This is a genomic window from Rhodococcus sp. 05-340-2, from assembly GCF_002258915.1.
Classification (GTDB): domain Bacteria; phylum Actinomycetota; class Actinomycetes; order Mycobacteriales; family Mycobacteriaceae; genus Rhodococcoides.
In genome coordinates this window covers 519,044-634,386 of sequence record NZ_NOYU01000027.1, presented here as the reverse complement: position 1 = coordinate 634,386, position 115,343 = coordinate 519,044, and the positions used below count along the sequence as shown (strand labels likewise).

Genomic DNA, 115,343 nt, shown 5'->3' with positions numbered 1-115,343 from the left:
CCGGGCATGGGCATCGTGCACCAGGTCAACATCGAATACCTGGCACCGACGATCATGACCCGCAAGGGACAGGCCTACCCCGACACCTGCGTCGGCACCGACTCGCACACCACGATGGTCAACGGCCTGGGCGTGCTCGGCTGGGGCGTCGGCGGCATCGAGGCCGAGGCGGCCATGCTCGGCCAGCCCGTCTCGATGCTCATCCCCCGCGTCGTCGGCTTCAAGCTCTCCGGTGAGATCCAGCCCGGCGTCACCGCGACCGACGTGGTGCTGACCGCAACCGAGATGCTGCGCAAGCACGGCGTCGTCGGCAAGTTCGTCGAGTTCTACGGCGAGGGTGTGGCAGAGGTTCCGCTCGCGAACCGCGCCACCCTGGGCAACATGAGCCCCGAGTTCGGTTCCACCGCAGCGATCTTCCCGATCGACGAGGAAACCATCAACTACCTGCGCCTCACCGGCCGCAGCGACGAGCAGCTCGCGCTCGTCGAGGCGTACGCCAAGGAACAGGGCATGTGGCACGACCCGAAGAACGAGGCCGTGTACTCCGAGTACATCGAGCTCGATCTCAACACGGTCGTTCCGTCCATCGCAGGACCGAAGCGTCCGCAGGACCGAATCCTGTTGTCCGAGTCCAAGGTTGCGTTCCGCAAGGACATCCACAACTACGTCGAGGAGAACCACCCGAAGCACGAGGGTGACAGCAAGCTCGACGAGGCACTCGACGAATCGTTCCCGGCAAGCGACTCCGCTTCGCTGAGCTTCGCCGAAGAGGATTCCGTCGACGTTCGTTCTGCCGCATACGGTTCCGAGGGTCGTCCGAGCAAGCCGGTCCGGGTCACCACCGACGAGGCAGGCGAGTTCGTCCTCGATCACGGTGCCGTCGTGGTTGCGGGCATCACCTCCTGCACCAACACCTCGAACCCGTCGGTCATGCTCGGCGCAGCACTGCTCGCCCGCAACGCCGTGGAGAAGGGCCTGTCCACCAAGCCCTGGGTCAAGACCAACATGGCACCCGGCTCGCAGGTCGTCACCGACTACTACGAGAAGGCGGGCCTGTGGCCGTACCTCGAGAAGCTCGGCTACTACCTCGGTGGTTACGGCTGCACCACGTGCATCGGTAACACCGGCCCGTTGCTCGAGCCGATCTCGAAGGCGATCAACGACAACGACCTCTCGGTCACCGCAGTGCTGTCGGGCAACCGCAACTTCGAGGGTCGCATCTCCCCCGACGTCAAGATGAACTACCTGGCCTCACCGCCGCTGGTCATCGCCTACGGCCTCGCGGGCACGATGGACTTCGACTTCGAGACCGACCCCCTCGGCGAGGACCACGAGGGCAACCCCGTGTTCCTCAAGGACATCTGGCCGTCCTCGCAGGAGATCGAAGACACCATCAAGTCGTCGATCAGCCGGGACATGTTCAGCAAGTCCTACGAGACCATCTTCGCAGGCGACAGCCGCTGGCAGAACCTGTCGACCCCCGAGGGCGACACGTTCGAGTGGGATCCCAAGTCCACCTACGTGCGCAAGCCTCCGTACTTCGACGGCATGACGATGGACCCGGCTCCCGTCGAGGACATCACCGGTGCACGCGTGTTGGCTCTGCTCGGCGACTCGGTCACCACCGACCACATCAGCCCGGCAGGACCCATCAAGGCAGGTACGCCTGCTGCGCAGTACCTGGACTCGCACGGTGTCGAGCGCAAGGACTACAACTCGCTCGGTTCGCGTCGTGGAAACCACGAGGTCATGATTCGCGGAACGTTCGCGAACATTCGCCTCAAGAACCAGCTCCTCGACGACGTCTCGGGCGGCTACACCCGTGACTTCACGCAGGACGGCGGACCTCAGTCCTTCATCTACGACGCGTCGCAGAACTACCAGAAGGCCGGCATACCGCTGGTCGTGCTGGGTGGCAAGGAGTACGGCAGTGGCTCCTCGCGCGACTGGGCGGCCAAGGGCACCTCGCTCCTGGGCGTCAAGGCCGTCATCACCGAGTCGTTCGAGCGCATCCACCGCTCCAACCTCATCGGCATGGGTGTCGTTCCCCTGCAGTTCCCGGCCGGTGAGAGCGCATCGTCGCTCAAGCTCGACGGCACCGAGACCTTCGACATCGTCGGCGTCGCGAAGCTGAACGAGGGCACCACCCCGAAGACGATGACCGTCATCGCCACCAAGGAAGACGGCACCAAGGTCGAATTCGAGGCCGTGGTTCGCATCGACACCCCGGGTGAAGCGGACTACTACCGCAACGGCGGCATCCTGCAGTACGTGCTGCGCAACATGATCAGAGGCTGAGTGCGCGTCGTCTGACGTATGCCTCGAACGGCGATGGGCCCGGAACCGACAACGTGTTTCCGGGCCCATCGCCGTATCGGTCGAGGCCCTCATCGAAAGTAGGAAACCCACACGTGCCCAAGGTCAGCGAAGACCACCTGGCCGCCCGTCGAAGCGAAATTCTCGACGGCGCGCGTAAGTGCTTCGGCGAGTTCGGCTACGAGGGCGCGACGGTACGGCGTCTCGAAGAGGCCACCGGCCTGTCGCGCGGAGCCATATTCCACCACTTCAAGGACAAGGACGGTCTCTTCCTCGCCCTGGCGCAGGAGGATGCTCGACGCATGGCCGAGGTCGCGGCCACCCAGGGTCTGGTGCAGGTGATGCGAGACATGCTGGCGCAACCCGAACAATTCGAGTGGCTCGGAACGCGGCTCGAGATCACCCGACGACTGCGCACGGACGCGGACTTCCGGTCCAGCTGGGCCGAACGGTCCGCAGAGCTGACCGACGCGACACTCGGGCGACTCGAGCGCCAGAAGACCGCAGGAAGATTGCGCGACGACGTCCCCAACGACGTCCTCGCCGACTACCTGGATCTCGTGTTGGACGGCCTGGTGGCGCGCATCGCGTCGGGCCACGGGAGGTCCAACCTCGCGGCGATCCTGGATCTGGTCGAGGAATCGGTCCGCAGGCAGGACTGAGCGGGACGTCCCGGACGAGCCGGCCTGCGGGTCAGGCCAGCTGGATCAGTTCCAGGTATTCCTGGGACCAGTGGTCCTCGGTACCGTCGGGGAGCAGAATCACTCGTTCGGGTGAGAGCGCTTCGGCGGCACCGGGATCGTGGGTCACCAGGACGACGGCACCCTTGTAGCTGCGGAGCGCGTCGAGGACCTGTTCACGGGAGATCGGGTCGAGGTTGTTGGTCGGTTCGTCGAGCAGCAGCACGTTCGCCGCGGAGGACACCAACCCGGCGAGTGCCAGACGGGTCTTCTCACCGCCGGACAATGTCCCTGCAGGCTGGTCGAGCTGGGGGCCGGTGAACATGAAGGCTCCGAGCAGAGACCGCAGTTCCTGCTCGCCGGTATCGGGTGCCGCGTGCCGGATGTTCTCCCAGACCGACGCGTGATCGTCGAGAGTGTCGTGTTCCTGTGCGAAGTATCCGACGCGCATGCCGTGGCCGGGTTCGATCTCGCCGGTGTCTGCCTTCTCGGTTCCGGCGAGAATCCGCAGCAGCGTCGTCTTGCCCGCACCGTTGAGCCCGAGCACCACGACACGGCTGCCCCGGTCGATGGCGAGGTCGACGCCTGCGAAGATTTCCAGCGATCCGTACATCTTGGTCAGGTTCTTCGCCATCAGCGGCGTCTTGCCGCACGGTGCGGGCTCGGGGAACCGGATGTGCGCCACCTTGTCCGACACACGTTCGGCGTCGAGGTTGGCGAGCAGCTTGTCCGCGCGCTTCGCCATGTTCTGTGCCGCAACGGCTTTCGTTGCCTTGGCCCCCATCTTGGCGGCCTGCACCCGCAGTGCCCCGGCCTTCTTCTCCGCGTTGGCGCGCTCACGGCGGCGACGCTGCTCGTCGGTGGCGCGGGCGTCGAGGTACTTCTTCCAGTTCATGTTGTAGATGTCGGCTTCGCCGCGCACTGCGTCGAGGAACCACACCCTGTTCACCACGTCTCCGAGCAGTTCGACATCGTGACTGATCACGATGAGTCCGCCCTCGTGGCTCTGCAGGAATCCGCGCAACCAGGTGATGGAATCGGCATCGAGGTGGTTGGTGGGCTCGTCGAGCAGCAACGTGGTGTTCGAGCGGCCGCCACTGCCGTCGGACGCGGCGAACAGAATGCGAGCCAGTTCGACGCGTCGGCGCTGACCACCGGACAGGGTGCGCAGCGGTTGGCCGAGGATGCGGTCGGCCAAGCCGAGGCTGTTGCAGATGCGAGCCGCTTCGCTCTCGGCTTCGTAGCCGCCGAGGGACGCGAAACGCTCTTCGAGTTCGCCGTACTTGCGGACGGCCTTGTCGAGCAGCGCCTCGTCTGCCACCTCGGCCATCAATGCCTGCTGCTTCTCCATGCTGTGCAGGAGCGTGTCCAGGCCCCGAGCCGAGAGCACTCGGTCCTTGGCCAGCACGTCGAGGTCGCCTTCTTTGGGATCCTGCGGTAGGTAGCCGAGTTCTCCGGTACGCACGACCTCGCCCGCGTACGGCTCTCCCTCGCCTGCCAGGATGCGCAGAGTGGTGGTCTTGCCTGCACCGTTTCGACCCACCAGCCCGATGCGGTCGCCTGCCTGCACGCGGAGCGCGGGCCCCTCGGTGGACAGAAGGGTCCGCACACCGGCACGAACTTCCAAGTCGGTGGCGGTGATCACGCGTGAACTCCTAGCGATTGCCGAACAAGATCGTTGCCCGTCGACCGACGGGCGAACCATGCCGTCGAGCGGCACAGCAAACCCCCATTTTAGCTCAGCATTCACGTGCCCTCACCCAGGAACGACGGTGACACCGGTAACGTCTGATCGATGACCGACGCCCCCGAAACCGTCAGCCCCTCCAGCGCGCCGATCCCCGACCTCACCGGGCGCACCGCTCTCGTCACCGGCGGTAGCCGAGGCATCGGCAAGGCCATCGCCGCCGAACTGCTCGCTCGCGGCGCGAATGTCGCCATCACCGCCCGCAAGCGCGAACCTCTCGTTGCCGCGGCCGCAGAGCTCGGCGATTCCGTGCTCGCGATCGACGGTAACGCGGGCGATCCGGAGCACCGGCGCAACGCGGTGGCGAGCACGGTGGAGACCTTCGGTTCGCTGGACATCCTGGTCAACAACACCGGCATCAATCCCGTCTACGGCTCGCTGATGGATGCGGACCTGGCGGGCGTGAGCAAGATCTTCGACACGAACGTGGTGGGTACCCTCGGCTTCGTCCAGCAGGCGTTCCATGCCTGGATGGGCGAGCACGGCGGCGCGGTCGTCAACATCGCGAGCGTGGCAGGCATCCGCTCGACCGGCGTGATCGCCGCGTACGGCGCATCCAAGGCCGCCCTGATCCGCCTCACCGAAGAGCTCGCCTGGCAGCTCGGTCCGAGGATTCGCGTCAATGCCGTGGCACCGGGGGTGGTGAAGACCAAATTCGCCGAGGCGCTCGTCGCCAACGGAGAAGACGCGGCAGCGGCCGGCTATCCGATGAAGCGTCTCGGAAACCCGGAGGACGTCGCGGCCCTGGTGGCCTTCCTGGTGTCGGACGCCTCTTCCTGGATCACCGGCGAGACCGTGCGCGTGGACGGTGGTTTGCTCGCCACCGGCGGAATGTGAAAGATTTCTCGGCCGACGTCGCGGTGATCGGACTCGGCCCGGCGGGACGGTCGGTGGCCCACCGATGCGCCGAGGCAGGACTCGACGTGCTCGTCGTCGATCCGCATCCGTCGCGTACCTGGACACCGACGTATTCTGCCTGGGCCGACGAGTTGCCACCGTGGTTGCCCGAGACCGCCGTCGCCTCGACTGCGCAGAAGCCGGCGGTATGGACCGATCACCATCGGATCATCGACCGAACGTACTGCGTGCTGGACACACCTGCACTGCAAGCGACCTTGTCTCTCGACCGCGTGCGAGTGCTCGCCGGAACGGCCGTCGATGTCACCGGTTCTCGCGTGACGACGTCCGACGGCACCATCGTCGACGCTCGGCACGTCGTCGATGCTCGCGGAACGCTCGATTCACACGACCTGGCACAGCAGACCGCATACGGCATCGTCGTCGAACGGGAGCGCGCCGAACCGATCCTCGAAGGATCCGACGCCTGGTTCATGGATTGGCGCACCGACAACGGTGCCCGGCCCGGTGAGGTGCCGAGTTTTCTGTACGCCGTGGCGCTCGACGACGATCGAATCCTGCTCGAGGAGACCTGTCTGGTGGGCCGACCGGCACTCGAGCTCTCGGTGCTTCGAACACGGTTGCACCACCGCCTCACCCACCGCAACCTGGAACCGACCGGCCACGAGGATGTCGAGCGTGTCCGCTTCTCGGTCGAACCACCGCCTCGGTCGCGACTGCACACCGGCCGAGACGGTCCGGTGTTGTTCGGCTCTCGCTCGAATCTGATGCATCCCGCCACCGGGTACAGCGTCGCGGCCTCGCTGGCATCGGCGGATCACCTTGTCGAGCGGTTCCGAGGCGGCGGTCGATCGCGCCCGGTCCGCTCGGTGCACGTGTGGACGGTCCAGAAGCTTCGCAACCTCGGCCTGCGCACGGCACTGGCACTCGAACCCGAGATGGTCCCCCAGTTCTTCTCCAGCTTCTTCTCGCTCCCGGTCGAACTTCAGCGCTCGTACCTGTCCGGCCACGACGACGCCCTGGGGACGATGACCGCGATGCTGAAGATGTTTCCGACGCTCCCGGCGTCGGCCAGGCTCGCGATCGCGCGCACGATAGTGCGCACTCCGGGCCGCGGCTGAGTTTCTCGCCAACGGTCGACACGCGGGCGCCCGGTCGGCGATCATGTACAGATGCGCAGCATTTGGAAGGGCTCGATCGCCTTCGGACTGGTCAATGTTCCGGTGAAGGTCTACTCGGCCACCGAGCAGCACGACATTCGGTTCCATCAGGTGCACGCGAAAGATGGTGGTCGTATCAAGTACGACCGGATCTGTCAGGAGTGCGGCAAGTCGGTGCAGTTCGCCGACATCGACAAGGCGTACGACTCCCCCGACGGCGAACGCGTCATCCTCACCGACGACGACTTCGACAAGCTGCCTGCGGCGGAGAAGCACGAAATTCCGGTTCTCGAATTCGTACCCACCGAGCAGATCGATCCGATCCTCTACGACAAGAGCTACTTCCTCGAACCGGACTCCGCGTCACCGAAGGCGTATGTCCTGCTGCGCGAGACTCTCGAAGAAACCGAGCGCACCGCGCTGGTGCATTTCACTCTGCGTCAGAAGACCCGTCTGGCCGCTCTGCGCGTGCGCGACGACGTGCTGGTGATCCAGACGTTGCTGTGGCCGGACGAAGTCAGGGCCGCGGAATTTCCTTCGCTCGTGGACGCGCCGTCCGCGCGTCCACAGGAAGTGAAGATGGCGACGTCCCTCGTGGAAAGCATGTCCTCGGAATTCGATCCGACCGAGTACACGGACGATTATCAGATCGAACTGCGCAAGCTGATCGACGAGACGCTCGCCAACGGCGGTGAGAAGGTCATCCACACCGAGACGGAGAAAGACGACGACGGCGAGGACGCCGAGGTGGTCGATCTCGTGGCGGCGTTGCAGCGGAGCGTGGAGGCGGCAGGCAAGAACGCGAAGTCCGGGTCCGGCTCGTCTGCTCCGGCGAAGAAGGCTCCCGCCAAGAAAGCTGCTGCGAAGAAGGCCCCGGCCAAGAAGGCTGCTGCGAAGAAGTCGACCCCCGCCAAGACCACCGACTCCAAAACCGACGAAGCGAAGGGTGCGTGAGGGGGCCGACTCGTCAGTGGGTCAGACGGTGAAGCCGAGGGCCCTGAGCTGCTCGCGACCGTCGTCGGTGATCTTGTCCGGGCCCCACGGCGGCATCCACACCCAGTTGATCTTCAGGTCGGCGGCCAATCCGCTGCGTACGAGCGCACCGCGGGCCTGATCCTCGATGACGTCGGTCAACGGGCATGCCGCCGAGGTGAGCGTCATGTCGACCGTGACGATGTCGTCGGCGTCGATCTTGATGTCGTACACCAGCCCGAGGTCGACGACATTGATTCCGAGCTCGGGGTCGACGACGTCGCGCATCGCTTCTTCGAGGTCCTCGAGCACCTTGATCTCGTCGGCGGTCAGTTCCACCGGAGTGGTCACGGCTGGAGTCGTCTCTGTTGCTTCGGTCATGATTGCTGTCCTCCGGAAAGTGCCGACTGGGCGGTCCCGCCCGTCGTAGCTGTCGAATCTGCGTCCACTACTTGAACAACCGCGTCCTTGAAAGCCATCCAACCCAGCAATGCGCACTTCACGCGAGCCGGATACTTGGCCACACCGGCGAACGCAATGCCGTCGCCGATGACGTCCTCGTCACCCTCGACGGTACCTCTGCTGCCGACCATGTCGCTGAACGCGTCGACCGTCTTCAGCGCGTCGGCCACGCTCAGGCCGACGACCTGATCGGTGAGTACGGACGTCGCTGCCTGACTGATCGAGCAGCCCTGGCCGTCGTACGACACGTCTGCGACGGCACCGTCCTCGATCTGCACGCGCAGGGTGACCTCGTCGCCGCAAGTGGGGTTGACGTGGTGCACCTCCGCGCCGAAGGGCTCGCGCAGTCCGCGGCCGTGCGGGTGCTTGTAGTGATCGAGGATCACTTCCTGGTACATCTGTTCCATCCGCATCTACAGCTGCCCTCCCCCGCCGTGGTCGGTGGTTCCGAAGAACGATTGCGCGCGGCGAATCGCCTGTGCGAGAACCTGTACTTCCTCGACCGTGTTGTACAACGCGAACGAGGCACGCGCTGTCGCAGCCACACCGAAGCGTCGATGCAGCGGCCACGCGCAGTGATGCCCGACGCGAATGGCGACGCCCTCGTCGTCCAGGATCTGTCCGAGGTCGTGGGCATGAATGCCGTCGACCACGAACGACACTGCCGAACCGCGGTCGACGTTCTCCGTCGGGCCGATCACGCGAACACCGTCGATCTTCGCGAACTCGGCGAGAGTTGCTGCGACCAAGGCCTTTTCGTGCGCGGCGATGACATCGATGCCGATGTTCTCCAGGTACCGCACAGCGGCACCGAGTCCGACGACCTGCGAGGTCATCGGAACCCCGGCCTCGAATCGTTGCGGAGGCGCGGCGAACGTCGTCTTCTCCATGGTGACGGTCTCGATCATCGAACCGCCGGTGATGAACGGAGGCATCGCCGCGAGGAGTGCGGCCTTGCCGTACAGCACGCCCACTCCCGAGGGACCGAGCATCTTGTGACCGGAGAACGCGGCGTAGTCGACATCGAGCGCGCGGAAATCGACCTTCATGTGCGGCACCGACTGGCATGCGTCGAGGACGACGAGCGCACCGACCGCCCTTGCCCGACGCACCAATTCCTCGACCGGAGCCACAGCACCGGTCACGTTGGACTGATGCGTGAACGCGAGAACCTTGACGGCAGAAGACAATTCGAGTGAATCGAGATCGATGCGTCCGTCGTCGGTCACGCCGTACCAGCGCAGGGTGGCACCGGTTCGAGCGGCAAGCTCCTGCCACGGAACGAGATTGGCGTGATGCTCGAGTTCGGTGACGACGATCTCGTCGCCGGGACCGAGATGGCGATCGAATCGCTGATCGGCAAGCACGTACGTCACGAGGTTGAGCGACTCGGTCGCGTTCTTGGTGAACACGATCTCGTCGACGTCCGCCCCGACGAACGACGCGATGGCGGCGCGGGCACTCTCGTAGGCATCGGTGGCCTCTTCGGCCAACTGATGCGCCCCGCGGTGTACGGCCGCGTTGCACGTGGTCAGAAACTCGCGCTCGGCGTCGAGTACCTGCACGGGCCGCTGCGAGGTGGCACCGGAGTCCAGGTACACCAACGGCTTACCGTCTCGCACGGTGCGCGAGAGGATGGGGAAATCGCGGCGAACCGTGGCGACATCGAACGATGCCGCCACCGCCGCAGCTGCGGGTGCAGCCATACTCATGCTCCGGTGGTCGCGGCCTGCGTGTAGCCGGCGTATCCGTTGGCCTCGAGCTCGTCGGCCAGCTCTGCACCGCCGGACTTCACGATTTCGCCGTTGACGAAGACGTGGACGAAGTCGGGCTTGATGTAGCGCAGGATGCGGGTGTAGTGCGTGATCAGCAGCACTCCACCGTCTTCGCGCTCCTTGTACTTGTTGACACCCTCGGACACCACTCGCAGAGCGTCGACGTCGAGCCCGGAGTCGGTCTCGTCGAGGATGGCGATCTTGGGCTTGAGCAATCCCAGCTGAAGAATCTCGTGACGCTTCTTCTCGCCGCCGGAGAAGCCTTCGTTGACGTTGCGCTCGAGGAAGTTGGCCTCGATCTCGAGTTCGCTCATGGCGGTCTTGGCTTCCTTGACCCAGTGCCGCAGCTTGGGGGCCTCGCCGCGCACAGCGGTGGCGGCGGTGCGCAGGAAGTTCGACATCGAGACGCCGGGCACCTCCACCGGGTACTGCATCGCCAGGAAGAGGCCGGCGCGGGCGCGCTCGTCGACGCTCATCTCGAGCACGTCTTCACCGTCGAGGGTGATGGTGCCGGAGGTGACGGTGTACTTCGGATGGCCTGCAATGGCGTACGACAAGGTGGACTTGCCGGAACCGTTGGGCCCCATGATCGCGTGCGTCTCGCCGGACTTCACGGTCAGATCGACACCCTTGAGGATGTTGATCGGCTCGGCGGACGAATCGGTGTTGGCGACGCTGACGTGCAGATCGCGGATTTCGAGTGTGGACATCACAGTTCCTTTGTGCAGTCGAGAAAGGTTCGGGTGGACCTACGCGCCGGCGACGGCGAGTTCGGTCTCGATGGCGGCGTCGAGACGCTCGCGTACGGCGGGGACCGGAATCTTGTCGATGATCTCGTGGAAGAAGCCTCGGACGACGAGTCGACGAGCAACCTCCTCCGAGATGCCACGAGCGCGCAGGTAGAACAGCTGCTCGTCGTCGAAACGGCCGGTGGCGCTGGCGTGGCCCGCTCCGACGATCTCGCCCGTCTCGATCTCGAGGTTCGGTACCGAATCGGCCCGCGCACCATCGGTGAGCACGAGGTTGCGGTTGAGCTCGTAGGTCTCGGTTCCCTCTGCCTCGGCTCGGATCAGAACATCGCCGATCCACACGGTGTGCGCGTCGACGGTTCCGGGTCCGGTTTCGCCCTGCAGCGCGCCCTTGTACATCACATTGGACTTGCAGTGCGGTGCCGAGTGGTCCACGAGCAGTCGCTGCTCTAGGTGCTGGCCGGCGTCGGCGAAGTACACACCGAGCAGGTTCGCGTCGCCGCCGGGCGCGCTGTAGCGCACGGTCGGGCTGATGCGCACCAGATCGCCGCCGAGACTGACGTTGTAGTGCCGCAGCACGGCGTCGCGCCCGAGCATCGCGTGGTGCGCTGCGACGTGCACGGCGTCGGACTGCCAGTCCTGGATCAGTACGACGTGCAGTTGCGAGCTGTCACCGAGAACGAACTCGACGTTCTCGGCGTACGTGCCGCTGCCCCGCTGATCGATCACGACGGTGGCGCGAGCGAACGTGCCGAGTCTGATCTGCACATGGCCGTAGGCGACGTGGTCGACACCGGGACCGTCGACGGTGATCTCGATCGGATCGGCCACCTCGACCTCGTTCGGCACGGAGACGATTGTGGCCTCGGTGAACGCCGAGAAGGCCTGAGCGGCAATACGATCGGCAGGAACACCGGCCTTGCCCAACCGCTCGTCGTCGCGGCCCACGGTCTCCACGACCACCGATTCCGGTGCACCGACGGTGACCTGAGCGGCCCCGTCGGCGACAGCGGAACCGTCGTGCAGGCCGCGCAGCCGACGCAGCGGCGTGAAACGCCACAGCTCGTCACGGCCGGACGGGATCTCGAACGCATTCACGTCGTACGACGTGAACTGAGCGCCCTTGTTCTCGACGAGCTTCGACTTGTCTTCCTTGGCCGACTCTGGATTCTCGGATGCCACGGCACCCATGACTCCGGTGAGGGGGTTGTTCACTTATCCGACCGACCCTTCCATCTGCAGCTCGATGAGCCGGTTGAGCTCGAGCGCGTATTCCATCGGCAGTTCGCGAGCGATCGGCTCGACGAAGCCACGGACGACCATTGCCATGGCCTCGTCCTCGGTCATGCCACGGCTCATCAGGTAGAACAACTGATCGTCGCTGACCTTCGAGACGGTGGCCTCGTGGCCCATCGACACGTCGTCCTCGCGGATGTCGACGTACGGGTACGTGTCGGAACGACTGATCGTGTCGACGAGCAACGCGTCGCACTTGACCGTCGAACGCGAGCCGTGCGCACCCTTGTTGATCTGGATCAGACCGCGGTACGACGTCCGGCCACCGCCGCGAGCGACGGACTTGCTGACGATGTTCGAGGACGTGTGCGGTGCCAGGTGCAACATCTTCGAGCCGGTGTCCTGGTGCTGGTCCGGGCCTGCGAACGCGACCGACAGAACCTCACCCTTGGCGTACTCACCGGTCATCCAGACAGCGGGGTACTTCATGGTGACCTTGGAGCCGATGTTGCCGTCGACCCACTCCATTGTTGCGCCTGCCTCGGCCTTGGCGCGCTTGGTGACGAGGTTGTAGACGTTGTTCGACCAGTTCTGGATGGTCGTGTAGCGGCAACGACCACCCTTCTTGACGATGATCTCGACCACGGCGGAGTGCAGCGAATCCGACTTGTAGATCGGCGCGGTGCAACCCTCGACGTAGTGCACGTATGCACCCTCGTCGACGATGATCAGCGTGCGCTCGAACTGGCCCATGTTCTCGGTGTTGATCCGGAAGTAGGCCTGCAGCGGGATGTCCACATGGACGCCCGGCGGGATGTAGATGAAGGATCCACCGGACCACACCGCGGTGTTCAATGCGGAGAACTTGTTGTCGCCCGCGGGGATGACGGTGCCGAAGTACTCGCGGAACAGCTCCGGCTGCTCCTTGAGGGCGGTGTCGGTGTCGAGGAACAACACTCCCTGAGCCTCGAGGTCCTCACGGATCGAGTGGTAGACCACCTCGGACTCGTACTGGGCAGCGACACCGGAGACGAGGCGCTGCTTCTCCGCCTCGGGGATGCCGAGCTTGTCGTACGTGTTCTTGATGTCTTCCGGCAGGTCTTCCCACGTGGCAGCCTGCTTCTCGCTGGACCGCACGAAGTACTTGATGTTGTCGAAGTCGATGCCGTCGAGGTTGGAACCCCAGTTCGGCATCGGCTTGCGCTCGAACGTCTTGAGCGCCTTGAGGCGCGCCTCGAGCATCCACTCGGGCTCGCTCTTCTTCTGCGAGATGTCCCGGACGACGGCCTCGGAAAGACCGCGCTTGGCACTTTCACCGGCTACGTCCGAGTCGGCCCAGCCGTATCCGTAGGTGCCGAGCGAGGCGATGGTCTCGTCCTGGGTCAGCGGCGCGGTGGGTGTCACCTGGTCTGGTGTGACGGTCATGCGGGCTCCTTCCGGAGGCGTGGGCGTTCTCCGACGCGGGGCTGCGCGTCGGGAGTCTTCTTGTCGGAACTATCGGTGTTCGAGTACCGCGTCGGTGACAGCGGTACGTGCGTCGTGCATGCGCAATTGCCGTTGGCGATGGTCGCCAAACGCTGCACGTGCGTGCCGAGGATCTCGGCGAACGCGGTCTGCTCGGCCTCGCACAGCTCCGGAAACTCGGAGGCGACGTGCGACACCGGGCAGTGGTGCTGGCAGATCTGCACACCGTTGCCCACCTGACGGGTGGTGGCGGAGAAACCGGCCGCGCTGAACGCGTCGGCGATTCGGTCGGCGGCGTCCTCCACGGCATGCGCATCGGATCCCGTCGCCGGCTCCACGTCGGCCACGATGGTGTTGACGCGTTGCCGCGCGAACGTCTCGATGGCCGCGTCTCCACCGATCTTGCGCAGCTGCCGCATGGCGGCACCGGCGAGATCGTCGTAGGTGTGGCCGAGACGATTGCGTCCGGCTGCAGTCAGCTGGAAATGCTTCGCCGGTCGACCCCGGCCCCGTTGCCGGGCACCCGCGGGAGTGGTGATGCGGGCCTCGCCCGCGTCGATGAGTGCGTCGAGGTGACGTCGAACACCTGCCGCGCTCAAACCCAGTCGAGTACCGATGTCGGAGGCGGTGATGGGGCCCTCTTCGAGGAGCAGAGTGACCACAGCGCTCCGCGTCTGCCCCTCGGGGGCCGACGTGGGTCGCACCGACGAAACGCCTGCGCCGGTGGCCGACGACTCGACACTTCCCGGACGCACGAGCGAGCTCTCGGTTGTTTTCACAACACCAGTGTGACGGAATTGCAGTACCCGGTCCAGCAAGGGTGCCCTTTGCAGGTCGCTCACCCAGCACGGTGGCCGATGCCCAGGTGGTCCGGTGGAGCACGGTGCAGGCCGCGTGCGAGTGCCCCGCTACGCTCCCACTGTGCCATCGACCGACAGTGAGCCCAGTTCCGAGAGCTCACCTTCCGCGAGGGGTTCCGAGTCTCTCCCGGCGCCCGGCACCCCGAAGTCCGGATCGGCTGCGCTCGTCCACAGGTTCGTCCTGACCCCCGCACGCCGAGTCATCGGCCTCGAGCCGACGCCCCCGGGCGGAGCAGTCGCCACCTTGCACGGAGACGAGCAGGAGGCGCCGGGTCTCAATCCCACGGAGACGAACCAGCTCAGGAACATCCGACGTTTCGGTGCCGCGGGCGCACTACTGATGGCGATCGGAGCGCTCGGCGCAGGCGCGCAGCCGGTACTGCAGAACCCGATCGCAGGCGTCCGACTCCTGAGCCTGCCGTCCCGGATGGCAACGACCGCACTGACAGTCACGATGACCGGAACCGTCATCGTGGTGCTCGCGTGGTTGCTGTTGGGAAGATTTGCGTTGGGACGCACACGATCGGGAACCACCCCACGCCGGCTCACTCGTTCGCAGATGGACCGCACACTGCTGCTGTGGATCCTGCCGTTGAGTGTGGCACCGCCGATGTTCTCGCGCGATGTCTACTCGTACCTCGCCCAGAGCGAGATCACCGCTCGCGGACTCGACCCGTACGAGGTCGGTCCGGTCGATGCACTCGGGGCCGACAACGTGCTGACCCGAACGGTTCCCAACATCTGGCGGGAGACCCCGGCACCCTACGGTCCGCTGTTCCTGTGGATGGGGCGTGGAATCACGTACTTGACCGGTGAGAACATCGTCGCAGGCATCTTCCTCCATCGCCTGCTCGCGCTGGTGGGCGTAGCGCTGATCGTCTGGTCGCTGCCACGTCTCGCCCGACGCTGTGGGGTCGCGTCGGTCACGGCACTGTGGCTCGGTGCCGCCAACCCGCTGCTGCTGTTCCACCTGGTCGCCGGTATCCACAACGAGGCCCTGATGATCGGGCTCATGCTGGCCGGTACCGAACTGGCCCTTCGCGCGATCGAGCGCGCGGGTCCCCTGCGCAGCACCGATATTGCATTCCTCGTCGGCGGTGCCGGCCTGATCGCGCTGTCGTCTGCGATCAAGATTCCCTCGCTCATCGCGCTCGGCTTCGTGGGGATGGCACTGTCGAGGCGGTGGGGCGGGACCCTCAGATCCGTGATGTACGCGGCACTGTTGCTCGGCTCGATCGCCGTCGTGGTCCAGGTCGCCGTGAGCTTGGGTAGCGGGCTGGGCTTCGGCTGGATCAACACTCTGGGGACCGCGGGAGTGGTGCGCAGCTGGATGTCGATTCCCACGATCCTCGGTCTCGGTACCGGATTCGTCGGTGTGCTGCTGGGTCTCGGCGACCACACCACCGCTGTGTTGGGTCTCACTCGCCCGATCGCTGCCGTCGTCGCGGGAATCATCGTCGTCCGCATGCTGATCGCCGTTCTGCGCGGCCGCCTGCATCCGGTCGGCGCACTCGGCGTCGCGCTCGGTGCCGTCGTCCTGTTGTTCCCTGTGGTGCAGCCCTGGTACCTGCTGTGGGCGGTGATTCCGCTGGCCGCGTGGGCCACGACTCCCTCGTTCCGGCGTCCTGCCATTGCCTTCTCGTCGTTGGTGAGCGTGATCCTCATGCCGAACGGCAGTGAATACCAGCCGTTCCAGATCGTGCAGGCCGCAGTCATGACCATCCTGACGATCGCGTTGCTCTACCTGTTCACGCGAAACCGGATGCCGTGGCCCACCCGCACCGGACCACCGGCACGCGACCGCAACACCGACGAATACGCTGAGTCCTCGTGATCTCCGGGACGTCCGACGCGGCGCAACCTGTCGTACAGCTGACCGACGTACGCAAGTCGTACGACGGTGTCAGTGCCGTCGACGGGTTGAGCCTGAACATCGGCCCCGGCGAGGTTCTCGCGCTGCTGGGCCCCAACGGTGCCGGAAAAACCACCACCGTCGAGATGTGCGAGGGATTCGTCGTACCCGACAGCGGCTCGGTCCGGGTCCTCGGCTTGGACCCCGTCGCACAATCGGCGCAGCTGCGGCCACGCATCGGCGTCATGCTCCAGGGCGGAGGCGCGTACCCCGGTTCCAAAGCCGGGGAGATGCTCCAACTCGTCGCCTCGTACTCGGCCGACCCACTCGATCCCGCATGGTTGCTCGACTGCCTCGGCCTGACCTCGGCCGTTCGCACCCCGTACCGGCGGCTCTCCGGCGGGCAGCAGCAGCGGCTGGCTCTGGCCTGCGCCATCGTCGGACGGCCCGAACTGGTGTTCCTCGACGAACCGACGGCCGGGCTCGACGCCCAGGCTCGGTTGCTGGTGTGGGAGTTGATCGACGCCCTGCGCCGTGACGGTGTCGGAGTACTGCTCACGACGCATCTCATGGACGAGGCCGAGCAGCTCGCCGACCGGCTGACGATCATCGACAACGGCCGCGTCGTCGCCTCGGGTACACCGTCGGAACTGACCAAGCAGGGTGCCGAGGGCCAGCTTCGCTTCACCGCACCCCCCGGACTCGAATTGTCCATGCTCGACGCGGCTCTTCCACCGGGTTACGTACCGTCGGAACCGACGCCCGGTTCGTATGTGGTCTCCGGCGTGATCGAGCCGCAGATTCTGGTGATCGTCACGTCCTGGTGTGCACAGCAGGACGTGTTGGCCACCGAGTTGCAGGTCGACCAGCGCCGCCTCGAGGACGTGTTCCTCGAGCTGACCGGCAGAGAGTTGAGGAAGTGACCGTGCGCAGAGAAGCCCGGCTCGCCGACAACCGATTCGAGACAGGTCTGTTCGCGCCTCGCCCACAGCCCGCGTCGGCTGCGCGCATGCTGCTCGCGCAGACCCGCCTCGAACTGAAGTTGTTGCTGCGCAACGGTGAACAGTTGCTGCTGACGATGTTCATCCCGATCACATTGCTGGTCGGATTGACCCTGCTGCCCTTCGGCGAACTCGGTACCGATCGAGTTGCCCGAGTGGTCCCGGCCGTGATGATGGTGGCCATCATGTCGACGGCGTTCACCGGCCAGGCGATCGCCGTCGGCTTCGATCGCCGCTACGGCGCTCTCAAGAGGCTCGGGGCGACACCACTTCCACGGTGGGGCATCATCGGCGGCAAATCCGCCGCCGTGGTGATCGTGGTGATTCTGCAGTCGGTGCTGCTCGGCTCGATCGGCGTCGCTCTGGGATGGCGCCCGAGCGCGACGGGTCTGTTGCTCGGTGCCGTCATCATCGCTCTGGGAACCGTCACCTTCGCCTCGATGGGACTGCTGCTCGGCGGCACCCTGCGCGCCGAGATCGTGCTGGCGCTGGCGAACATCGCCTGGTTCGTGATGCTGGGCATCGGCAGCGCGGTGTTCGTGGACGACCAGATCCCCCAGGGACTGCAGAACGTCGCACGCATCGTTCCGTCCGGCGCGCTGGGCGAGGCACTGAGCAGAGGTGTGTCCTCGTCCTTCGACATCTTCGGCGTGGTCGTACTGCTGGCGTGGGCAGCGGTGTGCAGCACTCTCGCCGTCCGCACGTTCAAGTTCACCTGAGCAACGCTCGCTACCCAACGACGCTGTGTAGTTGATCGGCGTTTACCATCGTGGGGTGCTGTACAGAGCGTTCTTGCGCGTCGTCGACCTCTTGCCCTTGCCCTCGCTTCGAGTGCAGCGGGTACTGGCATTCATCGCGATCCTGACGCAGGGTGGCATCGCGGTCACCGGTGCCGTCGTTCGCGTCACCGGGTCGGGTCTCGGTTGCCCCACGTGGCCGCAATGCTTCCCCGGTAGCTTCACTCCCGTCGGCGTGTCCGAGGTACCGATACTGCATCAGGCTGTCGAGTTCGGCAATCGCCTGCTCACGTTCGTGGTCGTCCTCGCTGCCGCCGCCGTCGTCATCGCCGTCACCAGGGCGCGGCGACGTCGCGAAGTGCTGTTCTTCGCCTGGCTGATGCCACTCGGTACCGTCGTGCAGGCCGTCATCGGCGGATTCACGGTGCTGACCGGACTGCTGTGGTGGACGGTCGCCGTTCACCTCGTCGTGTCGATGGCGATGGTCTGGCTGGCCACACTGCTGTACGCCAAGGTGGGCGAGAGCGATGCGCCGTCGGGGTCGACGCCCACGGTGCCCGGCGCACTGCGCGCGCTGACGGGATTGTCCGGGATCGCACTGACGGGCGTGCTGATCGCGGGCACCATGGTGACCGGGGCCGGCCCGCATGCAGGCGACAAGAGCATCGAAGAACCGGTGCCGCGCCTCGGTATCGAGATCGTGACGCTGGTCCACGCACACTCCCAGTTCTTGGTCGGCTACCTGGCCCTGCTCGTCGGATTGGCATTCGCCCTGTACGCGGTGCGTGCACCGAAGGCGGTCACGTTTCGACTCAACATCCTGATCGCCCTGGTACTCGCACAGTCCCTGATCGGACTCGTTCAGTACTTCACCGGCGTTCCGGCCGTACTCGTCGCCTTCCACGTGGCCGGTGCGGGCGCATGTACCGCCGCCACCGCGGCTGTCTGGGCGGCCTGCCGAACCCGCGGCCCGGCCGCAACCGAGGAGATCGAGACCACCGAGGACGTCGCAGTTCGCTCGTGACGATCGGCCCGGCTTCGAACAGGGTGGAGGGACAGCCGACCTCCCCCTCAGATGGCCGACTGCCCCTCCACTGACTTCGACGCACCGGGTGCCGAGATGGTTCCCGCCGAATCGAACAAGTTTTGCGACTGTTCTCCGCTCAGACGATCGCCTGGTTGCGCGCCTTCGGGAACTTCTTCTGGTTGGCCACCCACCCGGCCATCTTCTCGTGGTGTCCGGGTGCCGGATTGACCGAACTGACCAGCTCACGGTCCCATTCGGCCTCGGTCAACTGGTCCAGACCGTCGACGATCGCGCGGGCGATGGCGGTCGTCGCGACCACCTGGTCCCCCAGTACGCCGTCCGCGCCGACCATGGTGAGCCGAGTCCCGGCCCGACCGATCGGCTGAATGACCACATTGGCAGAGTTGCCGTGGTCGGCGAGAAAGCTCTTCACTGCCGCGAGCGTTCCCTTGGGAACCTCGTTCGACTCGTTCTTCTCGATGCCCGCACTGTCGATTTCGGTAGCCATGCCGACACGATACCGAGGTCGATCGCGATGCCCGCATCCACCCGTCGAGTCGTTACTGATCGGTAACTTCGGCCGCGTGAGTGAACGGACCCGATCCGAGCACGCGGGTGCGATGCACCCGTGTAGAACGGTGTTCATGCGTGCCATTCGAATAGACAACACCGGCGGACCCGAGGTCATGAACGTCGTCGACATTCCGATACCGACTCCAGGACCCGGGCAACTCCTCGTCCGGATCGACGCCATCGGCATCAACTACATCGACACGTACTTTCGGCGTGGACTGTATCCGCGCGCGCTGCCGTACGTTCCGGGCGACGAGGGATCAGGGGTGATCGAACAGGTCGGAGCGAACGTCACCGAATTTGCACCGGGACATCGCGTCGCCTGGGCTGCAGCACCGGGTAGCTACGCCGAACACGTCCTGGTCGACGCCTCCTCGGCCATCGCGGTTCCCGACGGCGTACCTGCCGATCAGGCTGCATCGGCGCTGCTCCAAGGCATGACGGCGCACTACCTGATCGAGTCCACCTATCCCGCTCAACGGGGCGACACCGTGCTGGTACATGCAGGCGCTGGTGGCGTCGGACTGTTGTTGACGCAGATGGCGGTGGCGAAGGGCGTGAACGTGATCACCACGGTCTCCACGGATGCCAAGGCCGAGCGGTCGACGCAGGCCGGTGCAGCCCACGTGGTGCGATACGAGGAAGACATCGCCGCGCGCGTGCGTGAGATCACCGACGGCGAGGGTGTGCATGCGGTGTACGACGGCGTCGGGGCCGACACGTTCGAGGCAAGTCTCGCGTCGCTTCGGATCAGAGGGACTCTGGCTCTGTTCGGTGCCGCGAGCGGTCCGGTCCCGCCCATGGATCCGCAGCGTCTGAACGGCGCAGGATCACTGTTCCTGACCCGACCCACGCTCGCCCATCACATCCGAGACCGCGCCGAACTGGAATGGCGCGCCGGAGACGTGTTCGGTGCGATGTCGAGCGGTGCTCTGACGGTCGAGATCGGCGCGCGATACGCGCTCGAGGACGCGGCCACCGCACATACCGATCTGGAGTCACGCAGGACGACAGGGTCGATCGTGCTCGTTCCCTGACCGACACGTCGGGTGGACGCTCGTTCAGGAGAGCAGCTGGGCGAGCGTCTGCCAGCCGACAACGGAGTCGACGGCCAGGCCGCAGAACACCAGGGCCAGGTATTCGTTGGAAAGAATGAACAACTTGAGCGGCTTGACCGGTGTTCCCGCTCGCACGCCTGCGTAGAGACGGTGGGCCACGACGAGGAACCACACTCCCGAGGCCACGGCGACGGCTGCGTAGATGATGCCCGAGCCCGGCGCCAACGCGAGCGTTGCGGCAACGGTGGCCCACGCGTAGAGCACGATGTGCTTGGTGACCTTCGTTTCCGAGGCGACAGCAGGCAGCATCGGCACGTTGGCCGCCTGGTAGTCCTCCTTGTATCGGAGCATGAGCGCCCAGGTGTGCGGCGGCGTCCACAGGAAGATCACCAGGAACATCACCAGTGCCTGCCACCCGATCGTGCCGGTCACGGCGGACCAACCGATCATCACCGGCATACATCCGGCCGCGCCACCCCACACCACGTTCTGGGATGTGCGCCTCTTGAGCACGAGTGTGTAGACGAAGATGTAGAAGCAGATCGTCACGACGGCGAGCACACCGCTGAGCAGATTGGTGGTGGCCCACAGCCAGAAGAACGAGAACACACCCAGGACGAGACCGAAGATCAGGGCGTGCGAGACGGGCATGGCACCGCGGGCGAGCGGACGCTTCTCGGTGCGCTTCATCACCTTGTCGATGTCTGCGTCGACCACCATGTTCAAGGTGTTGGCGCTTGCCGCGGCCAGCATTCCACCGAAGAGCGTGGTGAGGATCAGCCACGGATCGACGTTTCCTCGGTCGGCCAGAAGCATCGCCGGAATGGTCGTGACGAGAAGGAGTTCGATGACCCGGGGCTTCGTGAGCGCGACGTACGCAAGTAGGAGTGCGAGCGCTCTGCGCGGGGCGGACGTCTCCGGCTCGGCCTGCGTGGGCTCACCCTTGTCGTCTGCTCCGAATCCGGGGCCGCCGGCGAAACCGTGTCCGCCCGGCTGCTGCCCAATTCGCACTGCGTCTCCTCGCACGACTGTCGTTCTCTGGCGCTCGGCCACTTGCTCGCATGCCTCCGGCACGCGTTGACTCTCCACGGCGACACTTCGGCACCTGGGCGCACGAAGTCATCCTCATCCACCACCGCGGAAGCCGACGAACGTGCGCCTACTACGACCGATGGTAGACGGCTGGGTTTGCACCTCCAATTCGCAGGGCACCCAAAGTGAGGAATATGTCGCCTACGAGTAACCCGTGCGCAATCGCCCGGGGGAAGGCACGACAGTAGGGTCGGACAGAACTAGGCTGGTGAAGGACGTCCTTCGGCACCGACTGCGTGCGTGCTCCACCCAGGCGCATCGCAGTGGCCGCCGAGCGACGATTCCTCGGAGCCACAACTCGAACGAATGTCAGGAGATTTCTGCTCGTGTCGATCACAGACGATATTGACGTCCTCACCACGGCGCACCACCCGAGCGACTGGACGGACCTGGACACCCGAGCGGTCGACACCGTTCGTGTTCTGGCAGCGGACGCAGTGCAGAAGGTCGGCAACGGCCACCCCGGAACCGCGATGAGCCTGGCTCCCCTCGCCTACACCCTCTTTCAGCGCACCATGCGCCACGATCCCACCGACACGCACTGGATCGGCCGCGACCGGTTCGTGCTCTCGTGCGGGCACTCGAGCCTGACCCTCTACCTGCAGCTCTACTTGGGCGGCTTCGGACTCGAGCTCGCCGACATCGAGGCACTGCGCACCTACAAGTCGAAGACTCCCGGACACCCGGAGTTCCGTCACACCGACGGCGTCGAGATCACCACCGGACCGCTCGGCCAGGGACTCGCGTCCGCCGTGGGCATGGCCATGGCGGCCCGCCGCGAGCGTGGCCTGTTCGATCCCGAGCCCGCTCTCGGTGAAAGTCCGTTCGACCACTTCATCTACGTGATCGCCTCCGACGGAGACATCGAAGAAGGCGTCACGTCCGAGGCGTCGTCGCTGGCCGGTACTCAGCAGCTCGGCAACCTGATCCTGTTCTACGACGACAACAAGATCTCGATCGAGCACTCCACCGACATCGCCCTCTCCGAGAACACGGCCGCGCGCTACGAGGCCTACGGCTGGCACGTCCAGGTGGTCGAGGGCGGCGAGAACGTCACGGCGATCGAAGAGGCCGTCGAGGCTGCCAAGGCCGTCACCGACAAGCCGTCGATCATCGTGCTGCGCACCATCATCGGTTTCCCGGCCCCCACGATGATGAACACCGGTGCAGTCCACGGTGCCGCACTGGGCGACGAGGAGATCGCCAAGGTCAAGCAGGCACTCGATTTCGACCCCGCCAAGACGTTCGAGGTCACCGACGAGGTCATCGGCCACACCCGAAAGCTGCAGGAACGCGGCCGCAAGGCCCACGCCGACTGGAGCGTCGAATTCGACGCCTGGGCCGCGCGCGAGCCCGAGCGCAAGAAGCTGCTGGACCGCCTCACCCAGGGCACGTTGCCCGAGAACTGGACCGACGTTCTGCCCACCTGGGAGCCCGGCAGCAAGGCCGTCGCGACACGTGCGGCGTCGGGCGAGGTCCTCAACGCCGTCGGACCTGTCCTCCCGGAGCTGTGGGGCGGCTCGGCCGACCTGGCCGGCAGCAACAACACGACGATCAAGGGCGCGAAGTCCTTCGGCCCCACGTCCATCTCCACCGACGACTGGGACGCCGAGCCGTACGGCCGCACGCTGCACTTCGGCATCCGTGAGCACGCGATGGGTGCCATCCTCTCCGGCATCGTCATGCACGGCCCGACCCGCGCATACGGCGGAACGTTCATGCAGTTCAGCGACTACATGCGGCCGGCAGTTCGGCTCGCGTCGTTGATGGACATCGACCCCATCTACGTGTGGACACACGATTCCATCGGCCTCGGCGAGGACGGCCCGACGCACCAGCCGGTCGAGCACCTCGCCGCGCTGCGGGCCATCCCCAACCTCTCGGTGGTACGCCCCGGTGACGCCAACGAGACCGCATTCGCATGGCAGGCAGTGCTGGCCAAGTCCAGCAGCAGCGGACCCGTCGGCCTCGCGCTGACGCGTCAGGGCATCCCGATTCTCGAGGGCACCAGCTTCGAGGGCGTCTCCAAGGGCGGATACATCCTCGCCGAGTCGTCCAAGGCGACCCCGGACGTCGTGCTGATCGGCACCGGTTCGGAGCTGCAGTACGCCGTGGAAGCGCAGAAGCAGCTCGAGGCGCAGGGCATCGCCGCCCGCGTCGTCTCGATGCCGTGCGTCGAGTGGTTCGAGAGCCAGGACCAGAACTACCGCGACCAGGTGATCCCGCCCACCGTCAAGGCCCGGGTGTCGATCGAAGCCGGTATCGCTATGCCGTGGTGGAAGATCGTCGGCGGCTTCGGCGAGATCATCTCGCTCGAGCACTACGGCGAATCTGCCGATGCTGCAACACTTTTCCGCGAGTTCGGCTTCACGGCCGAGGCCGTCACCGCAGCCGCACAGCGCTCCATCACCAATGTGAAGGGATAATCCATGACCCAGAACAAGAATCTCGCAGAGCTCTCCGCCGCCGGAATCTCGGTATGGCTGGACGACCTGTCCCGTGACCGCATCCGCTCGGGCAACCTGAAGGACCTGATCGACACCAAGAGTGTCGTCGGAGTCACCACCAACCCGTCGATCTTCCAGGCAGCCCTGAGCTCGGGCGAGGCATACGACGAGCAGGTGACCAAGCTCGCCGGTGAAGGTGCCGACGTCGAGACCACGATCCGTACGGTCACCACGGACGACGTCCGTGAGGCCTGCGACATCCTGATGCCTCAGTACGAGGCCAGTGCAGGCGTGGACGGACGGGTCTCGATCGAGGTCGATCCCCGCATGGCCCACGACGCAGACAAGACCTACGAGCAGGCCGTCGAACTGTGGAAGATCGTCGACCGCCCGAACCTGCTCATCAAGATTCCGGCCACCGAGGCCGGAATTCCCGCTATCGCCAAGGTGATCGGCGAGGGCATCAGCGTCAACGTCACGCTGATCTTCTCCGTCGAGCGCTACGAACTGGTGATGAACGCGTACCTCGAGGGGCTCGAGAAGGCGCGCGCAGCCGGTCACGACCTCGACAAGATTCACTCGGTCGCGTCGTTCTTCGTCTCCCGCGTGGACAGCGAGATCGATTCCCGGCTCGATGCGATCGGCACCCCCGACGCCGAGGCGCTCAAGGGCAAGGCCGCTCTGGCCAATGCTCGGCTCGCATACGTGGCGTACCAGCAGATCTTCGAGGTCGCTCCTCGGTTCCGCGAGTTCGTCGGCAGTGGCGCGCGCGCTCAGCGGCCGCTGTGGGCGTCGACCGGCGTCAAGTCCGACGCCTACCCGGACACCATGTACGTCACCGAGCTCGTCTCGCCCAACACCGTGAACACGATGCCCGAGAAGACCATGGACGCGGTTGCCGATCACGGCGAGATCGTCGGCGACACCGTCTCGGGCAAGGGACCGGAATCGCAGGAGATCTTCGACCGCATCTCGGCGCTCGGTATCGACATCACCGATGTCTTCGTGACGTTGGAGAACGAAGGCGTCCAGAAGTTCGAGGCCGCCTGGAACGAGTTGCTCGAGGCCACCGGCGAGCAGCTTCGCCAAGCAGGTCAGAAGAGCTGACCGACTGTGCCCACCGCAGAAACCGAACCTCTCCATTCCGCGGACTGGCTCAACCCTCTCCGCGACGCGCGGGACAAGCGGCTCCCCCGCATCGCGGGCCCGTGCAGCATGGTCATCTTCGGAGTGACCGGAGATCTCGCGCGTAAGAAGCTCATGCCTGCGGTGTACGACCTGGCGAACCGGGGGCTTCTACCCCCCGGTTTCGCCCTGGTCGGATTTGCCCGGCGGGAATGGCAGAACCAGGACTTCGCCAAGATCGTGCACGACTCCGTGCGCGATCACGCGCGAACACCGTTCAGTGAGGAGGTGTGGAACACCCTCGCCGAGGGATTCCGGTTCGTCCAGGGCTCCTTCGACGACGACGAGGCGTTCGACGAGCTGTCACGAACACTGACCGAGCTCGACGAGACCCGCGGCACCGGGGGTAATCACGCCTTCTATCTGTCCATCCCGCCCAGCGCTTTCCCTGTCGTCCTCGAGCAGTTGTCGCGCTCGGGCCTGGCGCAGAGCAAGGACGGCAATTGGCGACGCGTGGTCATCGAGAAGCCGTTCGGACACGACCTGCAGAGCGCGAAAGAGCTCAACGCTGTCGTGAACCGAGTGTTCCCCGAGGACACCGTGTTTCGCATCGACCACTACCTCGGCAAGGAGACGGTGCAGAACATCCTGGCACTGCGCTTCGCCAACCAGCTGTTCGATCCGATCTGGAATGCGCACTACGTCGACCACGTTCAGATCACGATGGCCGAGGACATCGGATTGGGCGGTCGCGCCGGGTACTACGACGGAATCGGCGCCGCCCGTGACGTCATCCAGAACCACCTTCTGCAGCTTCTCGCCATCACTGCGATGGAGGAGCCGGTCAGCTTCAACCCCAAGGAGTTGCAGTCGGAGAAGATCAAGGTGCTCTCGGCAACCAAACTTGCCGAGCCACTCGATCGCACCTCGGCGCGCGGTCAGTACTCCGCGGGGTGGCAGGGCAGTCAGAAAGTGAAGGGGCTCAAGGAGGAAGAGGGATTCGACTCCGAGTCGAACACCGAAACCTATGCCGCCATCACTCTGGAGGTGGATACGCGGCGCTGGGGTGGGGTGCCGTTCTATCTCCGCACCGGCAAGGCACTCGGGCGTCGAGTCACCGAGATCGCGATGGTGTTCAAGCGCGCTCCGCACCTGCCGTTCGACGCGACGATGACCGAAGAACTCGGTCAGAATGCGTTGGTGATCCGAGTCCAGCCCGACGAGGGCGTGACGATGCGCTTCGGCTCCAAGGTGCCGGGATCGAGCATGCAGGTGCGCGACGTCAGCATGGACTTCAGCTACGGCCAGGCGTTCACCGAGTCCTCTCCCGAGGCATACGAGCGCCTCATCCTCGATGTGCTGCTCGGCGAGCCGTCGCTGTTCCCGGTCAATGCCGAAGTGGAACTGTCGTGGAAGATCCTGGATCCGATTCTGGAATTCTGGGCTTCCGGCGGCACCGCGGAACCGTACGAAGCCGGTACCTGGGGGCCTTCCTCGGGTGACGAGATGATGCACCGCACCGGACGCGAATGGAGAAGGCCGTGATTGTCGACATCCCCGCCACGACGACGGCCGAGGTCGGCAAGAAGTTGGTGGAGGTGCGTGAAGCGGGCGGTGCGGTGACCATCGGTCGGGTGCTGACGCTGATCGTCGCCAGCCGTGATCCGGCCAAAGCCGAACGAGCGATCGACGCAGCCAACGAAGCGAGCCGTGAGCATCCGTGCCGCGTCATCGTGCTCATCCACGGAGACCGATCCGCCGAGTCGAGCCTCGACGCACAGATCCGGGTGGGCGGCGACGCCGGAGCGTCGGAGGTCGTGGTGCTGCGCTTGAACGGCGAACTCGCCGATCACGAGCACAGTGTGGTCATCCCGTTCCTGCTGCCCGATACCCCGATCGTGGCGTGGTGGCCGGACGAGGCACCGACCGTTCCGGCGAAGGATCCGCTGGGGCGCTTGGCAATTCGGCGGATCACCGATGCCACCAACTCCCCCGACACCACCGCGACGATCAAGGGTCGGCTCAGCAGCTACACCGAGGGCGACACCGATCTTTCCTGGAGTCGCATCACCTACTGGCGCGGTCTGTTGGCCACCGCACTCGACCAGGCTCCGTTCGAGGCTGTCGTCTCGGCCACGGTGTCGGGACTGGCCGAGGAACCCGCACTCGACATCCTGGCCGGTTGGTTGGCCGCCAAACTGGACGTGCCGGTCCACCGCCGTGCGGGTGAGCTCAAGGTGGAGCTGATCAGAGAGAACAGCAGCATTTCGCTGACGCGACCGCAGACAGGCAAGACCGCGACCCTTCGGCGCACCGGTCAACCCGACGCCGAAGTCGCACTGGCGCGTCGCAACACGCGAGAGTGCCTCGCCGAGGAACTGCGCAGACTCGACACGGACGAGATCTACGAACTCGCGCTGCACGGACTGTCGAAAGTGAGCTATGAGTAAGACAACGGTACTTCAGTACCTGGACGCACAGGCCCTGGTCGACGCCGCACGATCTCGCTTCGTCGACGTGGTCACGGCCGCACAGGCCCAGCGAGGCTTCGCATCGGTGGTGTTGACCGGCGGTGGCACCGGAATCGCGCTGCTGGAGGCGCTGCGCGCGGACTCCGGCGCGATCGACTGGGGCAAGGTCGACATCTACTTCGGCGACGAGCGCTTCCTGCCCTCGGGCGATCAGGAACGCAACGAGGTACAGGCCTCGGAGGCGCTGCTCGATCACGTCGATGTCCATCCCGACCGAGTGTTCCGGATGGCCGCATCCGACGGACCGCACGGGAGCGACCCCGAGGTTGCCGCGGCAACGTATGCGCAGATCCTGCATTCCGGATCGGAGGGTGACCCGACGCCCCGGTTCGACGTCCATCTCCTCGGAATGGGCGGTGAGGGCCACATCAATTCACTCTTCCCCCACACCGATGCAGTGCGCGAACAGCACCGCTTCGTCGTGGCGGTCGAGGACTCCCCCAAGCCCCCGCCGGTGCGCATCACACTGACGCTGCCGGCTGTTCGCCGCGCACAGCACGTGTGGTTGCTCGTCTCGGGAGCGAACAAGGCCGACGCCGTCGCGGCCGCGGTGGGCGGGGCCGATTCCGACGAGGTCCCGTCGGCCGGCGCGCTGGGCACCGAATCCACGGTCTGGTTCCTCGATGCCGGTGCAGCGTCCAAGCTGGACACCGTGTGATCTCACCCGACTAGTCGGGTTCGGCAGCGTCGGGGTCACATCCCGGCCGCTCGCAGTCGTAGTCGCCGATGCACCGGGCTCGTCCTGTCCTCGAGCGACCGATCCGCCTACCGTTCGCGCGGTAGGCGGATCCGTCTCTCCAGGTGTCCGTCGTTCTGCAGCACTGCCTCATACCTCGTTGGACGCGACCCGCCGCCGACCGGTTCCTCGCCCCCGAAGAGGGGCTAGCCGCTGTTGCGCAGTGCCGTCGCGAGACCGTTCATCGTCAGCAGGATTCCTCGCTTGACCCGTTCGTCGTCGTCACCGTTGCGGTAACGCCGGAGCATCTCCACCTGCATCTGGTTGAGCGGCTCGAGGTACGGGAACCGGTTGTGCACGGAGCGTTCCAGCGACGGGTTGTCTTCGAGCAGGCGACTGTGGCCGGTGATCTTCAGGTACATCCGCACCGTCGTGGCATGTTCGGCTTCGATCATGCCGAAGATCCGCGCACGCAGGTCTGCGTCGGGAACCAACTCCGCGTACCGCGCCGCGATACCCAGATCCGACTTGGCCATGACCTGCGCGAGGTTGGACAGAACGGTCTGGAAGAACGGCCACTTTCGATACAGGTCGGTCAATACCTCGAGCTTGGCGTCGTCGTCGCCGACCCACTCCTCGAACGCCGAACCGGTGCCGTACCACCCGGGCAGCATGACGCGGCACTGACTCCACGACATCACCCATGGAATGGCACGCAGGTCGTACACCGAGTTCGTCGGCTTCCTCGATGCCGGACGGGAGCCGATGTTCAGCTCACCGACCTCGGCAACCGGAGTCGACGTGCGGAAGTACTCGACGAACCCGGGCTCCTCGTGCACCAGCCGACCGTATGCCGCGCGGGCCTTCGCAGCGAGGTCGTCCAGGATGTCGTACGCGGCTTCTGCGCCGTCCCCGAGACCTTCGACGTCCAGCAGAGTCGATTCGAGGGTTCCGGCAACCAGAGACTCGAGGTTGCGACGCGCCATGGACGGCTCGGCGTATTTGGCCGCGATGATCTCGCCTTGCTCGGTGAGCCGTAGCGATCCCTGCACCACTCCGGGCGGCTGCGCCAGGATCGCGTCGTAACTGGGACCGCCGCCGCGGCCGACCGTGCCGCCGCGACCGTGGAAGAGCCGCAGGCGAATACCCGTCTTGCGTGAGGCCTCGAGCAGATCGAGCTCCGCGCGGTACAGCGCCCAGTTCGCCGCGAGGTATCCACCGTCCTTGTTCGAATCCGAATACCCGAGCATGACTTCCTGATTCATGCCGCGCCCGGCCACCAGCGCACGGTAGATCGGAACGTCGAGCGTGGCGAGCAACGTCGCTGCGCCCTGCTGGAGATCCTCGATGGTCTCGAACAGCGGCACGACACCCACCGTCGACGTGGGCGCCGAACCGTCGGTGCCGGGGTCGAATATCCCTGCTTCCTTGAGCAGCAACGCCGCTTCGAGCATGTCACTGACCGACTGACACATGCTGATGATGTAGTTCTGGATGGTGTCGGGGCCCAGGTGGTCGATGGCCTCCTTGGCGGCCCTGACGATGCCCAGTTCCTTGGTGGCGAGCTCGCTGAGTTGCGCGTTGGGGCCGACCAGCGGCCGCCTGGTCGCAAGTTCGTGCGACAGAACCGAGACCCGTTCGTCCTCCCCGAGGGACATGTAGTCCGGATGTACACCGGCCCAGGCCAGCAGCTCGGCGACCACCTCTTCGTGAGTCTCGGAGTTCTGCCTCATATCCAACGCCTGCAGATGGAAGCCGAACGTCTCGACCGACTGTCGGAGCCGGAGCAGTCGATCGTCGGCGATCAGGGCATCGCCGTCCGCCCGCAGCGCGCGGTCGATGATGTCGAGGTCGTCGAGGATGCCCTGCGGACCGTCGTACTTCTGCGCCCCGAGATCGATCCCGGAGACCGGCACCGCGTCGAGCACGGTCTGGGCGGTAGCGGTGAGCCGGGCCCGGATACCGATGACCGCGACCCGATACGGCTCGTCCGATCGACGGTCGTCCGGCTCGGTCGATGCGCCGGCCAGAGCCTTCAGATCCTCGGTGACATCCACCAGACGCGCGGACATCGACAATTCCTTCTCCAGCGCGACCAATTCGTCCAGGTAGTGCTCGAACGCTACGTATCCCGCCTGATGGGTCGCGGTGTGGACCACCTCTGCGGTCACGTTCGGGTTGCCGTCCCGATCGCCGCCGATCCAGGAGCCGGGGCGAAGAATGGGCCGTGGCAATAGGTCGTCCTCGGGCCACCGTGCCCGCAGGGCTGCCCGCACGTCCGCGTTCAACGCCGGCATGACATCGAACAGGGAGGACTCGAAGTACCGGAGGCCGACCTCGATCTCGTCCTGAATCCGCAAGCGCGACAATCGAATCAGAGCCGTCTCCCACAGGGTCAGCACTTGCCTGCGGATCTGCACGTCGATGGCGGCCAGTTCCTTCGCCGCGCTGGCGGCCTTGCCCTCACGCGCCGCGGCGGCGACATCACGGCGCCGCATCAGCTCGGTGATCTTGGACTGCACATCGAACACGGTGCGTCGACGCGTCTCGGTGGGGTGCGCGGTGATCACCGGTGCGACCAGCGCATCCGTCAGCGCCGCGGCCACCTGCTCGCGCGACGGGGCCGCGGCATCGATCTTGAGCCAGGTGGCGTCGAGGCTGCTGTCCTGCGGCGGGTCCTCGCGGTCGAGGTGAATCGCGCGACGACGTTCGCGGTGCAGGTCCTCGGCAAGATTGGCCAGCAGCGAGAAGTGACTGAATGCTCGAATGAGTGGAACCGCTTGTGCCACTTCGACATCGGTGTAGCGCCCGACCGAGTCGTCGCGCTCGATCTCGGATCTGCGTACCGCGAAGGATTCGACTCGCGCCGCTTCGATCAACTCGAATACGTCGTCGCCCTCGTGCTCGCGAATGATCTCACCCAGGATGCCGCCGAGATAGCGGATGTCCTCACGAAGAGGCTCTGTCAACTCCCGACCCTGAGCTGTCGGTGGGACGAAGGCTGGGGAACCGACTGACTCGTAGGAGGATTCGCTCATCCACCCAGTATCGTCGCTCCGTCACCAACTCGCACTCGGAGCCGAATTCGATCAGGTGTACTTGATCTCCAGACCGATACCGAGAATGGCGATGAGCCAGATGATGCCGGTGAAGACCGTGAGGCGATCGAGGTTCTTTTCGACAACGGTGGAGCCGGACAGGCTGGACTGCACACCGCCACCGAACAGGCTGGACAATCCGCCGCCCTTGCCGCGATGCAGCAGGATCAGCAAGATCAGCGCCAGGCTGGTGATGACCAGCAGAATATCCAGAAACAGATCCATGTCCACCTCAAACTCGATTCGATGCCTTCAGCAGCCTACCTGGCCCCGAGAACGGCTTCGGACACCCCGCCGAAGCGAGGTGTCCGAGAACCGTTCGATACAGCGTTGCCGATGGCCGATCAGGGCAGCGGGCCGCCTGCGGCGATAGCCGACAGTGTGGCGAACTCGTCCGCCTTGAGCGAAGCGCCACCGACCAATGCGCCGTCGACGTCGGGCTGGCCGACGATCTCGCCGACGTTCTTCGCGTTGACCGAGCCGCCGTACAGCACGCGGACGCCTGCGGCGACCTCGTCCGAGGACAGCGACTTCAGCTCCTCGCGGATGGCGCCGCACACTTCCTGCGCGTCCGACGCCGACGCGACACGGCCCGTTCCGATCGCCCACACCGGCTCGTAGGCGATGACGATCTTGGAGATGTCCTCCGCCGACAATCCACTGAGCGAACCACGCAGCTGCGTGACGTTGTAGGCCACGTGCTCGCCGGCCTCGCGGATGTTCAGACCCTCTCCGATGCACACGATCGGGGTGAGGCCGTTCTTCAGGGCCGCCTTCGTCTTGGCGAGCACGACTGCGTCGTCCTCGCTGTGCAACGTGCGTCGTTCGGAGTGACCGACGACGACGAAGGTGCACCCCAGCTTGGCCAGCATCGATCCGCTGATCTCGCCGGTGAAGGCTCCCTTGTCCTCGGACGAGACGTCCTGTGCACCGTAGGTGAGCAGGAGTTTGTCGCCCTCGACCAGAGTCTGCACGCTGCGGATGTCGGTGAACGGCGGAATCACCGTCACGTCGACCTTGTCGAAGTACTTCTCGGGCAACGAGAACGCGATCTTCTGCACCAGCGAGATCGCCTCGAGGTGGTTGAGGTTCATCTTCCAGTTGCCCGCGATGAGCGGCTTACGTGCCATGCGTTACGCCTCCAGGACGGATAGGCCGGGGAGCTGCTTGCCTTCGAGGTACTCGAGGGAAGCACCGCCGCCGGTGGAGATGTGCGAGAAGCCGTCGTCGGGCAGTCCGAGGGTGCGCACCGCAGCCGCGGAGTCGCCGCCACCGACGACGCTGAACGCGCCCTTCTCGGTGGCGCCGATGATCGCTTCCGCGATGCCCTTGGTGCCGGCCGAGAACTTGTCGAACTCGAACACTCCTGCCGGTCCGTTCCAGAAGACGGTCTTGGCATTCGACAGGACGACGGAGAAACGACTGACCGAGTCGGGTCCGATGTCCAGGCCCATCCAGCCGTCCGGAATCTCGGACGCCTTCACGGTCTTCGCCTCGGCGTCCGCCGCGAACTTGTCTCCGACGACGATGTCGACGGGCAGGTGGATCACATCGCCGAAACGCTCGAGCAGGTCCTTGCAGACCCCGATCTGATCCTCCTGCAGCAGCGAGTTTCCGACCGAATAGCCCTGTGCAGCAAGGAAAGTGAATGCCATGCCGCCGCCGATGACAAGGGTGTCGACCTTGGGGGCCAACGCCTCGATGACGCCGAGCTTGTCCGAGACCTTGGAGCCGCCGAGCACCACCGCGTACGGACGTGCAGCGTCCTCGGTGAGCTTGGCCAGCACCTCGACCTCGGCCGCGACGAGGGTGCCCGCGTAATGCGGCAGCAACTGCGCCACGTCGTAGACCGACGCCTGCTTGCGGTGCACGACGCCGAATCCGTCGGAGACGAATGCTGCGTCGTCGCCGGCCAGAGCAACGAGCTCACGAGCCAGAGCAGCTCGCTCGGACTCGTCCTTGCTGGTCTCGCGCGGATCGAAGCGAATGTTCTCGAGCAGCAGCACGTCGCCGTCGGTCAGACCCTCGGCGCGAGCCTCGGCATCCTGACCCACCACGTCGCCCGCGAGCTGAACGTGGCGTCCGAGCAGCTCGCCGAGCTTCGCTGCGACCGGAGCCAGGCTGTACTTCGCGTCGGGCTTGCCGTCCGGACGACCGAGGTGTGCGGTGACGATGACCTTGGCACCCGCCTCGACCAGTGCCCGAAGAGTCGGGATCGACGCCTGGATACGGCCGGGATCGGTGATCGTGCCGTCCTCGAGCGGGACATTGAAGTCCGATCGCACGAGAACGCCACGGCCTTCGACACCGGCATCGAGCAGATCCTGCAGTGTCTTGACAGCCATCGGTGTCAGAGGGACTTGCCGACGAGACCGATGAGGTCGGCGAGGCGGTTGGAGTAGCCCCACTCGTTGTCGTACCAGGAGACGATCTTGACCTGGTCGTCGATGACCTTCGTCAGCGGCGCATCGAAGATCGACGAGTGCGGGTCGGTGACGATGTCCGAGGACACGATGGGATCGGTGTTGTACTTGAGGATGCCCTTCAGCGGGCCCTCGGCAGCGGCCTTCATCGCAGCGTTGATGTCCTCGGCGGAAGCCGACTTCTTCAGCAGTGCGGTCAGGTCGGTCACCGAGCCGGTGGGGATCGGAACCCGAAGCGCGTAGCCGTCGAGCTTGCCGAGCAGCTGCGGGAGAACCAGGCCGATGGCCTTGGCTGCACCGGTGCCGGTCGGCACGACGTTCAGCGCTGCGGCGCGGGCGCGACGCAGATCGCTGTGCGGGCCGTCCTGCAGGTTCTGATCCTGCGTGTACGCGTGAATCGTGGTCATCAGACCCGAGACGATGCCGAACTCGTCGTCGAGAACCTTGGCGATGGGGCCGAGGCAGTTGGTGGTGCACGACGCGTTGGAGATGATGTTCTGGCTGCCGTCGTACTTGTCGTCGTTGACGCCCATCACGATGGTGATGTCCTCGCCCTTGGCAGGCGCGGAGATGATGACCTTCTTGGCACCGGCGTCGATGTGGCCCTGTGCCTTCGCAGCGTCGGTGAAGATGCCGGTGGACTCGACGACGACGTCGACGCCCAGGTCACCCCACGGAAGTGCGGACGGGCCCTCGCGCAGCGACAGCGCCTTGATCTTCTGGCCACCGACGACGATGGTGTCCTCGCCCTCGAGCGAGACGTCGTGCGGCAAGCGGCCCAGGATCGAGTCGTACTTGAGCAGGTGTGCGAGCGATGCGTTGTCGGTCAGGTCGTTGACAGCAACGATTTCGATGTCGGTGGTACCGAGCGCCTTCTGCGCATCGACAGCCCTGAAGAAGTTACGCCCGATGCGGCCGAAGCCGTTGACGCCTACCCGGATCGTCACTGTTCGCTCCTAAAAGTTGTGAAAACAGATGTCTGATTGTTCCTGCGTGCGGGGTGCCACACGCGGTTCCCACCCTAGTGTGCGCGCAGGCAGAGCGCGCGCATCACACGATCGAGCCGATCACGCCTCGTCGAGCAGTTCGGCGGTGACCGCCGACTCGGTGTCCGGAATTCCGGTTTCCTTCGCCTTGCGGTCGGCCATCGACAGCAGACGTCGGATTCGGCCTGCCACAGCGTCCTTGGTCATCGGTGGGTCGGCCAACTGGCCCAGTTCCTCCAGAGACGCCTGCCGATGCTGGACTCGGAGCGAGCCCGCCGCGGCCAGATGATCCGGCACGTCGTCGCCGAGAATGTGCAGGGCCCGCTCGACACGCGCTGCGGCGGCCACGGCGGCCCTGGCCGAGCGGCGCAGGTTGGCGTCGTCGAAGTTGGCGAGCCGGTTCGCGGTGGCCCTGACCTCGCGTCGCATGCGTCGTTCTTCCCAGATCAACCGGGTGTCCTGTGCGCCCATCCGCGTGAGCAGTGCCCCGATCGCCTCGCCGTCGCGGACGACCACTCGATCCGTGCCGCGGACCTCGCGTGCCTTGGCGGCGACGCCGAGACGTCGAGCGGCTCCGACGAGCGCGAGCGCCGCTTCGGGGCCCGGGCAGCTGATCTCCAGGGCCGACGATCGGCCGGGTTCGGTGAGTGAACCGTGCGCCAGGAATGCCCCACGCCATGCCGCCTCGGAGTCTCCCACCGTGCCGCCGACGACCTGCGCGGGCAAGCCGCGAACCGGGCGGCCGCGCAGGTCCAACAGGCCGGTCTGTCGCGCCAGCGCCTCGCCGTCCTTGGCGACGCGCACCACGTAGCGAGAGGTCTTGCGGAGCCCGCCTGCTCCGAGCATGTGCACGTCGGAGGAGTAGCCGTACAGCTCGAAGATCTCCCGACGGAGCCGTCTCGCAATGGACCCGAGGTCCACCTCGGCCTCGACCACCACCCGGCCCGCCACGATGTGCAGTCCGCCTGCGAATCGCAGCAGTGCGGACACCTCGGCCTTGCGGCAACTGACCTGACTGACGGTGAGCCTGCTCAGCTCGTCCTTGACCTCCGCTGTCATGGCCACGAAGTGATCCCCTCTCTGCGTGCGGCAGTCGGTACGGTGCCGTCGGTGGACGACACGATGGAGCCGAGAGCCGCAGCAAGCTTGCCGTAATGATGTGCGTGGGTGCCGTTTTCGGCAACGTCGACGTAGACGACCTCGGCACCGAGCCGGGCTGCCGCCCGCGCCACGTGCTCGCGGTTGCTGCCTTCCGGGACCGAGGCGGAATCGACCAACACGTAGTCGATTCCCAAATCCGGTGCGTGTTGGGAGAGTACGTGGACATGGCGCTCGGCGGAGAATCCGGTGGTCTCGCCCAGTTCGGGTGCCAGGTTCAACACCAGTACTTTCGGCGCGCTCGTGCGAGCCAGCGCGGCGAGCTGATCCGGCACCAGCACGTGTGGGATGACGCTGGAGAACCACGATCCCGGTCCGAGCACCACGAGGTCGGCCTTCTCGATCGCAGCGAGCGCATCCGCGGAGGCGGGCGGTTCGGGTGGACGCAGTCGGACGCGGCGGACCTTGCCCGGAGTCGTCGCCACTGCCACCTGTCCGCGAATGACACGGCTCACGCGTGGGTCGTCCTCGAGACCGGAGACGTCGGCCTCGATGTCGAGTGCGATCGGCGACATCGGAAGCACTCGTCCTTCGATTCCGAGCATCCGCACCATCTCGTCCAGTGCGGCGATCGGGTCGCCCAGTACCTCGGTCAGGCCGGCGAGGATGAGGTTGCCCACAGAATGTCCGGCCAGAGCGCCCGTGCCACCGAAGCGGTGCTGCAGGACATCGGTCCAGAGTTGCGTTCTCTCGTCCGAGCGTGCCAGCGCGGCCAGTGCCATACGCAGGTCCCCGGGCGGAATGACGCCGAGCTCGGCGCGCAGACGCCCCGAGGATCCCCCGTCGTCGGCGACCGTGACGACGGCGGTGACGTCGTGACCGAGCAACCGGGCCGCCGACAGCGTGGCGTACAGGCCGTGGCCGCCTCCGAGCGCGACGATCTTCGGGCCGGATACCGGTACTTCGGTGTCGAACTCGCTCATTCGCGACCCAGATCCCGATGCAGCACGCGCACCGACACATCGCCCTGATCGGCGAGAATTGCGGCCAGTGCTTCGGTCATCGCGACACTTCGGTGCTTTCCTCCGGTGCAACCAACGGCCACCGTCATGTATCTCTTGCCTTCCCGCACGTATCCCTCGATCGTCAAATTCAGCAGGTGCGTGTATGTCTGCAGGTAGTCGCGTGCCCCGTCCTGCCCCAGCACGTAATCGCGGACGTCCGCGTCCTGGCCGGTGTGTTCGCGCAGCTCGGGGACCCAGTGTGGATTGGGCAGAAAGCGCACGTCGCACACCAGGTCGGCGTCCATCGGCAGGCCGTACTTGAATCCGAACGACTGCACGGTGACGCCGACGCCGGTGGTGTCGGCGTCGCCGAACACCGTCTCGATCTTGCGCCGCAACTGGTGCACCGACAGGGATGTGGTGTCCACGGTCAGATCCGCAGCTGCCTTGACCTGGGCGAGTCGCAGCCGTTCGGCGGTGATGCCCTCGGTCAACGTTCCGTCCTGGCCGTCGTTCTGCAGAGGATGGCTGCGCCGGTTGGACTCGAATCGACGGATCAGCACGGCGTCGGACGCGTCGAGGAAGAGCACTCTGTTGCGTACACCCTTGGAGTCGAGTTCTTTCACGACCCAGCCCAGATCGCCGGTGAACAGGCGGCTTCGAACGTCCATCACCAGTGCCAGGCGCTCGATTCTGGGCTGGGACTCGAGCCCGAGATCGACCATCTTGGAGATGAGCTCCGGCGGCAGGTTGTCGGCGACGTACCAGCCGAGATCCTCGAGAATTTTGGCCGCAGTGCGCAATCCGGCGCCGGACACCCCGGTGACCAACGCCACCTCGATCTCGTCGTGCCGCGACTCCCCCTCGGAGGACTGTTCGAGGTGCTCTTCGGACGGTGGATGTCTCTGTGTCTGGTGTTCGCTCACTACGAAGCCTGTCCCGCCGATTCCACACGCGGTGCGATCGCATGTTCCGCCGTGTTCTCGCCCGATGTCGTTGCAGTTGCGCTGCCATCATCGCCTACATCGGCGTCGTCCGTGTCGGAACCCAGCGCGGCCAGCACCGACTTGGCCGTGGTCTCTCCGATCCCGGGAACCTCGACGATCTCCGCGACCGTCGCACGCTTGAGGTTGGCAACCGAACCGAAGTGTGCCACCAGCGCCGTTCGACGTGACTCGCCGAGTCCGCGGACCGAATCGAGAGCCGACGCCGTCATCCGCCGTGATCGCTTGCTGCGATGGAACGTGATCGCGAACCGGTGCGCTTCGTCGCGAACCCGCTGCAGCAGGTAGAGCGACTCGCTCGTGCGCGGCAGGATGACCGGATCCTCCTCCCCCGGAACCCATACCTCCTCGAGCCGCTTCGCCAGGCCGACCACCGCAACATCGGTCACGCCGAGCTCGTCCAGTACCGCCGCGGCAGCGGCCACCTGAGGGGCACCACCGTCGACGACGAACAGGTTGGGTGGATACGCGAATTTTCGCGGTCGTCCGGTCTGCGGATCCAGCGCCGCTTCGGGGGCCAGATCGCCCCCGGTCCCCTCGGCCGAACCGTCCGCGGAGTGCCGCAGGAATCGGCGACGAGTCACCTCGGCGATACTCGCCACGTCGTCGGAGTGCCCGTCGCCTGCCGCTTCCTTGATCGCGTAGTGGCGGTAGTCGCTCTTGCGGGGCAATCCGTCCTCGAAGACGACGAGCGAGGCGACCACGTCGGTTCCCTGTACGTGGGAGATGTCGATGCACTCGATGCGCAGCGGTGCGGAATCGAGATCGAGCGCCTCCTGGATGCCTTGCAGCGCAGCCGATCTCGACGTGAAGTCGCCTGCGCGTTTGAGTTTGTGCTGCTGCAGGGCCTCCTTGGCGTTGCGTTCGACGGTCTCGGCCAACGCCTTCTTGTCGCCGCGTTGGGGAACACGCAGGGTCACGTTCGAGCCCCGGAGTTCACTGAGCCAGACCTGTACCTCGTCGGCGTTGTCCGGCAGGACCGGAACCAGCACTTCCCTCGGGACTGCATTGGAACCACCGTCGTCGCCGCCCGGTGCCTGTGCGGACAGGGCAGCCTGCTCGCCGTAGAACTGCGTCAGAAACTGTTCGACCAGAGCGGGGAGATCGGCCTCGTCCTGGCGTTCGATCACCTCGCCTGCCTTCTCCACCACCCAGCCGCGTTGCCCTCGTACACGGCCGCCTCGGACGTGGAAGACCTGAACGGCAGCTTCCAGGGCATCGGTCGCGAATGCGACGAGATCGGCGTCGGTGCCGTCGCCGAGCACCACCGCCTGCTTCTCCAATGCTCGACGCAGCGCACCGACGTCGTCTCGCAGACGCGCGGCGGTCTCGAAATCCAGGTCCTCGGATGCAGCCTGCATCTTCTTCTCGAGCTGACGAACCAGCTTGTCCGTCTTTCCGGCCAGGAAGTCGCAGAAATCCTCGACGGTGCGGCGATGCTCGTCGGCACTGACCCGGCCGACGCACGGTGCCGAGCACTTGTCGATGTACCCCAACAGGCAGGGCCTGCCGATCTGATTGTGGCGCTTGAACACTCCGGTCGAGCACGTGCGCGCGGGAAATACTCGCAGCAGGAGATCCAGCGTCTCGCGAATGGCCCACGCGTGCGCGTAGGGGCCGAAATACCGCACGCCCTTGCGTCTGGGTCCGCGGTAGACGAACAACCGCGGGTATTCCTCGTTCATCGTCACCGCGAGCATCGGATAGCTCTTGTCGTCGCGGTAGCGGACGTTGAACCGTGGATCGAATTCCTTGATCCAGTTGTACTCGAGCTGCAGGGCCTCGACTTCGGTGGTCACCACGGTCCACTCCACCGATGCCGCGGTGGTGACCATCTGACGAGTACGTGGATGCAGAGACGCTATGTCTGCGAAGTAGGAATTGAGCCGACTGCGGAGGCTTTTGGCCTTTCCCACGTAGACGACGCGACCGTGCGGATCTCGAAATTTGTACACCCCCGGCTCCACCGGGATGGTTCCGGTGGCCGGGCGGTAGGTAGCGGGGTCGGACACGGCATCCACGTTAGCCGTCGGGTCCGACGTTCTCCGCATCCGCAGCTCAGCTGTGGTGCGAAGGAACGACGTCAGTCCTGATCGACCTGAGCGGGCGCGTATTTGCGTTCGAGGGTGCGGAACTTTCGTACCGCCGACACCGCATGGTCACGATCGTTGGACTGGATGGCCATCACGTTGATGAACTCGTCGTCGGGAATGTCGACCCTGGCCCACATCGCGCCGTCGGGGAAGGACAGACCACGCACCAGATCCCATTCGATGAGACGCTCCGACAACAGGTTCCGTACCGCGACACCTGCAGGCCCGACGCGAATGCGCGGGCGCGTCAGCACGAGCGCCAGGCCTCCCAGAAGAAGTCCGATTCCCGCCATCGCCAGTTGGTCGGCGGTTCTGAAGTACACACCGGTCGGCGACACTCGCAGCAGGACGGCGACGGTGGAGTGCGCCACCACGAGCAGTACCGCCGTCGCGATGGCGTACCGAGCCGATTTGCGCGACTTCACTTCCATGTCCCACTCGGCGGACGGTGCGCTGCCGGTCACGTGAACTCCTGATTCGTCCATGGCTGGCGTAAGTGCTTGAGGGTGAGAGCTGTGTCGATCGCGGCCGCCGTGGCCTGAGCGCCCTTGTCCTCGAACGAACCGGGCAGTCCGGCGCGATCGAGCGCCTGCTGCTCGTCGTTGGTGGTGAGCACGCCGTTGGTGACCGGAGTGCCCTCGTCGAGCGAGACTCGCGTCAGACCGGCTGTCACGGCGTCGCACACGTACTCGAAATGCGGTGTGCCCCCGCGAATGACGACACCGAGAGCAACGACGGCGTCGTGGTTGCGGGCCAGTTCCTGCGCCACGACGGGCAGTTCGATGGCTCCGGCCACACGGATGACCGTGACGTCTGCGATCCCCGCCGACTCGGCCTTGCGGAGTGCACCGTCGAGCAGCGCCTGGGAGATCTTCTGGTGCCACTGGCCGGCGACGATCGCCAGCTTGAGATCACCCGCGCCTGCCAGCTGCAGGGTGGGTTCGCCTTCGCCGCTCATGAGGTGGTTCCGTTTTCCTGGGCGGGAGTGGAGCCTGCGGAATGACCGGTTTCGTACTCGTCGAGCCCGGTGAGGTCGTGGCCCATCCGGTCGCGTTTGGTGCGCAGGTAGGTGAGGTTCTCCGCGTTGGCGCGCAGCGGCATCGGCACCCGCTCGGTGACGTGCAGGCCGTAGCCGTCGAGGCCCACCCGCTTGGCGGGGTTGTTGGTCAGCAGCCGCATCGAGGACACTCCGAGGTCGACGAGGATCTGGGCACCGATCCCGTAGTCGCGGGAGTCGGCGGGGAGTCCGAGCTGCAGGTTGGCGTCGACGGTGTCGGAGCCTGCGTCCTGGAGTTGGTATGCCTGGAGTTTGTGCAGCAGACCGATGCCGCGCCCCTCGTGTCCGCGCATGTACAGCACAATGCCGCGCTCCTCGGCGGCGACCATTTCCAGGGCCGCGTCGAGCTGTGGTCCGCAGTCGCAGCGCAGTGATCCGAACACATCGCCGGTGAGGCATTCGGAGTGCACTCGAACGAGCACGTCGTTGCCGTCTCCGTCGGGGCCAGCGATGTCGCCGCGAACGAGCGCGACGTGTTCGACCTCGTCGTAGATGCTCTGATAGCCGACGGCTCGGAAAGTGCCGTGGCTGGTGGGGATTCGGGCGTCGGCGACGCGGACGACATGCTTCTCGTGCTTGCGGCGCCAGGCGATGAGGTCGGCGATGGAGATGAGGGCCAGGTCGTGTTCGTCGGCGAAGACGCGCAGCTCGTCGGTCTGGGCCATCGCGCCCTCGTCCTTCTGACTGACGATTTCGCAGATGACGCCCGCAGGCCGTAGGTCCGCCATGCGCGCGAGGTCGACGGCAGCCTCGGTGTGGCCGGGGCGACGCAGCACTCCGCCGTCCTTGGCGCGCAGGGGTACGACGTGGCCGGGACGGGTGAAGTCGTTGGCCCCGGTGTCTGGGTCGGCGAGAAGTCGCATCGTGGCCGCACGGTCGGAGGCCGAGATTCCGGTGCCGATGCCCTCGCGGGCGTCGACGGTGACGGTGTAGGCGGTGCCGTGCTTGTCCTGATTGGTGGCGAACATCGGCGGCAGGCCGAGGCGGTCGCAGTCCTCACCGGAGAGCGGAACGCAGAGGTAGCCGGAGGTGTAGCGGACCATGAAGGCGACCAGTTCCGGGGTGGCCTTCTCGGCGGCGAAGATGAGGTCGCCTTCGTTCTCGCGGTCCTCGTCGTCGACGACCACCACTGCTTTGCCCGCAGCGATGTCCGCAACTGCGCGCTCGATACTGTCGAACCTGGTCACCACGGTGTGCTCCATACGTCTCGGGCCTGGCTCAGCGCCCTGGAAATTCTCCGATGCACCATCGACTGCGTGCACGTCAACAGTACTTACTGTGCGTCGATCGTCTGCAGCCGCTCCACGTACTTGGCGATGACGTCGACTTCGAGGTTGACCGGCGATCCGACCTCGGCCGTGCCGAGAGTGGTCAGGTCGAGGGTGGTGGGGATCAGGGAGATCTCGAACCAGTGCGCTCCGTCGTCGACGCCGAGGCCGGAGACGGTGAGCGAGACGCCGTCGACGGTGATCGAGCCCTTCTCGACGACGTACCGCGCAACCGAGGTGGGCAGTGCGATGCGCACGACGGTCCAGTTCTCGGACGGGGACCGGCCGATGATCTTCCCGGTGCCGTCGACATGGCCCTGCACGAGGTGCCCGCCGAGACGGCTGCCGAGCGCGGCTGCACGCTCGAGGTTGACGCGGCTGCCCACGTCGAGAGCACCGAGGCTCGAGCGGTTCAGCGTCTCCTGCATGACGTCGGCGGTGAATCCGCCGTCGGGCAGCACCTCGACGACGGTCAGGCAGACCCCGTTCACCGCGATGGAGTCGCCGTGGCCTGCATCCGAGGTCACCACCGGGCCCCGAACGGTGAACCGCGCGGCGTCGGGCAGTTCGTCCTTGGCGACGATCTCGCCGAGCTCTTCGACAATTCCGGTGAACATCTACTTCGCTCCTTCGGGCACGACGCCGATCAGAATGTCGTTGCCGATCATGGTGGCTGTCTCCGTGCGGAACCGAATTGCGTCGGCAATTGTTCCGATGCCCGCATTCTCCACCGCTGCGGGTCCGCTGCCCAACACCGCCGGTGCGACGTACGCCACGACGCGGTCCACCAGGCCCGCGGCGAGGAATGCTCCGGCCAGCGTCGGACCGCCTTCGATCTGGATGTCGGTGTGCTCGTTCAGGGCGTCGATCACGGCCGCTGGGTCGTGTGTGTCGAGGAACACCGTGGGTGCGTCGGAACCACGGATTGCCGCGGTCGACGGTATCGGCCTCGATCCGACGACGACGCGCACGGGTTGATGGGGCGCAAGGGTCCCGTCGGGACGTCGTGCGGTCAGTCGTGGGTCGTCGGCCAGTACGGTGCCGGTCCCGACGACGATGGCGTCGAGCTTGGCGCGCTCGGCGTGGACGTGCGCCCGGGCCTGGGGTCCGGTGATCCACTGGCTCGTGCCGTCCGCGGCGGCGCTACGTCCGTCGAGGGTGGCAGCGTACTTCCAGGTCACGTGCGGTCGCCCGGTGCGTTGCTTGTGCAACCAGGCTCGCAGTGGCCCCTGCCGCACCTCGGTCTCGCCCATCCCCTGTTCGACGCGAACGCCGGCCGCACGTAGGGCCGTTCCGCCGCCCGACGCGAGCGGATTCGGATCGGCGACGGCATGCACCACCGCGACGATGCCCGCGTCGATCAGGGCCTGTGAGCACGGACCGGTGCGGCCCGTGTGATTGCAGGGTTCGAGAGTCACCACCGCGGTGCCGCCGCGAGCTCGGTCACCGGCCTCGGCCAGCGCGACGATCTCGGCGTGCGGACCGCCGGGCGGACGTGTCGAGCCGATGCCGACGACGACGCCACCGGCGTCGAGAATCACCGCGCCGACGGCAGGGTTGGGACTGCTGATCCCCCGGGCGGACTCGGATGCCTCGACGGCGAGGGCCATGGCGTCCGCGATGGACATTGCTGCGCCCTGGCCGTTCATTACGACAGGTGGTGTGAAGCGCGGGCAGCTCGGTCGCGCAGGTCGCGCACGGCGGCTGCGGGGTCGGCGGTGTTGTAGACGGCCGATCCGGCCACGAAACAGTCGATTCCGGCCTCTGCGGCCTGCTCGATCGTGTCGGAGTTGATGCCGCCGTCGATCTCCACCACAAGTCTGAGGTCACCGGAATCGACGAGTGCCCGAACGGCTTTCGCCTTGGACAGCACCTCGGGCATGAACGACTGTCCGCCGAAGCCCGGTTCGACGCTCATCACCAGTAACGTGTCGAAGTCGCGCAGGATCTCGAGGTACGGCTCGATCGGTGTTCCCGGTTTGACGGACAGGCCTGCTTTGGCTCCCGCTGCCCGGATGTCGCGTGCGACCGCGGACGGGTCGTCGGTCGCCTCGGCGTGGAAGGTGACGTTGTACGCGCCTGCCTCGGCGTACGGCGGGGCCCAGCGGGCCGGGTCCTCGATCATCAGGTGGCAGTCGAGGGGGATGTTGGTCGCCTTCAGCAGACTCTCCACGACCGGAAGCCCCAGCGTGAGGTTGGGTACGAAGTGCGCGTCCATGACGTCGACGTGCAGCCAGTCGGCTCCGGACACGGCATCGGCTTCGGCAGCCAGACGCGCGAAGTCTGCGGACAGGATCGAGGGGGCAATCATCGGGGAAACCACGATTGACGAGCCTAGCCGAGCCGGTATCGTTCGCCCATGACCACCATGGATTCCGTGACGGCGGTGATCGCCGAGCTTCCCGAGGTCACCGAGAGTGTCCGGTACGGCCACCCGGCGTGGTCGGTGGGCAAGAACGTGTTCGCGTGGGTCCGCCCGTTCAGCAAAGCCGATCTGAAGCGGTTCGGCAGCGAGATTCCGCCCAGCGGGCCGATCCTCGCCGTCCGCACCGCCGACCTCCACGAGAAGGAAGCTATCCTGGCCGCACACCCGCGGGCGTGCTTCACCATCTCGCATTTCGACGGGTTCGCAGCCGTTCTGGTGGATCTCGACAACACCGACGACGACGAACTACGGGAACTGCTGATCGACGGGTGGCTCGTCTACGCCCCGAAACCCGTGGCCGAGACGTTCCTGGCCGGCAGCTGATTCTGCCGCCTTCGAAGTCACATCGGTTTACGTAGCGCCGCCATGAACATCGCGTCCGTACCGTGCCGGTGCGGCCACAGTTGCACGGACGTACCGTCGCCGAGTTGCGGCACTCCTGGCACGAGCTCGCGGGTGTCGAGCTGCTCGACGCCGTAGCGGCGAACCGCGTCGGCGACGACGGCGGTGGTTTCGGACAAATGCGGAGAACACGTCGAATACAGCACCACTCCGCCCGGGCGTACCAGGTCGATCGCCGCTGCCAGCAGTTCTTTCTGCAGTGTCACCAATGCCGCCACATCGGAGGGTCGACGACGCCACCGGGCCTCGGGCCTGCGGCGCAGGGCACCGAGCCCGGTGCACGGCGCATCGACGAGCACTCGGTCGTAGCCGCGGTCGAGTCCGGACGTTCGACCGTCGACGGTGTGCACCGTCACCGGAAGGTCCTTGGTCGTCTTGGACACCAGATCGGCTCGGTGCGGTGTCGGTTCGACGGCGTCGACCGTGGCTCCGTCGATTTCGGCGATGGCCCCGAGCAGGGCAGCTTTACCGCCCGGTCCGGCGCACAGGTCCAGCCACCGGCCCCCGTCCTCGCCGACGAGTGGCGCGAGGGTGAGCGCCCGGCCGACGAGTTGACTGCCCTCGTCCTGCACTCCGGCGAGGCCGTCGCGGACGGCGTCGATCTTGCCGGGATCTCCGCCGTCGAGGTGCACGGCGTACGGCGAGTAGGGACCTTCTTCTCCCCCGGTGATCAGCGCCAGTTCTTCGGCGGAGATCTCGCCGGGCCGGGCCACCAGGTGTACCGAGGGACGCGCGTCGTCGGCCTCGAGGACGGCGGCGAGTTCACCGGCGTCCGCACCGAGTGCGTCGGCGAAGGCCTGCGCGATCCACTTGGGGTGGGCGTACTCGAACGCGAGGTGGCCGACGGGATCGACCGCCGCCTCCGGTGCGAGCTCGTCCACCCACTGCTCGGCCGTACGCTCGGACACGCGCCGCAGCACCGCGTTGACGAAACCTGCCTTGCCGGTACCGAATTCGGACCGAGCCAGGTCCACCGACGTGGCGACGGCCGCGTGGGGTGCCACCCGGGTGCGGAGCAGTTGGTAGGAGCCGAGCCGCAGAATGTCGAGCAGCGGCCCGTCGATCTCGGCGGCGGGCCGACCGGCGGCATGGGCGATCACCGCGTCGAGCACGCCACGCGCTCGGGACGCACCGTAGGCGAGTTCGGTGGCCAGCGCGGCGTCGCGCGAATCCAACTTGCGCTCGCGCAGCAGTCCGGGGAGCACCAGGTTGGCGTAAGCATCCCGTTCACGCACCGCCTTGAGGACGTCCCGGGCGGCACGTCGGGCCGGGTCGATCGCGTCGACGGCACGGGGTCCTGCACCCTGCGGGGGTCGGTTTCCCTTCGGACCGCGCGCACCGGGCGACTTCTTGGTGGTCTTTCGGGCTGGACTCGACTCGCGCTTTCGAGGCCTGTCGGGTTCTGTCATCGCGCTACCGCCGTATCGTCCAGCCGAGCGCCTCGCGCCCAGTCGAGTGCTTTCATGAGCTTCTTGCCCTGCGGTTGAACATCGCCGAGAACGACTGCGGTCGTGCCTGTTCCGATGTGCACGCCGGACTTGCGCACCGCTATCTCGCCCGGGGCCAACGTGTCCTCGGAGCGCGTCGTCGGGGCTATCTTGACGCGGAGTTCACCGATCGTCGTCCATGCGCCCGGTGCGGGGGTGACCGATCTGATGTGCCGGTCGACGAAAGCTGCAGATCGAGTCCAGTCGATGCGGGCGGCGTCGACGCTCACCTTGCTCGCGTAGGAGATTCCGTCCTCGGGCTGCGGGTGCGCGGATGCCGTCCCGTCCTCGATTGCGTCGAGGGTGGCAGCGAGTAGGTTTGCTCCACTCGATGCCAGTCGGGCGAGCAGGTCCCCTGTCGTATCGGTTGCGCGTACCCGCTCGGTGACGACGCCCAATACCGGCCCGGTGTCCATTCCTGCGTCGAGCAGGAAGGTGGAGGCACCGGTGATCTCGTCACCTGCGGCGATGGCCGCCTGCACCGGTGCGGCACCTCGCCAGGCGGGCAGCAGCGAGAAGTGCAGGTTGATCCAGCCGAAGCGAGGGATATCGAGTACCGGCTGCGGCAGCAGTGCACCGTATGCGACGACCGGACACACGTCGGGTGCGAGTTCGGTGAGCTGTGAGACGAAATCCGGATCCGAGGGCTTCGCGGGTGTGAACACCGGGATTCCGTGCTCGTCGGCCAGCTGCCCGACCGGTGACCGCATCGTCTTGCGACCCCTGCCTGCAGCGGCGTCGGGCCGGGTCACCACCGCGATCACCTCGTGGCGTTCGGACTCCAGCAGTCGCCGCAGCGACGGGACTGCAGGCTCCGGTGTACCGGCAAAGACGACGCGCACTCGAGCAACTCCCTGGGATGGACGAAAGGATCTCGGGTGTTCATCCTAGGGAGTCGCGAGCGCTGCGGACGATTCCGCACCTGTCGATCACGTCGCGTCGGGGGCGTCGACCGTGTCGTCGGGATCTCGATCGGCCGGACCGTCGTCGGCGAGGATCCGATACAGCGACCTGCGTGCCTCGGTGAGAATCTCGGCTGCCTGTTCCACCTGTTTCGGTGTGCCGACTCCGGCTACCTGACCGGCGGCGCCCATCAATTGACCGATGAGCGCCCGAAGATCCCTGGCGTCGACACCGACGGACTCGGCCACGTCGTCCCATGGGCTGCCCAGGTCGACTCGATGATTCTCCGTGTGTGTTCGCCCCTCGTCGGTCAACGCAGCCGTCTTTCGACCGGCCACCTTGTCGATGAGGACCAGACCCTCGTCTTCGAGTTGCGACAGGGCCGGATAGATGGAGCCCGGGCTCGGCTTCCAGGTGCCGTTGCTCTTCTCGGCGATCTGCTGGATCAGTTCGTATCCGTGCATCGGACGTTCCTCGAGCAAGAGGAGGATTGCAGCACGCACGTCCCCGCGTCGCCCTCGCCCTCCCCGACCCCGGCCTCGACCGAAATCAGCATTGGGTCCGAAACCGCCGGGCCCGAAGCCGGGGCGCATGCCCTCTCGTCCTCGTCCGAACGGGCCACCGGCATGCCGACTGCGTTCGCTGTGCCCTCTCTTTCCGCGGCCTCGCTCTCGCGGACCCTGATCGTCCGACGGGCCGCGATCGTCACTCTGCGCGACCCACATCTCGAACGGTGCTCCTCGCATGTGTCGACGTGCGCCTGCGCGACGTCCGAATTCGTGTGCGAAGCCTTCGAATGCGTAGTTCATGTCGTACTCCTTCGTATCGATTGACAAGTCGACGATATATCGGCAATAGATCTTTGGCAAGGCCCAGAGGCAACCTCCGAGTTTCCGCATCCGAGGAACGCGTCGTGGATCGCTCTCGCTCGTTAGAATGGCGCGGTCGGTACGAGCTCTCGTGGACCGCACCGGAATCCAGCGGCCGGCTCGACAGCGCCCGCTCACGAACGAGGGGGGCCGTGTGGCCGGATCGACGAGGCGACGCGTGACCGTCGTTCTCGGCTGCGTCCTCGCCATCGTCCTGCTCGCCGGCTCCAACGTTCTCGGCCAGCGAATCTCCGTGCTGATCGACGACGTCGCACAGCTCGCGGGTGGGATCACCGCGACGATCGTGTGTTGGCGTACCGCGCCCACGAGGACGGGCTCCGAACGGCAGTGGCGCGTTCTGATGGCCGCAGGAATGGCGTGCTGGAGTGCAGGCATGGCGGTCTGGGCCTTCTATCGATCCGCTCTCGACATGCCGCTGCCGACCGCATCGATCGCCGACGTCGGGTTCTTTCTCTTCCCGATCTTCGCCGTGCCCGCGTTGCTCGCCTTCGTCGGTCTGTCGCCCCGACGAGCTGCCGCAGGTGCACGCCATGTCTGGGTGATGTCGTTGCTCGACGGGGCCGTCGTCGTCGGGTCCCTGTTCGTTCTCTCCTGGGCCACCGTGCTCGGTGCAGTCGTGCACTCGTCGAAATCCGAATCGATCGAGTTCCTCGTGGCGATCATGTATCCCATCACCGACCTGGTTCTCGTGGCCATGATCGTGCTTCTCGCCGTGATCCCGAAGATCGCGGCGCGATACCGAACGCAGCTCACCCTGCTCGGTGCCGGCATCCTGATGATGGCGGTATCCGACAGCATCTACGCGTACCTCGTCGCCACCGGCGCGGACTTCATGCCGGTTCTGACCGACGGCGGGTTCATCGCCGGCACTGCGCTCATCGCTCTCGCGGCCGCCTCCCCGCGGACCGTCGACGAAACCCCGTCGCCGCTCGGCTCGTCGTCACACGGATCGTCGCGGTACGGATCGTCGCGGTACGGATCGTCTCTGTACGGATCGGAGCCCACCGCAGGGGCGTGTACCGAGACCGTCACCGGTGAGAGAACGCAGCTGCTGTTGCCGTACGGGCTCATGGGTGCGATAGGGATCGTGTTGGCGATACTGCGTGTGCAGACCGGGAACCTGGATTCGACCGTCATCGTCCTCGGGGTTGCAGTGGTGCTGCTCTCCCTCGTTCGCCAGGTGATCACCCTGGTTCAGAACGACAATCTGCTTCGGAGCCTGACTCGGGCACAGGCCGAGCTGACGTACCGCGCGCACCACGACGGACTGACCGGACTGCTCAACCGGTCGTCGTTCGACGAACACCTTCGAGCGGCGGTGAACGACGCCCGAGCGGGCCGAGGCCGCGCCGTCCTACTGCTGATCGACCTCGACGACTTCAAGAGCGTCAACGACAGATTCGGCCACGGCGGCGGTGATCGATTACTGGTCGAACTTGCACGCCGCCTCGACCGATGCGTGGTCGACGGTGTGGTGGCGCGCTTCGGCGGTGACGAATTCACCGCCCTGGTGTACGCCGACCTCGATGCCGGTCGCGCGACGGCTGTCCGCATCGCCGACGCGATGCGGACAGCCCACGAGATCGACGGCCATTCGGTGTCGGTCGGCGTGTGCGTGGGCGTGGTACAGATCGGTCGACTCGACCGCACACCCCACGACTCCACGACCGTGGCCGGATCCGACACCGGCACCGACACCGCCGACGTCGACGTCGACGTCGACGAGGAGGACGAGTTGATGCGGCTGGCCGATCGCGCGATGTACAAGGCCAAACGCGAGGGCAAGGCCGGAATCTACGCCTACGACACCGCGGGCACACTCAGCGCGGTGCCGAGCGGCTCCGATCACGCGACTCGTGGGACCAAACCGAAAATGGTTGCAGGCGAGCCGGATCCGGCTCGGTTGATCGGACCACCGACCAGAACGTAGGCGCCGGTGGTCGGAATCGACTCCAGATTGGTCAGGTTCTCCAGGCTTATCCGACGCCGGTCGTAGAGCTTGACGGACACCGGATAGGTGTCGTCGTTGCCCAGATCGGGCCCGAAGGTGTCGGTGCCGAGGGCACCTCTGTCGGCGAGCCTGCCCGTGTCGATCAACCACTGCGCGGCCTCCGCGGAGAACCCGGGTTGGTGCGTCACCCCGTCCGCGTCCGCGTTGGCGTACGCATCGGTCCCCCACCGTGACTCCCAGCCGGTCCACAGAACGACAGCCGCCCCTGGCGGAATGGCTCCGTTGACTGCTTCCCAGTTCTGCAGGTCTGCCACGGTCACGGCGTAGTCGGCGTCGGCCGCTGCCCGATCACGGATGTCGATCTTCACCGCAGGCAGAAACAGATCCTCCGGATCGAGCTGGTCGGCGGTCAGCCCACCTTCCTGGAAGTGCGCAGGCGCTCCCCAGTGCGTGCCGGTGTGCTCGCCCTCCTTGACGTACTGGAGGTAGAAGCCGTCGTCCGCGACGGTGAACGCCGTCTCGAGCGAGAATTCGGGATCGCCGGGAAAGATCGGGGTGAGCGCCGGATCGTTGATGTGCGAGAGCGACACGATCCGAAGCAGTCGGTCCAACGGAACGGCCGGTATCGGTGGCTGCGCCGAGCCGGTACCGGGCAGGGCGTCGGCGGTGGTGGGCGACACCAGACGGGCCCCGATCACCACTGCCAAACCTGTTGTCACACGGCGAAAAAGCTGTCTTCTCTTCATGTCCCCCGACCCATCTCTCGTCGGCGCCCCGTGCACCGCCCCGAGGCAACCCTAGGCCACGGCGAGCCCCGACGGCAGTGTCAACCGATTCGAATCGGGTCTATCTGAACCCGCACTCCCGCACCGAGTTTCTTGGCGCTACGAGACGCCTGCGCGGTGGCCAGCGCTCGCGCCAACGCCGCCCCTGTGCTCCGCGGCACGCGTATCAACAGCCGCTGCACATCACCGGGAAGTACGTCCTCACCGCTGCCCGCAGGTGCCCGTTGGCCGTCCGGCAGATCGACGGGTCCGAGTATTTCCACTGCCTCGGGCAGATCTGCGCTCTCCACCAACGCAGTGATCGCATCGGTGGTTCCGTCGATCGCCGCGACGTGCACGGCGGGCGGGAACCGTACCTCGACTCGCTCGTCCAACTGACTTCTGGCGTGCCACAGCGGATCCCAGCGAACCAGCGCCTGCACTGTGGGTATCTCGGATTCGGCGACGACGACCACGCGGCCACCTGCCGCACCCGGCCGAACCAAGGCGGCGGCCGTCATCCACCGACGCAGTGTCTCCTCTGCCGCGCGCAGGTCTGCCCGGCCGAGCAGCGCCCAACCGTCCAGCAAGAGGGCAGCGCCGTACCCACCGTCGACCGTCGGTTCCGCACCGACGGTGGACACGACGAGACCGGCACCCGGCTGGACGGCGTCGAGCACGGCGGCACCTCCCGAGTTGTGTACCGGTACGCCGGGAAATGCCCGTCCGAGTTCCTCGGCGGTGCGGCCCGCTCCGATCACGACCGCACGCAGGTTGCGTGATCCGCATACCGTGCACCGATGCGCGGTGTCGGCGATTCCACACCACGAGCACGTCGGACTGCCCGCTCCGTCGCTACCCGGGGCGGAGGGCAGTGCCAGCGGCCCGTTGCACCGGCGACACCGAGCCGGGTGCCGACACTTGGCACACGCCAGTGACGGTACGTATCCGCCGCGCGGAACTTGAACCAGCACAGGCGAATCGGCCTTCAGTGCGGCTCGCGCCGCCTCGAACGCGATCGCGGGCAACCGGGCGACACGGGCTGCCGGATCCCGCGCGAGCGCATGGTCCGAGTCCGCCAAGGCCACCACATGGGGTTGACGCTCACGGACCAGCTCACGGGAGGCCACCAGGTCGTGTGCCCAACCGGAATCCACGAGAGCTTCCGCCTCCGCCGTCCGTGAATGTCCTCCGATCACCACTGCTGCCCCTGACACGTGCGCCCGAAGCAACGCCACTTCTCTGGCGTGCGGATACGGTGATCTGGGCTCGGCGAAACTGTCGTCACCGTCGTCCCAGATGGCAATCATGCCGAGAGTGGACACCGGAGCGAACACGGCGCTGCGTGTCCCCACCACGACGACCGGGCCAGATCGCAGACCACGCAACCATTGCCGGTACCGCTTCGCCGGGCCCAGTCCGGCCGACAGCGCCACCACCCGGTCGGCACCGAGCAGGGCCACACAGGCCGTCTCCAGTCGATCGAGGTCTCGCTGATCGGGTACCACCACCACCGCGGAACGACCGCCTGCCACGGTCACGGCGGCGGCCTCCGCCAACCGCACCGGCCAGCGCTCACCGGGCAACGCCTGCCATACCGCTCGCGGTACGCGTCCCGATGCCAACGCATCGAGGAAGTTCGAGCCGTGGGTGTAGGCCGACCAGGCTGCTCGGTCGATGTCGGGCTCGGCGGGCGGCTCGACGACAGGTGTCTGTTCCGCCTCGACTCGGGCATGGCGAGCCGGGATCGCCAGACGCAGCACATCCGCTCTGGTCCCGGCATACCGATCGGCCACCGCCTCGGCCAGTTCCGCGATCTCCGGGGTCAGAACTCGCTCCGCCGACACCACCCGATCGAGCCAGCCGAGCTTGCCGGAGTGTTCGGTCTCTGCCAGTCTCGCCAGCACGAAACCGTCGACCAATCGTCCTGCGAACCGCACCCGAACTCGGACACCGGGCTGAGCATCACTGCTCACCTCCTCGGGAACGAGGTAGTCGAACTCGCGGTCGAGATGCGGCAGCGGCAACATCGGGAGAATGCGCGCGATCGGAAGATCCGACGCCGCCACCCGCGCTACGCCTGCCACCGCACCTCCTCCTCGATTCTCACCCCACACTCGATGTCGGAGCACCGAGCCGGTGCGAGCAGGGTACGTGCAGAACGGTCGAAGCCGAACTCAGAGTCCGGCGGCCTCGCGAAGCTTGCCGGCGCGATCGGTGGACTCCCACGGCAGATCGATGTCGGTGCGGCCGAAGTGACCGTACGCCGCAGTGGGCGCGTAGATCGGTCGGAGCAGATCCAGATCACGAATGATGGCACCGGGACGTAGATCGAACACCTCGCTGATCGCCGCCTGGATACGCGCGGGATCGGTCTTCTCGGTGCCGAACGTCTCGACGAACAACCCGACCGGTGCAGCCTTGCCGATGGCGTACGCCACCTGGACCTCGATGCGATCCGCCAGCCCGGCGGCAACAGCATTCTTCGCAACCCAGCGCATCGCGTAGGCAGCACTGCGGTCGACCTTGGACGGGTCCTTGCCGGAGAACGCGCCACCGCCGTGCCGTGCCATGCCGCCGTAGGTGTCGACGATGATCTTGCGACCGGTCAGCCCGGCGTCACCCATCGGCCCACCGAGCACGAACTTTCCGGTGGGATTGACCAACAGACGCACATCCGACGTGTCCAGCGTCGGCACGTCCAACTCGGCGAGCACCGACCCGAGCACCTTCTCCCGAATATCGGGAGTGAGCAGGTTGTCGAGATCGATGTCGGCCGCGTGCTGAGTCGAGATCACCACGGTGTCGAGGCGAACGGCGTTGTCACCGTCGTATTCGATCGTCACCTGCGTCTTGCCGTCGGGACGCAGGTAGGGCAGCACCCCACTCTTGCGGACCTCGGTCAGCCGCCGAGAAAGCCGGTGCGCCAACGCGATCGGCAACGGCATCAGCTCGGGAGTGTCGGTGTTGGCGTAGCCGAACATCAGCCCCTGATCCCCCGCGCCCTGACGGTCGATCTCGTCGTCGGACAGTCCTTCGACTCGGGCCTCGTGCGAATGATCGACGCCCTGAGCGATCTCGGGAGACTGCGCGCCGATCGCAACGTTGACACCGCAGGAATTTCCGTCGAACCCCTTGGCCGACGAGTCGTACCCGATCTCGAGCACCTTCTCGCGCACGATCTTGGGGATGTCGGCATACGCGGTGGTGTTGACCTCACCCGCGACATGCACCTGACCGGTGGTGACCAGAGTCTCCACGGCCACCCGGGCACGCGGATCCTCCGTCAACAGTGCATCGAGAATCGAATCGCTGATGGCGTCGCAGATCTTGTCGGGATGACCCTCTGTGACGGACTCGCTGGTGAAAAGCCGACTACCGGACTTGCTCACGGACTTCCTCTCGACGCATGTTCCTGCCCGACCCGACGCCTCGCGCCGGTCGGGCACTCCACGAAAATTTGACGTTCCCTCGGTGTTATCGCCCCTGCCGGAGCCAGGCAAACCTCTACGGCACTACACGTGGTGCTCAGCACGGTAGCCGGTGCGACATCGCTCGTGCACCCTCGGCATCATCACGGAATCGAACTCGGTCGAGGACTCCGCGCGCCGAGCATCTGCGCTACCGAATCCAGTACGCGGCTCGCGAGCAGTGCTTTGGAGCCCTCGCCGAGTGCAGCCTCGGAACCGTCGGACCCCAGCAACCAGCCGTCGTTGTGGTCTACCTCGAATGCCTTGCCGTCACCGACCGCGTTGACCACGAGCAGGTCACAGCCCTTGCGTTCGAGCTTGGCCCGCGCATAGGTCAGCACGTCTCCGTCCGCGTCCCCGGTCTCGGCGGCGAATCCGACGATGACCGTCGACGATTCGAGTTCACCGTCGCGGCGAGCGGAAACGAGGCCGGCGAGTATGTCGTCGTTGCGAACCAGCGGGATCGACGACGGCTCGTTGGAACCCTTCTTGATCTTGCTTCCTGCGATGGACTCCGGGCGGAAGTCGGCGACCGCGGCCGCCATCACCACTGCGTCGACACCGACGGCAAGTTTGCGAACGACGTCCTGCATGTCCGACGCCGTCTTGACGTGCACCACGTCCACCGCAGCCGGCGCGTCGAGGTCGCTGGTGTACCCGGCGACCAGCGTCACCTGGGCTCCGCGTTGCGCAGCCACTCGCGCCAGGGCGTATCCCTGCTTTCCGGAGCTTCGATTGCCCAGAAAGCGGACCGGGTCGAGAGGCTCACGAGTGCCGCCGGCAGACACCAGAACATGGCGTCCTTCGAGGTCCCGAGGGAGGGCATCCGCTCGCTCGGTCACCAGCATCGAGAGCGCGAAGATCTCGTCCGGCTCCGGCAGCCGACCCGACCCGGTGTCTCGGCCGGTCAGACGACCCGATGCAGGTTCGATCACGTGCGTACCGCGCGAGCGCAGGGTCGCGACGTTCGCGACCGTGGCGGGGTGCTCCCACATCTCCGTGTGCATCGCGGGAGCGAGCACCACCGGACAGCGCGCGGTGAGCAGGGTGGCCGTGAGAAGGTCGTCGGCACGTCCCCCGGCGATGCGGGCCATGAGGTCCGCGGTGGCGGGGGCGACGACGACGAGGTCCGCCTCCTGACCCAGGCGCACGTGCGGGACTTCCGGCACGTCCGCGAAGACCCCGGTCTGCACCGGTTGCCCGGACAGCGCCTCGAACGTCGCGCGCCCGACGAACTCCAGAGCGGACGCGGTCGGAATCACCCGTACCTGATGCCCGCTCTCGGTGAAACTGCGGATGAGCGAACAACTCTTGTAGGCGGCGATACCTCCGCCGACTCCGACGACAACGTGCAAGTCAGATGTCCTCTGTGAGGTTCTTATTCGCCTTCGGTGTGCTCGAGGAGGTCTGCGCGGATCTCGCGGAGAGCGATCGACAGCGGCTTCTCCTGCAGACCCGGCTCGACCAGCGGTCCCACGTACTCGAGGATGCCGTCACCGAGCTGGTTGTAGTAGTCGTTGATCTGACGCGCACGCTTGGCTGCGTAGATCACGAGGGCGTACTTGGACGAGGTGCGGGCGAGCAGCTCGTCGATGGGCGGATTGGTGATGCCGAGCGGCGTGTCGTAGGCCGGCAGAGCGCTGCGTCCGTCGAAGTCGGAAACGGCCGCTGAAATGCTGCTCACTGATGATCTCCTGAAATTGCATCGTTGGTGCTACGAACTAGCTGGTCGGGGCCTCGTGCGCCGTGAAAATGGTCAGCTGTTGCCGACCGACGACCTACCGACCAACAAGGATACCAACTGTTCGCACGAATGGTCGACATCGGTATTGACAACCACCGTGTCGAACTCGTTCTGTGCGGCCAATTCCACCCGTGCGGTCTCGAGCCTCCGCTCGGTGGCCGCGCTCTCCTCGGTCGCGCGTCCGACCAAGCGAGAGACCAGATCGTCCCACGTCGGTGGTGCCATGAACACCAGCAGAGCCTCGGGCTTGGACACCCGCACGGCACGGGCACCGGCAAGATCGAGCTCGAGCAACACCGGGCTGCCCGCCTCGAGCGCGGCCTCCACGGGTGCAGCCGGAGTCCCCGACCGCTGCAGGCCACCGTGAATGCTCGCCCACTCGAGCAGCTCGTCGTCGGCGATCATCCGATCGAACTCGCCGGCCGACACGAAGTGGTAATCCTGACCGTCCACCTCGCCCGGCCGCGGCGATCGCGTCGTGACCGACACGCTGAACACCAGCTCGGGCAGCGCCGCGCGCACGAGCCGAACGACACTGGACTTGCCGACGCCGGAGGGTCCGGACAGCACCACCAACCGGCCGCGCTTCGTCTCCGGGGCCGAGGTCGCCGCAGCGTCACTCACCGCCGTCAGGCCTCGAAATCGAACTTCGTCAACAGCGCCTTGCGCTGCCGATCGCCGAGACCGCGCAGTCGACGGGTGGGCGCGATCTCCAATTCCGTCATCAACTCCGCGGCCTTGACCTTGCCCACCTTCGGCAGGGCCTCGAGCAACGCGGAGACCTTCATCTTTCCGAGAATCTCGTCCGTCTCGGCATCTTTGAGCACCTGCTTGAGATCGGTGCCGCCGCGCTTGAGGCGCTCCTTGAGCTCGGCGCGCGCTTTCCGTGCGATCGCTGCCTTCTCGAGGGCAGCGGCACGCTGCTCGGGGGTCAACTGGGGAAGGGCCACTGTCGGTTCCTCCGTCTTCTCGTTCTGGGCGGTACGACGCACACGATCGTTGTCGGCACGTCGACCATCGGTGTTCCACTGCCACGGACCGCGGTCGTCGGCGCTCCGCACCGGAGATCCGCACTGTTCGTCGGCAGCGCTAGCGACCGTACCGACGACTCGCGTTCACCGCTAACTCACCCCCGCGTGCCGGAGCGCAGCAGCGTCGACTATGCGAGACCGGCTTCGATCTCGTCGCGTAACCGCATCGCCGCGTCGCGCAATGCCGTCACCGACGGTCCTGCGGCCAGGACACCCCGAGAGGAGTTGGGCAGCAACAGCTCACGCGAATCACGGAAGATCTCCGCGAGATCGGCCACCGTCGCTCCCTGCGCTCCCAGACCCGGCGCGAGTATGGGTCCGGTGTAGTTCGACAGGTCGAGACCATGATCACGAGTGGCACCCACGACCAGGCCAAGCGTGTCGGCATCGACGCGATTACGCGTCGCCGCCGCGTCGACGATCGACTGAGCCACCGACCCGCCGTTCGACGTCGCCGCCTGCTGCAGAGCAGCGCCTTCCGCATTGGAGGTTCGAGCCAGCACGAACAGACCTCGCTGGTGTCGCACTGCACGATCGACCGTCTCCCCCAGTGAATCCACACCCAGGTACGGCGACACCGTGACAGCATCCGAGGACAACGGAGAGTGGGGCTCGAGCCAGGCCTGTCCGTATGCATCCATCGTCGTGCCGATATCGCCGCGCTTCGCATCGGCGATCACCAGGGTGCCCGCGTCGCGCAACACACTGACGGTGCGTTCGAGCACCGCGTACCCGGCAGATCCGTACGCCTCGAAGAACGCCACCTGAGGCTTGACGATCGCCACCTCACCGACGAATGCCTCGACGCACAGTTCGGCGAACACCTCGAGACCGTCCGCCGAGCGTGGCAACTCCCACGCCTCGAGCAGCGACGGATGCGGATCGATTCCGACACACAGGCGACCGCGCGCCGCGACCGCGGCGCGCAACCGATCCGACCAACTGCGATGATGGCTCACTCCACTCCCCCATTCCCGGGTCGTTCCGCAGGCTCCACTCCCAGCCCCTGCTTCAATCCCGCATGCAGATCCTGCAACGAGCGGACGCCGATTCCGCCGGCGATTCCGGCTTCGATGCCCTGCACCGCCGCGGACGCGCCCTGCACCGTGGTGATGCACGGAATGTTCTGCGCCACTGCGGCGCTCCGGATCTCGTACCCGTCGACGCGGGGGCCGGAGTTGCCGTACGGGGTGTTGATCACCATGGCGATGTCACCGGCGAGTATCCGGTCGACGATGGTCCGCTCCCCCTCCGGCACATCCTCACCGGACTGCTTGTAGACCTGCTCACATTTGATTCCGTTGCGCCGCAACACATCTGCGGTACCTTCGGTTGCCAGGATCGTGAAGCCCAGATCCGCGAGTCGCTTCACCGGAAAGATCAGTGATCGCTTGTCCTTGTTGGCCACCGATACGAACACCGCTCCGCCCGCGGGCAACGAGCCGTACGCGGCGGTCTGGCTCTTGGCGAATGCGGTACCGAAATCGAAGTCGATTCCCATCACCTCGCCGGTGGACTTCATCTCGGGGCTGAGCAGGGTGTCCACTCCGGTTCCGTCCGCACGACGGAACCGGTTGAACGGCAACACCGCTTCCTTGACTGCGATCGGGGCACCGGCCGGGACGGTGCCACCGTCCCCGGTCTCGGGCAGGATGCCTGCGGTCCGCAGCTCGGCGATGGTCTCCCCGAGCATCACTCGGGCGCATGCCTTCGCCAGCTGCACGGCAGTCGCCTTGGAGACGAACGGAACGGTGCGGCTCGCACGCGGGTTGGCCTCGAGGACGTACAGGATGTCGTCCTTGAGTGCGTACTGAACGTTGAGCAGGCCGCGCACGCCGATGCCCTTCGCCAGAGCCTCGGTGGACCGTCGGACGTTCTCGATGTCGGTCTTGCCGAGGGTGATCGGAGGCAACGCGCACGCCGAGTCGCCGGAGTGGATACCGGCCTCCTCGATGTGTTCCATGATGCCGCCGATGTAGACCTCGGTGCCGTCGCACAGTGCGTCGACGTCGATTTCGACTGCATCTTCGAGGAACCGGTCGACCAGAACCGGACGGTCGTCCGAGATCTCCGTCGCGTTGGAGATGTACGTGGCGAGCGATGCCTCGTCGTACACGATCTCCATGCCGCGGCCGCCGAGAACGTAGGACGGGCGGACCAGTACCGGGTAGCCGATGCCCGACGCGATCTCACGGGCCCCGTCGAACGTGGTCGCCGTGCCGTACTTGGCAGCGGGCAGCCCTGCCGCGTCGAGGACCTTGCCGAACTCGCCCCGGTCCTCGGCGAGATCGATGGCCTCGGGCGATGTTCCCACGATAGGGACGCCTGCGGCCTTCAGTCGCTTCGCCAGGCCGAGCGGCGTCTGGCCGCCCAGCTGCACGATGACCCCGCGCACCGTTCCCGAGGCGGCCTCGGCCCGGTACACCTCGAGAACGTCCTCGAAGGTCAGCGGCTCGAAGTACAGGCGGTCGGCGGTGTCGTAGTCGGTGGAGACGGTCTCGGGGTTGCAGTTGACCATGACCGTCTCGTAGCCGGCCTCGGACAGCGTCAGCGCTGCGTGCACACAGCTGTAGTCGAATTCGATGCCCTGACCGATGCGGTTGGGACCCGATCCGAGGATCAGGACCTTGGGCCGGTCCGGCTGCGGGGCAACCTCGGTCTCGGCGTCGGGGTCGAGTTCGTAGGTGCCGTAGTGGTACGGCGTCTTGGCCTCGAACTCGGCGGCGCAGGTGTCGACCGTCTTGTAGACCGGGTGCACGCCGAGCTCGTCGCGCAGCGCACGCACTCCGTCCTCGCCGTCGAGTTCGGGGCGCAGAGCGGCGATCTGACGGTCGGACAGCCCGTGGTACTTCGCCTGCCGCAGCAGCGCCTCGTCGAATTCGGCCGCCTCGCGAACCTGGACGCCGAGTTCGTGGATCTGCTGGAACTGGTCGAGGAACCACGGGTCGATCTTGGTCGCCTCGAAGAGCTGCTCGAGGGTGGCGCCCATCGCGAACGCCTTCTCGATTCCGTACATCCGGCCGTCCTGAGGAACGGACAGGTCCGCCAGCAGAGCGTCGAGGCTCTCCGCCTCGACGTCGGGGCCGGTCCAGTACCCCGCGCGCTTGGTTTCGAGCGAGCGCATCACCTTGCCGAATGCCTCGGTGAAGTTGCGGCCGATCGACATCGCCTCACCGACGGACTTCATCGTCGTGGTCAGCGTGCCGTCGGCACCGGGGAACTTCTCGAACGCGAATCTGGGTGCCTTGACGACCACGTAGTCCAAGGTCGGCTCGAAGCACGCCGGGGTCTCGCGGGTGATGTCGTTGACGATCTCGTCGAGGGTGTAGCCGATGGCCAGCTTGGCGGCCATCTTCGCGATCGGGTAACCGGTGGCCTTCGACGCCAGCGCCGACGAGCGCGACACGCGGGGGTTCATCTCGATGACGACGAGGCGCCCGTCCGCCGGATCCATCGCGAACTGGATGTTGCAGCCGCCGGTGTCGACGCCCACCTCGCGCAGGATGTCGATGGAGAGATCGCGCATCTTCTGGTACTCGCGGTCGGTCAGCGTCATCGCAGGCGCGACGGTCACCGAGTCGCCGGTGTGCACGCCGACGGGATCCACGTTCTCGATGGAACACACGATGACCACGTTGTCGCGGCCGTCGCGCATCAGCTCGAGCTCGTATTCCTTCCAGCCGAGGATGGACTCCTCGATGAGGACGTTCGCCGTGGGCGAGGCCGCGAGCCCGCCGCCGGCGATCCGGGTCAGGTCCTCGTCGTTGTAGGCCAGTCCCGATCCGAGACCGCCCATCGTGAACGACGGACGCACGACGACCGGGAAGCCGAGCTCGGCGACGGTTTCGCGCACCTCGTCCATCGTGTAGCAGACGGCCGACTTGGCGGATTCGCCACCGACCTTGGCGACGATGTCCTTGAACTTCTGTCGATCCTCGCCGCGCTGGATGGCGTCGAAGTCGGCCCCGATCAGCTCGACGCCGTGCTTGGTGAGAATGCCCTGATCATGCAGTGCGACAGCGGCATTGAGCGCAGTCTGTCCACCCAGGGTGGCGAGCACAGCTTGGATGGGGTGACCCTGCTCGGCCTCGCGGGCGAAGATCTTCTCGATGAACTCCGCGGTGATCGGCTCGACGTAGGTGGCGTCGGCGAACTCGGGGTCGGTCATGATCGTCGCGGGGTTGGAGTTGACGAGGCTGACGCGGAGTCCTTCTTCGCGCAGCACTCGGCAGGCCTGGGTGCCGGAGTAGTCGAACTCGCAGGCCTGGCCGATGACGATCGGGCCCGATCCGATGACCAGGACGTGGTTCAGGTCTGTGCGGCGTGGCATTACTTCTTCTCCTGAAGGACGCTGGTGAAACGGTCGAAGAGGTAGGCGGCGTCGTGCGGACCCGCCGCGGCCTCGGGGTGGTACTGCACCGAGAAGGCGCTGCCGCCGATCAGTTCGACGCCCTCGACGGTGCCGTCGTTGGCGCAGGTGTGGCTGATCCGGGCGCGGCCGAAGTCGGTGTCGAACTCCTCGCCCGCTTCACCTTCGAGTGCGAATCCGTGGTTCTGCGCGGTGATCGCGATACGGCCGGTGGTGTGCTCGATGACCGGGATGTTCATACCGCGGTGGCCGAACTTCATCTTGTAGGTGCCACGGCCCAGTGCCCGCCCGAAGATCTGGTTGCCGAAGCAGATACCGAACAGCGGCAGCTCACGTTCGAGTACCTGCCTGGTCAACGCGACACTGGTGTCGGCCGTGGCCGGGTCGCCCGGTCCGTTGGACAGGAAGACGCCGTCGGGGTTCAGTTCCAGAACCTGCTCGATGGTGGTGTTCGACGGCACCACGTGCACGCGGATACCGCGCTCGGCGAACATCCGCGGAGTGTTGGTCTTGATACCGAGATCGACTGCGACGACGGTGAATCGAGCGTCACCGGACGGCTCGATGGTGTAGCCCGCTCCGGTGGTCACTTCACCGGCGAGGTCGGCACCGAGCATCGACGGCTGGCCGACCACCTGCTCGAGCATCTCGTCCGAGGTGCCGAGCGCGTCACCCGAGAACACTCCCGCACGCATGGAGCCGCGGGTGCGCAGGTGCCGTACCAGGGCGCGGGTGTCGATTCCGGCGATGCCCACGACGTTCTGGGCCTCGAGCTGATCCTGCAGCGTTCCGGTCGAGCGCCAGCTCGAGGTGCGGCGAGCCGGATCGCGGACGACGTATCCGGCCACCCAGATCTTGTTGGGATCCTGGGCGCTCGCGGCTTCACTGTCCTCTTGGTTCCAGCCGGTGTTGCCGATCTGCGGCGCGGTCGCGACGACGATCTGTCGGTGGTAGCTCGGGTCGGTGAGTGTCTCCTGGTACCCGGTCATTCCGGTGCAGAACACGGCCTCGCCGAGGGTGCGCCCCTGTGCGCCGAATGTGGTGCCGCGGAATGTCCGGCCGTCCTCCAGAACAAGAACTGCGCTGCTCACGCGGTTTCCTCCTTGGTTTCTCCGGTGGAACTCGCTGTCCACACCGGGTAGATCTGCTTGTCGTCGGCCCTGAAGCCGGTGTCTATCTCGGTCCCCGTCGGCAACTCCCAGCGAATGACCAGGAGCCCGTCCTTGGTCATGACCTTGCCTGCCAACCCGCGTTCGGTGCGGATCGCGCGAATCGATTCGGCCGGAATCCAGATGGGAGATTCGCCGTCTCGGTCGAGCAGAATGCCCTTCTCGTGTCGCGACAGCTCACCGGTGGCGCGGTGGCCGATGTCGCCGACGGCGATGCGGTCCTGCCAGCTCGGCGCGATGGTGCTGCCGACGTACAGGCCTGTGCTGGGCTCGATGTGGGTGGCACCGAGATCCTGGGGCACGGCCGGGAAGTCGCCGATTCGCTCTTCCTGCCGCTTCTGGCGTCCGCGCCAACCCCAGAAGATCAGCGCGATCATCAGCGCCCAGAACAGGATGAATCCGATGACGATGAGAACTCTGTCCACGGCTCTACTCCCCTGCCCTGTTCGCCACGACTCCGCCGCGAACGGTGATTCGTCCGCGCAATACGGTCGTGGTCACCTTCGAGGAGAAGGTCATGTCCTCGAACGGCGTGTTGTGCGCGACGCTGGCCAGCTTCTTGCCCGAGACGGTCCAGCTCGCATTCGGGTCCACCAGCGTGAGATTGGCGATCTCGCCGACTTCGATGGGCCGCCCCTGATCGGCCAATCCGACGATCCGAGCGGGCCGCTCGCTCATCACCCGCGCCACGCCGCGCCAATCGAGCAGTCCCGGGGTCACCATCGTGTCGACGACGATGGACAGTGCGGTTTCGAGCCCGAGCATGCCGGGACGGGCGATCGAGAACTCACAGCACTTGTCCTGTTCGGCATGCGGAGCGTGATCGGTTGCCACACAATCGATCACACCGTCGGCCAAGCCCTTGCGCAGGGCCTCGACATCGGACTTCTCACGCAGCGGCGGGTTCACCTTGTTGATCGCGTCGTACGTCTCGAGCCGCGAATCGTCCAGCAGCAGGTGGTGCGGAGTGACCTCGGCGGTGATCGAAATGCCCTGTCCGCGTGCCCACTTCATCAACTCGACGGTTCCCGCGGTGGACGCATGGCAGATGTGCACTCGCGCACCGGCGTCCCGGGCCAGCAGCGCGTCCCGTGCGACGATCGATTCCTCTGCCGCGCGCGGCCAACCGGCCAGTCCGAGCCGCGCCGCAGTGGGCCCCTCGTGTGCGACGGCACCGACGGTGAGCCTGGGCTCCTCGGCGTGCTGAGCGACGAGCACACCGAGTGAACTCGCGTACTCCAGCGCTCGACGCATGATCAGTGGATCGTCGACACAGTGACCGTCGTCCGAGAACATCTTCACCCGGCCGATTCCCGCTGCCATCGTGGCCATCTCGGCGAGCTGCTTGCCCTTCAAACCGACGGTGATCGCACCCACCGGGTGGACATCGACGAGGCCGACTTCCTGTCCCCGACGCCAGACGTGATCGGTGACCACCACCGAGTCGGCAACCGGATCGGTGTTCGCCATCGCGAACACGGCGGTGTAGCCGCCCAGAGCCGCTGCTGCCGAACCGGATTCGATCGTTTCGGTGTCCTCGCGGCCGGGCTCGCGCAGGTGCGTGTGCATGTCGACGAATCCGGGCAGCAGAATCTGGCCGCGGGCTTCGATCACCTCGGCACCGTCGCCGTCGAGGTCCGAACCGATTTCGACGATTTCTTCGCCGGTGATCAGCACGTCGGTTTCGGGTCCCTCGCCGTACAGCAGCACGCCGCGGAGCAGGACGGAGGTCGCAGGTGCGTTCACGATGCACCCCCGTCCGAACCGACCAGCAATCGGAACAGCACCGCCATCCGCACGTGAACTCCATTCGTAACCTGTTGCAGAACTGCAGTTTTCGGAGAATCGGCCACCGAGGACGCGATCTCCATACCGCGAAGCATCGGACCCGGGTGCAGTACGACGGCATGCTCGGGCAGCAGGTCGAGCCGGCGCTGCGAGAGCCCGTACGTGATCGAGTACTCACGAGCGGAGGGGAAGAACCCGCCGTTCATTCGCTCGGCCTGCACTCTGAGCATCAACACCGCGTCCAGACCGGGCAGTTCGGCGTCGATGTCGTGCGAGACCCGCACCGGCCAGCCGGTCACTCCGACGGGAAGCAGGGTCGGTGGTGCGATCAGCACCACCTCGGCACCGAGCTTGGCCAGCAGGATCGCGTTCGAGCGCGCCACCCGGCTGTGCAGAATGTCGCCGACGATCGCGACTCGTCTGCCGGCGATGTCTCCGAGTCGTTGGCGAACCGTCAGGGCGTCGAGCAGCGCCTGGGTGGGATGTTCGTGGGTACCGTCACCGGCATTGATCACCGCGGGGCCACCACCAGGAGTGGAGCCTGCGGAACGACCGTCGAGGCCAGGAGTGGAGCCTGTGGAACGACCGTCGAGGCCGGCTCCTTGATCGGCGGTCCACTGGGCGATCTGGTGAGCGGCACCGGACGCCGGGTGCCTGACGATGAGCGCATCCGCACCGGCGGCGCGCAGCGTCATCGCGGTGTCGCGCAGGGACTCCCCCTTCGACACCGACGAGCTGCTGGCGCTGACGTTGATGACGTCGGCGCTCATCCACTTGCCTGCCACCTCGAACGAGACGCGGGTACGCGTCGAGTTCTCGAAGAACACCGTCATGATGGTGCGTCCGCGCAGTGTCGGGAGTTTCTTGACTTCGCGGCCGAGAAGCGCCTGCTCGAATCGTTCGGCTTCGTCGAGAAGCTCGGTGGCCGATTCGGCCGTCAGGTCGGCGACCGAGAGCAAATGCTTCATCGAGCGGATCCTCCCTCGGACAGGCTGACCCCGTCGCGGCCGTCGTGTTCGGAGAGCAGCACCGAGACGTCCTCGGTGCGGGCTGTGGGGACGTTCTTGCCGACGTAGTCCGCACGAAGCGGGAGCTCGCGGTGGCCGCGGTCGATCAGGACTGCGAGCTGCACGGCGCGAGGGCGGCCGAGGTCACGAAGAGCGTCGAGCGCGGATCGGACGGTTCGTCCGGAGAACAACACGTCGTCGACCAGTACGACGAGTGCGTCGTCGACACCGCCTGCGGGCACCGACGTGCGTTCGAGCGGACGGTGCGGCTTGTTTCGCAGGTCGTCGCGGTAGAGGGTGATGTCGAGGGACCCGAGCGGAGGACGCACGCCCGAAAATGCCTCGATACGTTCGACGAGTCGTTCCGCCAACGTGGTTCCGCGAGTGGGAATGCCGAGTAGCACCACGCGCGGCGAGTCCGCGGCATCGAGGGCTGTCTTCTCGATGATCTGATGGGCCATGCGGGAGATGGTGCGTCCCACATCGGCCGAGGACAGCAATTCGCGAACGGCGGGGTTCGCGGGCGAGCTTTCGGGCGCAGGCAAACTACGACCTCCTTCTCCGCCTCTCTGGACGGATCGTTAAAGGATGTCTGACAAGAACTGCGTAGAGCCTAGCAACGCTCTGCGAACCATGACCAGCAGGCTCGCAGAGCGTTCGGTCACACGGGCGTCGAACGTCCGATCACTGCTCGGCGTCGACCGACGCTGCACCGGACGCGTCGGACTGCGTACGGCTGGAGACCGCCGCGGCCGCGGCACGTACCTGCGGCGCGACCAGAACGATCTGACCCAGCACGCCGTTGACGAAGCCGGGCGAGTCGTCGGTGGACAGCTGTTTGGCCAGCTCGACGGCCTCGTCGACAGCGACGACCGGTGGCACATCGGTGGCGTGGAACAACTCCCACACCGCAACGCGGAGGATGGCCCGGTCGACTGCAGGCAGACGGGTGAGCGTCCAGTCCTTGAGGTGATCGGCGATCACGCCGTCGAGTCGATCGAGATTCTCGGCGACGCCCTCGACCAAGGTCGACGTGTAATCACTGACGGGAGCAATCGTGTCGTCGCCGCGTGCGAGTTCGATGCGCTCGGTGGTCAGGTCGACCGGGTCGACGTTGCGCGCCTCCGCCTCGAACAGAAAGTCCACCGCACGCTTGCGGGCCTTGTGGCGCGCACCGAGCTTCTTCGCACCGGGAGCACCGTTCTGCGAGGCGGAGGATGTCGACTTCTTCGATGACACGTTAGGAGTTCACACGCCCGAGGTAGTTTCCGTCACGCGAATCGACCTTGAGCTTGTCGCCGGTGTTGATGAACAGCGGCACCGAGATCTCGGCTCCGGTCTCGAGGGTCGCCGGCTTGGTGCCGCCGGTGGAGCGATCGCCCTGCAGGCCGGGATCGGTGTGCTTGACCTCGAGCTCGACGGTGACGGGAAGCTCGACGTACAGCGGAACACCCTCGTGCATGGCGACCTGAACGCGCAGGTTCTCGAGCAGGAAGCGCGCGCCGTCACCGACGGTGGCCTCACCGATCGAGAGCTGGTCGTAGGTGTCGGCGTCCATGAACACGTAGTCGCTACCGTCGTGGTAGAGGTACGTCATGTCGCGGCGGTCGACCGTTGCGGTCTCGACCTTCACACCGGCGTTGAACGTCTTGTCGACGACCTTGCCCGAGAGCACGTTCTTGAGCTTGGTCCGCACGAATGCGGGCCCCTTGCCGGGCTTGACGTGCTGGAATTCGATGATCGACCACAGCTGGTTCTCCAGGTTGAGAACCAGTCCGTTCTTGAAATCGCTGGTGGAAGCCACTTGCTTCGCGTCTCCTCAATCGTTTGTGCGCGTGACGCGCCGTCGGTCACGTGCGGGATTCGCTCCCGCCCGCGCTAGACGGACGTGAGTTCCTTGCTTGTCAGGGTGAGCAGTTCCGAACCCCCGTCGCGAACGACGAGTGTGTCCTCGATCCGAACGCCGCCGCGACCGGAGAAGTAGACACCCGGCTCGACGGTGACCGCTGCACCGCTCAGCAGTGTACCGGTGCTCGTCTTCGCGATTCCCGGCGCTTCGTGGATTTCCAGGCCGACGCCATGGCCGAGCCCGTGCAGGAAGTACTCCCCGTACCCTGCGTCCTCGATCACCGAGCGCGACGCCGCGTCGACCGAAGCGGTATTCACCCCTGGTGCCAGCGCCTCTCGCCCGGCCGTCTGGGACCGCTGAACCAACTCGTACAGGTCGCGCTGCCACTGCGCGGGCGTCCCGATGACGAAGGTCCGAGTCATGTCCGAGTGGTAGCCGCCGACGAGTGCGCCGAAGTCGAGCTTGACGAAGTCGCCGTCGGCGAGCACCGCATCGGTCGGCCGGTGATGCGGAACCGCCGAGTTGGCTCCGGCAGCGACGATGGTCTCGAACGAGATCGCATCGGCACCGTGGTCGAGCATCGACGACTCCAGCTCGCGGGCGACCTCCCGCTCGGTCCGGCCGGCACGGATACCGCCTCCACCGATCAATCGAGCCAGAGCGTCATCGGCGGCGCGGCAGGCGTCTCGGAGCAACCCCACCTCGAACTCGTCCTTGACCATGCGCAACGACTCCACGACACCCGGTGCACGTACCAACTCCGCAGCTCCGTCGAGCTCGGACCACGCGCGATGAGCGTCGACGGTCACCACATGGCTCTCGAAACCCACTCGACCGCCGCGGCCGGACGAACCCGAACGAAGCAGATGCACCGCGGACGCCCGGTCGATCTCGGCCCGCAGATCCGGAACCTGCTCGGCCACCTGAGTGACGTACCGGCCGTCGGTGCAGATGACCGTCCGATCCTCGTCACCGGGCGAGTCGGCCACCGAGACCAGCAATGCCGCGTTCGAGCCGGTGAAGCCCGTCAGGTATCGGACGTTGAGAAGATCGGTGATCAACATCGAATCGAGTCCGTCGGCGGCCAACAGTTCTCGTAGGGCACCACGACGGGCACCGAAATCGGCAGGCATGCCGTCGACATTACCGTTCGTTTCACAGGCCCCATTTCAGTCGACCGGGTCATCGAACGTGTGGGCCGCGACACATGAACTTCGACGTGCGGATATGCTGTGCCGCATGACTGGGTGGGCAGTGCGTGGCATAAGTATGGGATTGGTCAACGTCGTGGTTCGACTGCTGCTGGGGGCAGCTGTGTCGATGTGGCCGCTGAGCGGATCGGCACTGCGCTGGGTGGCATACGCCCTCGTGCTGCTCATCATCATCGTGTGGGCCGGCATCGACGGAATCCGCGACCGACGTAAGCATCCCGACCCCGAAGACGGCGAGGACCTGACCATGGTCTGGCTCAAAGCCGCTGTGGTCGGTGGACTGCTCGGCGGTCTCCTGAGCTGGATCGTCGACTTCTTCGTCGACTTCAGCCTGGGCCAGAACGGATTGGTCTTCGAGCTCACCTCCGGAGCCGCGTTCACGATTCTCACCATCTTCATCGCCGCCAGCGTCGCGGTGTTCGTGGGACGACAGATCGTGAACCGCGAGGCCAAGAAGAAGTTGGCCACATCGGACGCCGAACGCGCGCACGACCGCCAACTGGTCAATGCCGGCCAGGAGAATGGGTCGGGTCGGGCACAGGCGACGCAGGCCGAGCCCACGCATTCGGAACCTCAGTGGGCTCCCGAGCACGGCGAAGCCGACACCGAGGTGTTCTCGGCGGTGGACGCGGACGGCAAGCCGCGGCTGGACAAGCGCGGCAGGCACGGCAGCGCCGACGGTTCCTGAACTCCCCCACATCGACCTACGGGCGGTGATCGACGCTGTATGCGTCGATCACCGCCCGTTGTCGTCGGGCCCCGAGTGGGGCCGACGGCGTCACAACAGAATGGCCGACCCACCTGTGGCCGGGGTCTCGCGGCCGACCGCGGAGAATGCAGCGACGAGCAGTGCCGGATCCGGACCCTCGAGCCGTCCGGGCTTGGCCAGACCGTCCAGAACGACGAATCGCAGCAGCCCGGCCCGGTTCTTCTTGTCCGTCTGCATGCCCTTGAGCAGATCCGAGAACGCATGCTCGTCGTAGGTGACCGGCAAGCCGACCGATTCGAGAATCGAACGGTGGCGGTCGGCAGTGGCGTCGTCCAGGCGACCGGCCAGGCGTCCCAGCTCGGCCGCGAACACCAGACCGACCGACACCGCGGCACCGTGACGCCAGCGGTACTGCTCCCGCCGCTCGATGGCGTGCGCGAGCGTGTGTCCGTAGTTCAGGATCTCGCGCAGGTTCGACTCACGCAGATCGGCCGCAACGACCTTCGCCTTGACCTCGACCGAGCGCCGGATCAACTCCGGCAGAACGTCACCGGTCGGATCGAGCGCCGCGGCAGGATCGGCCTCGATGATGTCCAGAATTTTCGGATCGGCGATGAACCCGGTCTTGATCACCTCGGCCAGGCCCGAGACGATCTCGTTCTTCGGGACGGTCTCGAGCGTGGCCAGATCGATCAACACGGCGGCGGGTTCGTGGAAGGAACCGACGAGGTTCTTGCCTGCATCGGTGTTGATGCCGGTCTTGCCGCCCACGGCCGCGTCGACCATGGCCAGCAGCGTCGTCGGGACGTGGACGATACGAACTCCGCGCATCCAGGTCGCTGCGACGAATCCGGCCAGGTCCGTTGCCGCTCCGCCGCCCAGACTGACGATGGCGTCGCTGCGAGTGAGACCGATTCGGCCGAGAACTTCCCAGCAGAACCCGGCCACTGCCAGATCCTTACCGTCCTCGGCATCCGGGATCTCGATGCGGTGAGCGTCGATTCCCTTGTCCGCCAACGCAGCTCGCACTGCCTCCGCGGTCTCCGCCAGCGGAGGCTGGTGGAAGATCGCCACGGTGGCCGTTCCGGCGAGCTCGTCGACGAGGTCCGTCAACAGACCTCGGCCGATGATCACCGGGTACGGGTTGGCAGTCTCGACCTGGACGCGTACTGGCTCTGTCATCGAATCACCTTCATCTACTGGGGGTTTCTCTCGTTCGCATTGCGCCCGGGAACAGGGGCGATGGCCGTCAGCTTCGCCACCAACTGGCCCACGACCCGAGCGGGACTGCGACTGTCGGTGCGCACTCGCACCGTGGCCACCGATCGATAGAGAGGTCGCCGATGCCGCATCAGTTCCTGGTACTTCGCACGCGGATCAGGACCGGCGAGCAACGGCCGAACCGTGTTCGCACCGGTACGCCGAAGCCCTTCGGCCACGCTGATCTCCAGGTACACCACGGTGTGCCTGGACAGCAGGGCGCGGGTCGCGGGCGACAGCACAGCACCACCACCGAGGGAGACGATCCCGTCGTGCGAGGCCAGAGCACCGGCGACTATCCGCTCCTCGATCTGCCGAAAGGCCGGTTCGCCGTCGTGCGAGAAGATATCGGCGATCGTACGACCGGTGTCTCGCTCGATGGCCACATCGGTGTCGAACAGGTCCAGGTCGAGAGCCTGTGCGAGCCGTCGACCGATCGTCGACTTCCCTGCTCCCGGCGGTCCGACGAGGACCGCGTACGGGGTCATCGTGGAGGTCGGGCGGCGGTGCCCTTCACGTAGTGGTCGACGTTGCTCGTCGTCTCCGCCAGCGAGTCCCCACCGAACTTCTCCAACGCTGCCTGCGCGACCACGAGGGCGACCATCGTCTCGGCCACGACACCGGCGGCCGGGACAGCGCAGACGTCCGAGCGCTGATGAATGGCCACTGCCTCGTCTCCGGTCGTCATGTCGACCGTTGCCAACGCGCGCGGGACCGTGGAGATGGGCTTCATCGCCGCCCGCACTCGCAGTGCCTCACCGTTGGTCATACCGCCCTCGATGCCGCCTGCTCGGTTGGTCGAGCGCAACACACCGTCCGGGCCGGGCTTGATCTCGTCGTGGGCGACGCTTCCGCGTCGACGCGCGGTCTCGAAGCCGTCCCCGATCTCGACCCCCTTGATGGCCTGAATACCCATCAAGGCTGCTGCCAGCCTGGCGTCGAGCTTGCGTTCTCCGGAGACGAACGATCCGAGGCCGACGGGGAGGCCGTGCACGACGACCTCGACGACGCCGCCGAGGGTGTCGCCGTCCTTCTTCGCTGCTTCGATCTCGGCGATCATCGATTCTTCGGCGGCCTTGTCGAAGGCACGCACCGGGGAGGCGTCGATCGCATCGAGGTCGGCACCTGCGGGCGGCGGTCCGACGTACGGGTCGGACGCCCCGATCGAGATCACATGGGACACGACCTCGACTCCGAATGCCTGCTTCAGGAACAGACGGGCGACGGTGCCGATGGCGACCCGAGCCGCGGTTTCACGTGCGCTGGCACGTTCGAGTACCGGACGAGCGTCGTCGAAGCCGTACTTGAGCATTCCGGAGAAGTCGGCGTGGCCGGGCCGGGGCCGCGTCAACGGGGAGTTGCGGGCGAGATCCGCGAGCACGGCGTCGTCGACGGGGTCGGCCGACATCACCTGCTCCCACTTGGGCCACTCGGTGTTGCCGACCTCGATCGCGACCGGACCACCCATGGTGCGCCCGTGGCGGACACCGCCGGTGAGGGTCACTTTGTCGGCCTCGAACTTCATGCGGGCACCACGGCCGTAGCCGAGGCGACGACGAGCGAGTTGAGAGGCAATGTCGTCCGAGGTCACCTCTACTCCCGCGACCATTCCTTCGAGAATGGCGACGAGAGCGGGTCCGTGGGATTCTCCGGCAGTTATCCAGCGCAGCACTCGAACATCTTTTCACGCCAGGGACGCCGCGGATGCCAGCAGGGTGGCCGCGCACATGGACGGGCCGTGCGGGATGCGGGCTCGCCCGTGCCCGAACGCCGCGGCGATCGTCCCCACCACGGCAGTTGCCACCGGTGCCGACAGCGCGGCGATCGCCCATCCTCCCCCGCCGCCGACGCACGCGATCGATCCGACCGACCAGGCGAGTTTGACGTCGCCCGCGCCGAACGCCGCGGGCGCGAGAAGGTGAACGACCAGGTAGATCGCGAACAGCAGAGCGCCGCCCAGCAGCGCCTTCGCGGAACCGGTGAGCACGAGCGCGACCGTCACGAGAATCGCCCCGGGGACGGTCAGGGCGTTCGGCAACCGGCGTCGCTGCAGGTCGACCGCGCTGAGTGCGGCGAACCACCAGGTCGTCGCGCACAACGGAACCGCGTACTCGGTACCGCCGAACCGCCACCAGACCCATCCGGTGCCGATCGCAGACAGCAGCGGCAGGAGCCGAGGATTCCATCGGATCAGGCACCGGCGCATCGTCAGCCCGACAACGGCACCGACCACGACCGCACCACACACAATCGTCACGATCGAAGGGTTGCACCGAGGCGGCGACCGGTTGCGGCGAAAGCCCAGGTGGGACATTGCCCTGTGCACAACTCGGTGTCTGTGGACTACCGCCGGCTCGAACTCACAACACGGTGAACAGCGCGTCCCGCATGATCGCTCGCGGCGCCGGCCTGCCGGTGAACTGTTCCACCTGCCCGTACGCCTGATTGAGCAGCATCGACAATCCGCTGATGACGGTTCCACCGGCAGCGTCCACGGCAGTTGCCAGGGGCGTCGGCCACGGATCGTAGATGGCGTCGAGGACCAGGGGCGCATGGGCGAGATCCGACGCGATATCCGCCGCTCCGGCCGCGGGGACGGTGCTGACCAGCACAGCGGACTCCGCTGCGACGGTGGCAAGACGTGGGTCGGTCATCTCTGCGAACTCTGCGCGCATCCCTGCGGCGACGGCGCAGTCCAGTGTGTCCCGGGCGCGGTCGGCCGACCGCGCGACGACGGTGACCGCAGTCGCGCCGAGTCCGGCCAGCGCGACGATCGCCGGCCTCGACGTTCCTCCTGCGCCGACCACCGTCACGGTGCGACCGGACAGGTCCTCGACTCCGGCGTCGCGCAGAGCACCCACGATTCCGTCGACGTCCGTGCAGTCGGCGCGCCAACCCGTCGCGGTGCGCACCAGGGTGTTCGCCGAGCCGGCCAGCACTGCCCGGGCGGTCCGCTCGGTCGCGTACGCCAGAGCCGCAACCTTGCCCGGCATGGTGACCGACACGCCGACCCATTCCGGACCGAAACCGTCGAGCAGGCCGGGCAACTGCTCGCCGGTGCAGTCGATGCGCTCGTAGGTCCAGTCGGCGAGGCCGAGCGCGCGGTACGCAGCACAGTGCAGCACCGGCGACTTCGAGTGTTCGACAGGGCTACCCAGAACGGCGGCGCGCACGTCAGCGGCCGCTGTCGAGGAAGCCGCCCTCGACCTTGGTGATGTTCGCCAGGTGTTCCTCGTAGCTGCGGGTGAACAGGGTTTCGCCCGCCTGGTTGATGGTCACGAAGTACAGCCAGTCACCGTCGGCAGGCATCTCGACCGCCTGCACCGCCCCGATACTCGGCGAGGAGATCGGGGTTGCCGGCAGCCCCTCGCTGGCATAGGTGTTCCACGGGGTGACGCGGGCGCGGTCGGCGTCGGTGGTGGCCACCTCGGTCGTATCGAGCGAGTAGTTGACCGTCGAATCGAACTCGAGCTTCTGCGGCACGGCGAGGCGATTGAGGATCACCCGGGCCACCTTGCTGAAGTCCTGCGGCAGCGACTCACGCTCGACGAGCGACGCGGCGACGAGAGTGTCGTACGGAGTCAGCCCGGAGTTGGTGCCCGCGGTGAGGATCCCGGTGTCCTCGTAGCGGGTCGCACTCTCGGACACCAACTGCTTCAGAATGTCGGTCGGAGTCGCGCTGGGGTCGAAGTCCCAGGTTCCCGCGGCGATCAGGCCTTCGAGCTGCCGATCGCGGTCCGGGACTCCCTCGACGCGATCGGTGGCCCAGTCGGGAACGCCCAGAGCAGCCGGGTCGTCCACAGCGCCGGCCACGTTGAGGTCGTCATAGCTCACGCACGTGGGGGTTCCACTACCGGTTCGGTCCACACAGCTGGCCTCGGAGATCAGGGTGTAGATGCCCTTCTTCACGGCACCGGTGTTCACGTCGCGCGCGTCGTGCAGCTGGCGGCCCTCCGAGATCACCATGTTGCCCACTCGGGATGCGGGGTCGACGAGTTGACCCACGGCCTGCGAGGCAGGCACGTTGCTGGTGAGCAGATAGAAGCCGGGTTGAACCGAGGTGATGGCGTTGTTCAGGAGCGCTGCTTCGAGGAACGCCCCCGAGCTGGCCACCACACCCTTGTCCGCTGCCTGGGTACCGATCTGTTGCGCGGTGTCGTTGGGATGAACCTGAATCACCACACCGTCACCCGGCGAGCCTGCGGTGAAGTCGGCGTTCGGTGTCGTGCGATTGCCGAATTTGTTCACCGCGAAATACCCTCCGCCCGCCACTGCCACGATCAGAACGAGCCCGAGCACCAGAGCCACCAGCCGGCCGCGACGCTTGCGGCTGGACGCAGCTCGGTCCTTGCGGGTCGCGGCGCGGCTGCGACCGACCTCCTGTGGCACCGCTGCGCGCTCGGACTCGTGACCGGGCTCCCGGTCTGCGTTGCGAGAGGCCCGAGGGTGCGGCTCCTGACGCTGCGGATGGCCCTGCATGCTGCGGTGGAACTCACTGCCCTCGTCCACGCGATAGCCGATCGGGTCGGTGTGCGCCTCGTCCGAGCGCGCATCTCGCCGGTCCCGATCGGACCCTTCGTAGTTCACTCGTCGACCTCCGTCGATCCTGAATTGTTCGCTGCACGTTCCGATACGGCACGGCGCTCGTCGAGCCAGCCCTGCAGTATCGCCACCGCCGCAGCCTGATCGATCACCGATCGTTGGTTCTTGGCTCGCACTCCACTGTCCCGTAGCGCGCGCGAAGCACTCACGGTAGTCAGTCGCTCGTCGGCCATCCGAATCGGCACATCACCCAACCGCCGGTGCAGGGAACGGCCGAATCTCTCGGCTGCGTCGACCGCACTGCCGCGCTCTCCGCGCAGCGTCCGAGGTAGTCCGATCACGATCTCGACGGCTTCGTATTCGGCGACGATCTCCGCCACACGCACCACGTCCGGCGCCTCGGGACCCTTGATCTTCGATCGCGGCACGGTTTCGACCGGCGTGGCGAGTACACCGTCGGGATCGCTCGAGGCGATGCCGATGCGGACACTACCGACGTCGATGCCGATACGACGGCCGCGGCCGGGATCGTCGACGCCCGGCCGATCGGGGCCGCGCCCCTGAGCTACCACGATCGTCAGTGGGTGAGTTCGGTCAGTCGAGCCCGGGCGGCGTCGATACCGGCTGCGATTCCGGCGACGTCCGATCCCGACCCCTGTGCCAGCTCGGGCTTGCCGCCGCCTCGGCCACCGATGCTCGGACCGAAGGCCGCCACGAGATCGCCTGCCGCGATGCCCGCATCCTGAGCTGCCTTGTTGGTCGAGACCACGAACGGGACCTTGCCGTTCACGGTGCCGAACAGCACCACCACGGCCGGATCCGCGCCCAGCCGGCCTCGGATATCGGTCACCAGGGTGCGCAGGTCGTTGCCGCCGACACCGTCGGGTGCCTGCGCGATCACCGCCCGCAGATCGCCGAACCGCTCGGCCTTTCCGACGAACTCGCCCGCCGAGGCCAGCACGGCAGCGGCCTTGACCGCGTCGAGTTCCTTCTCCGCGACACGCAGACGCTCGACGAGGGTCTCGATGCGAGCCGGGACCTCCTCGGACGGCACCTTCAGCGAGGACGCGATGCCGGCCAGCAGCGCGCGTTCCTTGGCGAGATAGCGGTAGGAATCGAGGCCGACGAATGCTTCGACTCGGCGCACTCCCGAGCCGACCGACGATTCACCGAGAATGGTGACCGGGCCGATCTGCGACGAGTGCTGCACGTGCGTACCACCGCACAGTTCCATCGAGAACGGTCCGCCGATTTCGACGACGCGCACTTCGTCGCCGTAGTTCTCGCCGAACAGGGCCATCGCGCCCATCTTCTTGGCACTGTCGAGGTCGGTGACCATGGTGTTGACCGCGAAGTCCGAACCGACCGCATCGTTGGCGACATTCTCGATGTCGTCGCGCTGCGCCTCCGAGAGCGCGCCCTGCCACGAGAAATCGAAGCGCAGGTAGCCGGGCTTGTTGAGCGATCCGGCCTGGGTCGCGTTCGGCCCGAGGACCTGTCGCAGCGCCGCGTGCACCATGTGGGTACCCGAGTGGCCCTGAGTCGCACCCTTGCGCCACGCGTGGTCGACGTCGACGTGCACGGTGTCGCCCTCGGTGATCTGACCCGACTCGACCACGGACTTGTGCGTCCAGACCTTCTTGGCGATCTTCTGCACATCGTTGACCTTGACGCCGAGGCCCGGTGCGGTGATGGTGCCGATGTCGGCGATCTGACCACCGGACTCGGCGTAGAGCGGGCTGCGGTCGAGGATGATCTCGATGCTCTCGCCCGCAACCGCGGTCGGAACGCGAACACCGTTCTTGATCAAGGCCAATACCGTTGCCTCGGAGCCGAGTTCGTCGAATCCGGTGAACTCGGTCGGCGAACCGTCGACGAAATCCTTGTAGACCGTCAGGTCGGCATGTGCGTGCTTGCGGGCGCGGGCGTCGTCCTTGGCCCGGGTGCGCTGCTCGGCCATCAGCGACCGGAAACCGTCCTCGTCGACCGACAGGCCTGCCTCGGCGGCCATCTCGAGCGTCAGATCGATCGGGAACCCGTAGGTGTCGTGCAACGCGAATGCTTCTGCGCCGCCGATCTTCTTCGCGCCCGACGCCTTGACCGCCTCGGCGGCACCCTCGAACAGCCGCGAACCCGAGGTGAGGGTCTTGAGAAACGCCGTCTCCTCCCCCACTGCGACGGTGAGGATGCGATCGAAGTCGGTGACGAGGTTCGGGTAGGACTCGGCCATCGTGTCGCGCACGACGGTGACGAACTGCGCCATCGTCTCGTCCGGGGCACCGAGCAGGCGTGCCGAGCGCACGATGCGGCGCAGCAGTCGGCGCAGTACGTAGCCTCTCCCGTCGTTACCGGGGTTGACGCCGTCGGAGATCAGCAGCGCGGCGGTGCGGGCGTGATCGGCGATGACGCGGAAGCGCACGTCGTCGTCGTGGTTGGCACCGTAGGCGCGTCCCGAGAGCTCCTCGGCCTTGGCGATCACCGGCCGGACGAGATCGGTCTCGTAGACGTTGTCCACGCCCTGCAGCAGGAAGGCGACGCGCTCGACGCCCATGCCGGTGTCGATGTTCTGCTTCGGCAGCGGACCGAGGATCTCGAAGTCGTCCTTGCTGATTCCCTTGCCGCGTTCGTTCTGCATGAACACGAGGTTCCAGATCTCGATGTACCGATCCTCGTCGGCCTCGGGACCACCCTCGGCACCGAACTCGGGTCCACGGTCGTAGTAGATCTCCGAGCACGGGCCGCAGGGGCCGGGAATGCCCATGGACCAGTAGTTGTCGGCCATTCCTCGACGCTGAATCCGCTCGTCGGGCAGGCCTGCGATCTCCTTCCAGAGTTCGATCGCCTCGTCGTCGTCGAGATATGCAGTGGCCCAGATGCGCTCGGGGTCGAACCCGTACCCACCGTCCTCGACGCTGTCGGTCAACAACGACCAGGCGTGCCGAATCGCGTCGCGCTTGAAGTAGTCACCGAACGAGAAGTTGCCGGCCATCTGGAAGAACGTGTTGTGGCGGGTGGTGATACCGACGTTCTCGATGTCGAGGGTGCGCACGCACTTCTGGACACTCGTCGCCGTCTTGTACGGCGGCGTCTGCTGACCGAGGAAGAACGGCACGAAAGGAACCATGCCCGCGTTGACGAACAGCAGGTTCGGGTCGTCGAGGATCAACGACGCACTGGGTACTTCGGTGTGCCCCGCCTTCACGAAATGGTCGAGGAAACGCCTGCGGATCTCATGGGTCTGCACTGATACAGGTTAGCGTCCGAGACCCTGTGCCGACTCGAGGGCCTATCGGCCTCGGATGATGCGCCGCAGTTTCCCCACCCTGGTCGCGATTTCGCGCTCGGCACCGTGTTCGGTGGGCTCGTAATAGTTCACGCCCACCAGTTCGTCCGGCGGATACTGCTGCCCCAGTACGCCTCCAGGACTGCTGTGCGGGTACCGATACCCGACGGCGTTTCCCAGCCCTTGCGCTCCCTTGTAGTGGCCGTCGCGTAGATGCGGCGGAACCGATCCGGACTTGCCTGCCGCGACGTCGGCCATGGCCGCACCGAGTGCGCCGATCACGGCACCGGACTTGGGCGCAGTCGCCAGGTGAATCGTCGCCTGCGCCAGCGCCAACCGCGCCTCGGGCATCCCGATCATCTGCACGGCGCTGGCAGCGGCCGTCGCCGTCTGCAAAGCCGTGGGATCGGCCATCCCGATGTCCTCGCTGGCGTGCACGACGAGGCGCCGCGCGATGAACCGCGCATCCTCGCCTGCCGTGATCATCCGCGCCAGATAGTGCAGGGCGGCGTCGACGTCGGACCCTCTGATCGACTTGATGAACGCACTGATGACGTCGTAGTGCTGATCTCCGTCGCGGTCGTAGCGCACGGCGGCCTTGTCGACACTGGCCTCGACCGTCGCGAGGTCGAGCGTTCCGTCGGTCGCGGCACCTGCCGCCGCCTCGAGGGCCGTCAACGCTCGTCGGGCGTCACCGGCCGCGAGACGCACCAGATGATCCATCGCGTCCTCGGCGATGGTCACCGCACCGTCGAGTCCGCGCGGATCGTTCGCGGCGCGAGTGAGCAACAACTCGATGTCCTCGGATCCCAGCGGCTGCAACTGCAGAACCAACGATCGGGACAGCAGCGGAGAGACCACCGAGAACGACGGGTTCTCGGTGGTCGCAGCGACCAACAACACGATGCGATTCTCGACGGCTGCCAGCAATGCATCCTGCTGCGTCTTGGAGAAGCGGTGCACCTCGTCGATGAACAGCACCGTCTGCTCGCCCGAGAGAAGTCGCCGTCGCGCCAGTTCGATGACGTTGCGTACTTCCTTGACTCCGGCCGACAGGGCCGACAGCGCCTCGAACTTGCGTCCGGTCGCGCCCGAGATCAACGACGCCAGCGTCGTCTTGCCGGTTCCCGGTGGACCGTAGAGCATCACCGAGGATGCACCGGAGCCCTCGACGAGCCGGCGCAGCGGTGCCCCGGGAGCCAACAGATGAGACTGCCCCACCACCTCGTCGAGGCTCGTCGGACGCATGCGCACCGCCAGCGGGGCGTCGGGCCTGATGTAGGTGGACGTCGGACGGGACTCGGCGACCGTGGCCTCCGGTGCCGCAGGCGTGTCGAAGAGTCCGTCGTCGCCGAACTCGTCGCTTCCCGAGATGTCCCCGCCCGAGATGTCACTTCCGAAACCGCCGCTCACCGGTCGAACGCTACCGATCCGACCGCCGGATGCGCGAACGACGTCTTCCTCAGCGCTCCCACTTCGTGCGCAGCGCGGTTCCGACCGACGTCGCGTACTCGGCGATACCGGTCTCGCCGACGCGCGCAGCACTGTCTGCCAGGACCGCCCACCGCGACATCAGCGCCTGCGACCGCGGAACCGACAGATGGTGAGCACGCGCCGCTGCGATGCGGGTGTGATCGTCGGGCAGGAACCAGTAGGTGCTGAGCCATACCCAGATCAGACGCGCGTCGAGGATCTTGCTCGCCAGCGTCGTGTCGTCGGCCAACGCGGGCCAAATACCCACCACTTCCGAGCGCCACGCGTCGATCATGGCCTGCTCGCGATCGTGCGAGAGCTCGAAGCTGCACAGGCAACCGGGGAACGACGCCAGCGCATAGGTGATGTCGAGGGTGGCGTCACGGAATCCGCCCCACTCGTAATCGAGGAACCGCACACCTTCGTCGTTGACGATGATGTTGTCGGGGCACAGGTCGGACGGGCTGAAGGCACGGAAGGCACCGTGCGCGAACAACCGCCCGCTGCGAGAGACGCGATCGAGAATCGCATCCGGGGTCGTTCCGACGCCGAGGAGATCGGTGAGCAGGCCGGGAACCTCGGCGAGCGCATCGGGTATCTGGGCGGAGATCCCGTCGGTCGAGTCGGGTTGCCCCACCCGGCGCAGGAGAGCCGCGAAGTCGTCCTCGCGGCCGACGGTGGCGGCGTGCATGCGGCCGAGCGCCTGAGCCATGGCCATCAACGAGTTGGTCACCGCGGCTTCGTCCGAGTTGCGCAGCAGAGTGGTGATGGGACTGGCGTCGCCGAGATCGCTGAGAACCAGCAGCCGCGCATCGAGATCGTAGGCGTGCAGCTCGGGTCCTGGCCTGCTGTCCGTGGCCAGAGCGTTGGCGAACTGGTACGACGCCGCCTCGCGAAGGAAGGCACTGGAACCGGAGATGTCGGCCAGCTCGGCGTGCAGTTCCGATTCGTCGGGCAGGTCGCGAACCTGCTTGATCACCAGGGTGCGGGGCAGCTGAAACGGGTTCTCGGAGACTCGAACTCGCAACACGATCGCTTGGCCGCTACCCCCCAGATTCACCGGGTCGATCAACGTCACCGGAGCTCCGGTGCGTTTGGTGAGGAGTCGCTGAGCTGCTGCTACTACCTCTGATACAGGGTCTGCCAGTGTTGCGGTCATCGATGTCCAAGCTACCCGTTCGGTGTGTTCTGCTGTGCCGTCTCGGTGGCTACGAATGAGAAACGATTGTCCGTTTTGCGGCTTTTCGCACGTTGCATTCGCAGATTCGACCAGATGGTCGGTTACCCCCGGGCCACCGAATTATGCAGGGTTCGCTACTGCGGTGCAACGTCCACCGATACGGCGATGGTGCTCTCCTCCGCCTCGGTGTAGATCACCCCTCGCAATGGAGGTACGTCTGCGTAGTCGCGTCCCCACGCCACGGTCGCGTACCGCTCGTCGACCAGCTGATCGTTGGTGGGATCGAAGGCGAGCCAGCGATCGTTCGGCATCCACACCGCTGCCCACGCGTGGGTCGCGTCGACACCGATCATCCGCTCCTTGCCGGGAGGAGGTTCGGTGGCGAGGTATCCCGACACGTACCGGGCCGCCAGACCCTGGGACCGCAAGCACGCGATGGCAAGGCGAGCGAAGTCCTGACACACCCCTGATCGCGCGGCGAGGACATCGACAACGGTGGTCGAGACCGTCGTCGAACCGGAAAGATAGCGAAAATCGGTGAAGATCCGATGTGTCAGATCGACGATGACGTCCGCCAGCGGTCGACCGGGCCAGAAGCTGGGCGCAGCGTAGGCGCGTACCTCGTCGGCGATCTCCGGGGTCGGCAGATCCAGAGCGAACTCCACAGCCGATGCACGGGCCGGATCCGCAGGCACGTTCGCACCGAACAGCGCCATCCGAGCGGACTCCCAGGATGCCGTCGCCGGCCACGACGTGGTCTCGTCCATCGGGCGCGGATACACCTCGACGAGCGAATCTGCCGTGACGACCAACTTCTCGTGATCGTTCGTCACATGGAAGTACACGTCTTCGTTGCCGTAGACATCCACTCCGAAGGACTGGTCCGTGGGTGGCGGCTCCACCGTGACCGACTTCTCCACGCAGTGCTGCCCGTCCATGTCCCGCGGCGCAAGGAATCCCCGCCCGTAGGACGAGGTCACGCGGTCGGAATACGTGTAGGTGGTGATGTGCTTGATTCGGTACCGACGACTCATCACCGCACCCCGTTCGCAGTTCGGATGTTCGAGCTACCCCACAGCGGCTGCGTGCCACCGGGCAACGACATGTGCGTGGCGAGGACGACGCGAGACAATTCCTCGAGTGAGTCGTGGATGCCGTCCACCAGCTCGATCAACTCCACCCGTCGGCCGTTCGCGTCGACCGATTCCAGATCACCCGGGTCGACCCGTCGCAATCGCACCCGCATCTGCTCGACGAGCTGCTCGGGCCGCGACGTACCCGAGGCGTCGGGCAACGAACCCAGGTCGTCTCGAAGCCGATCGAGCTGGTAGACCAAGGCCCGCGGGTTGCCCTCGTCGAACAACAGCAACTGCGCGACGGCTGCCGGACGCGCGCGCCCACTGTTACGTCTGCGGTAGATCACCGAGGACTCCGCCGCGGACAGCACCGAGTCGATGACCGCCTGTTCGGTGGACGGCGTGAGAGCGTGGCTGAGCGTGGCCGAAAGCAGCGCAGTCAGCTGAAGACCACGCTCGATCCGTTTGCCGGCGTCCATCAGATACCAGCCCGCGTCTCGCACCATCGATTCCGACGCCAAGCCGGCCAGCGCGAGCAGACCACGCAGCACACTCGACTGCGACGACGCCAGTTGTGCGCCGTTGTGAACCGGCGACTCGGCCAGCTCCTCGAGCGCGGTGTCGATGCGGTTCAGAACCGCCCAGGTGTCGTTCGAGAGCTGGTCGCGGACCGCGCGCGCCGCCTGCTGCATCCGGTCCACCGATTGCGCCAGCGAACCCATACGTCCCGTCGAGAGCATCAGCGAGCGCATCTCCACGATCGCGTCGCCGCGGTTCTTCTCGTCGAGGAATCCCGGCCAGGTGCGCGAGACCTTCGTGACCGCTTCGAGCAGGATCGGCAGACTTTCGCTGCCTTCGAGCCACGGCATCGAGCGGTAGTCCTGATTGCGTTCGCGCGCAGCGATGAGCAATCGAGTCATGTCCTCGGCACGCTCGCTGTAGCGGCCGAACCAGAACAGGTCGCCGAGTACACGTGGAGAGCTGACGACATCGACGTTGGACGCGGCGTACTGCGGCAACTCCTCCACCGTGGCGGGCGGAGTGTGCGGTGCCGAGTCGGCCGGGGTGACCCGTTCCACCGACTTGACCCACACGTCCTTCGACGCCACCGTTATGAGCGGATCGGTGACCGGTGCGGTGAGCACCACCTGCCCCAGACCGCCGCGCATCGGTGTGTACCCGCCGCGCTGCGCAACCGTGAACAGCCGCATCCCCACTTGTGCTGGGGCCACCGACAACTGGGAACCCGATCCGCCGTCGATCGACGAACCGACCGGAGCCAACGAGAACTCGGGAACTTCCTGCCCGGTCCACTTCCACGGCTCGGCGACGATTCGATTCCACAGCTCCCTGGCTGCGACATCGGTGAGATCGTGCCCCACCACCGTGCGACGTGAGGTGGTCGACCGCAGCACCAGCGAACGCAGCCGATTTCCGATGTGCGAGAGCTGGTTCGGATCACCGCCCCAGTACGTCTGCACCGAACCGAGAATCAGGTCCTCGTCCAACAGGGCACGGCTCAACGCCGGAAGCAACGGAAGCAGAGCCGGGTTCTCGAGCACACCGCTACCGAGGGTGTTCACCACGCTCACGGCCCCGCGCCGCAGCACCTCGACCAGACCGACGACACCCAGGTGTGAATCCGGGCGTAGATCGAGTGGGTCGGCGAACTCGGCGTCGACTCGGCGCAGCACCACATCCACCCGACGCAACTTGCCCAGCGACCGCATCCACAGACAACCGTCGCGGACGACGAGATCGGCATTCTCCACGAGAGGAAAGCCGAGAACCGTTGCCAGATAAGCCTGATCGAATGCCGTCTCGGAATGCGAACCGGGACTGAGCACCACCACGACCGGGTTCTCGGCCGATGCGGGAGCCGCGTCGCGAAGCGCCAATCGCACTGCGCGAGCGAACGTCGAGAGCGGCCTGGGATTGCTGGCCTGGAACAACTCGGGCATCGCGCGCGACATCACTCGCCGATCGGCGAGCGCGTAGCCCACTCCCGACGGTGCCTGCGTGCGGTCGGCGATGACTCGGAATTCGCCGTCGGAACCTCGGGCGACATCGGCGGCGTGCATGAACAGCTGATGCGGTCCCGGAATGGTGATCGCGTGCGCCGTCCGCAGATAGCCCGGGTTGCCGAAGACCAACTCCGGCGGAATCAACCCCCGACGAACGGTTTCCTGGGCACCGTAGATGTCGGTGAGCGCCGCGTCGAGCAGCATCGACCGCTGAACCAAACCTGCTTCCAGACGATCCCACTCGTCGGCCGCGACAACCAACGGAACACTGTCCAACCCCCACCGAACAGCACTGGGCACCGCCTCGCTGCCACCCGACGGAATCGGGTTGTACGTGATGCCGTGGTCGTCGACCAGACGGCTCACCCGCGACTGCAACGTCTGCATGGCACCCGGGCCGGCCTCACGCATCCCGTCGACCAACTCCGCCCAATGCGGACGCACGGCGTCGTCGGCGTCGAGCATCTCGTCGAACCGATCGACGCGACCGCTCACGGCCTCGCGCCGACCGCGATACGCGAGCCAGGGCAACCCGGCTCCGGTCGACACTTCTTCGTTCCTGCCGGCTCCACTCGAAACATCATCGTTCCTGCCGGCTCCACTCAGGGTGGTATCCACGGGCACCATCGAGCCGTTGTTCCTTCCGTCGGTCGATCACACTCCGCCGCCGGGTGACTCCGCTGCCTGCGGAACCACCCGATACGCGTCGGACCGCGATCGCTACCGGTCGACTCGTTCTCCTGTGCAGTCGCGCGTCAGGACGTGATGACTCCGGTCCGGCGCAGGTCGAGCATGCCGGGCGCGGACACATCGATCGCTTGGCGAGCGTGCATCTCGAGCAATCTTGCTACGTCCACCTTGCCCGAGGTGAACCCGCCCTCCTCGAAGCGGCCGTTGCGGCGTGCTTCGGCTTCCACCGAGTTGACGGGAGGCCCCTCGTACGAGCGCCCGCCCGGGTGCACGACGTGGTAGGAGCACCCACCGACCGCGCGTCCGGTCTGCATTTCCACCAGATCGAAACGCAGTGGACTCTGCACCTCGATCGTCGGGTGCAGTGCACTCGGCGGCTGCCAAGCGCGGTAACGCACGCCGGCGACCTGCACGTCCTGACGCTCGGTGCGCAACATCGGCACCGGCACCCCGTTGCACGTCACCATGTATCGGCCCGCGTCGGCTCCGGCGACCTGAACCTGGATTCGTTCCACCGAAGAGTCCACGTACCGCGCGGTGCCCGAGGACGTCGACTCCTCGCCGAGGGTGTTCCATGGCTCGATCGCGCCACGCAATTCGATCTCGGCGTCCCCGACCACGGTGGTACCGATTCGGGGGAAACGGAATTCGGTGAACGGATCGAGCCAACTGGTGTCGAAATCGATGCCGTGCTCACGGAGGTCCTCGACGACACGACCGATATCGTTGATGACGAAGTGCGGCAACATGTACCGACCGTGCAGGTTGGCACCGTGCCGGATGAGAGGTGCTTTCAGCGGGGTGTCCCAGAACCGCGAGACCATCGATCGCACGAGCAGTGACTGCACCATCGCCATCTGATGGTGCGGCGGCATCTCGAACCCGCGCAGTTCGAGCAGTCCCAATCGTCCGCGAGTGGAGTCGGGACTGTAGAGCTTGTCGATGCAGAACTCGGCGCGGTGGGTGTTGCCGGTGATGTCGGTGAGCAGGTGCCGCAGCGCTCGGTCGACGACCCAGGGCGACGCCGATCGGTCGGCCCCGGTCAGTCGCTCGATCTCGCTGAACGCGACCTCGAGCTCGTAGAGCGATTCCTCGCGGCCCTCGTCGGCGCGAGGAGCCTGCGACGTGGTGCCGATGAAGCGGCCCGAGAACAGGTACGACAGCGACGGGTGCCGCTGCCAGTGAGTCAGCAGCGAGACCAGCAGGTCCGGTCGACGCAGAACGGGTGAATCCACCGGCGTCACGCCGCCGAGGGTGATGTGGTTTCCACCGCCCGTTCCACGAGTGGTGCCGTCGTTGTCGAATCCCTCTGTGCTCAAGCGGGACTGACGCGCCTCTAGGTAGAGACGCTCCATCAGCTCGTTCTGTTCGGCCCACGAGGAGGTCGGTTGCACGTTGACCTCGATCACACCGGGATCCGGTGTGACGGTGAGGGTTTGGATACGCGGATCGGACGGCGGACCGTAGCCCTCGATCACGACGGGCGTGCTGATGGTCGACGCCGCCTGCTCGACGCGTGAAACGAGGTCGACGAAGTCGTCCAACCGATCCATCGGCGGCATGAACACGTGCAGGACGCCGTCACGGACCTCGGCGACCAGCGCGGTGACGGCGGTGCCGCCCACCCCGGACGTCTCGTTCACCAACTGCGCGTACCGCGACTCGGCCGGATTCACCGCACGCGGCGGTTGCTGGGTCAGCTGCGGTGTGGGCAGATCCGCCTTGGGAGCGGTGGGGTCCGCCGGGTTCTCGACGGGTCCGCCGTCCCAGGAGATCGCTCGCAGTGGCAGCCGCAGACCCGCGGGAGAATCGCCTTCCAACAACACTATTCGGCCACGGCGCAACTTCCAGTCCGAGCTCTCCCAGCCGGACCCGTCATCGGTACGGGAGATGGGCAGCACGAAGGCCGCAGGCTCGTCGGTGCTGGCATCGAGCCGTTCGAGCAGTCGTTTTCTGGCGTCCGCGGAATCGGCTCCCGGTTCGAGATCCTCGTCGTCGGCGGGCGGGTCACCGTAGGGCTGGCGAACCAGATCCAACAGTTTCACCAACGGGTCCTCGTAGGCGGGACGCGCTTGTGAGGCAGGCAGTCCGAGCGCCTTGACCAACTCGTCGATCAGTTCCTGCGACGCCGAGTTGTCCACCGGCTCCGGGCGCAGATCTTCCGCCAACCAGGGATCGGCGATCAGGTCGGAGTCGTGCCACAGGGCTTGACCGTCGGTGCGCCAGAACAGTCCCACCTGCCACCGCGGCAGCGGTTCACCGGGGTACCACTTGCCCTGACTGCGCTGCACCAGACCGTCCGGTGCGTAGATGGTGCGAAGCCGTTCGGCGAGCACACTGGCCAGCTTGCGCTTGTGTGGGCCATCGGCCGTGGTGTTCCACTCGGGCGCTTCCTGATTCTCGATCGCCACGAACGTGGGCTCGCCGCCGACGGTCAAACGAATGTCCTGATCGAGCATCCGCTTGTCGATCTTCTCGGCTGTCGCCTTGATCGACTCCCACTGCTCGGCGGTGTAGGGCAAGGTCGTTCGCGGATCCTCGTGGACGCGCACGACGGTGTTCGAGAAGTCGAGTTCGGCCTTGCACTTGCTCGTCGCACCGGAGATGGCGGCGGCAGTCGACGGGTGCGGCGTCGCCGACAGAGGGATGTGGCCTTCGCCGGCGAACAGGCCCGAGGTCGGATCCATCCCGACCCAGCCCGCACCGGGGAGATAGACCTCGGTCCAGGCGTGGAGATCGGTGAAGTCCTCCACCGGCCCGGACGGGCCGTCCAACGACTTGACGTCGGAGGACAACTGCACCAGGTAACCCGAAACGAAACGCGCCGCCAGACCCATCTGACGCAGTACCGACACCAGCAACCATGCCGAGTCGCGGCACGACCCGACGGCGGACGTCAGGGTCAGATCAGGGGTCTGCACTCCGGGTTCCATGCGCACGGAGTACCCGACGTCCCCCATGACGGCCTGGTTTGCCATCACGAGAAAATCGATGGTGCGCAACGATTCTCCGCGCTCGACGACGGCCGCCTGCAGCTTCTCCACCCAGGCCGAGACCACCGGGCCGGGTCCGGATCCGGCCTTGCCCTCGTCCACCGGGCGCAGGTACGGCTCGAGGTCGGGAAGGTCGTGCTCTTCGTACGCGAACCCGAAGTGCTCGGCCCATTCCTCGACGAAGAAGTCGAGGGGATTGATCGACGCCATGTCCGCGACGAGTCCGACGGTGATCGACAGATGGTCGGTTCGCTCGGGGAAGACCACCCGAGCGAGGAAGTTTCCGAACACGTCCTGCTGCCAGTTGACGAAATGCTCCGCCGGTTCGATCTTCAGCGAGTACGCCTCGATCGGTGTACGCGAATGCGGTGCCGGTCGCAGCCGAATTTCGTGCGGAAAGATCTTGACGGTGCGGTCGAATTTGTAGCTGGTGCGGTGTTCGAGTGCAACCTTGATGCCCACGGCGAGCCCCTCGTGATAGTCCCGGAATGGGTAGAACACCCAACCCTAGTAGGACCGGGCCCGGTGCGCTCGGCGAGAAATCGTGTCCGAAATGTACTGACCGGGCGGGTGTGTACTGCTTGACACCCTCTTCGTGGTGCGGTTCGCTCAGCGAGAATCGAGTATTCGTTCGACGCACGCCACACTTTGCAACCAAAGGGAATTTCGTGAGCGACAATCCACCCAACGGACCGCAGTACGGCTCGGATCCGAACCAACCCCAGTACCCCACGAATCCGGCGTCCGGTTACCCGCCACCCGGCAACTACCCACCCCCGGGCAACTACCCACCTCCGCCCGTGGGTGGCAACGCGGCATTCGGAATGGGCTCGCAGTTGCCCGGCGGCGCGCAGCCAGGCAGCCTCGGATCACGGTTCGCGGCACGCTTCGTGGACGGGCTGATTCTCGCCGTCGTCCAGTTCGTCCTGTACGTGATTCTGCCGAGCGGGTTCTTCGGAACTTTCCTCCTGGGTCTCGTGTCCGCCGTCCTCGGTTTCGCATACTTCACGCTGCTCGAGTCCTCCCGTGGCCAGACCCTGGGCAAGCAGGCCCTCGGATTGCGCACCCTCGGCGCAGCGGGCGGATTGCCCACTCAGGCCGAGGCAGCCAAGCGCAACGCGTTCATGCTGCTGAACGTGGTACCGCTGCTGGGCAACGTTCTGGTGATCGTGGCGTACATCGTCATTGCGGTGACCATCAACTCGAGCCCGACCAAGCAGGGCAAGCACGACGAGATCGCCGGCGGAACCCAAGTCATCAGCATCTCGTAACAACCCGTCCACGCACGAGCGGACCTCCGACATTCCAGGAGGCCCGCTCGTCTGCGTTCGGGTGTTCCCGGGCCTCGGTGCCCCAGAGCACCCCACTCGTCTCGACCACAGACCAGGAGAACGACGTGAGCGACAACTCGACCGACGAACCGCGGCCCGGCGAGGGATCCGATCCCGACCGCCCCGAAACGCCGAACACTCCCCCGCCGAACACGGGAAACACTCCACCGCCTCCTGGTGGTCGGTACCAGCCCCCGCCCGGAAACTACCCGCCTCCCGGCGGCTACCCATCTCCGGACAACTACCCACCGCAGGGCAACTACCCGCCGCAGGGTGGTTACCCACAGCAGGGTGGTTACCCGCCTCCCGGTGGCTACCCACCCCCGCCCGGAAACTTTCCACCGCAGGGCGGCGCACCCGGCGGCTATCCGCCGCCTCCCGGGGCGTACCCACCGCCTCCCGGCAATTACGGAAATTACGGCAACCAGGGGTACGGGCACACGCCCCTGGGTCCCAATCCCGGTCGTCTGGACGCAGGCGCGGCGCTGAGCTACGGGTTCGCGAAGTTCAAGGCCAACGTCGGCCCGTGGCTGGGCATCACCGCCATCGTCTGGGCCGTCAGCGCTATCGGACTCGCCGTGATCTTCGTCTCGACGTTCAGCGCAGCAATGGCAGCCGCCGACGCCGGCGACACGACCTTCACGACCACGACATCCGGGGTGGCCATCGTCATGACGGCCATCGCCACGTTCGCGTCGTATTTCGTCAACGCCGCCTATGTTCGCGGAGCTTTGGACGAGACCGGTGCACCCGAGAAGCCGTCTTTTGGGCGGTTCTTTCAACTCACCAACGTCGGGCAGATCGCCATCCTGGCGTTGATCTGGACCGTCGTCAGCGTGGTGTTCAGTTTCATCCCGTTCCTCGGAACGGTTCTTCTGATCGTGATCGGCTTCCTGGCCAACTTCGCCCTGACGTTCCTGATCGATCGGAACCAGTCGGCGATCGAATCCATCAAGTCCAGTGTCGACCTGACCGTCAAGAACTTCGGCCCGCTGCTGCTGCTCCTCCTGCTGTTGGCCGCGATCAACATCGTCGGTGCTCTGCTGTGTGGCCTCGGTTTGCTCTTCACCATTCCGATTTCGGTGATCGCCACCAACTACGCGTACCGCGTCTTAACCGGCGGTCCGCTGTCCCCCGCACGCTGACCCGACTGCTCCCGAACTACTCTCGAACAGACGAATGTCCCCGTGGCGCAGAGCGTTACGGGGACATTCGTCTTCGAACCTTCTCAGGCTTCGGCCGGTTCTTCCTTCTTCTCCGGCTTGAAGTCGACGCCCGATTCCTTACGCTGCTGCGGCGTGATCGGTGCGGGTGCGTCGGTCAACGGGTCGATGCCGCCTCCGGACTTGGGGAACGCGATGACCTCACGGATGGAATCGACTCCGGCGAGCAGCGCAGTGATGCGATCCCAGCCGAACGCGATGCCGCCGTGCGGCGGTGCGCCGTAGGAGAAGGCATCGAGGAGGAAGCCGAACTTCTCCTGAGCTTCTTCCTTGCCGATACCCATGATCGCGAACACCCGTTCCTGAATGTCCTTGCGGTGGATACGAATACTGCCACCGCCGATCTCGTTGCCGTTGCAGACGATGTCGTAGGCGTAGGCCAGAGCAGATCCGGGGTCGGTGTCGAACGTGTCCATCGACTCCGGCTTGGGCGACGTGAAGGCGTGGTGCACTGCAGTCCACGCACCTGACCCGACGGCCACGTCGCCACTGGCGGTGGCGTCGGACGTGGGCTCGAACAACGGAGCGTCGACGACCCACACGAACGCCCATGCCTCCGGGTCGATCAGGTCGAGCTTGCGAGCGATCTCGCCGCGCACTGCACCGAGCAATCCACGTGATGCCTTGACCGGGCCCGCGGAGAAGAAGATCGCGTCGCCGTTGTTCGCACCGACGTGTGCTGCAAGGCCGTCGCGTTCGGCGTCGGTCAGGTTCTTGGCAACCGGGCCGCCCAGCGTGCCGTCCTCACCGACGAGAACGTACGCGAGGCCCTTGTGGCCTCGCTGCTTGGCGAATTCCTGCCACCGGTCGAGCTGCTTTCGGGGCTGGCTCGCGCCACCGGGCATGACGACCGCGCCGACGTACGGGGCCTGGAACACTCGGAACGTGGTGTCGGAGAAGAAGTCCGTGCATTCGACCAGTTCGATGTCGAAGCGGAGGTCGGGCTTGTCCGAACCGTAGCGACGCATCGCCTCGGCGTAGGTGATCCGTGGAATCGGAGCCGTGAAGTGGTGGCCGACGAGCTTCCACAGCGAGGCCAGGATCTCCTCGGCCAGCAGGATGACGTCGTCCTGGGTGACGAAGCTCATCTCGACGTCGAGCTGCGTGAACTCCGGCTGACGGTCGGCGCGGAAATCCTCGTCTCGGTAGCACCGAGCAATCTGGTAGTACCGCTCGATGCCGCCGACCATGAGCAGCTGCTTGAACAGCTGCGGACTCTGCGGCAGAGCGTAGAAGCTACCCGGCTGCAACCTCGCCGGCACCAGGAAGTCGCGGGCACCCTCGGGGGTGGATCGCGTGAGCGTCGGAGTCTCGACCTCGACGAACTCGTGATGCGCGAGCACCGATCGGGCCGCGGCGTTGACGTGCGAGCGCAGGCGAATGGCACGCCCGGGGCCCTCACGACGCAGATCGAGGTAGCGGTACTTCAGACGCGCTTCTTCACCCGGCTGGTCGTCGAGCTGGAACGGCAGCGGTGCGGCCTCGGACAGAACCTCGATCTCGGAGGCCTCTACCTCGATCGCGCCGGTCGGGATCTCGTAGTTGGCGTTACCCTCGGGGCGGCCTTCGACCTTGCCGGTCACCTTCACGACGTATTCGGCGCGCAGGCGGTGCGCCTGCTCGAGTGCTGCTCCCTCGCGGAAGACGACCTGGGACACACCGGACGCGTCGCGCAGATCGATGAAGATGACGCCGCCATGATCGCGTCGGCGGGCCACCCATCCCGTCAGCGTCACGGTTCGGTCGACGTGCTCGGGGCGTAATGAGCCGGCGAGGTGGGTGCGCAGCACGGGTGTCCTTTCGAGAAAAATCCGCTGATCGTGTTCTTCGCTCACCGATCCTACGGAGCACATGACCGTAGAAGGAAACGAGATCGCGCCGCGGCGTGCGAAGCTATGGCCGACAGCAGCGATGTGTGTTCTCGCCACAGGGTGGGAGCTCGGCGGAGAGGAACTCGGGCATGACCTTCAGAGAAGGTTCGCGGATGGAGCGGGGTCGAGTCTCCGTCGGCGGCAGCGGTGGCGGCGGACGCGGTGGCAAACTCGCCATCGGCGGTGGTGCAGGCGGCCTGATCATCATCGTCATCGCACTGCTCTTCGGCGGAGATCCCGGCTCGATTCTCAATCAGATCAGTGGCGGCGACAGCTCTGCAGGGCAGGTCGACTCCGGTGCCTCGGGGACCCTCGAGGGCTGCGAGACAGAGGCGGAAGCGAACAGCAAGATCGACTGCCGTATCGGATTCACGGTATCGAGTCTGGACACCGTCTGGGAATCTCAGCTGCAAGCGCAGACCGGTGTCGCTTACGTTCAACCCGGCGTGAATCTGTTCTCGGGAGCAACCAACACCGGCTGCGGCAACGCCACCAGCGCCGTCGGGCCGTTCTACTGCCCGGCCGATTCCACCGCCTACTTCGATACGAGCTTCTTTCAGGTTCTCGTCGACCAGTTCGGCTCCAGCGGCGGCCCGCTGGCGCAGGAGTACGTGGTGGCGCACGAGATCGGCCACCACCTGCAGAACCAACTGGGCGACATCGGCCGCGCCCAGGCCGATCCGCAGGGACCCGAGTCCGGTGGCGTCAAAGTGGAGTTGCAGGCCGACTGCTACGCGGGAATCTGGGCGCACTACGCAGCCGACACCGTCGACCCGGACACCGGGGTTCCGTTCCTCGAGCCGCTGACCACCACCGACATCGACGACGCCCTCTCCGCGGCATCGTCGGTGGGCGACGACCGAATTCAGCAGGCATCCACGGGCAGCGTCAACCCCGAGGGCTGGACTCACGGTTCGTCCGCGCAGCGACAGGCGTGGTTCACCGCGGGCTACGAGACCGGACAGGTGGCGGCCTGCGACACGTTCGCGGCACGCGATCTGAACAATCCCTGAACCGGCACCGATCAGAACAGGGTGAGAGCGGGCCCCGAGGTCACCAGTTCTCGGGAATCGGCCGGCTCGTTGGCGGGCAGCGAGCGGGTCTGCTCTGCGGCGAACCCGTAGGTGTCGAGCAGCGGATCGATTCTGGCTTTCAGCCACTGCTTGTACTCGGGAGTCACGTACGCCCCGTGTCCGTAGAGCTGACGGTATCGACGCACCAACGCGGGGTGTTCCTTCACCAGCCAGCTCATGTACCAGTCCTTGGTGCTCGAACGCAGATGCATCGGCAGGGCCGTCACGGTCGTCGCACCGGCCTCGGCCAGGGCACCGATCAGACCGTCCAGTTGCTTGGCCCCGTCGGTGAGAAACGGAATGACCGGTGCCACCAGAACCCCGCAGTCCAGTCCCGCATCACGTACCGCACGAATGAGGTCCAATCGCGCTCGCGGACTGGGGGTTCCGGGCTCGAGCTGCTTCTGTAGGTCGGCGTCGTGAATGGCCAGGCTGATGCTCACCTGCACGTCGACCTGCTGCGCGGCGAGCGTCAACAGGGGCAGATCACGCCGCAGCAAGGTGCCCTTGGTGAGAATCGAGAACGACGTGCCCGATTCGGTCAGTGCCCGAATGATGCCGGGCATCAACCGATATCGACCCTCCGCGCGTTGGTAGGGGTCGGTGTTGGTACCGAGGGCCACCGGCTCCCGTTTCCACGACCGGCGTGAGAGTTCCTTGCGCAGTACCGCCGCCACGTTCGTCTTCACGACGATCTGCGTGTCGAAATCGTTGCCGGAGTCCAGATCCAGATATTCGTGCGTCGGGCGAGCGAAGCAGTACCGGCATGCGTGTGAGCACCCACGCATCGGATTGACGGTCCAGGAGAACGGCACCTGCGATTCGCTCGGCACCTCGTTCAGGGCGCTCTTGCACAGCACCTCGTGGAAGGTGATGCCCTCGAACTCGGGCGTCTGCACGCTTCGGACCAGCCCGGACCGCTCGAGCCCCGGGAGCGCCCCGTCGTCCGCGGCGTCGAGAGTCTGACCGGCCCATCGCATGCACACAGTCGAACATTTGTTCTATGTCGTGTCAAGGCCGGCCGACCCCGCCGGTACCCGCTCGGGTGTGGTCACCGGAGGGCGATAGCGTAGGCCCACAGTCGATCCTAGGAGTGCACCGCCGTGACCGCCCCGAACACACCGACCCTCGAACCCATTCTGCGTCTCGGCCTCACGCTGGGACCGGGAATCGACATCGGTTCGGTACCCGCCGGTGAGCGGGTGGTCACCACCGTGCTCGGCGGCGCAGCTCCCGGCCCCGACATCGAGGGCACCCTCGCAGCAGGGTCGACCGTCGTCAGCGTCACTCGGCCGGACGGATGCACCGAGTTCAGCAGCGATCTCGTTCTCGAATTGGCGACCGGCGGTTACCTCTCGCTCGACTACCGCGGGGTTCAGTTCGGGCCTGCCGACGTCATCGACGCTCTGAACGATCCCGAACGTGAGGTCGATCCCGCCACCTACTACTTCCGCGGCACCCTCAGCGTGTCGACCGCAGTTCCGAAGTTCACCTATCTCAACCGCGCACTCGTCGTCACGTCCGGATCTCGCTCCGCCGAAGCCGTCGTGCTCGACGCCTTCCTGGTCACCTGACCACGACTCAGTCGAGCAGCTGAGCGACCTCACGGTCGGTCAGCGTCGCCTGCGGAGTTCGTCCTTTGCTCCGGACGAGTTCGACGGCGCGGTAGAGCGGCCGTTGGTCGAGTCCGGCGTCGCGTGCCTCGGCGCGCAGCTGATCCACCAGCACCGATGCGATCGCCGCGGCAGGCACCAGCTCGGTGGTCCACAGGGAGTCGGCGAGGGTGCGTAACGCGAGAATCGGCAGTTCACGGCCCCCATCCCTGGTGTAGAGCGCTAGGGGAAGCACGATGTGGGTACGCCCGTCGTAGAGCCGCAGCGAGATCTGATCGATTCCGGCCGTCCGAATCGTCAGTTCGGCCGTCACCACCTCCGGCATCTTCAGCCGGCGAGTGCGCAACCCCCGCGCGCACAGTTGCGGGCCGTCGAGCCACACCCGTCGGCGCAGACCGAGCCAACCCGACAGTACTGCGGGACCGCCGACGATCACCCCGACGAGAACTGCAACCCATACCGGCGCGAACAGCGCCAGGACGACGGCGAGAAGAATCCCGATCGCGGCCGACCCGACGATGATCTTGCGCAGGCGCGGTGCCAGGAACTCCACCGAGACCAGGTCCAGGGCTACCGGCCCCGCATTGGACCCGGAGTCACCGGGCCGAGGATCACCGGCCAAGGCGCGCTCCGAGGGCATCGACCACGTCGGCCATCGGAACGGTCTCCTGCTCGCCGTTCGAAAGGTCTTTCATCAGAACCGATTCCGCAGCCAATTCCTGGTCGCCGAGCACCAACGCGAACCGCGCGCCGGATCGGTCGGCGGCCTTCATGGCACCCTTGATTCCGCGATTTCCGTAGGCCATGTCCACGGCTATTCCTCGTTCGCGAAGCTGAGCCGCGATGTCGACGATCGCCAGCTTGGCACCGGCCCCCATCGGAACGCCGAAGACCTGGCATCGTGCCGTCGCGCCCGCGGTCTTGCCCTCGGCGGCGAGTGCCAGCACTGTGCGATCGACGCCGAGACCGAACCCGATTCCGGAGAGCGCCTGCCCACCGAGCTGTTCCATCAATCCGTCGTAGCGTCCACCGCCGCCGATGCCCGATTGTGCGCCGAGCCCGTCGTGCACGAATTCGAACGTCGTCTTGGTGTAGTAGTCGAGGCCACGCACCATCCGCGGATTCACCAGGTACGGAACGTTCATCACGTCCAGGTATGCCAGCACTTCGTCGAAGTGTTCCTTCGCCGAATCGGAGAGGTGATCGAGCATCAACGGCGCGTCCGCGGTCATTTCACGCACCTCGGGCCGTTTGTCGTCGAGCACCCGCAGTGGGTTGATCTCGGCACGTCGACGCGTGTCCTCGTCGAGGGGAAGGGCGAACAGGAACTGCTGCAACAGCTCTCGGTACTGCGGGCGGCAGGTGTCGTCACCGAGCGAGGTGATCTCGAGTCGGAACCCGGTGAGCCCGAGGGCACGGAAACCGGCATCGGCCACGGCGATGACCTCGGCGTCCAGCGCCGGGTCGTCGACGCCGATCGCCTCGACACCGACCTGCTGCAGCTGCCGGTACCGCCCGGCCTGTGGGCGCTCGTAACGGAAGAACGGCCCGGCGTAGGCGAGCTTGACCGGCAGTGCTCCCCGATCCAGACCGTGCTCGATCACCGCGCGCATGACCCCTGCGGTGCCCTCGGGGCGCAGCGTCACCGATCGGTCTCCACGATCGGCGAACGTGTACATCTCCTTGCTCACCACATCGGTCGACTCCCCGACCCCGCGGGCGAACAGGCCGGTGTCCTCGAAGATCGGCAGTTCGATGTGGCCGTAGCCGGCGTTGCGGGCCGCGTCGAGCAGCCCTTCGCGAACGGCGACGAACTCGGCCGAGTTCGGGGGAAAGTAATCGGGAATCCCCTTGGGGGCGGAAAAGGCGGTCGGCTTGCTCACGCTCACAGCTTTCCTTGCTCGGGGTCGGTGAGTCCAACGAGGAACGGGTTGGACCCGCGCTCCTGGCCGATCGAGCTCTGTCCGCCGTGCCCCGGGAGCACCACCGTGTCGTCGCTCAGCGGTAGCAGCCGAGTCGCGATGGACCTCAGCAGTTGGTCGTGATCGCCGCCGGGCAGATCGGTGCGCCCGATCGATCCCGCGAAGAGGGTGTCCCCGGTCAGGGCCAGCGGAACCGATCCGTCGGGCCCGTCGGCATGGGCGAGGAACAGCACCGACCCCTGGGTGTGCCCGGGAGTGTGCACCACCGTGAATTCGATGCCGGCCAGCTCGAGCCGTAGACCGTCCGTGAGCTCGATCACCTCGGCCGGTTCGTGGAACTCGAGGTCGCCGAGCACTGCCGCCAACGTCGGACCCGTTCCCTTGATCGGATCGGACAGCATGTAGCGGTCCTCGGGTGCGATGTACGCCGGGATGCCGTACTTTGCGCAGATCGGCTCCACCGACCACGTGTGGTCAAGATGACCGTGCGTGAGCAGTACTGCGGTGGGGGTGAGCGAGGACTGCGTCAGGAAGTCGATCAACGGATCAGCGGCGTCCTGACCGGGATCGACGACGACACACTCGGACGCGTCGTCCTGGGCCAGGATGTAACAGTTCGTCTGAAACATGCCTGCGGGGAATCCGGTGACGAGCAAGACAAACGCTCCTAAAGGCTGAGGCCGAAGTACCGAGCAAGCTTAGTGGGGCCGCTCCCGCCGGGTCCCCCCAGCATGCTCTCAGGCAGTGATGGCAAACTCGCGTTGGCCGATTCTCGGCCGTTTACCACACGATCGGTCCGTGCAGCGAGCGGGCGAGGTCGTTTTTCGACAAGCGGGAGGAACACGAATTGCCCAGCAACGAGCAACGGCGCGAGGCTGCCAAACGAAAGCTCGAACGCCAACTCGTACGCCGCGCCGAGCGAGCGCGACGTCGTAAGCAATTGACGATCGCCGGTTCCATTCTCGGTGTCGTCGCGGTCGTGGCCGTCGTCTCGGTCGTGTTCGTGGTGACCCGCGGTGACGACGATGCGAGCACCGCCCAGGAATCGACGACGTCGGCGCCCGCCGATTCGATCATCGCAGCAGGGCGCACCGAGCCGCTGCCCGAGACGGTGAACTGCTCCTATCCCGCCGCGACACAGCCTGCGGCCAAGGAGAACACTCCCCCGCGCACCGACAACGTCCCCACCAGCGACGAGCCGCTGAGCTACAGCATGACCACGTCTGCGGGGAACATCGGGCTGACGCTGAACAATCCCGAGTCTCCGTGCACGGTCAACAGTTTCGTCTCGCTCGCCAATCAGGGCTACTTCGACGGCACCACCTGCCATCGACTCACCACGGGCGCGGGCCTGCAGGTTCTGCAGTGCGGCGATCCCACGGGCACCGGCTCCGGCGGACCGGGCTATCAGTTCGCCGACGAATTCCCCACCGATACCTATGCCGAGGGCGACCCCGCTGCTCAGACCCCGATCTCCTACCCACGCGGAACGTTGGCCATGGCCAACGCAGGCCCGGGTACCAACGGCAGCCAGTTCTTCCTCGTCTACGGCGATTCGGAACTGCCGCCCGCCTACACCGCGTTCGGCACCATCGACGAGACCGGACTCGCCACTCTCGACGCCATCGCAGCCAAGGGAGTGGAGGGCGGCGCATCCGACGGAGCCCCCGCCGAACCGGTCGACATCACGTCCATGCTGAGCGACCTGTGAAGCGCACCTCGGCGCTGACGATCGCGGTCTCGGCCACCGCGCTGGTACTCGCAGGGTGTTCCAGTTCGGCCGAACCGACAGCTGCACCGGCCACCACACCGTCGTCGACAACGACGACGACCACCGCATCACCCGCGCCGCGGCCTGCCCTCGATCTGTCCCGTTTCGGCGCGTTGCCGCCCGTGCCGCAGCCGACGACCGACACGGTGTCCTGCTCGTATCCGGCCGAGTCCCCGGCCGCCAAGGAGGTCGAGGCTCCCGCGACCGACAACATCGACGTGTACGGAAACGTCGATGTGACGTTGTCCACCAATCAGGGTCCGATCGACATCACGCTCGACCGGACGCAGGCACCGTGCACCGTCAACAGCGTCGTCGGCCTCGTCCAGCAGGGATATTTCGACGGCTCGCCCTGTCACCGTCTGACGACGTCACCGGGCCTCGAGGTGCTGCAGTGCGGTGACCCGTCCGGGTCCGGTCGAGGCGGACCGGGATACACCTTCGCCAACGAGTACCCCACCACCGCGTACACCGACGATCCGGCGCAGGCCGAGAATCCGGTGGTCTACCCCCGCGGAACGCTGGCCATGGCCAATGCAGGCCCCGATACCAACGGCAGCCAGTTCTTCCTCGTGTACGCCGATTCGGTGCTGCCGCCGCAGTACACGGTGTTCGGCACCATCTCGGACGCCGGTCTGCAAACCCTCGACGCCATCGCAGCGGGCGGGGTCACAGGTGGCTCCGAGGACGGTGCACCGGCGAATCCGGTGATCGTGGAGTCCGCAGCCTGAGTTCAGAAAGACGAGAGGGTGAGCAGAGTGTCTGCTCACCCTCTCGTTGCTTCCGTGGACTGCCGCTCAGGCCGCAGACGTCAAGCGGTACACGTCGTACACTCCCTCGACGTTGCGCACGACGTTCAGCACATGCCCGAGGTGCTTCGGGTCGCCCATCTCGAACGTGAACTTGCTGATCGCAACCCGGTCGCCCGACGTCGCGACGGACGCCGAGAGAATATTGACCTTCTCGTCGGCGAGCGCCTTGGTGACGTCGGAGAGCAGCCGGTGACGGTCGAGTGCCTCGATCTGAATGGCGACCAGGAACACCGAGGACGCCGACGGTGCCCACTGAACTTCGATGAACCGTTCGGACTGCTCTTCGAGCGAGCGTGCGTTGGTGCAGTCGGTGCGGTGGACACTCACCGATCCACCACGGGTGACGAATCCGAGGATCTCGTCTCCCGGCACCGGAGTGCAGCACTTCGCCAGTTTCGCGACAACACCCTCGGCACCGGTGACCAGCACTCCCGCGTCGCCGACCTGACGGGGTCGAGTCGGGATCGTCGACGGTGTCGACCGCTCGGCGAGCTCCTCCTCGACATCGCCGACGCCACCGAGATGGGCGACCAGTCGCTGCACCACGTGGCGGGCGGACACATGATTCTCGCCGACCGCGGTGTAGAGCGCGGAGACGTCGACGTACCGTAGTTCGTGCGCGATCGCCGACATGGACTCGGCATTCATCAAGCGCTGCAAGGGAAGTCCGCCTCGACGAACCTCCTTGGCGATGCCGTCCTTGCCTGCCTCCAGGGCTTCCTCGCGCCGCTCCTTGGCGAACCACTGGCGAATCTTGGTCTTGGCTCTCGGGGAGGCGACGAACCCTTGCCAGTCCCGACTGGGACCGGCAGTGGCGGCTTTCGAGGTGAACACCTCGACCACTTCACCGTTGTCGAGAGTCCGTTCCAGTGCGACGAGTCGACCGTTGACCCGCGCGCCGATACAGCGATGCCCCACCTCGGTGTGCACCGCGTACGCGAAGTCGACCGGACACGATCCGGCAGGCAGGGTGACGACATCACCCTTGGGGGTGAAGACGAAGATCTCCTTGACCGCGAGGTCGTAGCGCAGCGACTCGAGGAACTCCCCCGGATCGGCGGCTTCTCGCTGCCAGTCGAGAAGCTGACGCATCCACGCCATGTCGTCGACCTCGGCATTGTCCTGCGAATGCTTGCCCTTGGTCTCCTTGTAACGCCAGTGCGCAGCGATGCCGAACTCGGCTGTGCGGTGCATGTCGCGAGTGCGGATCTGCACTTCGAGGGGCTTGCCCTCGGGGCCGATCACCGTGGTGTGCAGCGACTGGTAGACCCCGTAACGCGGCTGCGCGATGTAGTCCTTGAAACGGCCCGCCATCGGCTGCCACAACGAATGGACCACGCCGACAGCGGCATAGCAGTCACGGATCTCGTCGCACAGAATGCGGACGCCGACGAGGTCGTGGATGTCGTCGAAGTCGCGGCCCTTGACGATCATCTTCTGGTAGATCGACCAGTAGTGCTTCGGGCGACCCTCGACGACGGCACTGATTCGCGACGCGGCGAGTGTCGCGTTGATCTCGGCCCGAACCTTTTCGAGGTAGGTGTCGCGGGACGGCGCACGATCGGCGACGAGACGCACGATCTCGTCGTACTTCTTGGGATGAAGAATCGCGAACGCCAGGTCTTCGAGCTCCCACTTGACCGTCGCCATCCCGAGCCGATGAGCAAGCGGCGCAATGACTTCCAGCGTCTCCTTGGCTTTGCGCGCCTGCTTCTCCGGAGGCAGGAACCGCATGGTGCGCATGTTGTGCAACCGGTCGGCGACCTTGATCACCAACACCCGTGGATCTCGCGCCATCGCGATGATCATCTTGCGGATCGTCTCGCCCTCGGCCGCGGTTCCGAGCACGACCTTGTCGAGCTTGGTCACTCCGTCCACGAGATGAGACACCTCGTCGCCGAATTCCTCGGTCAACTTGGCGAGCGAATATCCGGTGTCCTCGACTGTGTCGTGCAGCAGCGCCGCAACCAGAGTGGTCGTGTCCATCCCCAACTCGGCCAGAATGTTGGCCACGGCGAGCGGATGCGTGATGTAGGGGTCCCCGGACTTGCGCATCTGCGACGCATGCAGCTCGTCCGCCACGTCGTAGGCCCGCTGCAGCAACGCCAGGTCGGCCTTGGGATAGAGCTCGCGGTGCAGGCTTACCAGTGGCTCGAGCACCGGCTTGACCGCGGCGCTGCGTCCAGCGGTGATGCGGCGCGCCAGACGTGCTCGCACCCGCCGCGACGCCGAAGTGGGGACAGGTGCCGAGTTACGGGTCCCCGACGGCGCCTGCGAATCGGACGCCACCGGATCGCGGGAAACCGGAGTGTCGACGGCCGGGCCGGCATCACCGGACGCGGCCTCGTCGGTCGTGACGAGTCCACCGGTCCGATCGGTAACGCCGGTCTGATCGGCAACTGCGGGCCGCTCGGGGACGGCAGGCCGATCGGGCAAGGGCTGATCGATGTAACGGGTCACTCTCATCACCTCCTGCCACACGTTCCGCGCTGACGCCGGAACATCAACGCATTGTGAAAGAGACTTTAGTCCTCATACTCGAACCAGGCAGCCGAGCGGGTAGCCACTGCACTTGTCGCGCCCACCCAGAACGGCGATCTCGAGAACCACAGCAGCACCGGCGATCACCGCGCCCTGCTCGGCCAACAACCGAGCCGTCGCATCGACGGTACCGCCGGTCGCCAGCACGTCGTCGACCACCAGAACTCGTCGTCCGGCCACGTCGATCGCAGTCGGGATCTGCAGTTCGGCGGTTCCGTACTCGAGATCGTACGACCGTGAATGCACCGGAGGCGGAAGCTTTCCCGCCTTGCGCACCGCGAGCACACCGCACCCGAGTTCGAGGGCAACTCCGGCCCCCAGCAGGAATCCCCGTGCGTCGATACCCGCCACCAGGTCGACGTCCTCGAACCCTTGCGCCAGCTCCGACACGACACTGCGTAACGCCGGCCCGTCCGCGAACACCGGTGTCAGATCGCCGAAGCGCACACCGGGGACGGGGAAGTCGTCGACCCACCGCGTCAGCCTGGTCACGGCAGCGGCAGCACCCACTGCACCGCCTGCGTCGTTCATCGAAGAAGCACCCACCGATCCATGTTCCATCCGGCACCAGCGGCCGTCGGGTTGGGCACCACGTCCTGCATGCCGTCACTGACGACAGTCGTACGCGGCTCGTTGTACAGGGGAAGCGACGGCATGTCGTTCCACAGGATGTTCTCGCCCTCGGTGGCCAGCGCCAGAATGCGCTCGGGATCGTCGGTCACCGCCAACTGATCGACGATGGAGTCGATCCTGCCGTTGCTGTATCCGCCGACGTTCAGACCGATGCCCGTCCGCAACGAATACCGTGCGGTGACCGCGGCAGCCGAACCCGACGGTCCGGGAAGCGATCCACTGCTACCGAGGACGGCATCGACCGCCCCGGCCCGCAGGGCGGACGGTGTGAAGTCCGGTGAGCTCGCGTCCTCGACGGTGATGCCTGCGGCCGCGCAATCGGCAGCCATGCGACTCACCACCTGGGCGCGGCGCGCGTCCGGTCCCCGGTAGCCGACACGAACGGTCAGTGCGTCCACGCCTGCGGCCTCCAGTTCTCGGCCCGCCTGGTCCAGGTCCGAACGCTGGTATCGATCACCCACCACCGCTGCGACCGATGGGTACTCGAGTGTGTCGGGCTGGACGAGACGAGAGTCGACGAGGCCCGAGCCGAGGCCCGCCGCAGCCGCCTCGAAACCGGGGTGACCCAACGTGTCGAACAGATCCGATCTCGGGATGCACGCGGCCACTGCTCGACGTGCACTCGCGTCGGCCAACACCCCCTGGGTTGCGAACGTCAATTGCTCGACGCCTCGCGACGGTTGCTCGGTGGTCGTGAATCCCTCGGGGGTCCCGAGATCGACGGCACCGGCCCCGTGGTCGATCACGTCCAGCGAGCCGTCCGCAGCCTTCGCCGTCAGGTCGGTGCCCTTGGGCCAGACGACCACCTGCGCGGTCTCGGGCGGGTTTCCCCACCAGGCGTCGTTCGCCACGAGCACGAGACCGTCCTCGGCGGAGTAGGACTCGACCCGGTACGGGCCGGCCGAGGGCAGTAGCGAGAGGTCGATCGAGCCCGGTGTCAGGGTCCATCCGGTGTTCCAGAAGTCGGCGATGCGGCTCACCACGTCGTCGTCCTCGCCCAGGATGGGATCGACGACGTTCGGCACGCCCGCGGCCCGAGCCGCGACGTGTGCCGGTAGCAGGTCGGTGGCACCGAACAGGGCGCGCCAGTTCTGGTAGCTGCGGCCGGACGCGAAGACGACCGTGGCTTCCTTGGCCCCAGGAACACAATCGATGCGCTCGATGTCGGAGTACCCGGCCGTCGACGCCGCGTCGAACAGGGGGCGGTCGGTGGCGAACCTTCCGCTGTTCGCCGCCCAGGCCAACACCAGGTCGTCGCAGGCCATCGGCGCACCGTCGGAGTACGTCGCGGCCGGGGCGATGGAGTACTGCACGGTCAGCGTGTCACCGGGAACCACCGTGGCTGTTCCGATGTCGTTGTCCGACAACGCGTCTCCCTCGGGCCCGAGGTAGCTGAAGCCCACCTGCACCCGAGTGAACGCCTGCCGGGCTCCCGACGCCGCGCCGTCGACGGTTCTGGCGTTGTACGTGTTCACCACGTTGTTGAACGAGTAGCCGATCGAGGGCACCTTGTCCTCGGGCGACGAACACGCAGTGATGGACACTGCGCCGACACTCGCTGCCACCAGTGCCGCGCTCCACCGTCGTTTCACGTGCACTCTCCGTCCCTGTCGAGGGTGGTTCTACCGACGCTTCTTGTTTCGTTTCCCGGTGGGGCGGTTGCCCGGCTGCGGAGCCGACGCCTTCGGGGCGGCCACACCGACGGCAACCGGCTCCGGAGCGAGGCCGGCTGCGCGGGCTGCCGCTTCGGCGCGCTTGGAGTGGACCTTGCGGGTATGGACTGCGACGGGGCCCCACTTCTCCTTGAGCGTCACCAGCAACGGAGTGGCGAAGAAGATCGACGAGTAGGCACCGACGATCATGCCGACCAACTGCACCAGAGCCAGATCCTTCAGCGTGCCCACTCCGAGTAGCCATACCGCGATGATCATGAGTGCGATCACCGGGAGGACACCGATCACGGTGGTGTTGATCGAGCGCATCAGGGTCTGGTTGACGGCCAGGTTCGCCTGTTCGGCGTACGTCTTGCGATGCAGGTTCAGGATGCCGCGGGTGTTCTCCTCGACCTTGTCGAACACCACCACCGAGTCGTACAGCGAGAAACCGAGGATTGTCAGCAGGCCGATCACGGTTGCCGGCGTCACCTCGAATCCGACGAGCGAGTACACGCCTGCGGTCACCAGGAGGTCGAATCCCAAGGCGGCCAGCGCCGCCAACGCCATGTCTCGCTCGTATCGGACAGCGATGTAGATGCTGACGATGACCAGGAAGACTACGAGCGCGATCAGAGCTTTCTGGGTGATCTGGCTGCCCCAGGTCTCGCTGACGTCCGACACGCTGATGGCGTTGGGGGTCGCGGTACCCGAGTTGTCCTGCGGCTGGAATGCCTCGAACAACGCCTGGCGAAGGGTGTCCACTTCGGCGGGGTCGAGAGCTTCGGAGCGAATCTGCACCGTTGCTGCGGCACCCGCACCGACGGTCTGTACCGACACCGGCGGCATGCCGAGCGCGTCGTCGTACACGGTCTCGACCTGCTCGGTGGTGATGTTGTCGGCCGCGGGCAGCGCGATCCGGGTTCCGCCCTCGAAGTCGATACCGAGGGTGAAGCCGCGAACGAGGAAGCTCAGCAGGCACACCAGCACGATGACGCCGGTGAGGATGTAGTAGAACCGGCGACGACCGACGATGTCGAAGGCACCGGTACCGGTGTACAACCTGGACAGCCAGCTGTGCTTCGGCTGGGTGGATTGATCGACACCCGAATCGTCGAGGGGCGATGGGGTCGACGTGGTCGTGTCCGACATGTCATGCCTCCTTCGACGGCGCAGTGCCGGTCTTGACGGCGAGTGCCTTGTTGGCTGCGCGCTTGCGTTCGAGCGCGATCTGCTGGACGGCACCGAGTCCGTTGACGGACGGCTTGGACCAGAACGTGGATTTCGATGCCAGGTACACCAGCGGCCATGTCACCAGCACCACGACGATGATGTCCAGGATCGTCGTCAGTCCGAGGGTGAACGCGAAGCCGCGGACCTGACCGACCGCCAACACGTAGAGCACTGCGGCAGCGATGAAGCTCACCGCATTGCCCGACAGGATCGTCTTGCGGGCGCGTGCCCAACCGCGAGGAACCGCCGATCGGAAGCTGCGGCCCTCCCTGATCTCGTCCTTGATGCGCTCGAAGAACACCACGAACGAGTCCGCGGTCATACCGATACCGATGATCAGGCCTGCGATGCCTGCGAGGTCGAGTGTGAAGCTGATCCATCGGCCCAACAGAACGATGATTCCGTAGACCACGAGACCGGCCAGCGCCAACGACAGCGCAGTGAGCAGCCCGAGGGCACGGTAGTAGAGCAGGCAGTAGACCAACACCAGCGCCAGTCCGATGGCACCGGCGAGCAGACCTGCTTCGAGCGAGGCCAATCCCAGTGTTGCCGACACCGTCTCGGCCTCGGAGGACACGAAGGAGAGCGGCAAAGAGCCGTACTTGAGGGTGTTGGCGAGCTCGGACGCGGTCTGGTTGTTGAAGTTGCCGGTGATCGAGGTGGCGCTGCCCGCTGGGGTGGCCCCCTGAATGACCGGTGCACTGATCACCTTCGAGTCCAGCACGAACGCCGCCTGCTTCTGCAGATTGGCCGCGGTGAACTGAGCCCAGGTGTTCGAGCCTTCCGAGTCGAACGTCAGGCTGACCTGGAACTGGGCCTGCTGACTGTCGAAGCCGGAGGTGGCGTCGGATATCTGCTGACCGTCGATGATCGTGGGACCGAGCAGGTAGACGGCCGTTCCGTCGGTCGAGCACGCCACGAGGGGCAGCGCCGGATCGTCGTTACCGGCGAGCGGGTCTGCTGCGTTGCAGTCGAGGGACTGCATCGCGAGCTGCTGGACCTGCGGGTCCTCGCTCTGCCGAAGCGTCTTGGCGTCGGCGATCTCCTGGGCAGCGCGATCCGCGTCGGACAGCGAAGCATCCGCGGCGGGATCGTCTGTCGCGGGTTCGTCGGTAGCGGGTGCGTCGGTCGCAGGAGCAGGCGTCGGATCGACCGCAGACGGATCCTGCGCCGGGAACACACGGTTCTGCGGAGTGGCCGGATCTACGGGCGCAGCAGGGTCTGCCGGTGCCGCAGGATCGACCGGTGCCGCAGGATCGACCGGCGCGGCCGGGTCGACCGGGGTCTGCTGCGTGCCAGCACCCTCGCCCGTCGACGGAGCAACGGATCCAACGACGGGCCGGATGAACAGTCGCGCGGTCTGCCCGAGGGTGCGCGCCTGGGAGCTGTCGTCGCCGGGCACCGTGATGACGAGGTTGTCACCGTCGATGACCACCTCGGAGCCGGAGACACCGAGACCGTTGACGCGGGTCTCGATGATCTGCTGCGCCTGCTTCAAGCTGTCCTGCGTCGGTGCATTGCCGTCGGGGGTCCGCGCGGTGAGTGTCACGCGCGTGCCGCCCTGCAGGTCGATTCCCAACTTCGGCGAGGGGTCTTTGTCTCCGGTGAAGAAGACCATGGCGTACACCGCTGCCATCAGCACCGCAAAAACGGCGAGATAGCGGGCGGGTTGCACCGGTCCGCTGGAAGGTGCCACGGTGTGTGTTTCTCCTCTGAGGCGATGGAAAGTGTCGGTTCCTGCAGGGCCTGGCGGCCCGCTGTGTCAGCAGTGAGCGGTGCGATTGTGCACCACATCGGTCACCGCAGAGAAAACCGCTGCCGGATACTGTCTCCGACAGCGGTTCGTTCACATCGTGCTCACTCTTTTTCGAGCCTCTTCGACGTCTGCTCGATCGTCTCGTCCGGCCGGCTCGCGTCTGCCTTGCTCAGGGACGGTCCCGCGGTGTCGTTCGAGCCGAGGGCCGCGAGGTCCGCCTCGGTGGTCGCGTCGATGTCGGTGTCGTCGAACTCGGTGTCGTCGGGCAACACCTCACGTACGACCGCACGCGACCAGGTGGTGATGACGCCGTCGGCGATCTCCAGGTCGATCGTGTCGTCCTCGACCAGGACGACGCGGGCATACAGGCCTGCGGTGGTGACGACCTCGTCGCCGATCTTCAGCGAGTCCTGCATTTCCGTGGTCTTGGCCAACACCTTCTTCTGTCGACGCGCATTGAGAAACAGCGGTACCAGAAGGGCCACGATCAGCAGCGGAAACAGCAAATCCATCGGAAGGTCAGTCCTCGAAGTCGGGTTCGAAATACGTCATTGTCTCGTGCGAGAACGTCGCCGGTGCGGGCCTCGCAGCTACCCAGTGTGCCATTACCTGGAACCGGTCCGGTCCGTTCGTGTCCCGTTGTGCCCGATTCATTCGAATAATCCCTGCTGGACCTCCGAGGATCGGACCGAAATTCCACCCACTGCGAGGTCCGGCGGCGGCGTCAGACCGAGGTGTTGCCACGCAGCAGCGGTCGCGACGCGCCCGCGGGGGGTACGGGCGATCATTCCGGCACGCACCAGGAACGGCTCGCACACTTCCTCGACCGTCGACGGTTCCTCGCCGACGGCGACGGCCAGTGTCGATACACCCACCGGTCCCCCGCCGAAGCTTCGGATGAGCGCGCTCAGTACTGCGCGGTCGAGTCGGTCGAGCCCGAGTTTATCGACGTCGTAGACCACCAGCGCGGCCTTCGCGGTGTCCTGGGTGACGGTGCCGTCGCCACGCACGTCTGCGTAGTCGCGGACTCGACGGAGCAATCGGTTCGCGATTCGGGGGGTGCCGCGCGAGCGCCCGGCGATCTCTGCGCAGCCGTCCCGGTCGATCCGTACGCCCAGAATCCCTGCCGACCGCATCAGTATTCGTTCGAGCTCGCTGGGCTCGTAGAAATCCATGTGCGCCACGAATCCGAACCGATCGCGCAACGGTCCGGTCAGCGCACCCGACCTGGTGGTGGCGCCGACGAGGGTGAACGGCGCGACCTCGAGTGGAATCGACGTCGCTCCCGGCCCCTTGCCGACGATGACGTCGACCCGAAAATCCTCCATCGCCAGGTACAGCATCTCCTCGGCCGGACGGGCGATGCGATGGATCTCGTCGATGAACAGCACGTCCCCTTCGACCAGGTTGCTGAGCATCGCCGCCAGATCACCTGCCCGCTCGAGCGCCGGACCCGACGTGAGCCGTAGCGAGGTTCCCAGCTCTGCGGCGATGATCATCGCCATACTGGTCTTGCCGAGGCCCGGCGGCCCGGACATAAGGATGTGATCGGGGGTGCCGCCGCGCATCTTGGCACCCGACAACACGAGCTGGAGCTGCTCCCGCACGCGAGGTTGGCCGATGAAATCGGTGAGGTTCTTCGGACGCAGACTCGTTTCGACGTCCAAGTCGTCGGACATCGCGTCCGCACCGACCTGGGATTCGGCGAACTGGTCGTCCTCGGTCACCCGGGCCTACCTGGACTTGCCGAGGTACGCCAGCGCCGACCTCAACGCGGTCGACGTCGTGGCCTCCGGCTGCTGAGCGAGCACCGCGTCGGTTGCTTCCTCGGCCTGCTTCGTGGGGAATCCGAGACCGATCAGCGCTTCGACGATCTGGTCTCGCATCGAATTGCCCGCACCGGATCCCGGCACGGCCGAGCTTCCGGCTCGTCCGACCACCGCGTCGACCTTGTCGCGCAGCTCGACGACCATTCTCTCCGCGCCGCGCTTCCCGATACCGGGCACCCTGGTCAGAGCTCCGATATCACTGTCCGCCAACGCAGTTCGCAGCGCATCGGGCTCGTGCACGGCGAGAGTTGCCATGGCGATTCGCGGGCCGACGCCGGTCACGGTGAGGAGCAACTCGAAGAGCTCACGCGACTCCTTGTCGGGGAACCCGTACAGCGTCTGCGAATCCTCACGCACGATCATGGTCGTCAAGAGGGTCGCTTCGCTCCCCCGGTGCAGCGTGGCCAACGTCGCCGGAGTGGCGTTGACCCGGTACCCGACGCCCGCCGCCTCGAGCACGGCGTGATCGAGCGCGATGTCGAACACCGAACCCCTGATCGACGCGATCATCGTGCGCCCGCCTCCTTCTTGGCCATCTTCTCGATCCTGCGTGCCACGACAGCGCGAGCCTTGCGCTCCTCGGCCAGACGCGCGTCGTACTTGCGTTTCTGTTCGGCGGCCATCGCTTCGGCCTTCGCCATCCGGGCGATCATGGGCGCTCGCCAGCAGTGACAGATGCCGAGGGCCAGAGCGTCGGCCGCGTCCGCGGGAGTCGGTGCGGTCTGCAGCCCGAGAATGCGCATGACCATGGCGGTCACCTGAGCCTTGTCGGCCGAGCCGTTGCCCGTGACTGCAGCCTTGACCTCGCTGGGAGTGTGGAAGCAGACGTCGACGCCGCGCCTGGCCGCCGCGAGGGCGATGACGCCACCGGCCTGGGCCGTGCCCATCGCCGTCCGCACATTGTGTTGGGCGAAGACTCGCTCGATCGCGACCACCGAGGGCTTGTGCGTATCGAGCCAGTACTCCGCGGCCTCGGAAATCCTCAGCAGACGCTGCGCGAGATCCATGTCCGCGGGCGTCCGCACCACATCGACATCGAGCGCGACCACCGTTCGGCCCACGCCACCCTCGATCAGACTGAGCCCACACCTGGTGAGACCGGGGTCGACACCCATCACCCGCACGCCACCACACCTTCCGCTTACGAACTGTTGTTCGATAGCGTAGCGGAGCCTACCGTCGGATCAGGGATACGACACCCTGTCGATCACCTCGTCGGGTGCGCCAGGCTCAGTCCTCTGCGTCGAGCTCCGCCATGACCTCGTCGGAAAGGTCGACGTTGGACCACACGTTCTGGACGTCGTCACTGTCTTCGAGTGCATCGATGAGCTTGAACACCTTACGTGCACCGTCGGCATCGACCGGAACGTTCACCGACGCCTGGAAGCTCGCCTCGGCCGAGTCATAGTCGATTCCGGCTTCCTGCAACGCGGTGCGCACGGCGATGAGGTCGGTCGGCTCGCTGACGATCTCGAGGGTGTCACCGTTGTCGTTGACTTCCTCGGCACCGGCTTCGAGAACGGCCATCAGAACGTCGTCCTCGCTCTGACCGTTCTTCTCGAGGGTCACCACACCCTTGCGCGAGAACAGGTAGGACACCGAACCCGGGTCGGCCATGTTTCCGCCGTTGCGAGTCATCGCGACACGCACCTCGCCTGCGGCGCGGTTGCGGTTGTCGGTGAGGCACTCGATGAGAATGGCGACACCGTTGGGTCCGTAGCCCTCGTACATGATGGTTTGCCAGTCGGCTCCACCGGTCTCTTCGCCCGCTCCGCGCTTACGTGCCCGCTCGATGTTGTCGATCGGAACCGAGGTCTTCTTCGCCTTCTGAATGGCGTCGAAGAGGGTCGGGTTGCCGGTGGGGTCACCGCCACCCGTGCGGGCCGCCACCTCGATGTTCTTAATGAGCTTGGCGAAAGACTTGCCGCGTCGGGCGTCGATCACCGCCTTCTTGTGCTTGGTGGTGGCCCATTTTGAGTGGCCGCTCATGCGATAGGGCCCCTTCCTGCTCGAAATCAGTGTTGTCGACTTTACTCGCCCGGTTCGGCGCTCGGCACCGACCGACCGTCGAAGGTTCTAGCGGCCTCGCACCATGTCGACGAAGAGTGCGTGCACTCGATCGTCGCCGGTGACCTCGGGGTGAAAACTCGTCGCGAGAACGGAGTTCTGACGAACGGCCACCACGCGTCCGGCGGCCGGTCCGTGCGGCACGGTGGCGAGCACCTCGACGTGCTCGCCCACCCGCTCCACCCAGGGCGCGCGGATGAACACCGCCCGCACCGGCCCACCGTCGATGCCGATGACGTCGAGGTCGGTCTCGAAGGAATCGACCTGACGGCCGAAAGCGTTGCGTCGCACGGTGATGTCGAGGGAATCGAGGTGCCGGGCGTCGGGCCTGGTGTCGAGAATCTCGGACGCCAGCAGGATCATGCCCGCGCACGAACCGTAGGCGGGCAGCCCGTCGGCCAACCGGGCGCGCAACGGTTCGAGGAGATCGAACACGGCGAGCAGGTTACTCATGGTCGTCGATTCCCCGCCGGGGATGATCAGTCCGTCGATCTGCGCGAGCTCGGCGGGCCGACGCACCGTGACACCGCGCGCGCCGCTCGACTCGAGCGCCGCCAGATGTTCGCGAACGTCGCCCTGCAGTGCGAGAACTCCGATGGTCGGAGCGTTCACTTGCGCCCGAAGGGATCGACATGGGGCGCGTCGGGGTCCCGCTCGTACCGCATGAGACCTTCCTGCACCACTGCGGCAACCAGCCGTCCGGACGTGTCGAAGATTCGCCCCTGGGTCAGTGCGCGCCCGAAATCGGCCGAGGGCGACGTCTGGTCGTAGAGCAACCATTCGTCTGCCCGGAAGGGACGAAGGAACCACAGCGCGTGATCGAGCGAGGCCGTCTGCGTGACGGCGTCCGGGTGTGGCACCTTGGCCGATCCGAGCAGCGTCATGTCGCTCATGTAGGCGAGTGCGCAGACGTGGAACACCTGATCGTCGGGCAACGTGTCTCGGTAGCGGAACCACACACGTTGCTGCGCAGCGAAACTGGGATGCTTGACGGTCTGGTCATCAGGAATGAGACGGATGTCCCATTCCGACCACTCCTTGTAGTACGAGTGGTCGTACTCGGCGAGGGTGGTGGGATCGGGCAGGCTGTCCGGCCCCACGACCTCGGGCATGACGTCCTGATGCGAAATGCCGTCGTCGTCGCCGTGGAACGAGGCAGACATCGTGAAGATCGCCTTGCCGTGCTGAATTCCGGTGACGCGGCGAGTGCAGAACGAGCGTCCGTCGCGAATCCGGTCGACCATGAACACGGCCGGTTCGTTCGGATTTCCCGGACGCAGGAAGTAGCCGTGCAGCGAGTGCACACGAAACTCGGGTGCCACTGTGCGCACCGCCGCGACGAGCGCCTGGCCCGCTACCTGACCGCCGAACGTACGGGGCAGCCGACTCGGGAAAGTCCGTCCCCGATAGATGTCGTTCTCGATCCGCTCCAATTCGAGAATGTCCTCGATGCTGGCCATGGCTGGTGTCCACCTTTCTGTGACAACGGCTCAGGCTAACAATGGACGGACCAGGCAAGATGGTCGGTGTGGGTCAACCGGTGCCGATATTTCCCGATCTTCTGGTGGAGTCGATCGTCGATTCGTGCCAGGACGGGGCGCGCTCGATCATCGTGATCGACGGCGCGGATGCCGCGCGGCCGGTCGACTTCGCCTCGCGCACAGCCGAACACGCCCGCTCACGGGGCCGTCCGGCTGCCGTCGTCGACCTGCACGACTACGTCCGACCTGCATCGATTCGATTCGAGTACTCGCGCACCGACGAATTGAGCTATCGCACACTGTGGTTCGACTACGACGCCCTCGTTCGAGAAGTCATCGTCCCACTGCGGCCCGGTGGCGGAGGTCACTTTCTACCGCGACTGTGGGATGAGGCCGCCGACCGTTCGGCTCGGGCCCGCAGCGCCTCGGCGGCAGCGAATCAGATCGTCCTGATCGCGGGACCCATGCTGCTCGGACGGGGATTGAACGCCGACCTGTCGGTGCATCTACGCCTGTCCGCGAGCGCTTTACGCCGCAGAACCAGCGCCGCCGATCAGTGGACGTGCGCCCCACTGATCGACTACTACGACAGCCTGGACCCCTCGGCCGAGCGGCCGGATTTTCTGGTCCGATGGGACCATCCGGACCGCCCGGCACTCGAACGCAACTGACGTAAAACTGTCACCAGCCACGTTCGGCGAGACGGTGTCCGACGGGGAGATCGTCGACGTTGATTCCGACCATGGCCTCGCCGAGACCGCGCGAGACCTTGGCGAGCACGTCGGGGTCGTCGAAGAACGTCGTGGCCTTGACGATCGCCTCGGCGCGCTCCTTGGGGTTGCCGGACTTGAAGATTCCCGATCCGACGAACACGCCCTCGGCACCGAGCTGCATCATCATCGCTGCGTCTGCGGGAGTCGCGATGCCGCCGGCGGTGAACAGTGTGACGGGCAGTTTGCCGGCCCGGGCGACCTCGACGACGAGGTCGTACGGAGCCTGCAGTTCTTTCGCCGCCACGTACAGCTCGTCCTCGGGAAGCGAGGTGAGACGACGGATCTCGTCGCGAATCTTGCGCATGTGCGTCGTCGCGTTCGAGACGTCGCCGGTTCCGGCCTCGCCCTTGGAGCGAATCATGGCCGCGCCCTCGGTGATTCGACGCAGTGCCTCACCCAGGTTGGTGGCACCACAGACGAAAGGAACGGTGAAGTTCCACTTGTCGATGTGGTTGGCGTAATCGGCCGGGGTGAGCACCTCGGACTCGTCGATGTAGTCGACGCCGAGGCTCTGCAGGATCTGCGCTTCGACGAAGTGGCCGATGCGGGCCTTCGCCATCACCGGGATGCTGACCGAGGAGATGATGCTGTCGATCATGTCGGGATCGCTCATGCGCGACACCCCACCCTGAGCGCGAATATCGGCGGGGACGCGCTCGAGTGCCATGACGGCCACTGCTCCGGCGTCTTCGGCGATCTTGGCCTGATCGGCGGTGACCACGTCCATGATGACGCCACCCTTGAGCATCTCGGCCATGCCCCGCTTGACGCGCGCGGTGCCGATTCCGTTCTCGCTCGACCCGCCTTCGGCCGATCCAGCGGGTGTAGTGGATGCGTGTGGGGTACTCAAGCCAACTCCTGTGTTCTGGGCACCGTTCGTGGTGCTCCGGATTGATACGTGCGACCACGTCCGGCCGCGCACGAGCGGACGATTGCGCGCGGCGCGAAGTCGCGCCCAGAACTGTAGGCCTCGACGCGGCGGTTTCCCATAACCACTTGACGATTGCTGGACTGCTCGAAAAGGGTCCAGATTGCTAGCGGATAGCGCGCACGTCCGGGTCGCCGCGTCGAGCGAGAGCCACGTTGACCTCGTCGAGCAGTTCGGCCAGATCCTGGGGATAGACGTTCTCGCCGACGGCGCTCAGCGCACGGATGTCGGCCTCGGTGCACCACTGGTGGCCGGTCACGGTGCGGCGCTCGAAGTCGGTGAAGCCGGCGCTCTGCGGCTCGAACTCCTGCGTTCGATGCGCGAAGAACAGTTCCTCGGAGCGAATCAGGGTTCCGTTGAACGGGAACGTCGCAACCCGGCGCCACAGCGGACCGCGCAGATCGGCCGCGGCGACGGTCAGGCCGGTCTCTTCGTGTACCTCACGCACCGCAGCCTCGCGGAGCGACTCGCCCTTCTCCACTGCCCCACCGATGGTGAACCAGAAGAAAGTGTCGGGAACCGTCGGATCGTGTCCGCGCAGCAGCAGGACGCGGCCACGCTCGTCGAGCAGCACCACCCGCGCGGACGTTCTCGGAGTGGCGCGGTTCTCGCTGCCGAACGCCGCGGCAGCAGACCGCTCGGCGATCTCGAAATACGACGGCAGGGCCGCGGTTCCGCCGAGGTGCAACCAGCGGACCGGGCGTCTGACGCGCAG

102 protein-coding genes (2 of these 102 running past the window's edge) are annotated in these 115,343 nt (G+C 66.0%); 25 read left to right on the top strand and 77 right to left on the bottom strand.

Going from position 1 to position 115,343, the window contains the following annotated elements; genetic code table 11:
• Both CH271_RS18010 and CH271_RS18005 read left to right on the top strand, forming a co-directional pair.
• Positions 1-2,298, top strand: the 3' portion of a protein-coding gene (locus CH271_RS18010) for an aconitate hydratase (RefSeq protein ID WP_037189352.1). 513 nt of this gene lie to the left of the window's left edge; only the last 2,298 of its 2,811 coding nucleotides appear in the window; the start codon falls outside the window, past its left edge; the stop codon is at positions 2,296-2,298.
• A gap of 113 nt (positions 2,299-2,411) precedes the next feature.
• Positions 2,412-2,978, top strand: a complete 567-nt coding sequence (locus CH271_RS18005; RefSeq protein ID WP_037189354.1) for a TetR/AcrR family transcriptional regulator — start codon at positions 2,412-2,414, stop codon at positions 2,976-2,978.
• A 31-nt stretch (positions 2,979-3,009) separates the two neighbouring features.
• Here the strand turns inward: CH271_RS18005 and CH271_RS18000 are convergent, their stop codons facing one another.
• Positions 3,010-4,641, bottom strand: coding sequence for an ABC-F family ATP-binding cassette domain-containing protein (locus CH271_RS18000; protein ID WP_068050503.1), 1,632 nt, complete (start codon positions 4,639-4,641; stop codon positions 3,010-3,012).
• Between the two features lie 150 nt (positions 4,642-4,791).
• Between CH271_RS18000 and CH271_RS17995 the strand changes: the two genes are divergently transcribed.
• From CH271_RS17995 to ku, 3 genes are read left to right on the top strand one after another with little or no spacing between them, the layout of a single operon-like run.
• A complete protein-coding gene (locus CH271_RS17995; RefSeq protein WP_037189357.1) occupies positions 4,792-5,580 on the top strand; it encodes an SDR family oxidoreductase in 789 nt (262 codons plus the stop codon).
• Positions 5,577-6,722: a lycopene cyclase family protein gene (locus tag CH271_RS17990; RefSeq protein WP_094634379.1), complete on the top strand. Its 1,146-nt coding sequence runs from the start codon at positions 5,577-5,579 to the stop codon at positions 6,720-6,722. Before CH271_RS17995 ends, CH271_RS17990 begins: the two co-directional genes overlap by 4 nt.
• A gap of 51 nt (positions 6,723-6,773) precedes the next feature.
• Positions 6,774-7,715: a non-homologous end joining protein Ku gene (gene ku / locus CH271_RS17985; protein WP_094634378.1), complete on the top strand. Its 942-nt coding sequence runs from the start codon at positions 6,774-6,776 to the stop codon at positions 7,713-7,715.
• 21 nt (positions 7,716-7,736) lie between these two features.
• Here ku and CH271_RS17980 read toward each other — a convergent pair whose 3' ends face one another.
• Genes CH271_RS17980 through CH271_RS17950 form a run of 7 tightly spaced genes read right to left on the bottom strand, consistent with a single transcriptional unit; the run spans position 7,737 to position 14,123 of the window.
• The gene (locus tag CH271_RS17980) at positions 7,737-8,114 is read right to left on the bottom strand and encodes a metal-sulfur cluster assembly factor (protein ID WP_094634377.1); all 378 of its coding nucleotides are present in this window, start codon (positions 8,112-8,114) and stop codon (positions 7,737-7,739) included.
• Positions 8,111-8,608 (bottom strand): Fe-S cluster assembly sulfur transfer protein SufU, encoded by a 498-nt coding sequence (gene sufU / locus CH271_RS17975; protein WP_037189362.1) that lies wholly within the window; start codon positions 8,606-8,608, stop codon positions 8,111-8,113. Before sufU ends, CH271_RS17980 begins: the two co-directional genes overlap by 4 nt.
• Positions 8,609-9,901, bottom strand: coding sequence for a cysteine desulfurase (locus CH271_RS17970; protein WP_094634376.1), 1,293 nt, complete (start codon positions 9,899-9,901; stop codon positions 8,609-8,611).
• 2 nt (positions 9,902-9,903) lie between these two features.
• The gene (sufC, locus tag CH271_RS17965; protein ID WP_032403380.1) at positions 9,904-10,680 is read right to left on the bottom strand and encodes a Fe-S cluster assembly ATPase SufC; all 777 of its coding nucleotides are present in this window, start codon (positions 10,678-10,680) and stop codon (positions 9,904-9,906) included.
• A gap of 39 nt (positions 10,681-10,719) precedes the next feature.
• Positions 10,720-11,910 carry a Fe-S cluster assembly protein SufD gene (sufD, locus tag CH271_RS17960; RefSeq protein WP_094634591.1) on the bottom strand — a complete coding sequence of 397 codons (1,191 nt, stop codon included), beginning with the start codon at positions 11,908-11,910 and terminating at the stop codon, positions 10,720-10,722.
• A 24-nt stretch (positions 11,911-11,934) separates the two neighbouring features.
• A complete protein-coding gene (sufB, locus tag CH271_RS17955; RefSeq protein ID WP_032377835.1) occupies positions 11,935-13,380 on the bottom strand; it encodes a Fe-S cluster assembly protein SufB in 1,446 nt (481 codons plus the stop codon).
• Positions 13,377-14,123: a helix-turn-helix transcriptional regulator gene (locus CH271_RS17950; RefSeq protein ID WP_317810418.1), complete on the bottom strand. Its 747-nt coding sequence runs from the start codon at positions 14,121-14,123 to the stop codon at positions 13,377-13,379. The genes sufB and CH271_RS17950 overlap by 4 nt, the downstream gene beginning before the upstream one ends.
• A gap of 337 nt (positions 14,124-14,460) precedes the next feature.
• Here CH271_RS17950 and mptB point away from each other — a divergent pair, with 337 nt between their 5' ends.
• Genes mptB through CH271_RS17930 form a run of 4 tightly spaced genes read left to right on the top strand, consistent with a single transcriptional unit; the run spans position 14,461 to position 18,893 of the window.
• Positions 14,461-16,113: a polyprenol phosphomannose-dependent alpha 1,6 mannosyltransferase MptB gene (gene mptB / locus CH271_RS17945; protein WP_094634589.1), complete on the top strand. Its 1,653-nt coding sequence runs from the start codon at positions 14,461-14,463 to the stop codon at positions 16,111-16,113.
• Positions 16,110-17,054 carry an ABC transporter ATP-binding protein gene (locus tag CH271_RS17940; protein ID WP_032398020.1) on the top strand — a complete coding sequence of 315 codons (945 nt, stop codon included), beginning with the start codon at positions 16,110-16,112 and terminating at the stop codon, positions 17,052-17,054. Before mptB ends, CH271_RS17940 begins: the two co-directional genes overlap by 4 nt.
• Positions 17,051-17,851: an ABC transporter permease gene (locus tag CH271_RS17935; RefSeq protein ID WP_037189365.1), complete on the top strand. Its 801-nt coding sequence runs from the start codon at positions 17,051-17,053 to the stop codon at positions 17,849-17,851. The genes CH271_RS17940 and CH271_RS17935 overlap by 4 nt, the downstream gene beginning before the upstream one ends.
• Positions 17,852-17,906: 55 nt before the next feature.
• On the top strand, positions 17,907-18,893 hold the full coding sequence (locus tag CH271_RS17930) for a COX15/CtaA family protein (RefSeq protein WP_094634375.1): 987 nt from the start codon (positions 17,907-17,909) through the stop codon (positions 18,891-18,893).
• A 139-nt stretch (positions 18,894-19,032) separates the two neighbouring features.
• On the opposite strand, the gene CH271_RS17925 is transcribed toward CH271_RS17930, so the two are convergent.
• The gene (locus CH271_RS17925; protein WP_037189371.1) at positions 19,033-19,404 is read right to left on the bottom strand and encodes a hypothetical protein; all 372 of its coding nucleotides are present in this window, start codon (positions 19,402-19,404) and stop codon (positions 19,033-19,035) included.
• A 136-nt stretch (positions 19,405-19,540) separates the two neighbouring features.
• Between CH271_RS17925 and CH271_RS17920 the strand changes: the two genes are divergently transcribed.
• Positions 19,541-20,506, top strand: coding sequence for a quinone oxidoreductase family protein (locus CH271_RS17920; protein ID WP_094634588.1), 966 nt, complete (start codon positions 19,541-19,543; stop codon positions 20,504-20,506).
• 24 nt (positions 20,507-20,530) lie between these two features.
• Here CH271_RS17920 and CH271_RS17915 read toward each other — a convergent pair whose 3' ends face one another.
• On the bottom strand, positions 20,531-21,538 hold the full coding sequence (locus tag CH271_RS17915) for a heme o synthase (RefSeq protein ID WP_037189372.1): 1,008 nt from the start codon (positions 21,536-21,538) through the stop codon (positions 20,531-20,533).
• Between the two features lie 407 nt (positions 21,539-21,945).
• On the opposite strand from CH271_RS17915, the gene tkt reads away from it, so the two are divergent.
• Genes tkt through pgl form a run of 5 tightly spaced genes read left to right on the top strand, consistent with a single transcriptional unit; the run spans position 21,946 to position 28,380 of the window.
• Positions 21,946-24,045, top strand: a complete 2,100-nt coding sequence (gene tkt, locus CH271_RS17910; protein ID WP_037190044.1) for a transketolase — start codon at positions 21,946-21,948, stop codon at positions 24,043-24,045.
• Between the two features lie 3 nt (positions 24,046-24,048).
• Positions 24,049-25,173, top strand: coding sequence for a transaldolase (gene tal, locus CH271_RS17905; protein WP_094634374.1), 1,125 nt, complete (start codon positions 24,049-24,051; stop codon positions 25,171-25,173).
• A 6-nt stretch (positions 25,174-25,179) separates the two neighbouring features.
• Positions 25,180-26,736: a glucose-6-phosphate dehydrogenase gene (gene zwf / locus CH271_RS17900; protein WP_037189374.1), complete on the top strand. Its 1,557-nt coding sequence runs from the start codon at positions 25,180-25,182 to the stop codon at positions 26,734-26,736.
• The gene (gene opcA / locus CH271_RS17895; protein WP_170946023.1) at positions 26,733-27,641 is read left to right on the top strand and encodes a glucose-6-phosphate dehydrogenase assembly protein OpcA; all 909 of its coding nucleotides are present in this window, start codon (positions 26,733-26,735) and stop codon (positions 27,639-27,641) included. The genes zwf and opcA overlap by 4 nt, the downstream gene beginning before the upstream one ends.
• The gene (gene pgl / locus CH271_RS17890) at positions 27,634-28,380 is read left to right on the top strand and encodes a 6-phosphogluconolactonase (RefSeq protein ID WP_094634372.1); all 747 of its coding nucleotides are present in this window, start codon (positions 27,634-27,636) and stop codon (positions 28,378-28,380) included. Before opcA ends, pgl begins: the two co-directional genes overlap by 8 nt.
• Positions 28,381-28,604: 224 nt before the next feature.
• On the opposite strand, the gene ppc is transcribed toward pgl, so the two are convergent.
• The 15 genes from ppc to rpe all read right to left on the bottom strand — a co-directional run bounded on the left by ppc (position 28,605) and on the right by rpe (position 44,752).
• The gene (gene ppc, locus CH271_RS17885) at positions 28,605-31,436 is read right to left on the bottom strand and encodes a phosphoenolpyruvate carboxylase (protein ID WP_094634371.1); all 2,832 of its coding nucleotides are present in this window, start codon (positions 31,434-31,436) and stop codon (positions 28,605-28,607) included.
• Positions 31,437-31,487: 51 nt separating this feature from the next.
• Complete coding sequence (gene secG, locus CH271_RS17880) at positions 31,488-31,721, bottom strand: preprotein translocase subunit SecG (RefSeq protein ID WP_032398009.1); 234 nt, start codon at positions 31,719-31,721, stop codon at positions 31,488-31,490.
• Positions 31,722-31,840: 119 nt separating this feature from the next.
• Entirely contained in the window at positions 31,841-32,626 is a 786-nt protein-coding gene (gene tpiA / locus CH271_RS17875; RefSeq protein ID WP_094634370.1) for a triose-phosphate isomerase, read from the bottom strand.
• Positions 32,627-32,629: 3 nt separating this feature from the next.
• On the bottom strand, positions 32,630-33,841 hold the full coding sequence (locus tag CH271_RS17870; protein WP_037189379.1) for a phosphoglycerate kinase: 1,212 nt from the start codon (positions 33,839-33,841) through the stop codon (positions 32,630-32,632).
• Between the two features lie 5 nt (positions 33,842-33,846).
• On the bottom strand, positions 33,847-34,866 hold the full coding sequence (gene gap / locus CH271_RS17865) for a type I glyceraldehyde-3-phosphate dehydrogenase (RefSeq protein ID WP_037189380.1): 1,020 nt from the start codon (positions 34,864-34,866) through the stop codon (positions 33,847-33,849).
• A 120-nt stretch (positions 34,867-34,986) separates the two neighbouring features.
• Positions 34,987-35,970 (bottom strand): DNA-binding protein WhiA, encoded by a 984-nt coding sequence (gene whiA, locus CH271_RS17860; protein ID WP_032398005.1) that lies wholly within the window; start codon positions 35,968-35,970, stop codon positions 34,987-34,989.
• Entirely contained in the window at positions 35,961-36,986 is a 1,026-nt protein-coding gene (locus tag CH271_RS17855; RefSeq protein ID WP_037189381.1) for a gluconeogenesis factor YvcK family protein, read from the bottom strand. Before CH271_RS17855 ends, whiA begins: the two co-directional genes overlap by 10 nt.
• Positions 36,983-37,849 carry an RNase adapter RapZ gene (gene rapZ / locus CH271_RS17850; RefSeq protein WP_037190045.1) on the bottom strand — a complete coding sequence of 289 codons (867 nt, stop codon included), beginning with the start codon at positions 37,847-37,849 and terminating at the stop codon, positions 36,983-36,985. Before rapZ ends, CH271_RS17855 begins: the two co-directional genes overlap by 4 nt.
• Positions 37,850-37,932: 83 nt before the next feature.
• The gene (gene uvrC, locus CH271_RS17845; protein WP_037190046.1) at positions 37,933-40,023 is read right to left on the bottom strand and encodes an excinuclease ABC subunit UvrC; all 2,091 of its coding nucleotides are present in this window, start codon (positions 40,021-40,023) and stop codon (positions 37,933-37,935) included.
• 71 nt (positions 40,024-40,094) lie between these two features.
• A complete protein-coding gene (locus tag CH271_RS17840; RefSeq protein WP_037190047.1) occupies positions 40,095-40,535 on the bottom strand; it encodes a PH domain-containing protein in 441 nt (146 codons plus the stop codon).
• Between the two features lie 29 nt (positions 40,536-40,564).
• On the bottom strand, positions 40,565-41,062 hold the full coding sequence (gene ribH / locus CH271_RS17835) for a 6,7-dimethyl-8-ribityllumazine synthase (RefSeq protein WP_094634369.1): 498 nt from the start codon (positions 41,060-41,062) through the stop codon (positions 40,565-40,567).
• Positions 41,059-42,348 (bottom strand): bifunctional 3,4-dihydroxy-2-butanone-4-phosphate synthase/GTP cyclohydrolase II, encoded by a 1,290-nt coding sequence (locus tag CH271_RS17830; protein ID WP_094634587.1) that lies wholly within the window; start codon positions 42,346-42,348, stop codon positions 41,059-41,061. The genes ribH and CH271_RS17830 overlap by 4 nt, the downstream gene beginning before the upstream one ends.
• A gap of 86 nt (positions 42,349-42,434) precedes the next feature.
• Positions 42,435-43,046, bottom strand: a complete 612-nt coding sequence (locus CH271_RS17825) for a riboflavin synthase (protein ID WP_037189383.1) — start codon at positions 43,044-43,046, stop codon at positions 42,435-42,437.
• Entirely contained in the window at positions 43,047-44,078 is a 1,032-nt protein-coding gene (gene ribD, locus CH271_RS17820; protein WP_373453572.1) for a bifunctional diaminohydroxyphosphoribosylaminopyrimidine deaminase/5-amino-6-(5-phosphoribosylamino)uracil reductase RibD, read from the bottom strand.
• Positions 44,078-44,752, bottom strand: coding sequence for a ribulose-phosphate 3-epimerase (rpe, locus tag CH271_RS17815; RefSeq protein ID WP_094634368.1), 675 nt, complete (start codon positions 44,750-44,752; stop codon positions 44,078-44,080). The genes ribD and rpe overlap by 1 nt, the downstream gene beginning before the upstream one ends.
• Before the next feature lie 36 nt (positions 44,753-44,788).
• Between rpe and CH271_RS17810 the strand changes: the two genes are divergently transcribed.
• Positions 44,789-45,178, top strand: coding sequence for an MmcQ/YjbR family DNA-binding protein (locus CH271_RS17810; RefSeq protein ID WP_094634367.1), 390 nt, complete (start codon positions 44,789-44,791; stop codon positions 45,176-45,178).
• 17 nt (positions 45,179-45,195) lie between these two features.
• On the opposite strand, the gene CH271_RS17805 is transcribed toward CH271_RS17810, so the two are convergent.
• From CH271_RS17805 to CH271_RS17795, 3 genes are all read right to left on the bottom strand, one after another.
• A complete protein-coding gene (locus tag CH271_RS17805) occupies positions 45,196-46,665 on the bottom strand; it encodes an RsmB/NOP family class I SAM-dependent RNA methyltransferase (protein ID WP_094634366.1) in 1,470 nt (489 codons plus the stop codon).
• The gene (gene fmt, locus CH271_RS17800) at positions 46,662-47,585 is read right to left on the bottom strand and encodes a methionyl-tRNA formyltransferase (RefSeq protein ID WP_094634365.1); all 924 of its coding nucleotides are present in this window, start codon (positions 47,583-47,585) and stop codon (positions 46,662-46,664) included. Before fmt ends, CH271_RS17805 begins: the two co-directional genes overlap by 4 nt.
• 87 nt (positions 47,586-47,672) lie before the next feature.
• Complete coding sequence (locus tag CH271_RS17795) at positions 47,673-48,371, bottom strand: PadR family transcriptional regulator (protein ID WP_373453580.1); 699 nt, start codon at positions 48,369-48,371, stop codon at positions 47,673-47,675.
• Positions 48,372-48,693: 322 nt separating this feature from the next.
• On the opposite strand from CH271_RS17795, the gene CH271_RS29505 reads away from it, so the two are divergent.
• Positions 48,694-50,466 carry a diguanylate cyclase domain-containing protein gene (locus tag CH271_RS29505; protein WP_306437409.1) on the top strand — a complete coding sequence of 591 codons (1,773 nt, stop codon included), beginning with the start codon at positions 48,694-48,696 and terminating at the stop codon, positions 50,464-50,466.
• On the opposite strand, the gene CH271_RS17785 is transcribed toward CH271_RS29505, so the two are convergent.
• The 17 genes from CH271_RS17785 to CH271_RS17705 all read right to left on the bottom strand — a co-directional run bounded on the left by CH271_RS17785 (position 50,382) and on the right by CH271_RS17705 (position 68,811).
• Entirely contained in the window at positions 50,382-51,233 is an 852-nt protein-coding gene (locus CH271_RS17785; protein WP_037189389.1) for a cyclase family protein, read from the bottom strand. The two genes, CH271_RS29505 and CH271_RS17785, sit on opposite strands and share 85 nt — an antisense overlap.
• Positions 51,234-51,313: 80 nt before the next feature.
• Complete coding sequence (locus CH271_RS17780; RefSeq protein ID WP_179274688.1) at positions 51,314-53,281, bottom strand: primosomal protein N'; 1,968 nt, start codon at positions 53,279-53,281, stop codon at positions 51,314-51,316.
• 147 nt (positions 53,282-53,428) lie between these two features.
• Entirely contained in the window at positions 53,429-54,643 is a 1,215-nt protein-coding gene (metK, locus tag CH271_RS17775; protein ID WP_032397994.1) for a methionine adenosyltransferase, read from the bottom strand.
• A 182-nt stretch (positions 54,644-54,825) separates the two neighbouring features.
• Positions 54,826-56,076, bottom strand: a complete 1,251-nt coding sequence (gene coaBC / locus CH271_RS17770) for a bifunctional phosphopantothenoylcysteine decarboxylase/phosphopantothenate--cysteine ligase CoaBC (protein WP_094634364.1) — start codon at positions 56,074-56,076, stop codon at positions 54,826-54,828.
• Between the two features lie 23 nt (positions 56,077-56,099).
• A complete protein-coding gene (gene rpoZ / locus CH271_RS17765; protein ID WP_094634363.1) occupies positions 56,100-56,405 on the bottom strand; it encodes a DNA-directed RNA polymerase subunit omega in 306 nt (101 codons plus the stop codon).
• 72 nt (positions 56,406-56,477) lie between these two features.
• On the bottom strand, positions 56,478-57,089 hold the full coding sequence (gene gmk, locus CH271_RS17760; RefSeq protein WP_094634362.1) for a guanylate kinase: 612 nt from the start codon (positions 57,087-57,089) through the stop codon (positions 56,478-56,480).
• Positions 57,090-57,094: 5 nt separating this feature from the next.
• On the bottom strand, positions 57,095-57,415 hold the full coding sequence (gene mihF, locus CH271_RS17755; RefSeq protein WP_027496987.1) for an integration host factor, actinobacterial type: 321 nt from the start codon (positions 57,413-57,415) through the stop codon (positions 57,095-57,097).
• Between the two features lie 209 nt (positions 57,416-57,624).
• Positions 57,625-58,455 carry an orotidine-5'-phosphate decarboxylase gene (gene pyrF / locus CH271_RS17750; protein ID WP_179274663.1) on the bottom strand — a complete coding sequence of 277 codons (831 nt, stop codon included), beginning with the start codon at positions 58,453-58,455 and terminating at the stop codon, positions 57,625-57,627.
• Positions 58,452-61,826 (bottom strand): carbamoyl-phosphate synthase large subunit, encoded by a 3,375-nt coding sequence (gene carB / locus CH271_RS17745; protein ID WP_094634361.1) that lies wholly within the window; start codon positions 61,824-61,826, stop codon positions 58,452-58,454. The genes pyrF and carB overlap by 4 nt, the downstream gene beginning before the upstream one ends.
• Entirely contained in the window at positions 61,826-62,956 is a 1,131-nt protein-coding gene (gene carA, locus CH271_RS17740; protein ID WP_094634360.1) for a glutamine-hydrolyzing carbamoyl-phosphate synthase small subunit, read from the bottom strand. The genes carB and carA overlap by 1 nt, the downstream gene beginning before the upstream one ends.
• Positions 62,953-63,459 carry a PH-like domain-containing protein gene (locus CH271_RS17735; protein ID WP_094634359.1) on the bottom strand — a complete coding sequence of 169 codons (507 nt, stop codon included), beginning with the start codon at positions 63,457-63,459 and terminating at the stop codon, positions 62,953-62,955. The genes carA and CH271_RS17735 overlap by 4 nt, the downstream gene beginning before the upstream one ends.
• 4 nt (positions 63,460-63,463) lie before the next feature.
• Positions 63,464-64,780: a dihydroorotase gene (locus tag CH271_RS17730; protein WP_094634358.1), complete on the bottom strand. Its 1,317-nt coding sequence runs from the start codon at positions 64,778-64,780 to the stop codon at positions 63,464-63,466.
• Positions 64,777-65,790, bottom strand: coding sequence for an aspartate carbamoyltransferase catalytic subunit (locus CH271_RS17725; RefSeq protein ID WP_094634357.1), 1,014 nt, complete (start codon positions 65,788-65,790; stop codon positions 64,777-64,779). Before CH271_RS17725 ends, CH271_RS17730 begins: the two co-directional genes overlap by 4 nt.
• Entirely contained in the window at positions 65,787-66,374 is a 588-nt protein-coding gene (pyrR, locus tag CH271_RS17720) for a bifunctional pyr operon transcriptional regulator/uracil phosphoribosyltransferase PyrR (RefSeq protein ID WP_037189399.1), read from the bottom strand. The genes CH271_RS17725 and pyrR overlap by 4 nt, the downstream gene beginning before the upstream one ends.
• Before the next feature lie 139 nt (positions 66,375-66,513).
• The gene (gene nusB / locus CH271_RS17715) at positions 66,514-67,068 is read right to left on the bottom strand and encodes a transcription antitermination factor NusB (protein WP_037189400.1); all 555 of its coding nucleotides are present in this window, start codon (positions 67,066-67,068) and stop codon (positions 66,514-66,516) included.
• A 1-nt stretch (position 67,069) separates the two neighbouring features.
• Entirely contained in the window at positions 67,070-67,633 is a 564-nt protein-coding gene (efp, locus tag CH271_RS17710; protein WP_027496978.1) for an elongation factor P, read from the bottom strand.
• Positions 67,634-67,707: 74 nt separating this feature from the next.
• Positions 67,708-68,811, bottom strand: a complete 1,104-nt coding sequence (locus tag CH271_RS17705; protein ID WP_094634356.1) for a M24 family metallopeptidase — start codon at positions 68,809-68,811, stop codon at positions 67,708-67,710.
• 106 nt (positions 68,812-68,917) lie between these two features.
• Here CH271_RS17705 and CH271_RS17700 point away from each other — a divergent pair, with 106 nt between their 5' ends.
• Positions 68,918-69,577 (top strand): B-4DMT family transporter, encoded by a 660-nt coding sequence (locus CH271_RS17700; protein WP_094634355.1) that lies wholly within the window; start codon positions 68,918-68,920, stop codon positions 69,575-69,577.
• Positions 69,578-69,667: 90 nt separating this feature from the next.
• On the opposite strand, the gene aroB is transcribed toward CH271_RS17700, so the two are convergent.
• The 13 genes from aroB to CH271_RS17635 all read right to left on the bottom strand — a co-directional run bounded on the left by aroB (position 69,668) and on the right by CH271_RS17635 (position 88,581).
• Positions 69,668-70,780: a 3-dehydroquinate synthase gene (gene aroB / locus CH271_RS17695; RefSeq protein ID WP_094634354.1), complete on the bottom strand. Its 1,113-nt coding sequence runs from the start codon at positions 70,778-70,780 to the stop codon at positions 69,668-69,670.
• Between the two features lie 14 nt (positions 70,781-70,794).
• Complete coding sequence (locus CH271_RS17690; protein ID WP_094634353.1) at positions 70,795-71,346, bottom strand: shikimate kinase; 552 nt, start codon at positions 71,344-71,346, stop codon at positions 70,795-70,797.
• Positions 71,343-72,530 carry a chorismate synthase gene (gene aroC / locus CH271_RS17685; protein ID WP_094634352.1) on the bottom strand — a complete coding sequence of 396 codons (1,188 nt, stop codon included), beginning with the start codon at positions 72,528-72,530 and terminating at the stop codon, positions 71,343-71,345. The genes CH271_RS17690 and aroC overlap by 4 nt, the downstream gene beginning before the upstream one ends.
• Positions 72,531-72,542: 12 nt before the next feature.
• Positions 72,543-73,115, bottom strand: coding sequence for a prepilin peptidase (locus CH271_RS17680; protein ID WP_252342146.1), 573 nt, complete (start codon positions 73,113-73,115; stop codon positions 72,543-72,545).
• A 103-nt stretch (positions 73,116-73,218) separates the two neighbouring features.
• Positions 73,219-74,031: a shikimate dehydrogenase gene (locus tag CH271_RS17675; protein WP_094634351.1), complete on the bottom strand. Its 813-nt coding sequence runs from the start codon at positions 74,029-74,031 to the stop codon at positions 73,219-73,221.
• A 1-nt stretch (position 74,032) separates the two neighbouring features.
• A complete protein-coding gene (locus CH271_RS17670) occupies positions 74,033-75,445 on the bottom strand; it encodes an endolytic transglycosylase MltG (protein WP_094634350.1) in 1,413 nt (470 codons plus the stop codon).
• Entirely contained in the window at positions 75,442-75,972 is a 531-nt protein-coding gene (gene ruvX / locus CH271_RS17665; protein ID WP_094634349.1) for a Holliday junction resolvase RuvX, read from the bottom strand. The genes CH271_RS17670 and ruvX overlap by 4 nt, the downstream gene beginning before the upstream one ends.
• Before the next feature lie 5 nt (positions 75,973-75,977).
• Positions 75,978-78,644 carry an alanine--tRNA ligase gene (gene alaS, locus CH271_RS17660; RefSeq protein WP_094634348.1) on the bottom strand — a complete coding sequence of 889 codons (2,667 nt, stop codon included), beginning with the start codon at positions 78,642-78,644 and terminating at the stop codon, positions 75,978-75,980.
• Positions 78,645-78,686: 42 nt separating this feature from the next.
• On the bottom strand, positions 78,687-80,096 hold the full coding sequence (locus CH271_RS17655; RefSeq protein WP_170946025.1) for a replication-associated recombination protein A: 1,410 nt from the start codon (positions 80,094-80,096) through the stop codon (positions 78,687-78,689).
• A 49-nt stretch (positions 80,097-80,145) separates the two neighbouring features.
• Positions 80,146-81,315, bottom strand: a complete 1,170-nt coding sequence (locus tag CH271_RS17650) for a kinase (RefSeq protein WP_037189411.1) — start codon at positions 81,313-81,315, stop codon at positions 80,146-80,148.
• 155 nt (positions 81,316-81,470) lie between these two features.
• A complete protein-coding gene (locus CH271_RS17645; protein ID WP_094634347.1) occupies positions 81,471-82,370 on the bottom strand; it encodes a transglutaminase family protein in 900 nt (299 codons plus the stop codon).
• The gene (locus CH271_RS17640; RefSeq protein ID WP_094634346.1) at positions 82,370-85,063 is read right to left on the bottom strand and encodes a circularly permuted type 2 ATP-grasp protein; all 2,694 of its coding nucleotides are present in this window, start codon (positions 85,061-85,063) and stop codon (positions 82,370-82,372) included. Before CH271_RS17640 ends, CH271_RS17645 begins: the two co-directional genes overlap by 1 nt.
• A 128-nt stretch (positions 85,064-85,191) precedes the next feature.
• Entirely contained in the window at positions 85,192-88,581 is a 3,390-nt protein-coding gene (locus CH271_RS17635) for a transglutaminase family protein (protein WP_094634579.1), read from the bottom strand.
• A 206-nt stretch (positions 88,582-88,787) separates the two neighbouring features.
• On the opposite strand from CH271_RS17635, the gene CH271_RS17630 reads away from it, so the two are divergent.
• On the top strand, positions 88,788-89,390 hold the full coding sequence (locus CH271_RS17630; RefSeq protein ID WP_252342148.1) for an RDD family protein: 603 nt from the start codon (positions 88,788-88,790) through the stop codon (positions 89,388-89,390).
• Positions 89,391-89,515: 125 nt separating this feature from the next.
• Positions 89,516-90,595 (top strand): hypothetical protein, encoded by a 1,080-nt coding sequence (locus CH271_RS17625; protein ID WP_094634577.1) that lies wholly within the window; start codon positions 89,516-89,518, stop codon positions 90,593-90,595.
• A gap of 83 nt (positions 90,596-90,678) precedes the next feature.
• Here the strand turns inward: CH271_RS17625 and aspS are convergent, their stop codons facing one another.
• Positions 90,679-92,463: an aspartate--tRNA ligase gene (aspS, locus tag CH271_RS17620; protein WP_037189413.1), complete on the bottom strand. Its 1,785-nt coding sequence runs from the start codon at positions 92,461-92,463 to the stop codon at positions 90,679-90,681.
• Between the two features lie 170 nt (positions 92,464-92,633).
• Here aspS and ypfJ point away from each other — a divergent pair, with 170 nt between their 5' ends.
• Entirely contained in the window at positions 92,634-93,557 is a 924-nt protein-coding gene (gene ypfJ / locus CH271_RS17615; RefSeq protein ID WP_094634345.1) for a KPN_02809 family neutral zinc metallopeptidase, read from the top strand.
• Positions 93,558-93,568: 11 nt separating this feature from the next.
• On the opposite strand, the gene CH271_RS17610 is transcribed toward ypfJ, so the two are convergent.
• On the bottom strand, positions 93,569-94,597 hold the full coding sequence (locus CH271_RS17610) for an Rv2578c family radical SAM protein (RefSeq protein WP_037189415.1): 1,029 nt from the start codon (positions 94,595-94,597) through the stop codon (positions 93,569-93,571).
• Between the two features lie 123 nt (positions 94,598-94,720).
• Here CH271_RS17610 and CH271_RS17605 point away from each other — a divergent pair, with 123 nt between their 5' ends.
• Complete coding sequence (locus CH271_RS17605) at positions 94,721-95,191, top strand: DUF3237 domain-containing protein (protein ID WP_037189416.1); 471 nt, start codon at positions 94,721-94,723, stop codon at positions 95,189-95,191.
• A gap of 7 nt (positions 95,192-95,198) precedes the next feature.
• On the opposite strand, the gene CH271_RS17600 is transcribed toward CH271_RS17605, so the two are convergent.
• Genes CH271_RS17600 through CH271_RS17590 form a run of 3 tightly spaced genes read right to left on the bottom strand, consistent with a single transcriptional unit; the run spans position 95,199 to position 97,808 of the window.
• Positions 95,199-95,870, bottom strand: coding sequence for a hypothetical protein (locus CH271_RS17600; protein ID WP_230596214.1), 672 nt, complete (start codon positions 95,868-95,870; stop codon positions 95,199-95,201).
• Positions 95,842-97,113, bottom strand: coding sequence for a histidine--tRNA ligase (hisS, locus tag CH271_RS17595; RefSeq protein WP_037189417.1), 1,272 nt, complete (start codon positions 97,111-97,113; stop codon positions 95,842-95,844). The genes CH271_RS17600 and hisS overlap by 29 nt, the downstream gene beginning before the upstream one ends.
• A gap of 2 nt (positions 97,114-97,115) precedes the next feature.
• The gene (locus CH271_RS17590) at positions 97,116-97,808 is read right to left on the bottom strand and encodes an MBL fold metallo-hydrolase (RefSeq protein ID WP_094634344.1); all 693 of its coding nucleotides are present in this window, start codon (positions 97,806-97,808) and stop codon (positions 97,116-97,118) included.
• 191 nt (positions 97,809-97,999) lie between these two features.
• Here CH271_RS17590 and CH271_RS17585 point away from each other — a divergent pair, with 191 nt between their 5' ends.
• Together CH271_RS17585 and CH271_RS17580 are read left to right on the top strand one after the other, a co-directional pair.
• Positions 98,000-98,863, top strand: coding sequence for a peptidylprolyl isomerase (locus tag CH271_RS17585; protein ID WP_037189419.1), 864 nt, complete (start codon positions 98,000-98,002; stop codon positions 98,861-98,863).
• On the top strand, positions 98,860-99,654 hold the full coding sequence (locus CH271_RS17580; protein WP_094634343.1) for a peptidylprolyl isomerase: 795 nt from the start codon (positions 98,860-98,862) through the stop codon (positions 99,652-99,654). Before CH271_RS17585 ends, CH271_RS17580 begins: the two co-directional genes overlap by 4 nt.
• A gap of 66 nt (positions 99,655-99,720) precedes the next feature.
• Here the strand turns inward: CH271_RS17580 and CH271_RS17575 are convergent, their stop codons facing one another.
• From CH271_RS17575 to CH271_RS17520, 12 genes are all read right to left on the bottom strand, one after another.
• Entirely contained in the window at positions 99,721-102,195 is a 2,475-nt protein-coding gene (locus CH271_RS17575) for a RelA/SpoT family protein (RefSeq protein ID WP_094634576.1), read from the bottom strand.
• Positions 102,196-102,267: 72 nt separating this feature from the next.
• Entirely contained in the window at positions 102,268-102,807 is a 540-nt protein-coding gene (locus CH271_RS17570) for an adenine phosphoribosyltransferase (protein ID WP_037189421.1), read from the bottom strand.
• A complete protein-coding gene (locus tag CH271_RS17565; protein WP_094634342.1) occupies positions 102,804-104,507 on the bottom strand; it encodes an ABC transporter substrate-binding protein in 1,704 nt (567 codons plus the stop codon). Before CH271_RS17565 ends, CH271_RS17570 begins: the two co-directional genes overlap by 4 nt.
• A 24-nt stretch (positions 104,508-104,531) precedes the next feature.
• Positions 104,532-105,713, bottom strand: a complete 1,182-nt coding sequence (secF, locus tag CH271_RS17560; RefSeq protein ID WP_037189423.1) for a protein translocase subunit SecF — start codon at positions 105,711-105,713, stop codon at positions 104,532-104,534.
• Position 105,714: 1 nt separating this feature from the next.
• Positions 105,715-107,490, bottom strand: coding sequence for a protein translocase subunit SecD (secD, locus tag CH271_RS17555; RefSeq protein WP_179274662.1), 1,776 nt, complete (start codon positions 107,488-107,490; stop codon positions 105,715-105,717).
• 161 nt (positions 107,491-107,651) lie between these two features.
• Positions 107,652-108,062 carry a preprotein translocase subunit YajC gene (gene yajC, locus CH271_RS17550; RefSeq protein ID WP_094634341.1) on the bottom strand — a complete coding sequence of 137 codons (411 nt, stop codon included), beginning with the start codon at positions 108,060-108,062 and terminating at the stop codon, positions 107,652-107,654.
• Positions 108,063-108,200: 138 nt separating this feature from the next.
• The gene (gene ruvB, locus CH271_RS17545) at positions 108,201-109,229 is read right to left on the bottom strand and encodes a Holliday junction branch migration DNA helicase RuvB (protein ID WP_179274687.1); all 1,029 of its coding nucleotides are present in this window, start codon (positions 109,227-109,229) and stop codon (positions 108,201-108,203) included.
• A 54-nt stretch (positions 109,230-109,283) separates the two neighbouring features.
• On the bottom strand, positions 109,284-109,889 hold the full coding sequence (gene ruvA / locus CH271_RS17540; protein WP_094634339.1) for a Holliday junction branch migration protein RuvA: 606 nt from the start codon (positions 109,887-109,889) through the stop codon (positions 109,284-109,286).
• Positions 109,886-110,503 (bottom strand): crossover junction endodeoxyribonuclease RuvC, encoded by a 618-nt coding sequence (gene ruvC / locus CH271_RS17535; protein ID WP_037189428.1) that lies wholly within the window; start codon positions 110,501-110,503, stop codon positions 109,886-109,888. Before ruvC ends, ruvA begins: the two co-directional genes overlap by 4 nt.
• Positions 110,504-110,609: 106 nt before the next feature.
• On the bottom strand, positions 110,610-111,368 hold the full coding sequence (locus CH271_RS17530) for a YebC/PmpR family DNA-binding transcriptional regulator (protein ID WP_037189429.1): 759 nt from the start codon (positions 111,366-111,368) through the stop codon (positions 110,610-110,612).
• A gap of 87 nt (positions 111,369-111,455) precedes the next feature.
• Positions 111,456-112,058 (bottom strand): pyridoxal 5'-phosphate synthase glutaminase subunit PdxT, encoded by a 603-nt coding sequence (gene pdxT, locus CH271_RS17525; RefSeq protein WP_094634338.1) that lies wholly within the window; start codon positions 112,056-112,058, stop codon positions 111,456-111,458.
• The gene (locus CH271_RS17520; protein WP_037189431.1) at positions 112,055-112,906 is read right to left on the bottom strand and encodes an acyl-CoA thioesterase; all 852 of its coding nucleotides are present in this window, start codon (positions 112,904-112,906) and stop codon (positions 112,055-112,057) included. Before CH271_RS17520 ends, pdxT begins: the two co-directional genes overlap by 4 nt.
• Before the next feature lie 41 nt (positions 112,907-112,947).
• On the opposite strand from CH271_RS17520, the gene CH271_RS17515 reads away from it, so the two are divergent.
• Positions 112,948-113,598 carry a hypothetical protein gene (locus CH271_RS17515; RefSeq protein ID WP_230596215.1) on the top strand — a complete coding sequence of 217 codons (651 nt, stop codon included), beginning with the start codon at positions 112,948-112,950 and terminating at the stop codon, positions 113,596-113,598.
• A 10-nt stretch (positions 113,599-113,608) separates the two neighbouring features.
• On the opposite strand, the gene pdxS is transcribed toward CH271_RS17515, so the two are convergent.
• Together pdxS and CH271_RS17505 are read right to left on the bottom strand one after the other, a co-directional pair.
• A complete protein-coding gene (gene pdxS / locus CH271_RS17510) occupies positions 113,609-114,550 on the bottom strand; it encodes a pyridoxal 5'-phosphate synthase lyase subunit PdxS (RefSeq protein ID WP_082323586.1) in 942 nt (313 codons plus the stop codon).
• Positions 114,551-114,734: 184 nt separating this feature from the next.
• Positions 114,735-115,343: the 3' portion of an NUDIX hydrolase gene (locus tag CH271_RS17505; RefSeq protein WP_037189433.1), read on the bottom strand. Its footprint extends 417 nt past the window's final position; the window shows 609 of its 1,026 coding nt (coding positions 418-1,026); its start codon lies off the right edge, out of view; the stop codon is at positions 114,735-114,737.

Excerpts from the sequence above, each read along its gene's own strand:
- CH271_RS17995 (WP_037189357.1), top strand. The coding sequence starts at position 4,792 with ATGACCGACGCCCCCGAAACCGTCAGCCCCTCCAGCGCGCCGATCCCC.
- ku (WP_094634378.1), top strand. The coding sequence starts at position 6,774 with ATGCGCAGCATTTGGAAGGGCTCGATCGCCTTCGGACTGGTCAATGTT.
- CH271_RS17980 (WP_094634377.1), bottom strand. The coding sequence starts at position 8,114 with ATGACCGAAGCAACAGAGACGACTCCAGCCGTGACCACTCCGGTGGAA.
- sufU (WP_037189362.1), bottom strand. The coding sequence starts at position 8,608 with ATGCGGATGGAACAGATGTACCAGGAAGTGATCCTCGATCACTACAAG.
- CH271_RS17970 (WP_094634376.1), bottom strand. The coding sequence starts at position 9,901 with ATGGCTGCACCCGCAGCTGCGGCGGTGGCGGCATCGTTCGATGTCGCC.
- sufC (WP_032403380.1), bottom strand. The coding sequence starts at position 10,680 with ATGTCCACACTCGAAATCCGCGATCTGCACGTCAGCGTCGCCAACACC.
- sufD (WP_094634591.1), bottom strand. The coding sequence starts at position 11,910 with ATGGGTGCCGTGGCATCCGAGAATCCAGAGTCGGCCAAGGAAGACAAG.
- sufB (WP_032377835.1), bottom strand. The coding sequence starts at position 13,380 with ATGACCGTCACACCAGACCAGGTGACACCCACCGCGCCGCTGACCCAG.
- CH271_RS17925 (WP_037189371.1), bottom strand. The coding sequence starts at position 19,404 with ATGGCTACCGAAATCGACAGTGCGGGCATCGAGAAGAACGAGTCGAAC.
- CH271_RS17920 (WP_094634588.1), top strand. The coding sequence starts at position 19,541 with ATGCGTGCCATTCGAATAGACAACACCGGCGGACCCGAGGTCATGAAC.
- tal (WP_094634374.1), top strand. The coding sequence starts at position 24,049 with ATGACCCAGAACAAGAATCTCGCAGAGCTCTCCGCCGCCGGAATCTCG.
- pgl (WP_094634372.1), top strand. The coding sequence starts at position 27,634 with ATGAGTAAGACAACGGTACTTCAGTACCTGGACGCACAGGCCCTGGTC.
- ppc (WP_094634371.1), bottom strand. The coding sequence starts at position 31,436 with ATGAGCGAATCCTCCTACGAGTCAGTCGGTTCCCCAGCCTTCGTCCCA.
- secG (WP_032398009.1), bottom strand. The coding sequence starts at position 31,721 with ATGGATCTGTTTCTGGATATTCTGCTGGTCATCACCAGCCTGGCGCTG.
- tpiA (WP_094634370.1), bottom strand. The coding sequence starts at position 32,626 with ATGGCACGTAAGCCGCTCATCGCGGGCAACTGGAAGATGAACCTCAAC.
- CH271_RS17870 (WP_037189379.1), bottom strand. The coding sequence starts at position 33,841 with ATGGCTGTCAAGACACTGCAGGATCTGCTCGATGCCGGTGTCGAAGGC.
- CH271_RS17855 (WP_037189381.1), bottom strand. The coding sequence starts at position 36,986 with ATGAGCGAGTTCGACACCGAAGTACCGGTATCCGGCCCGAAGATCGTC.
- CH271_RS17840 (WP_037190047.1), bottom strand. The coding sequence starts at position 40,535 with ATGGAAGTGAAGTCGCGCAAATCGGCTCGGTACGCCATCGCGACGGCG.
- ribH (WP_094634369.1), bottom strand. The coding sequence starts at position 41,062 with ATGAGCGGCGAAGGCGAACCCACCCTGCAGCTGGCAGGCGCGGGTGAT.
- CH271_RS17825 (WP_037189383.1), bottom strand. The coding sequence starts at position 43,046 with ATGTTCACCGGAATTGTCGAAGAGCTCGGCGAGATCGTCGCCAAGGAC.
- ribD (WP_373453572.1), bottom strand. The coding sequence starts at position 44,078 with ATGAACGGCCAGGGCGCAGCAATGTCCATCGCGGACGCCATGGCCCTC.
- CH271_RS17810 (WP_094634367.1), top strand. The coding sequence starts at position 44,789 with ATGACCACCATGGATTCCGTGACGGCGGTGATCGCCGAGCTTCCCGAG.
- CH271_RS17805 (WP_094634366.1), bottom strand. The coding sequence starts at position 46,665 with ATGACAGAACCCGACAGGCCTCGAAAGCGCGAGTCGAGTCCAGCCCGA.
- CH271_RS17795 (WP_373453580.1), bottom strand. The coding sequence starts at position 48,371 with ATGTGGGTCGCGCAGAGTGACGATCGCGGCCCGTCGGACGATCAGGGT.
- CH271_RS17785 (WP_037189389.1), bottom strand. The coding sequence starts at position 51,233 with ATGAAGAGAAGACAGCTTTTTCGCCGTGTGACAACAGGTTTGGCAGTG.
- CH271_RS17780 (WP_179274688.1), bottom strand. The coding sequence starts at position 53,281 with ATGTTGCCGCTGCCGCATCTCGACCGCGAGTTCGACTACCTCGTTCCC.
- carB (WP_094634361.1), bottom strand. The coding sequence starts at position 61,826 with ATGCCACGCCGCACAGACCTGAACCACGTCCTGGTCATCGGATCGGGC.
- CH271_RS17725 (WP_094634357.1), bottom strand. The coding sequence starts at position 65,790 with ATGAAGCATTTGCTCTCGGTCGCCGACCTGACGGCCGAATCGGCCACC.
- CH271_RS17705 (WP_094634356.1), bottom strand. The coding sequence starts at position 68,811 with ATGCCTGCCGATTTCGGTGCCCGTCGTGGTGCCCTACGAGAACTGTTG.
- CH271_RS17700 (WP_094634355.1), top strand. The coding sequence starts at position 68,918 with ATGACTGGGTGGGCAGTGCGTGGCATAAGTATGGGATTGGTCAACGTC.
- aroB (WP_094634354.1), bottom strand. The coding sequence starts at position 70,780 with ATGACAGAGCCAGTACGCGTCCAGGTCGAGACTGCCAACCCGTACCCG.
- CH271_RS17690 (WP_094634353.1), bottom strand. The coding sequence starts at position 71,346 with ATGACCCCGTACGCGGTCCTCGTCGGACCGCCGGGAGCAGGGAAGTCG.
- CH271_RS17650 (WP_037189411.1), bottom strand. The coding sequence starts at position 81,315 with ATGACCGCAACACTGGCAGACCCTGTATCAGAGGTAGTAGCAGCAGCT.
- CH271_RS17645 (WP_094634347.1), bottom strand. The coding sequence starts at position 82,370 with ATGAGTCGTCGGTACCGAATCAAGCACATCACCACCTACACGTATTCC.
- CH271_RS17640 (WP_094634346.1), bottom strand. The coding sequence starts at position 85,063 with ATGGTGCCCGTGGATACCACCCTGAGTGGAGCCGGCAGGAACGATGAT.
- ypfJ (WP_094634345.1), top strand. The coding sequence starts at position 92,634 with ATGACCTTCAGAGAAGGTTCGCGGATGGAGCGGGGTCGAGTCTCCGTC.
- CH271_RS17610 (WP_037189415.1), bottom strand. The coding sequence starts at position 94,597 with ATGCGATGGGCCGGTCAGACTCTCGACGCCGCGGACGACGGGGCGCTC.
- CH271_RS17600 (WP_230596214.1), bottom strand. The coding sequence starts at position 95,870 with ATGCCCTCGGAGCGCGCCTTGGCCGGTGATCCTCGGCCCGGTGACTCC.
- CH271_RS17570 (WP_037189421.1), bottom strand. The coding sequence starts at position 102,807 with ATGAACGACGCAGGCGGTGCAGTGGGTGCTGCCGCTGCCGTGACCAGG.
- secF (WP_037189423.1), bottom strand. The coding sequence starts at position 105,713 with ATGTCGGACACGACCACGTCGACCCCATCGCCCCTCGACGATTCGGGT.
- yajC (WP_094634341.1), bottom strand. The coding sequence starts at position 108,062 with ATGGATTTGCTGTTTCCGCTGCTGATCGTGGCCCTTCTGGTACCGCTG.
- ruvB (WP_179274687.1), bottom strand. The coding sequence starts at position 109,229 with ATGTCCGACGACTTGGACGTCGAAACGAGTCTGCGTCCGAAGAACCTC.
- ruvA (WP_094634339.1), bottom strand. The coding sequence starts at position 109,889 with ATGATCGCGTCGATCAGGGGTTCGGTGTTCGACATCGCGCTCGATCAC.
- CH271_RS17530 (WP_037189429.1), bottom strand. The coding sequence starts at position 111,368 with ATGAGCGGCCACTCAAAATGGGCCACCACCAAGCACAAGAAGGCGGTG.
- CH271_RS17520 (WP_037189431.1), bottom strand. The coding sequence starts at position 112,906 with ATGGCCAGCATCGAGGACATTCTCGAATTGGAGCGGATCGAGAACGAC.
- CH271_RS17515 (WP_230596215.1), top strand. The coding sequence starts at position 112,948 with ATGGACGGACCAGGCAAGATGGTCGGTGTGGGTCAACCGGTGCCGATA.